Annotated in this window: 87 protein-coding genes and 1 tRNA gene (1 of these 88 cut by a window edge); 50 read left to right on the top strand and 38 right to left on the bottom strand. The window is 65.1% G+C overall.

All coding sequences use genetic code 11. The features are described from left to right. From Spa11_RS03725 to ftsH, 5 genes are all read left to right on the top strand, one after another. Positions 1–1,039, top strand: the final stretch of a protein-coding gene (locus Spa11_RS03725; protein WP_145108058.1) for a leucine--tRNA ligase. Its footprint begins 1,754 nt before the window's first position; 1,039 of the gene's 2,793 nt are visible here — the last part of the coding sequence; its start codon lies beyond the left edge, outside the window; its stop codon occupies positions 1,037–1,039. 116 nt (positions 1,040–1,155) lie between these two features. Continuing rightward, positions 1,156–1,662, top strand: a complete 507-nt coding sequence (locus Spa11_RS03720; protein ID WP_145108054.1) for an REP-associated tyrosine transposase — start codon at positions 1,156–1,158, stop codon at positions 1,660–1,662. Between the two features lie 100 nt (positions 1,663–1,762). After that, positions 1,763–3,061 (top strand): glucose-1-phosphate adenylyltransferase, encoded by a 1,299-nt coding sequence (locus Spa11_RS03715; RefSeq protein WP_145108051.1) that lies wholly within the window; start codon positions 1,763–1,765, stop codon positions 3,059–3,061. A gap of 298 nt (positions 3,062–3,359) precedes the next feature. Further along, positions 3,360–4,148 (top strand): toxin-antitoxin system YwqK family antitoxin, encoded by a 789-nt coding sequence (locus Spa11_RS03710; protein WP_145108048.1) that lies wholly within the window; start codon positions 3,360–3,362, stop codon positions 4,146–4,148. A gap of 349 nt (positions 4,149–4,497) precedes the next feature. Next, positions 4,498–6,549, top strand: coding sequence for an ATP-dependent zinc metalloprotease FtsH (gene ftsH, locus Spa11_RS03705; RefSeq protein ID WP_197529712.1), 2,052 nt, complete (start codon positions 4,498–4,500; stop codon positions 6,547–6,549). Between the two features lie 285 nt (positions 6,550–6,834). Here ftsH and Spa11_RS03700 read toward each other — a convergent pair whose 3' ends face one another. Beyond that, positions 6,835–7,800: a hypothetical protein gene (locus Spa11_RS03700; protein ID WP_145108043.1), complete on the bottom strand. Its 966-nt coding sequence runs from the start codon at positions 7,798–7,800 to the stop codon at positions 6,835–6,837. Between the two features lie 523 nt (positions 7,801–8,323). Here Spa11_RS03700 and Spa11_RS03695 point away from each other — a divergent pair. The 3 genes from Spa11_RS03695 to ppk1 all read left to right on the top strand — a co-directional run bounded on the left by Spa11_RS03695 (position 8,324) and on the right by ppk1 (position 14,294). Then, the gene (locus Spa11_RS03695; RefSeq protein ID WP_145108040.1) at positions 8,324–8,998 is read left to right on the top strand and encodes a hypothetical protein; all 675 of its coding nucleotides are present in this window, start codon (positions 8,324–8,326) and stop codon (positions 8,996–8,998) included. 305 nt (positions 8,999–9,303) lie between these two features. Continuing rightward, positions 9,304–11,697: a hypothetical protein gene (locus Spa11_RS03690; RefSeq protein WP_145108035.1), complete on the top strand. Its 2,394-nt coding sequence runs from the start codon at positions 9,304–9,306 to the stop codon at positions 11,695–11,697. A 269-nt stretch (positions 11,698–11,966) separates the two neighbouring features. Next, a complete protein-coding gene (gene ppk1 / locus Spa11_RS03685; RefSeq protein WP_145108032.1) occupies positions 11,967–14,294 on the top strand; it encodes a polyphosphate kinase 1 in 2,328 nt (775 codons plus the stop codon). Between the two features lie 127 nt (positions 14,295–14,421). Here the strand turns inward: ppk1 and Spa11_RS03680 are convergent, their stop codons facing one another. From Spa11_RS03680 to Spa11_RS03650, 7 genes are all read right to left on the bottom strand, one after another. Then, a complete protein-coding gene (locus Spa11_RS03680) occupies positions 14,422–16,266 on the bottom strand; it encodes a polymorphic toxin-type HINT domain-containing protein (protein WP_197529711.1) in 1,845 nt (614 codons plus the stop codon). 206 nt (positions 16,267–16,472) lie between these two features. Beyond that, positions 16,473–17,708 carry an aldo/keto reductase gene (locus Spa11_RS03675; protein ID WP_145108027.1) on the bottom strand — a complete coding sequence of 412 codons (1,236 nt, stop codon included), beginning with the start codon at positions 17,706–17,708 and terminating at the stop codon, positions 16,473–16,475. 363 nt (positions 17,709–18,071) lie between these two features. Beyond that, positions 18,072–20,126: a 6-phosphofructokinase gene (locus tag Spa11_RS03670; protein ID WP_145108024.1), complete on the bottom strand. Its 2,055-nt coding sequence runs from the start codon at positions 20,124–20,126 to the stop codon at positions 18,072–18,074. A 520-nt stretch (positions 20,127–20,646) separates the two neighbouring features. Next, positions 20,647–21,417: a polyprenol monophosphomannose synthase gene (locus Spa11_RS03665; protein WP_145108020.1), complete on the bottom strand. Its 771-nt coding sequence runs from the start codon at positions 21,415–21,417 to the stop codon at positions 20,647–20,649. Positions 21,418–21,773: 356 nt separating this feature from the next. Further along, positions 21,774–21,977, bottom strand: coding sequence for a CsbD family protein (locus tag Spa11_RS03660; protein WP_145108017.1), 204 nt, complete (start codon positions 21,975–21,977; stop codon positions 21,774–21,776). A 252-nt stretch (positions 21,978–22,229) separates the two neighbouring features. Further along, positions 22,230–23,168 (bottom strand): SDR family oxidoreductase, encoded by a 939-nt coding sequence (locus tag Spa11_RS03655; RefSeq protein ID WP_145108014.1) that lies wholly within the window; start codon positions 23,166–23,168, stop codon positions 22,230–22,232. A gap of 243 nt (positions 23,169–23,411) precedes the next feature. Next, positions 23,412–24,983 (bottom strand): ExeA family protein, encoded by a 1,572-nt coding sequence (locus Spa11_RS03650; protein ID WP_145108011.1) that lies wholly within the window; start codon positions 24,981–24,983, stop codon positions 23,412–23,414. 232 nt (positions 24,984–25,215) lie between these two features. Between Spa11_RS03650 and Spa11_RS03645 the strand changes: the two genes are divergently transcribed. The 3 genes from Spa11_RS03645 to Spa11_RS03635 all read left to right on the top strand — a co-directional run bounded on the left by Spa11_RS03645 (position 25,216) and on the right by Spa11_RS03635 (position 28,242). Continuing rightward, complete coding sequence (locus Spa11_RS03645) at positions 25,216–25,890, top strand: phosphoribosylanthranilate isomerase (protein ID WP_145108009.1); 675 nt, start codon at positions 25,216–25,218, stop codon at positions 25,888–25,890. Between the two features lie 196 nt (positions 25,891–26,086). Then, positions 26,087–27,448 (top strand): adenosylhomocysteinase, encoded by a 1,362-nt coding sequence (ahcY, locus tag Spa11_RS03640; RefSeq protein WP_145108006.1) that lies wholly within the window; start codon positions 26,087–26,089, stop codon positions 27,446–27,448. 149 nt (positions 27,449–27,597) lie between these two features. Continuing rightward, complete coding sequence (locus Spa11_RS03635; RefSeq protein WP_145108003.1) at positions 27,598–28,242, top strand: DinB family protein; 645 nt, start codon at positions 27,598–27,600, stop codon at positions 28,240–28,242. Between the two features lie 145 nt (positions 28,243–28,387). Here the strand turns inward: Spa11_RS03635 and Spa11_RS03630 are convergent, their stop codons facing one another. Then, entirely contained in the window at positions 28,388–29,209 is an 822-nt protein-coding gene (locus Spa11_RS03630) for a hypothetical protein (RefSeq protein WP_145108000.1), read from the bottom strand. A gap of 212 nt (positions 29,210–29,421) precedes the next feature. Here Spa11_RS03630 and Spa11_RS03625 point away from each other — a divergent pair, with 212 nt between their 5' ends. The 5 genes from Spa11_RS03625 (at position 29,422) to Spa11_RS03605 (ending at position 32,206) form a co-directional block, all read left to right on the top strand. After that, the gene (locus tag Spa11_RS03625; RefSeq protein WP_145107997.1) at positions 29,422–30,165 is read left to right on the top strand and encodes a ParA family protein; all 744 of its coding nucleotides are present in this window, start codon (positions 29,422–29,424) and stop codon (positions 30,163–30,165) included. Next, positions 30,162–31,148, top strand: a complete 987-nt coding sequence (locus Spa11_RS03620; protein WP_145107994.1) for a ParB/RepB/Spo0J family partition protein — start codon at positions 30,162–30,164, stop codon at positions 31,146–31,148. Before Spa11_RS03625 ends, Spa11_RS03620 begins: the two co-directional genes overlap by 4 nt. 191 nt (positions 31,149–31,339) lie before the next feature. Continuing rightward, positions 31,340–31,606, top strand: a complete 267-nt coding sequence (locus tag Spa11_RS03615) for a hypothetical protein (RefSeq protein ID WP_145107989.1) — start codon at positions 31,340–31,342, stop codon at positions 31,604–31,606. After that, positions 31,603–32,016 (top strand): type II toxin-antitoxin system VapC family toxin, encoded by a 414-nt coding sequence (locus Spa11_RS03610; RefSeq protein ID WP_145107986.1) that lies wholly within the window; start codon positions 31,603–31,605, stop codon positions 32,014–32,016. Before Spa11_RS03615 ends, Spa11_RS03610 begins: the two co-directional genes overlap by 4 nt. 116 nt (positions 32,017–32,132) lie before the next feature. Then, a tRNA-Pro gene (locus Spa11_RS03605) sits at positions 32,133–32,206 on the top strand. Positions 32,207–32,627: 421 nt separating this feature from the next. Here Spa11_RS03605 and Spa11_RS03600 read toward each other — a convergent pair. The 6 genes from Spa11_RS03600 to Spa11_RS03575 form a co-directional block, all read right to left on the bottom strand. Further along, positions 32,628–33,998, bottom strand: a complete 1,371-nt coding sequence (locus Spa11_RS03600) for a DUF1552 domain-containing protein (protein ID WP_145107979.1) — start codon at positions 33,996–33,998, stop codon at positions 32,628–32,630. Positions 33,999–34,022: 24 nt separating this feature from the next. Next, positions 34,023–36,578: a DUF1592 domain-containing protein gene (locus Spa11_RS03595; protein WP_145107976.1), complete on the bottom strand. Its 2,556-nt coding sequence runs from the start codon at positions 36,576–36,578 to the stop codon at positions 34,023–34,025. A gap of 557 nt (positions 36,579–37,135) precedes the next feature. Beyond that, positions 37,136–37,531: a DUF1398 domain-containing protein gene (locus tag Spa11_RS03590; protein ID WP_145107973.1), complete on the bottom strand. Its 396-nt coding sequence runs from the start codon at positions 37,529–37,531 to the stop codon at positions 37,136–37,138. Between the two features lie 125 nt (positions 37,532–37,656). After that, a complete protein-coding gene (gene lhgO / locus Spa11_RS03585; RefSeq protein ID WP_145107968.1) occupies positions 37,657–38,847 on the bottom strand; it encodes an L-2-hydroxyglutarate oxidase in 1,191 nt (396 codons plus the stop codon). A 258-nt stretch (positions 38,848–39,105) separates the two neighbouring features. Then, a complete protein-coding gene (locus tag Spa11_RS03580) occupies positions 39,106–39,588 on the bottom strand; it encodes a flavin reductase family protein (RefSeq protein ID WP_145107965.1) in 483 nt (160 codons plus the stop codon). A 146-nt stretch (positions 39,589–39,734) separates the two neighbouring features. After that, entirely contained in the window at positions 39,735–40,046 is a 312-nt protein-coding gene (locus Spa11_RS03575) for an MTH1187 family thiamine-binding protein (protein ID WP_145107962.1), read from the bottom strand. Positions 40,047–40,299: 253 nt separating this feature from the next. Between Spa11_RS03575 and Spa11_RS03570 the strand changes: the two genes are divergently transcribed. From Spa11_RS03570 to Spa11_RS03560, 3 genes are all read left to right on the top strand, one after another. Beyond that, a complete protein-coding gene (locus Spa11_RS03570) occupies positions 40,300–41,397 on the top strand; it encodes a DUF1207 domain-containing protein (protein WP_145107959.1) in 1,098 nt (365 codons plus the stop codon). 343 nt (positions 41,398–41,740) lie between these two features. Next, positions 41,741–42,766, top strand: coding sequence for a tRNA (adenosine(37)-N6)-threonylcarbamoyltransferase complex transferase subunit TsaD (gene tsaD / locus Spa11_RS03565; protein WP_231933132.1), 1,026 nt, complete (start codon positions 41,741–41,743; stop codon positions 42,764–42,766). 120 nt (positions 42,767–42,886) lie between these two features. Next, complete coding sequence (locus tag Spa11_RS03560) at positions 42,887–43,963, top strand: alkaline phosphatase family protein (protein WP_145107952.1); 1,077 nt, start codon at positions 42,887–42,889, stop codon at positions 43,961–43,963. A 283-nt stretch (positions 43,964–44,246) separates the two neighbouring features. Here Spa11_RS03560 and Spa11_RS03555 read toward each other — a convergent pair whose 3' ends face one another. The 3 genes from Spa11_RS03555 to Spa11_RS03545 form a co-directional block, all read right to left on the bottom strand. Continuing rightward, positions 44,247–44,792, bottom strand: a complete 546-nt coding sequence (locus Spa11_RS03555) for a thioredoxin domain-containing protein (RefSeq protein ID WP_145107947.1) — start codon at positions 44,790–44,792, stop codon at positions 44,247–44,249. Between the two features lie 570 nt (positions 44,793–45,362). Next, a complete protein-coding gene (locus Spa11_RS03550; RefSeq protein ID WP_145107944.1) occupies positions 45,363–46,556 on the bottom strand; it encodes a S1C family serine protease in 1,194 nt (397 codons plus the stop codon). Positions 46,557–46,653: 97 nt separating this feature from the next. Then, positions 46,654–48,606 carry an SLC13 family permease gene (locus Spa11_RS03545; RefSeq protein WP_145107941.1) on the bottom strand — a complete coding sequence of 651 codons (1,953 nt, stop codon included), beginning with the start codon at positions 48,604–48,606 and terminating at the stop codon, positions 46,654–46,656. Positions 48,607–48,981: 375 nt separating this feature from the next. On the opposite strand from Spa11_RS03545, the gene Spa11_RS03540 reads away from it, so the two are divergent. Further along, a complete protein-coding gene (locus Spa11_RS03540; RefSeq protein ID WP_145107938.1) occupies positions 48,982–53,178 on the top strand; it encodes a VWA domain-containing protein in 4,197 nt (1,398 codons plus the stop codon). Positions 53,179–53,277: 99 nt separating this feature from the next. Here Spa11_RS03540 and rph read toward each other — a convergent pair whose 3' ends face one another. The 4 genes from rph to argB all read right to left on the bottom strand — a co-directional run bounded on the left by rph (position 53,278) and on the right by argB (position 57,416). Continuing rightward, a complete protein-coding gene (gene rph / locus Spa11_RS03535; RefSeq protein WP_145107933.1) occupies positions 53,278–54,003 on the bottom strand; it encodes a ribonuclease PH in 726 nt (241 codons plus the stop codon). A gap of 140 nt (positions 54,004–54,143) precedes the next feature. Beyond that, the gene (gene argF / locus Spa11_RS03530) at positions 54,144–55,079 is read right to left on the bottom strand and encodes an ornithine carbamoyltransferase (RefSeq protein ID WP_145107930.1); all 936 of its coding nucleotides are present in this window, start codon (positions 55,077–55,079) and stop codon (positions 54,144–54,146) included. Positions 55,080–55,164: 85 nt separating this feature from the next. Further along, entirely contained in the window at positions 55,165–56,385 is a 1,221-nt protein-coding gene (locus Spa11_RS03525; RefSeq protein WP_197529710.1) for an aspartate aminotransferase family protein, read from the bottom strand. A 161-nt stretch (positions 56,386–56,546) separates the two neighbouring features. After that, positions 56,547–57,416: an acetylglutamate kinase gene (gene argB / locus Spa11_RS03520; RefSeq protein WP_145116897.1), complete on the bottom strand. Its 870-nt coding sequence runs from the start codon at positions 57,414–57,416 to the stop codon at positions 56,547–56,549. Positions 57,417–57,921: 505 nt separating this feature from the next. Between argB and Spa11_RS03515 the strand changes: the two genes are divergently transcribed. Both Spa11_RS03515 and Spa11_RS03510 read left to right on the top strand, forming a co-directional pair. After that, on the top strand, positions 57,922–58,656 hold the full coding sequence (locus tag Spa11_RS03515) for a sugar phosphate nucleotidyltransferase (RefSeq protein WP_145107927.1): 735 nt from the start codon (positions 57,922–57,924) through the stop codon (positions 58,654–58,656). Positions 58,657–58,737: 81 nt separating this feature from the next. After that, a complete protein-coding gene (locus Spa11_RS03510) occupies positions 58,738–59,700 on the top strand; it encodes a ribose-phosphate diphosphokinase (RefSeq protein ID WP_145107923.1) in 963 nt (320 codons plus the stop codon). 214 nt (positions 59,701–59,914) lie between these two features. Here the strand turns inward: Spa11_RS03510 and Spa11_RS03505 are convergent, their stop codons facing one another. Continuing rightward, positions 59,915–60,562, bottom strand: coding sequence for a PEP-CTERM sorting domain-containing protein (locus Spa11_RS03505; RefSeq protein WP_145107920.1), 648 nt, complete (start codon positions 60,560–60,562; stop codon positions 59,915–59,917). Between the two features lie 615 nt (positions 60,563–61,177). Here Spa11_RS03505 and Spa11_RS03500 point away from each other — a divergent pair. The 7 genes from Spa11_RS03500 (at position 61,178) to Spa11_RS03470 (ending at position 69,455) form a co-directional block, all read left to right on the top strand. After that, complete coding sequence (locus Spa11_RS03500; protein WP_145107913.1) at positions 61,178–61,807, top strand: 50S ribosomal protein L25; 630 nt, start codon at positions 61,178–61,180, stop codon at positions 61,805–61,807. A 66-nt stretch (positions 61,808–61,873) separates the two neighbouring features. Further along, positions 61,874–62,443, top strand: coding sequence for an aminoacyl-tRNA hydrolase (gene pth, locus Spa11_RS03495; RefSeq protein ID WP_145107910.1), 570 nt, complete (start codon positions 61,874–61,876; stop codon positions 62,441–62,443). Positions 62,444–62,526: 83 nt separating this feature from the next. Beyond that, positions 62,527–62,931: a 30S ribosomal protein S6 gene (rpsF, locus tag Spa11_RS03490; RefSeq protein WP_197529709.1), complete on the top strand. Its 405-nt coding sequence runs from the start codon at positions 62,527–62,529 to the stop codon at positions 62,929–62,931. Positions 62,932–62,989: 58 nt separating this feature from the next. Beyond that, positions 62,990–63,481: a single-stranded DNA-binding protein gene (gene ssb / locus Spa11_RS03485; RefSeq protein WP_145107901.1), complete on the top strand. Its 492-nt coding sequence runs from the start codon at positions 62,990–62,992 to the stop codon at positions 63,479–63,481. An 86-nt stretch (positions 63,482–63,567) separates the two neighbouring features. Then, the gene (gene rplI, locus Spa11_RS03480; protein WP_145107898.1) at positions 63,568–64,098 is read left to right on the top strand and encodes a 50S ribosomal protein L9; all 531 of its coding nucleotides are present in this window, start codon (positions 63,568–63,570) and stop codon (positions 64,096–64,098) included. Between the two features lie 292 nt (positions 64,099–64,390). Then, complete coding sequence (dnaB, locus tag Spa11_RS03475) at positions 64,391–65,881, top strand: replicative DNA helicase (RefSeq protein ID WP_145107895.1); 1,491 nt, start codon at positions 64,391–64,393, stop codon at positions 65,879–65,881. A gap of 388 nt (positions 65,882–66,269) precedes the next feature. Then, positions 66,270–69,455 carry a BamA/TamA family outer membrane protein gene (locus tag Spa11_RS03470; RefSeq protein ID WP_197529708.1) on the top strand — a complete coding sequence of 1,062 codons (3,186 nt, stop codon included), beginning with the start codon at positions 66,270–66,272 and terminating at the stop codon, positions 69,453–69,455. A gap of 87 nt (positions 69,456–69,542) precedes the next feature. On the opposite strand, the gene Spa11_RS03465 is transcribed toward Spa11_RS03470, so the two are convergent. Further along, positions 69,543–69,815: a hypothetical protein gene (locus Spa11_RS03465; protein WP_145107888.1), complete on the bottom strand. Its 273-nt coding sequence runs from the start codon at positions 69,813–69,815 to the stop codon at positions 69,543–69,545. A gap of 195 nt (positions 69,816–70,010) precedes the next feature. On the opposite strand from Spa11_RS03465, the gene Spa11_RS03460 reads away from it, so the two are divergent. Both Spa11_RS03460 and Spa11_RS03455 read left to right on the top strand, forming a co-directional pair. Then, positions 70,011–70,724 (top strand): hypothetical protein, encoded by a 714-nt coding sequence (locus Spa11_RS03460; RefSeq protein WP_197529707.1) that lies wholly within the window; start codon positions 70,011–70,013, stop codon positions 70,722–70,724. 61 nt (positions 70,725–70,785) lie between these two features. Then, complete coding sequence (locus Spa11_RS03455) at positions 70,786–71,577, top strand: hypothetical protein (protein ID WP_145107884.1); 792 nt, start codon at positions 70,786–70,788, stop codon at positions 71,575–71,577. 97 nt (positions 71,578–71,674) lie between these two features. Here Spa11_RS03455 and Spa11_RS03450 read toward each other — a convergent pair whose 3' ends face one another. Both Spa11_RS03450 and Spa11_RS03445 read right to left on the bottom strand, forming a co-directional pair. Beyond that, complete coding sequence (locus Spa11_RS03450) at positions 71,675–72,358, bottom strand: hypothetical protein (RefSeq protein ID WP_145107879.1); 684 nt, start codon at positions 72,356–72,358, stop codon at positions 71,675–71,677. Between the two features lie 57 nt (positions 72,359–72,415). Beyond that, positions 72,416–73,282, bottom strand: coding sequence for a DUF4394 domain-containing protein (locus Spa11_RS03445; protein ID WP_145107873.1), 867 nt, complete (start codon positions 73,280–73,282; stop codon positions 72,416–72,418). A gap of 212 nt (positions 73,283–73,494) precedes the next feature. Here Spa11_RS03445 and Spa11_RS03440 point away from each other — a divergent pair, with 212 nt between their 5' ends. The 9 genes from Spa11_RS03440 to Spa11_RS03400 all read left to right on the top strand — a co-directional run bounded on the left by Spa11_RS03440 (position 73,495) and on the right by Spa11_RS03400 (position 82,658). Continuing rightward, complete coding sequence (locus tag Spa11_RS03440) at positions 73,495–74,016, top strand: DUF4864 domain-containing protein (RefSeq protein ID WP_145107869.1); 522 nt, start codon at positions 73,495–73,497, stop codon at positions 74,014–74,016. 22 nt (positions 74,017–74,038) lie between these two features. Further along, positions 74,039–74,677, top strand: a complete 639-nt coding sequence (locus Spa11_RS03435; protein WP_145107865.1) for a sigma-70 family RNA polymerase sigma factor — start codon at positions 74,039–74,041, stop codon at positions 74,675–74,677. After that, positions 74,667–75,422: a zf-HC2 domain-containing protein gene (locus Spa11_RS03430; protein ID WP_145107861.1), complete on the top strand. Its 756-nt coding sequence runs from the start codon at positions 74,667–74,669 to the stop codon at positions 75,420–75,422. The genes Spa11_RS03435 and Spa11_RS03430 overlap by 11 nt, the downstream gene beginning before the upstream one ends. A gap of 114 nt (positions 75,423–75,536) precedes the next feature. Continuing rightward, positions 75,537–76,061 carry a sulfotransferase family protein gene (locus Spa11_RS03425; protein WP_197529706.1) on the top strand — a complete coding sequence of 175 codons (525 nt, stop codon included), beginning with the start codon at positions 75,537–75,539 and terminating at the stop codon, positions 76,059–76,061. 80 nt (positions 76,062–76,141) lie between these two features. Beyond that, positions 76,142–77,608 carry a matrixin family metalloprotease gene (locus Spa11_RS03420; protein ID WP_145107852.1) on the top strand — a complete coding sequence of 489 codons (1,467 nt, stop codon included), beginning with the start codon at positions 76,142–76,144 and terminating at the stop codon, positions 77,606–77,608. A gap of 260 nt (positions 77,609–77,868) precedes the next feature. Continuing rightward, entirely contained in the window at positions 77,869–78,495 is a 627-nt protein-coding gene (locus tag Spa11_RS03415; protein WP_145107849.1) for a PEP-CTERM sorting domain-containing protein, read from the top strand. Positions 78,496–78,605: 110 nt separating this feature from the next. Next, entirely contained in the window at positions 78,606–79,493 is an 888-nt protein-coding gene (locus tag Spa11_RS03410; protein WP_145107841.1) for a PEP-CTERM sorting domain-containing protein, read from the top strand. Beyond that, a complete protein-coding gene (locus Spa11_RS03405) occupies positions 79,490–81,502 on the top strand; it encodes an alkaline phosphatase family protein (RefSeq protein ID WP_145107836.1) in 2,013 nt (670 codons plus the stop codon). The genes Spa11_RS03410 and Spa11_RS03405 overlap by 4 nt, the downstream gene beginning before the upstream one ends. 49 nt (positions 81,503–81,551) lie before the next feature. After that, positions 81,552–82,658 carry a DUF1559 family PulG-like putative transporter gene (locus Spa11_RS03400; protein ID WP_145107830.1) on the top strand — a complete coding sequence of 369 codons (1,107 nt, stop codon included), beginning with the start codon at positions 81,552–81,554 and terminating at the stop codon, positions 82,656–82,658. A 24-nt stretch (positions 82,659–82,682) separates the two neighbouring features. On the opposite strand, the gene Spa11_RS03395 is transcribed toward Spa11_RS03400, so the two are convergent. After that, positions 82,683–83,732, bottom strand: coding sequence for a DUF1559 domain-containing protein (locus Spa11_RS03395; protein ID WP_145116896.1), 1,050 nt, complete (start codon positions 83,730–83,732; stop codon positions 82,683–82,685). A 455-nt stretch (positions 83,733–84,187) separates the two neighbouring features. Here Spa11_RS03395 and Spa11_RS03390 point away from each other — a divergent pair, with 455 nt between their 5' ends. From Spa11_RS03390 to Spa11_RS03375, 4 genes are read left to right on the top strand one after another with little or no spacing between them, the layout of a single operon-like run. Beyond that, on the top strand, positions 84,188–85,003 hold the full coding sequence (locus tag Spa11_RS03390) for a hypothetical protein (protein ID WP_145107824.1): 816 nt from the start codon (positions 84,188–84,190) through the stop codon (positions 85,001–85,003). Positions 85,004–85,055: 52 nt separating this feature from the next. Then, positions 85,056–86,702, top strand: a complete 1,647-nt coding sequence (locus Spa11_RS03385; RefSeq protein WP_197529705.1) for a gamma-glutamyltransferase family protein — start codon at positions 85,056–85,058, stop codon at positions 86,700–86,702. A gap of 20 nt (positions 86,703–86,722) precedes the next feature. Further along, a complete protein-coding gene (locus Spa11_RS03380; protein WP_145107815.1) occupies positions 86,723–88,312 on the top strand; it encodes a M14-type cytosolic carboxypeptidase in 1,590 nt (529 codons plus the stop codon). Between the two features lie 5 nt (positions 88,313–88,317). Further along, positions 88,318–91,158 (top strand): PEP-CTERM sorting domain-containing protein, encoded by a 2,841-nt coding sequence (locus Spa11_RS03375; RefSeq protein WP_145107811.1) that lies wholly within the window; start codon positions 88,318–88,320, stop codon positions 91,156–91,158. 137 nt (positions 91,159–91,295) lie between these two features. Here the strand turns inward: Spa11_RS03375 and Spa11_RS03370 are convergent, their stop codons facing one another. The 9 genes from Spa11_RS03370 to Spa11_RS03330 form a co-directional block, all read right to left on the bottom strand. Then, positions 91,296–93,656: a BNR repeat-containing protein gene (locus Spa11_RS03370; protein WP_145107805.1), complete on the bottom strand. Its 2,361-nt coding sequence runs from the start codon at positions 93,654–93,656 to the stop codon at positions 91,296–91,298. Next, positions 93,653–94,078, bottom strand: coding sequence for a hypothetical protein (locus tag Spa11_RS03365; protein ID WP_145107798.1), 426 nt, complete (start codon positions 94,076–94,078; stop codon positions 93,653–93,655). The genes Spa11_RS03370 and Spa11_RS03365 overlap by 4 nt, the downstream gene beginning before the upstream one ends. A 54-nt stretch (positions 94,079–94,132) precedes the next feature. Beyond that, a complete protein-coding gene (locus Spa11_RS03360; RefSeq protein ID WP_145116895.1) occupies positions 94,133–95,122 on the bottom strand; it encodes a DUF1559 family PulG-like putative transporter in 990 nt (329 codons plus the stop codon). A 135-nt stretch (positions 95,123–95,257) separates the two neighbouring features. Next, on the bottom strand, positions 95,258–95,986 hold the full coding sequence (locus Spa11_RS03355; protein WP_145107792.1) for a hypothetical protein: 729 nt from the start codon (positions 95,984–95,986) through the stop codon (positions 95,258–95,260). A gap of 57 nt (positions 95,987–96,043) precedes the next feature. Then, positions 96,044–97,882, bottom strand: coding sequence for a hypothetical protein (locus Spa11_RS03350; protein ID WP_145107785.1), 1,839 nt, complete (start codon positions 97,880–97,882; stop codon positions 96,044–96,046). Between the two features lie 80 nt (positions 97,883–97,962). After that, on the bottom strand, positions 97,963–98,922 hold the full coding sequence (locus tag Spa11_RS03345; RefSeq protein ID WP_145107779.1) for a hypothetical protein: 960 nt from the start codon (positions 98,920–98,922) through the stop codon (positions 97,963–97,965). Positions 98,923–99,163: 241 nt separating this feature from the next. Beyond that, positions 99,164–100,660: a FecR domain-containing protein gene (locus tag Spa11_RS03340; protein ID WP_145107776.1), complete on the bottom strand. Its 1,497-nt coding sequence runs from the start codon at positions 100,658–100,660 to the stop codon at positions 99,164–99,166. Then, positions 100,657–101,217, bottom strand: coding sequence for a sigma-70 family RNA polymerase sigma factor (locus Spa11_RS03335; RefSeq protein WP_145107773.1), 561 nt, complete (start codon positions 101,215–101,217; stop codon positions 100,657–100,659). The genes Spa11_RS03340 and Spa11_RS03335 overlap by 4 nt, the downstream gene beginning before the upstream one ends. A 150-nt stretch (positions 101,218–101,367) precedes the next feature. Continuing rightward, positions 101,368–104,772 carry a glycosyl hydrolase gene (locus Spa11_RS03330; RefSeq protein ID WP_145107770.1) on the bottom strand — a complete coding sequence of 1,135 codons (3,405 nt, stop codon included), beginning with the start codon at positions 104,770–104,772 and terminating at the stop codon, positions 101,368–101,370. Between the two features lie 472 nt (positions 104,773–105,244). Between Spa11_RS03330 and Spa11_RS03325 the strand changes: the two genes are divergently transcribed. The 5 genes from Spa11_RS03325 (at position 105,245) to Spa11_RS03305 (ending at position 112,583) form a co-directional block, all read left to right on the top strand. Then, positions 105,245–107,188, top strand: coding sequence for a vanadium-dependent haloperoxidase (locus Spa11_RS03325; protein WP_145107766.1), 1,944 nt, complete (start codon positions 105,245–105,247; stop codon positions 107,186–107,188). After that, positions 107,185–109,059 carry a CRTAC1 family protein gene (locus tag Spa11_RS03320; protein ID WP_145107762.1) on the top strand — a complete coding sequence of 625 codons (1,875 nt, stop codon included), beginning with the start codon at positions 107,185–107,187 and terminating at the stop codon, positions 109,057–109,059. Before Spa11_RS03325 ends, Spa11_RS03320 begins: the two co-directional genes overlap by 4 nt. A 566-nt stretch (positions 109,060–109,625) precedes the next feature. Next, complete coding sequence (locus tag Spa11_RS03315) at positions 109,626–111,008, top strand: putative bifunctional diguanylate cyclase/phosphodiesterase (protein ID WP_197529704.1); 1,383 nt, start codon at positions 109,626–109,628, stop codon at positions 111,006–111,008. After that, on the top strand, positions 110,986–111,435 hold the full coding sequence (locus tag Spa11_RS03310) for a BLUF domain-containing protein (protein ID WP_197529703.1): 450 nt from the start codon (positions 110,986–110,988) through the stop codon (positions 111,433–111,435). The genes Spa11_RS03315 and Spa11_RS03310 overlap by 23 nt, the downstream gene beginning before the upstream one ends. A 176-nt stretch (positions 111,436–111,611) precedes the next feature. After that, positions 111,612–112,583: a zinc-dependent alcohol dehydrogenase family protein gene (locus Spa11_RS03305; RefSeq protein ID WP_145107751.1), complete on the top strand. Its 972-nt coding sequence runs from the start codon at positions 111,612–111,614 to the stop codon at positions 112,581–112,583. A gap of 171 nt (positions 112,584–112,754) precedes the next feature. On the opposite strand, the gene Spa11_RS23560 is transcribed toward Spa11_RS03305, so the two are convergent. After that, positions 112,755–113,225 carry a PilZ domain-containing protein gene (locus Spa11_RS23560; protein WP_391503303.1) on the bottom strand — a complete coding sequence of 157 codons (471 nt, stop codon included), beginning with the start codon at positions 113,223–113,225 and terminating at the stop codon, positions 112,755–112,757. Between the two features lie 703 nt (positions 113,226–113,928). On the opposite strand from Spa11_RS23560, the gene Spa11_RS03295 reads away from it, so the two are divergent. Continuing rightward, positions 113,929–114,666, top strand: a complete 738-nt coding sequence (locus Spa11_RS03295; protein ID WP_145107741.1) for a helix-turn-helix transcriptional regulator — start codon at positions 113,929–113,931, stop codon at positions 114,664–114,666. A 63-nt stretch (positions 114,667–114,729) separates the two neighbouring features. Here the strand turns inward: Spa11_RS03295 and Spa11_RS03290 are convergent, their stop codons facing one another. Then, positions 114,730–115,338, bottom strand: coding sequence for an REP-associated tyrosine transposase (locus tag Spa11_RS03290; protein WP_197529701.1), 609 nt, complete (start codon positions 115,336–115,338; stop codon positions 114,730–114,732). Positions 115,339–115,343: the final 5 nt, after the last annotated feature.

Genomic DNA, 115,343 nt, shown 5'->3' with positions numbered 1-115,343 from the left:
GCCGCTCGATAAAGCTCCCGCGGAATGGCTCTACCCCGTCATTGACGGTGTTAAGTGCAAGCGCGAGAGCAACACCATGCCGCAGTGGGCCGGCAGTTGCTGGTACTACTTGCGCTTCCTCGACCCGAAGAACAGCGACTCGCCGATCGACCCCGAGATCGAGAAGGCGTGGATGCCGGTGGACCTCTACATCGGCGGCGCCGAGCACGCCGTGCTGCACCTGCTCTACTCGCGGTTCTGGCACATGGTGCTCTTCGACCGCGGCGTCGTCAGCACGCCCGAGCCGTTCCAGAAGCTCGTCAACCAAGGGATGATCCTCGGCGAGAACGGCGAGAAGATGTCGAAGAGCCGCGGCAACGTCGTCAACCCGGACGAAGTCGTCCGCGAGTACGGCGCCGACGCGCTCCGGCTCTACGAGATGTTCATGGGCCCGCTGCCCGACTCGAAGCCGTGGAACATGGAAGGGGTCGCCGGCGTGCGGAACTTCCTCGGCCGCGTCTGGCGGCTGATGATCGACGACCGGTCCGAAGAGATGACGCTCGCCGCCGAAGTGTCCAACGCCGAGCCCACCGCCGAGCAGCTCCGCGTCACGCACGCCACGATCAAGGCCGTCACCGAAGACATCGACAAGCTGTCGTTCAATACGGCGATCGCGCGGATGATGGAGTTCGTCAACTTCTTCACCAAGGAGACGTCCCGCCCCAGGGCATGCCTCGAGCCCCTGGTGCTCATCCTGTCGCCCTTCGCGCCGCACTTGAGTGAAGAGCTGTGGTCGGCTCTGGGACACGCTCAGACGCTCGCCTACGAGCCCTGGCCGGCCTTCGACGAAACCCACCTGGCGACCGACACGGTGGAGATCGTCGTCCAAATCAGCGGCAAAGTCCGCGGCAAAGTGAGCGTCCCCACCGGCGCCGACCAAGCTGCGATCCTGGCCGCCGTCAAAGCCGACCCCAAAATTGGCGAGCAACTTGCCGGGAAACAAATCGTCAAAGAGATTGTCGTCCCGGGTAAGCTGGTTAACCTCGTCGTGAAGGGGTGAGAAACCGCCAAGACGCCAGGAGCGCCAGGATCGCCAAGAGCTGACAACACGCTGTCGATTTTTCCTGAACGGGAACCGTTCTGTAGGAGGCGTCTCCGACGCCGATTACGCGCACCATGCCGCATCGATCCCAACCCGCCGGAAGACTCTCCAAACTCCGCGAAGGTAGAGTTTCCCAAGCCTGGGAATGCTACATGGTCACCAAGGTCTTCAAGGACCGGCAGCGGCTAGGGTCGGATTCCGCCAATGCGAAGATCCTCCTTGGCAGCCTAAATCATCTCCGGGCAACTGATCGGATTAAGCTCTTCGCGTTTTGCCTGATGCCCGACCACCTTCATGTGGCTTTCTGCTTACTGCCGGGCGAGGAGTTGTCGGAGGTGGTTCGAAGCTTCTCAAAGTTCACCGCCCTTCAAATCAATCGACACCGTTCGAAATCGGGAAGTGTTTGGCAGGAAGGCTTCCACGACCGGCATTGTCGCGACCGCGATGAACTCGTATCGCTTTGCGAGTATATTGAGCACAATCCGGTCCGCGCTGGGCTTGCTGACGTGGCGTCTGACTGGGAATTCTCCTCGGCGTCGCTTCTCGGCAACGGCATGCTCGATCGAGAATGGTGGCCGTAATCGGCGTCGGAGACGCCTCCTACAGATGTTGATAACGTACCTCAGATAAAAATCCTCCCTGGCGATCCTTGGCGCTCCTGGCGTCCTGGCGGTTCCAACTATGAAAAACGTCGTCGCGGTGATTCTTGGTGGTGGGCGTGGCACTCGGCTGTTGCCGCTCACGGGGTATCGGTCCAAGCCCGCTGTCCCGCTGGCGGGCAAGTACCGGCTCATCGACATCCCGATTTCGAACTGCATCAACTCGGGCATCAACCACTCGTACGTGCTCACGCAGTTCCTCTCGGTGAGCCTGCACCAGCACATCCGCGGCACGTACCGCTTCGACGCCTTCACCGGCGGCTTCGTCGAGATCCTCGCTGCGCAGCAGACGATCGACGACAACGCCAACATGGACTGGTACCAGGGCACCGCCGACGCGGTCCGCAAGAACCTGCTCTACATCCTCGAGGCGGGCTTCGATTACGTCCTCATCCTGTCGGGCGACCAGCTCTACCGGATGGACTTCCAGCGGATGCTCGACGATCACCAGCGTTCCAACGCCGACGTCACGATCGCCGCCAAGCCCGTCACCCGCAAAGAAGCTACAGGCCTCGGCCTGATGCAGGCCGACGACACGGGCCGCGTCACCGGCTTCGTCGAGAAGCCCAAGACCAAGGAAGAGCAAGACCGCGCGGCCGTCGACCCCGCTTGGATCGACGCCCGTGGCATCAAGAGCGAGGGCCGCGATTGCCTCGCCTCGATGGGCATCTACCTCTTCAACCGTCAGGCGCTGCTCGACGCGCTCGGCGACGAGTCGCAATCCGACTTCGGCAAAGAGATCTTCCCCTCCGTCATCCACAAGCAGCACGTCCAGCTCCACCTGTTCGACGGCTACTGGGAAGACATCGGCACCATCCGCTCGTTCTACGAGGCCAACCTCCAACTGGCGAAGCCCAACCCGCCGTTCGCGCTGTCGTCGTCCAGCGCGCCGATCTACACCCGCGCGCGGTTCTTACCGCCGACCCGCGTCGATGGCGCCGACATCTCCAGCAGCTTGATCGCCGACGGCTGCTTCATCGAGCCCGGCGCGAAGATCGAGAACAGCGTCATCGGGCTGCGTTGCCGGATCGGCCGCGACGTGACGATCCGCAACACCGTGATGATGGGCGCCGACTACTACGAATCGACCTCCCGGATGGCGGAGAACGACGCCGAGGGATTGCCGCGGATCGGCGTCGGCCCCGGCGCGATCATCGACGGGGCGATTATCGACAAGAACTGCCGGATCGGCGCCGGCGCCCGGATCGTCAATGACGACGTCCGCGAAGACTACGACAGCAGCGAGGGCTGCGTCGTCCGCGACGGCGTGATCGTGGTGCCGAAAAACGCGGTGCTCCCAGCCGGCTGGCGGCTTTCGTAGGGCAAACGACCACTACGACCGGAGCAAGCCGTCGCGCCAAGGCGCTGATTGCAAAGCTCAGAGAGCTGAGACGAGAACACTAATCGTCACTGATCAACACTAACAGAGGGCTTCCCGAAAAGTCCTCCCTGTTAGCGTAAATTCGCGTTGATTAGTGTTCCCTTTCTTCTGCCTCACCAAGTAGCGCTCCCCATCGTGGACGGGGCTACCGCTTGCGGTAGAATATGGGATTAACGCGTCCCTCGCTGCGTAGTGGGGGTGTCCCCCGCATTGACGCTGCTATCCCTATCGCGAACCTATGCCGACCCTCTCTTCTCGCCTCTGCCTCGCCGCCCTCGCAGCGTTGCTCGCCACGTGCGGCACGGTGATCGCCCAGAACACACAGACACCCGCCCGCGAATCGGTGACGATCGAGCCCTACACGGGCCCGCCGATCTACCTGCCCGAAGACGAAGCCCCGCCGCCGCCGATCGAGGTCGAGTCAACGGTCGTCAAGGAGAACTTCCCCGGCACCGAGACGGTGCGTTTCGAGCGCCGTGTCGTCAAGTACTCGGACAATTCGATCGTCAGCGACGGCCCGCACAAGGAGTTTTTCTCCAACGGCGAGCTGTACGTCGAGGGCGAGTTCAATAAGGGCAAGGCCGTCGGCAAGTGGGTCTACCACCACCCCAACGGCACGGTCGCCAAGGAAGTCACCTACAAGGACGGTCGCCCCGACGGCGAGGTGAAGCTCTTCAACGAAGAGGGCAAGCTCGTCGCCCGCCGCGAATACGTCGAGGGCCAGCGCAACGGCGTCTGGGAGACCTACTCCGAAGACGGCGAGCAAAAGCTCCGCGAAGAGACCTACAAGGACGGCAAGGCCGACGGCGCCTTCCGCACCTGGTACACCAACGGCCAGCTCCGCCAAGAGACGCAGTTCGTCGATGGCAAGCTCGAGGGCCTCGCCACCGAGTGGACCCGCGTCGGCGACAAACGGGCCGAAGTGAACTTCAAGAACGGCGTGAAGGACGGCCCTTCAAAGCTCTGGCAAACCGATGGCAAGGTCATCGAGCAGAACTTCGCCGAAGGCAAACCCGTCGCGAAGTAAGCCCTAACAGGGTTACATCTGTAGGAGGCGTCTCCGACGCCGATTAAGGTGTCCATTCCGAAACGGCGTGGTGCGCGTAATCGGCGTCGGAGACGCCTCCTACAAGGCCATTCGGCCTTCGAAACGAACAGCGCCCAACAAGACCGGCCGTCGTGTCCTTCGTGCCCGTCGTGATGAATTTCCTTCGCCTGCCCGGCTGCTCGGCCTGAAACTTGAGCCCCGGGGTGAGTTGGCGAAGCCCCCCCGCGCGTCTAGGGTTAGCACAGGCTGACCCGCCGGCTTGGCCCCCGCCTGGTCGCCATCGGCCGGCCAAGATTCGCTCACCCCGCTAGCACGTTCGCGTCACGGAATGCCCGACCCCCAACCGACACCACCCGCCAACTCGAAGCCGCCCGGCAAGTCGTCGGGCGACCGCCCCAAGCGCGGCGACAATCGTCCGGGTGGACGGCCCGGTAATCGCGTCTTCCCGCAATCGGCATGGCTCTTCGCCTTGCTCGCGCTGGGGCTGGGGTTTTTCGCCCTCCAGTCGATGACGCAGGTCGCCGAGATCGACTACCGGTTCTTCTGGGAGCAGGTCGGGTCCGACAACGTCTCCAAGGCCGTCATCCAGGGCCAGACCCTCTTCGGCGAGTTCAAAGACCCGCCCCTGCCGCCGGTGATCCCAGGCGCGGAGCCGAGTGAGAAGGCCGCCGAGCCGCTCCCCAAGCAGTTCGTCGTCACGATCGGCCGCACCGGCCTCGACGAAGGGCTCCGCCAGAAGCTCATCGACAACGGCGTCTACTTCCGCGTCGAGCAAGAGTTCAACGTCGACTGGATCATCACGATGGTCTGGCTCGGGCTGCTCATTGCCATGGGCTACTGGCTGTGGACCTTCGCCCGCCGCACCCGTGACCAGATGACCGGCGGCGGCATGCTCGGCGGCGTCACCCGCAGCCCCGCGCGGTTGTACGAAGCGGACGAGAACACCCGCAAGACATTCGAGGACGTCGCCGGCCTCAAGGGCGTCAAGAAAGACCTCCAAGAGATCGTCGAGTTCCTCAAGGAGCCCGAGAAGTTCCAGAAGCTCGGCGCCCGCATCCCCAAGGGCGTGCTGCTCAACGGCCCCCCCGGCACCGGCAAAACGCTCCTCGCCAAGGCCATCGCCGGCGAGGCCGAGGTCCCGTTCTTCTCGATCAACGGCTCGGAGTTCATCCAGATGTTCGTCGGCGTCGGCGCCAGCCGTGTCCGCGACATGTTCAAGAACGCGAAGAAGGCGGCGCCCGCCATCCTCTTCATCGACGAGATCGACGCAGTCGGTCGCCAACGCGGCGCCGGCCTCGGCGGCGGCCACGACGAGCGCGAGCAGACGCTCAACCAGATCCTCAGCGAGATGGACGGCTTCACGCCCAGCGAGACCGTCATCGTTATCGCCGCCACCAACCGGCCCGATGTGCTCGACCCGGCCCTGCTGCGCCCGGGCCGCTTCGACCGCCACATCACCGTCGATCGCCCCACCATCCAGGGACGCGAAGAGCTCCTCGAGGTCCACACCCGTGGCGTGCCGCTGTCGGAAGACGTCGACTTCAAGAAGCTCGCCCGCGCGACGGTCGGCATGACGGGCGCCGACATCATGAACCTCGTCAACGAGTCCGCCCTCTGGGCCACGCGGCAGGACCGGGCGTTCGTCACGTCCGAGGACTTCGAATACGCCCGTGACAAGATCCTCATGGGCGACGCCCGCGAAGACGTGCTCACCGAGAAAGAGAAGCAGGTCACCGCGTTCCACGAGGCGGGCCACGCCGTCCTCGGCTGGCTCATCCCCAGCGGCAACCGCGTCCACAAGGTGACGATCATCCCCCGCGGCCGCGCCCTGGGCGTCACGCAGTACGTCCCCGCCGAGGACCGCCACAACATGTCCGAGAGCGAAATGCGCGCCCACATGGCGATGGCGCTCGCCGGCCGCGCGGCCGAGGACCTGGTGTTCAGCGAGTTCAGCGCCGGCGCCGAGAACGACCTCAAGCAGGCCACCGGCCTAGCGCGCAAGATGGTCGCCCACTGGGGCATGAGCGAACGCATCGGCCCCGTCGCCTTCCACACCGACCACACCGACCCGTTCCTCGGCCGCGAAATCACCCAAGAGATGCGGCCCTACAGCGACCACACCGCCCGCGTCATCGACGAAGAGATCACCCGCATCCTCACCGAGTCGTCCGACCTCGCCCGGCAAACCCTCACCGATAACCGCGACAAGCTCGAAGCGCTAGCGATGGCGCTGCTCGAGCGCGAAGAGATCGACGACAAAGAACTAGAAGACCTGATCGGCCCCCCCATCGACCCCGCCGACAGCCCCCTGGGCCCGCCAGCGCCGACGTACATCACGCCGGACAAGGTCCCCGCGACGACGCGCGAGCAAGGGGAGTAAGCCTCTTTCTCCTAGAGCGTGCTTCACTTGGCCGTAGTGTTTCTAGCCTCGCTCTGATCCACGGAGCAACGTGGGGAAGTCTCGCGCAGAGACGCAGAGTTGGATGCCTCCAAGACTCACGCAAAGGCGCTAAGCCGCAAAGAACGCGTTGCTGCGCGATCGTTAGCGGCTACGCTCATTTCTCAACGACTTTGTCTTTGCGCCTTGGCGGCTTGGCGTGAGTCTTCGCTGCCTACCCTCCGCGTCTCTGCGCGAGACGCTACGGCAAAACAAAGTACGCTAAAACTACTCGGCTGCCGGCCCGGCCGCTCGCTCCTCGACGAATCGTTTCAGCGCCTCGACGCCTCGCTCGTTGGGTTCTCGACTATCTAGCGTGTTCAAGAAGTCGGCGTGATCGGCTTCCGTTAGGTCGCATTCGATCTCAACCAGCTTGCCGTCGCGCACTTCGTGTAACTGCGCCGTATCGGATAAGGGAAATCTCTCACCATCGACTTCCAGGAAATAGCTGCCGTTCTCTTCCGACAACGACTGCAACACGGTTTCCTTGTCGCTTCGGATCACCTGACAGAGATGAATGATTGGCCGTGTTTCCGTCCCGGGATGCGTAAGTATCATCGAGTACTGGATGAACTGATCCGGTGGGGCGGTCGCCGTAACATACTGTGTCGTGTATCTCGAATTGAAAGGCGTCGCTGAAAGCTGGCTTCGCAACGTGCTCGATCCAATCGCAAACGCAACGATCCCCGTCGCGACAATCAGGTGCTCCAAGCGAAACTGTCGGGCGTGCCACTTCCTCGGGTCATCGTTGCAGTAGCCTTTGACGTCGGGTCGTTTGAGCACCCTCAGCGCCCAAAGCATCACGATCGACCAGACGACCATCACGAGAACGACTGGGATCAACGAGGTCGTCGATGTACCGTTCACCCGAATGCTGTTTTGAGGCAGCAACGGGATCGCCATGGCGACCGCAATCCCCAGCAACGACCCTATCAGGCTGAGGGTGATCAACATACCGGCGCAACCCGGCGCGGATTTTCTTCGCTGCAGCAGCCGCCACCCGAGGGCCGCAAACAGGATCGATGCGAGGTCGAGACGGATGCGATCATTGAACGCCAAGTCATAAGCGGCCCCGATGATCGCGCCTAAGCCTATCGTGAGGAGCAGATACCCAACGATTCGCCCGGCGAGTGGAAGCCTCGCTGGCGGCTCGGGGGCGAAATCATCTCTGGCATCCGGTAACGCGTCTTGCATGCTCCGCCGGTCGGTTCGGTCCGCGATGGAGGCGCCTAGCGCTATGACGAGGCCGTTGGAAGGAATTAGGAACTACTCCGCGACGGATCGCTACCGGCGTCGACGTCCAGCGCATCGGCAGCGGACGCCACCTCGGTGCGGACTAGTGGAAAAGGCCCAATCGCCCTTCTGTTGAAGCCGGTCTGAACCGCCACCCCTGGACACCCGTCCAGATCGGCAAAAAGGGCCCTTGCTGAGCGTCTTACACCCTTCCTCGACCAAAGTGTCGACCCCGTGTCTCGACGCACGAGAGGGCCCTTCCAGGGCCTTAGGAGAGGTCTCTCGAAAACACCGTTCTCCAGGTCTCCTCGGCAGCGGGAGACGGGCCGTGATGGGGACGGCGCGGGGGCGGGGCTTTGCCATCACGTGAGCCCTCAACCTCGTGCTCCGTACGCCAGTGACGATTTCACAACACGGACCGATCCTACGCGGTTATAGTCATTCCACGGCTCCAACCATGTCTCATCATTTGGGGAGAAGCATCATGCGATCAGCCCGTTTGGCAGTCTTCTGCGTCGCCCTCCTTTCATCGCCGGCCTTTGGTCAACTGAGCACCTTCTTCCCTCGGAACGGGTTGGTCGGCTTGAACGCGCCCGACAGCCATCTGGCGATGGTTGTCGCGGACAGCGACGAGGGGCTCCTTGTCTCACCCTTGTCAGAGTTCGACCTGGGCGTCTCGATCATGACGCCCGTCTATGGCGACTCTTACGGACCCCCTCTCCTCCGGTCCTTGACCGAAGCTCCCCACCAACTCGACAACGGCGACTACGCCGTGGCGGTTGGCCTCGTCCGGTTCGACCCGGCCATTCCGACGTTCTTTGTCTTGGAGAGCTTTCTGCAACTCCGCTTGGCTGGGTCCTCCGCCACGGCGTTGACGGGCGTGGCCGGCACCCCCAACAACATTGGCGATCCCTACACCTTCTTGGATGACACGATCGTCTCGCTCGGCGGTCTCGCCAGCGTGGCGACGGCCGAAGGCCTCTGGTCCAGCCCGACGGACTACATCGAGTTTTCGCCGTCCGACGCCCTTGTGTTTTCACTCTCTTCTTCGCCGGCCGGCCCGCAGGACTGGATTGGCTCGGTGTTCCCCGAACCCGGAACCGCTTCATTGGTGGCCCTGGCAGTCCTCGGACCCGCCCTAGGCCTCCGCCGGCGTTAGTAGAACTTGTTAGGAGTCAGGCGACGCGGAGGTGACTTTCCTCATCGCGTCAGCCCTCATCACGTCAGCAAATCGCCTCGCCAACCATCGAGTTCACGTTGAACCGGAAGGAGACGGCGTAGCGTTCTCGACGCGATCCAGGGGCCAGCTTTGCCACTCGCGCCAACCGTCTTGAGTCTCGCCGCCACCACGCGGCTAACAATCACCACCTCGCACGGCAATTGGCCGTGCAGTTTGCGACAGGAGAGTCGAGGCAAATGGCGAGCACCTTGCGTATCCACTGCGCGCTAATCATGAGCGTAGCAATGATGACTCCCTCGACATCGTTGGCGAGCTCAACCGCGACCACCTCTTGGTCTGCTATCGGCGCCGCGGACTGGCTCGACGCCGCGAACTGGACGAACGGCGTCCCGGGCGTCACCGATTCGGCCGAGATTTCCAACGACGGCATCGCGGTCATCTCATCCAACGTCAACGGGCCCGACGAACTGCTGCTTGGCGGCGACGCCGGCGCCGGCGCCGTTGAGTTGGCCGGCGGGACCTGGACCCCTCGACTGATCCGCTTCTCCGACATCCCGCTAGCCGATATCAACGGGCCCTACCTCGGCCGACTCGCTATCGAATCCGGAGCCGTCTTCAAGCCGGGCGGCATCTTCGGTGCGAACGGACTCATCGAGCAAAGCGGTGGATTGTTCCAGATGAGCCAACTGACGGTCGCCGGCATGCAGAAGCAAACCGGCGGCAAGCTGGAAGTCGGTTTCGAGTTCACGACCTACCCCGGATCGCGCTTCGAGATATCGGGCAACAGCATCGTCGTCCTGCCTGAGAATGTGTCGATCGGCGGCGACGTCTTGCAGACGGGGGGCCAGCTCGGAGCGTCTTTCCGGAGCAGTCTGTCTACCGGCGTGTACCGCGTTGAGGGCGGCGTCTCACGCCTAGGTATCGCGACGATCGGCGATGGCGCCCGCCTCGAAGTCGCCGGCGGCGAAGTCGTTCTCGACAAACCGTTCGTCACGCCGGCGTCCTACGGCGCTATCGGCACGGTGGAGGTGTCGGGCGGCGAGCTCGCCTTGGTCAACAGCATCGAGGTCGATAGCGGGCCGATCCATTTTACAGCGGGGAGCTGGACCCTCGATGTCCGAGGCGGCATCGCCAGCCTGCAAGATTCGGTCTTCGACGACGTCTCGGGAGCCGTGCTCGAGAAAGCGCCCGGCACCCTCACAATCTTGCCAACTGGCGTCTCCGAAGACGACTTTGCCGCCGCGTTCGGAACAGGGCTGACCCACACCGCCGGGTCTCCCCTCTTCCTAAGGGTGCAAGACCAGGTCTTCGGCTTGGGAGTCATCACCGACCCGCTACGGGTGCGGGGTCAGCTCCTGGCCCGCGACACGTCGAATGACTCGGGGGCCAATCCCGCCATTGAAGTCCGCAACGGCATCCAGGTGTTCTCCGGAGCCGCAAGGTTGGGCGCGGGATCGATCACGGTCGCAGACCTTGAGAGCGGTTTGTTCTCAGGCGACCTGCGGGCGCGAAACCTAACCGTCGGGACACCCGGATCGCCGGGCCGGTTCGAACAGACCGGCGGCTCCTTTACCGAAGAGGAGAACACCAGCCAATCGCTGACGATCCGCCTCGGCGCCGCGAACGGGCGTGGCGAGTACCGTCTCAGCGGCGGCTCGCTGACGGCTGGAGACCTCGAGATCGGACGCTTCGGCGAAGGATTGTTCCGCCAATCCGGTGGCCACGCCAACGTCTACTACGACAACGCTATCTGGGGTCAAGGCGAGTACCAACTATCGGGCGGCGTCCTTGAGTCGGGAGAGTTAGCTGTGCTCGGCCGGTTCGTACAGAGCGGCGGCATGCACCTCAATCGGCAAGCCGCCGATGTCGGCGAGCCGAATACGAACGGCGTCTACGAGTTGTTCCGCGGCGATCACGTCGTCGAGGGGGACCTCGCCATCGCCCGATTCAACAACAGCAAGGGGACTTACACCGTCGGCGATGAAGGCAACCTTCAAGCCGAGCGAATCCTCCTCAATGGACCGGGGCAGGGAACCCTGCGTTTGGAAGGAGGTGAGGTCGACGTCGAGGTCCTCGAACTCGGCCGCTACGGCAATGGTTCCTCACGATTGGAGATCGCCTCCGCCGACGCCGCGCTACGGGTCTCGAAGGAGTTGCATCTTGGTCCGGCCGGTTGGCTGCTCGCCGCCGACGATTCGATGATCGAACTGAAGGACGCCGACCTGAGGATCTCGGCGAACAACCCCGCCGCGTACCGGGCGCTCAACCAGACGCGGCTGCTGTTCACCGGGGACGACGCCCTCTTCGAATCACTCGAGGTCGCCGGCGCCGACATCGGTCCTGACCCCCTCGGCTATGTCGATAACTTCTCGCTCCAGGAGCTACGCCTCGAACAGAACGGCGCCGGCGGGTTGCGGCTCGAAGAAGTCATCGACAACACGCCCGGAACTGAAGCGCTCTACGTGCAAGAGCTCTTTCTTGGGCCCGGCGCTGTGCTCGATCTCAATGGCGTGACACTCTACTACGGCATCGCCAGTATCGACGCCAGCGCCACCGTGCTCTTCAACGGCGGGTCGTTCCGTCAGCTTTCGGTACCCGAACCGTCCGCGTCCGCCCTCGTGACGGTCGTCGCCATCGCGTTGCGTACCGGCCAAGGGCGCCGACGCCCGCGCGTCTGAATGGGACCCGTTGTCCCGATTCCAACGGGGCGGCGGGCGCCCACCGCGGCTTCGGGCCGTCCGATGGACCCCATGTCTAACGGGCCGAATTGGCCCCGGGCACGGGGGTTTTCGTCGCGGTCGGCCCTGTTCCGCGGGGTAGAATTGCCTGGCTTTCCCCGCCTCGGAGACTCCTTTGGGCTCCCTGTTTGCGGACTAGGCCCTCTTTCCTGCACAATAGCGACAAACCTCCCAAACTGCCCCGTCGCCCACCCCTCCGGGCTCCGGGCGTGTCCGCCCGCGACCAGCCCGTCCGAATGAACGGCGTCAACTACCTCCCCGAGCACTTCCTGAACCGCGAGCTCAGCTGGCTGGAGTTCAACGGGCGCGTGCTTGAAGAGGCCGCCGACGAGTCGACCCCGCTGCTGGAACGCGCCAAGTTCCTCTCGATCTGCTCGTCGAACCTCGACGAGTTCTTCATGGTCCGCGTCGCCGGTTTGCGCGAGCAGGCCTTCGGCGCGATGGCGCCACAGGACCCGCCCGTGGACGGGCTCTCGGCGATCTCCCAACTCGAGCGCATCGCCATCAAGACGCGCGAGCTGGTGGCCCGCCAGTACGACTGCTGGAACCACTCGGTGCGCCCCGGGCTCGCCGAAGCCGGCATCCGCATCCTCAACGAAGGCGACCTCTCCAGCGACCAACGCAAGACCGTCGACGGCTACTTCCGCCAGCGGGTGCTGCCGGTGCTGACGCCGATGGCGATCGACCCCAGCCACCCGACGCCGCGCTTCCACAACCGCGGCCTGTACCTCGCCGTCAAGCTGCGGCGTCTCAAAGGCATCGGACCCGCGCGGCTTTACGCCGTGGTCCAACTGCCGCAGATGACGCCGCGGTTCGTGCCGACCGAGCCCGGTCAGAAGAGCGACTTTCTGTTGCTCGAAGACGTCGTCGCGCGGCGCCTGCCCGAAGTCTTCGGCGGCTACGAGGTCCTCTCGAGCGGCGCGTTCCGCGTCACCCGCGACATGGACTACGACCTCCTCGATGAGGAAGGCGACGACATGCTCCGCGCGATCGAGTCGCGTCTGCGTCAACGCCAGCGTTCCGAGGCGGTGCGCGTCGAGGCCTCGCGCGACCTCGACGACGAGCTCCTGGGCATGATCGTCACGCAAGAAGAGCTGCGCGTGGCGCCCGAGGGGACCGACCCGCCCGGCTACAGCGAGGTCTACCGCATCGACGGGCCGCTCGACCTGACGGCCCTCTTCGCGTTGCCGGACCTCGTCGGCCGCGACGACTTACAAGACCCGCGGTTCACGCCGCGCGTGCCGCCGAATCTCGCCGAAGAAAAAGACATCTTCCGCGAGATCAGCCGCGGCGACGTGCTGCTGCACCACCCGTTCGACTCGTTCCGCCCCGTCGTGCGGTTCGTCTCGCAAGCCGCGCGCGACCCGAACGTCTTGGCGATCAAGCAAACGCTCTACCGCACCAGCGGCGACAGCCCGATCATCAGCTCGCTGATCGAGGCCGCCGAGGCCGGCAAGCACGTCACAGCGCTCGTCGAGCTCAAGGCTCGCTTCGACGAGCAAGCGAACATCTCCTGGGCGCGCAGCCTCGAACGCGCCGGCGTCCACGTCGTCTTCGGGTTCATGGACCTCAAGACGCACTGCAAGCTTGCCCTGGTGGTTCGCCAAGAGGGGGACCGCGTCCGCCGCTACGCCCACCTCGGCACCGGCAACTACAACCCCAGCACCGCCCGGCTCTACACCGACGTCGGCCTCTTCACCGCCGACGAGACCCTCACGAATGAAGTCTCGGCGCTGTTCAACTTCCTCACCGGCTACGCCCAGCACAGCAACTGGCAGAAGCTCGTCGTCGCCCCGCAAGACCTCCACGACCGCACCATTGAGCTGATCAGCGAACAGGCGGACCGCGCGCGGCGCGGCAAGAAGTCGTGGGTCTTCGCCAAGCTTAATTCGCTGGTCGATCGCCGCGTTATCGAAGCGCTTTACGACGCCTCGAATGCCGGCGTGCCGATCGACTTGGTGATCCGCGGCGTCTGCTGCCTCAAGCCGGGGCTGCCGGGCGTCTCGGAGAACATCCGCGTCCGCAGCGTCGTCGATCGCTTCCTCGAGCACAGCCGCATCATGGTGTTCGGCAAGGGGACGCGGCAGCAGGTGTTCCTCTCCAGCGCCGACTGGATGCCCCGAAACTTCGAGCGCCGCGTCGAAGTGATGTTCCCCGTCGAAGCGGCGCCGCTCAAGCAACGCATCGTCCAAGAGATCGCGCCGATCTACCTCCACGACAACACTCGCGCTAGGCTGCTCGAACCGACGGGCAACTACACCCGCGCGAGGCCCACGTCCGGCGAGACGCTGCACCGGAGCCAGTCCGACCTGTGCAAGATCGCCGAGGGCCAGACCCTGGCGCCGTACTACTACGAAGAGCCCGAGCTCGACGACGACGACCTCTACGACTCGCCGGCGCCGATTGTGGAAGCGGCCCCTGTCGCCGCCAAAACGGTTGAAGCCAGCAACGGCGACGACCAGGCAAAGGCCAGCGGTAAGGACAGCGACAAATCGACCGACAAGGCGAAGTCTCGCGCCAAGAAGAGCCACACCTAGCAGCAACGTTTCCGAGCAAAGTTTCGGCGAGCCCCGCGACGTCAGTCCGGGGAGTGCGTCGGTACACGCTTCACTCCCCGGACTGACGCCGCGGGGCTCGCAGGAAGCGTCGAACTGGTGGTGATCGTTAGCGTCGCGCGACGAGACCCACTGCGGGGACGCGCGGCGTGTTGTCGTGCACGAGCACGCCGTGCTCGCCGACGTAGTAGTTCGCCGCGCCTTCGACGACGAGGTTGTACGCCGTCGCGTTCTCGTACTCGTTGACCGACGAGACCACGACCGGGCCGTCGATCGTGCTGAGGATATCGCCTTCGCTCAGTTCCTTCGCCATCGTCCAGCCGCTGCCGATCACCCAGAACGGGTGGCCCACCGTGGCGTGGATCGACTCGCCGCCGGCGACGACCTCGACCATCGGGCTCGGCTCACGGACCGTCGTCTCGGTGACGACACGGTAGACGATGCCGCCACGATGCGGGTCCCGCGCCATCACGAGGTCACCGGCCTTAAGCGTCTCGATCGCTTGCTTCCCGTCCCGCGTCCACACCGGCGTGCCGGCGACGAAGCATTCGCAGCGTTGGCCGGGTGGCGGTGGTGGAATACGTTCGTAGGTGGGCGTCGCCGTCACCCGCTGGTGTGTGTAGGTCACATCGTAGGTGCGTTCTGTCCCGCGATCGTAGGTATCGTACCCGGAGAATCGACGCCACGCTTCCCACCACTCGCGTGGTGTTTCCCCCATCGACCGGCCCGCCACCTGCGTCAGAGCCTCCTCTATGCGGCTATTAAACTCCTCTGCGATCGCGTTGTGCGCTGCTACCGCCGCGTTCGTTATTTCAGCCTCCGTCTGGTACTCGATGGCTTGCTTGACGCCTTCAAATCGGGCTTGGATCGCTGCCAGATACAACGCCTCACTTGTCGTGTAGGAACGGAATCCTTGCGGCGCCGCCGAGTTGATGCCGACGCCAACGGACGCCGTGCGGTTGCGGTCATGAATCTCGTCATGCTCCGCGTTCTCGCGCTTGAGCCGGTGCTGGTAGATAACGTTGCCTTGAACGTCTCGGGTGATGCGATGGTCGCTATCAACCGGCGCGATGAGATGCGAGAGCAGCATTGGCATCACATCGAACTTCGGCCGACTCTCGAGCGTTTTGATCGCCGCAGCGCGATGCGAATCGCCGCCGAAAATTGCAATACGACTCAGGGAGGCCGTCACCTCGATCTCGGGCAACGCGATGGATCGTTTCAGAAAAGCCTGAACCAAGAGTTCGAGACGCTCGGCCAGCTCAGGATCGCTCGTTTGCGATAGCATGGCGATCCGATTCTCGATCGGCTCGATGGCGCCGACGTCCAGTTCCTCCCTTATCCGTCCGAGTTCTTCTTCGTCTAGGTGACGCTTCGACTCGAAGCGCCGGAAGCGCTTTTCCCAATCCTTAGCTGACCTGACAAGTTCTTCCTTGCGTGCGTCCGCTTTCGCGATCACTTCGGCGTCGAGTAACTGTCCGTCTCGACGCACAAGGCCCAACTCTTCCAGCGCCACAGCGTTATCTGGATCGCTGTTAAGGATTGCAACCAAGTGCGGCCGAGCCTCAGGCGTCAGCCCTACTTTGTCGCACCACTTCGCCATCCGGGCGTGGGCGGCAGGCGTGTTGTCGATCGCTTGAAGGCGGTCCAGGTAGGCCTCACGGTCGGCGTCGTCGGCCGCCAGCCGCTGCGCGTACCAGGCCGAGACCCAGCGGTCGCCGTCTCTCACCTCGCCGCGCTCGCCGCGCGAAGGGGCGTGCTGGGGGTCAACCTCGATCGCCGCGTCGAGGGCCTGTTGGCGGCCCTCCAGGTCGCCGGCGAGCGTCGCCTCGACCGCTTGGGCGTACCAATCGTCGGCGGTGCGACTCTGGGCGCTCGGGGCGCCTTGGGCATTGTTGAAAACGAGGGCAGCCAGAGCCGGCGCCGCGATCAGAACTCGCACACAATCACGCATGGCAGTCTCCATAAGCCGCGAAGTAAGGGCGTGTCTGGCACCTGTTTCGCACGCCGCCGCGGCGATTATTCCGCAAAATGCTTGCGGTTTTGCGCGCCGCGATTCTCACCAAGCAAAACGACGGCGAGCCGGCGACGTGAGTCGTCGGTGGGAAGCGGGTACCAGGACCCTACCGACGACTCACGTCGCCGGCTCGCCACGCACGCTTAATCGCGGCCGAGACGTTGCACCTCGGCGCCGCCAAGCAACTCGTGGGCTTCGCGTAGCCAGCCCGCGATCCGGTCGGCGAACGGGGAGTCCTTGTAGGCCTTCTCCAATCGCTCAGTCGGCATTGTGTCGAGGTGCGCCGCGTTGAGGCCCGAGAACCAGTGGCCGCCGTTCCCCAGCAGGTTGTAGCGCATCTTGCCGTACTCGGTGAGGTCGTACGCCAGCGCCAGGTTCCGCAGCCAGAGCACGATGTGGGTGTTGATATAGCCGGCGTTATCGCCCTCCTCCCAAGTGGGGAGCCCGTCGCGGAAGTGATCGGCCACGTCTTCACCCACCGCCTCGACCATCGCCCGCCGCAACCGCGCGAGGATCGGCGCGAGACGCTCGTCCGCTTTGTCGAGCAGCGGTAGCGACGACACCTGCAAGTCGAAGTCGCTCGGCTGCGAGGCGCCGAGGCTCAGGGTGTGCACCTCCGGCCGCCGCAGACAGAACAAACTGTTGAAGACAATCGGGTGCAACGGTTGGCACAACTCGACGAGCTTGTCCGACGGCTTGTAGAGCAGCCCGCCCTTGTCGTTCGGCGAGATAATAAACACGCCGACCTCGTTCTTCGTCGCCGCCTCGACCGCGGGCCAGTTCCACTGGTTGATGTAGTACCAGTGTAGGTTCACGTAGTCGAAACCGCCCGCGCCCTGGTAGTTCACCGCATCGACGATCAAGTCGGTGAGCCCGTGCGTCGAGAAGCCGACGCTCCCGACACGTCCCTCACGCTGCAGCTTCCGCGCCTCTTCCAAACACCCACCGGGCTTCACGGCGTGCCAGAAGACCTCGTACGTGTTGATGCCGTGCAGGCCGAGCAGATCGACGTAGTCTGTCTTCAGCCGGTCAAGCGAGTCGAGCACCTGGCGGCGGAACTCCTTCGGGTTGGCGTGCGGCGCGATCTTGGTTTGGACGATCAAACCGTCGGGTCCGCCCTTCGCCTCGACCGGCCGCGTCGCGCGAATCTCCGGCAGCACCAACCCCAGCTGCCGCTCGCTGGTGCCGTAGCCGCGGGCCGTCTCGATGTGCGTGATCCCCAGCTCGATCGCGCGGTGGATCGTCGCCCGCAGGTTCTGCTGATTGGCGTCCTCGACCACGTCGAGCGTCGCGTCGTCCCAAGTCTGCTGATAGCGCATCCCGCCACAACTAAAGACGGGCATCGACAGCTCGGTTCGACCGAATCGGCGGTACTGCATGGCGGGGGCATCAAGAGGGGCGTTGGAAGGGAACGCCCATCGTCGCCGCTACGCATCGACTCGCCAAGCGGGGCAGCGCCTTCCCGAGGCAAAGCCTCGTTGTTGTTCCCCTCCCTTTCAGGGAGGGGTTAGGGGAGGGTCTGGACTGTCCGTAACCATGGTCCGGTTGTGTACCGATTTCCGCGGCTGATCGGTACTCAATCGTTGCTCCGCTCGAAGCGTTTCACCCTCCCCTAGCCCCTCCCTGCAAGGGAGGGAATTTGCGCGCGACTTTGTCGCTAGAGATTCGTCGCTACAAAGCAGAACAGGGCGGCGTGCCTCAGCACGCCGCCCTGATCGTTGGTTCAACTTCGAGCGAATCGCCTACTTCGCCAGCGCCTCTTCGAGCGCTGCTCGGGCGTCTGCAACCAAGTCTTCCCCGTGTGGCTCGTCGAGCACCGACTTCGTCGGTTCGGGCTTCTCGGCAGCGGCCTTCGCCGTCGGGCTCATCGATGCGAGTTTCTGCTTGACGAGATCGGCGACCGATAACGACTCGGCATCGGGCTCGGCGATCGTCTCGACCTGCGCCGCGTCACGTTTGGCCTTGGCGGCGTCGGCGATTTTCTCAGCGAGCTCGGCCTGGACGGCTTCGAGATCGACCGCCAACTTCTCGGCGGCTTCGGGCCCCGCCGTTTCCTCGGCTGTGGATGTTGCCTCGGTTTCGTCCAGCGACAACGCCGGCGAATCCACCTCGAGACCCTCTTCGAGTGACTTTGGCGCCGTGACGCCAACTTCCTCGGCGTCATCGGCTGCCTGTTCTAACCCGGGCTCTTCGGATTCGAGGGAGTCCGCCTCCAACCCGTCCGTCTCAGGCATCTCGGTGTCGACGTCTTCGGCTTCGACCGACTCGGTCTCCGCAGCGTTGATCGTAGCGGCGTCGATCTCAACGGCGCCGTGGATCATCTCGTCGGCGTCGGCCACCAGGTCGAGCAGCGAATCGGCGATCTCTTCGGCGGCCTCTTCTTCCTCGATTGCCTCTGTTGCGAGAGAAGTTACCGAAGCGGCGACCGTCTTCTCGATGACGGGCTCTTCGCTGGCGGGCACTTCGATAGCGGGCTCGGTCTCTTCGACTTCCGCCGCTTCTTCAACAGCAAGCGTTTCTTCAACGACAGCCGGCTCTTCGACAGACGCGACGGCCTCCTCCATTACCGGCGTTGGCTCGGATGCGACTTCAACCGCGGGCGTCTCTAGTTGTTCGGTGAACTCGTCCGTGTACTCTTCGATCTGCTCGGCATGAGCCGGCGCCGTCGTTTCCGATTCAATCGTATCGAACAGCTCGAAGCCGACCTCGTTGACGGGGCGATCGCCGAAGCTGATGCCCAGCGCGCGGGCGGCTTGCACCGCGGCGCCATTCACATCGACGCGACGCAGCACGTTGACCGCCTCCATGATCGGCACGCTGGTCATTTCCGGCGGCTGGTAGCAGAGCATCTCCCCGAATTTCTTCTGGTGAACTAGACGCACCGCGTGCGCGCCGTACTGCGTGGCGAGCACCCGGTCAAAGGTCGTCGGCTGGCCGCCGCGTTGCAGGTGGCCGAGCACGCTCAACCGCACTTCGCGTTGCAGGCGGTGCTCGATCTCGTCGCAGACGGTGCGGCCGATGCCGCCGAGTTTCATCTGCGCGCCGCTGCGTTGCTCGCCAACAAGGTCGCCACCCGGCAGGTGCGCGCCTTCGGCGACGACGACCAGTGTGAACTTCTTGCCCTGGCTTTCGCGTTGCAGGATCTTGTGGCAGACGTGGTCCCAGTTCCACTCGATCTCGGGCAGCAAGATCACGTCGCCGCCACCGGCGATGCCGGCGTGCAGCGCGATCCACCCTGCGTGGCGGCCCATGACCTCGAGCACCATGATCCGCTCGTGGCTGGCGGCGGTCGTGTGCAGCCGGTCGAGCGCGTCGGTCGCGCACTCGACAGCGCTATCGAAGCCGAACGTGAATGCGGTCGCCGACAAGTCGTTGTCGATCGTCTTCGGGACGCCGACGACGGGGATGCCTTGCTCGTGGAACTGCTGGGCGACCGCAAGCGAGCCGTCGCCGCCGACGCACACGAGGCCCGTGATGCCGAGCTGCTCGATGGTGTTCTTGACGCCCTCGATCAAGTAGGGCTCGATCTCCTGACGGTCCTGCACGCCGACGGTCGCGGCGAAGCGGCCCTTGTTCGTGGAGCCGAGGATAGTGCCCCCCTGGCTCAGGATGCCGCGGGTGCTGCTGGGGGTGAGGTGGACGTACTGCACCGGGTCGTAGAGGCCCTCGTAACCCTTTAGGAAGCCGACGCAGTCGTACCCCAACTGGTGGGACGCCTTCACGGCGCCGCGGATTACCGCATTGAGACCGGGGCAGTCGCCGCCCGAGGTGAGGATGCCAATTCGTTGCTTGCTCATGGAGACGATTCGTGCAGGAAGTTTGGGCTCGCGGAGGGCCGCAGCGCGCAGGAGATGAGACTGGGCAACGCTAGGTCACCCGTCGCGGCGCCAACGGACGTTGAAGAAATCCGCAATGGTCGAAGGGGATTCGCCCCCAAACGCGTACGGCTTGGGCCGATCATGCGGATTATTCCGCCACGCTCACCAAAGGCGAGCCGTCAGCGCCCGGAGAGAAGCGGCGCCCGTACACCATCGGCTATAGCGTTCTTCGTTTTGCCGTAGCGTCTCGCGCAGAGTCGCGGAGACGCAGAGGGTAGGCAGAGAAGACTCACGCGAAGCCGCCAAGGCGCAAAGACAAAGTCCGTAAGGAATGATCGCATCCGCGACGGTCGCGCAAGAGTGCGTCCTTTGCGGCTTAGCGCCTTGGCGTGAGTCTTGAAGACATCCAACTCTGCGTCTCCGCGTCTCTGCGCGAGGCTAGAAGCGACAAGGCTGAGTGAAGCGCGTCTAGTAGGGGCTAGCCTGCGCGTCTCATTCCTCATTCATTCGCCGAGACGGGCGGCAAATCCCGTCCGGTCCACTCGGCAATGCCGAGTCGGAAGAGCAACGCCATCGCCCGGCGCACCTCACGGCCGTTGATCTTCGAGGCCCCGGCACGGCGTTCGGTGAAGGTGATCGGCAGTTCCACGAACTTTGCGCCGCGACGCTTCAGCCGCCAGAGGATCTCTTCGAGATAGGCGTAACCCGTGCCGCGCATCGAGTCGAAGTCCAAACCGCGCAGCACCTCAACGCGATAGGCTCGAAACGCGCCGCTAGAGTCGCGGGTCGGCAGACGCAACAGAAATCGGGCGGCCGCGTTCACCATGCGGCTGGCGACGTGCCGCTTCAGCGGCCAGCCTTCGATGCGCCCGCCGCGGACGTAACGGCTGCCGATGGCGATGGAGGGGCTGTCGGATGTCGGCTGTCGGCTGTCGGCAATCAGCTCGACGAGTTGAGGCAGCTTTTCAGGCGGGTGGCTCCAATCGGCGTCGAGCGTGCAGACAACGTCGTAGCCCTCATCGATCGCGACGCGCATCGCGGCGAACGTCGCTGTGCCGAGGCCGAGCTTTCCCGCCCGGTGCACGACACGCACCCGCGTATCAACTGCAGCGCGGTCCTCCACCCAAGCGCCCGTGCCATCGGGCGAGTTGTCGTCGATGACGAGAATGTCGGCGTCGGGTAACGCGACTTCGATGGCGTCGATTAGCGACGGCAGGTTGTCGCGCTCGTTGTACGTGGCGACGGCTACCAGGGTCTTCGGGGTCGGCATGGGCCCGATGATGGACGCAAAGACACTTCACGTCGAGCGGGCGCCCATCTGGAGCAACATCTCGAGCAGGTAGCCTGCTACGCCATCGGACGCATCGGTCCCGGCGGATCGGGCGCGGGTGGCGACGCCGGCGGGTCCTGCATCGGACGATCGGGAGGATCGCCGGGCTTGGCCGGTCCCGGGTGAGGGGGCCGCGGCGGCACGTAGTCGGGCGCAGGCGGGGAAGGTTTTGGGTCGTCGGGTCCGGCAGGTGGTTCTGATCCGGCGCCGAATCGGCTCGCAGTCATGGCTAGTTCTCCGTCCGCTACGTGTCGCGTTGGCCGCTCCTCAGAGCGTCATCGAGGTGATTGGCGTCTTTAGCAGTTGCACGACTTCTCGAAGTCACTGACCTGCTGCTCCGCCTTTTCGCGGGCGACGCCGTAACGCTCCTGCACCTTGCCGACAAGCTGGTCGCGCTTGCCGTTTATGGTGGCGAGGTCGTCATCGGTGAGCTTGCCCCACTGCTCCTTCACTTGGCCCTTGGTCTGAGTCCACTGGCCTTCGATCGTATCCCAATTCATGGTCGCACCCCTTTGATGTGTTGGCTATTTGTGCACTGCCGAGAGTCGGCGCACGATGATTGCCTCGAAGACGAGCACGAAACGTGCCAACCCGACGAGTCGCTATGAACAGGACGCTCTGCACGAAGGCGGAGCATCGGCAAGGCGCTCAGAATCGGCGCAGGAGACGCGTACTTTGCTTTACGGCCAGTTCGCACGGCGCCGGCAGGGTGGTCGGCGAGCGATCCACCCGAAGCGATCGCAACCAGCGTGCTACTTCGCGATCGACTTGTAGTACTCGATCGATTGCATGAGGCCCGCGGCGAACGGGACCTTCGGTTCGTACTTGAGCAGCGTCCGCGCTAGCGTGATGTCGGCGAGGCTTTCGCGGATGTCCCCCTCGCGCGGTGGGGCGAAGACGGGTTCGACCTTCGTCTTGAGCGCAGCGTTGATCGCCGCGATCAGGTCGAGCAGCGTCGTGTGCCGACCCGTGCCGACATTGATCACCCGGCCCGACGCGGCCGGGGCGTCGGCCGCTAGCAGGTTGGCCTGCACCACGTCATCGACGTAGACGAAGTCGCGGGACTGCATGCCGTCGCCGAAGACGGTCGGCCGTTCGCCCGCGATCATCTTCGTGACGAAGATCGGGATCACTGCCGAGTACTCGCTCGCCGGGTCTTGCCGCGGCCCGAAGACGTTGAAGTACCGCAGCGCGACGGTCTCCAAACCGAACGACGCGGTGAACGCCTGGCAGTACAACTCGCTGGCCAGCTTCGACGCCGCGTAGGGTGACAAAGGCTTGGGCGGATCGCTCTCCCGCTTGGCCGCCGACAGCTGGTCCCCATAAGCGGCCGCCGACGCCGCCATCACGACGCGCCGCGCGCCGGCTTCACGGGCCGCGTTCAGCACATTGACGGTCCCCGTCATACAGGCGGCGTGCGACTCCAGCGGCGTCCGCAGACTCGCCGGCACGCTAGCGATCGCCGCTTCGTGATAGACGACTTCGCAGCCCTCCACCGCCTTACGCACCGCGACGGGGTCGGTGACGCTCCCTTCGACGAAGCGGACCTTCCCCTTCAAGTGTCCGAGGTTCTTCTCAAACCCCGCCGACAAGTCGTCGAGCACGGTGACCGTATCACCCCGCTCGACGAGCGCCGTCGTGATGTGCGAGCCAATGAACCCGGCGCCGCCGGTGACGAGGTAGTTGGCCATCGGAGAGTACGAGGTGGGGGCGATTGCGGACAAATCTTCAAGACCGCGACAGCTTACCACCAAGCCGGTAAGCGGGAAGCGTTGGCGACCGGCGTGTGGCGGGTACCCGCTTACGAGCCAACAGCCCAACCAAGTGACGGGGAGCCGGAATGCGCTAGCGCCAAGAGTGAAGCGGGTACCCGAGGCGACTCCGGGCGCTGACGCGTTCCGGCTCCCAGCGCACTGCGCTATCTCAACGCTGCCTCAACCGTGCCGCAGATTCGCGAACAGCTGCGCGTATTCTTCACGCCGCGCTTCGGGTTTCGGGCCGTCTTCGGTCTCGACGATGAGGATGTCATCTTCGGCGGCGGCGACCACCGACGGCTTAGGCGCCGGCGCCTTGGGCTGTGCGGAGAAGGCCTCGTCGGCCAAGAGGCCATCGACCGCCGCGTCGATCGCCGCCAGCGCCCGCCCGAGGTCGCTCGGCTTGCTTGTCACCACCGGCGCCGCGGGGATCACCCGCTCGAGTTCGGCGAACGGATCGATGACGATCTCTTCCTCGTCGAACTCTTCGTCGAAGGGGTCGCGCGTCGCTTGCGGCGCCTTCGCGGCTTGCTTTGACTCTGAAACCGGCTGCGGCTGGCCTGCGGGCGCCTTCTCGCTCGGGGCCTGCGACGCCGAGGCGACTTCGTTGAAGAGGTCGTCCGCCTCTCGCAAGAGCGCTTCCTCTTCTTCGTCGAAGCGCGTCGAGGCGCCGGGGAACGCGTACGCGACGCACGGCAGATCGTCGTCCTCTTCTTCGAACGACTCATCGCCGTCATCGAACGCCTCAGCGGCCGGCGACGCGGCGGCGACTTCGTGAAGCTTGTCGCCGGCGTTCCAATCGCCCTGCGGAGCGGGCGGCGCCGCGGCGTACTCTTCGTCGTCGAGCACGCCAAACTCGACGGACGAGTCGCTCTCGGCCTGCGGCTGCGACGCGGCGGCGAGCCGCGCCGAGGCGGGCGACTGCCACGGGGCGGCGAGCTGGTGCAGGTCGCTCCACGCCTCGCTGATCGCGGCGGCGTCGATCACGGCGCGGTCCTGCTCGGTCGCCATCACGATCGCCCGGTCGCACACCTGATTGATCAGCCGCGGGAGCCCATCGCTGGCGCGGGTGATCGTTTCGTACACGTCGTGGGCGAGCAGCCGGTCCGGGTCCCCGCCGGCGACGGCGATATGGGCGCGGACGTAGCGGGCCGTCTCGTCGCGGTTCAACGGATCGAGATAGCACCGCGCGGCGATCCGCTGGCTGAACGCGTCGAGCTCCGGCGCGGTGAACGCCTCGTCGAGGGCGTGGGTAGCCGCGAGCATCAGCCGCAGCCGCGGCGCGCCATCGACGGCGACGTTCGCTAGCACCCGTAATTCTTCGAGCAAGCGAACCGGCAGCGTTTGAGCCTCGTCCACCAAGAGGGCGACGCCCTCGCCCGTGGCGGTGGTGTCGCTCAGCAGGTCGGTCAACGCCAGACGCAGCTCGCCCTCTTCGCGGTCCCGGTACGGCGCGCCGAGGCCGTGAAGGATCGCTTGCAGCAGCGCGCGGCGGGTACAGAGCTGCGTGCTCGCCAGCCGCACGACGCACAGGCCTTGCTGCGCGAGGTCGGCCGAGAGGACCTCCAGCAGCATCGTCTTACCGACGCCCGGCGCGCCGAGCAGCAGCGCGGGGCCGTCGCCACGCACTAGGCATTGCAACAGCCGACGGCGGGCGGCCTCGCTCGTCGCGGCGGCGAAGTAGCGGTCGGCGCGCGGGTGGGCCGGGAAGGCGCGTTGCGAGACGGTCAGCGAGAGCGAGGGCGACGGCATCGGGGCGTTACTCCAAGCGGTGAGGCGTCACCGGAAAGCGGCAAGGGGGGCGCGACCGCGAATCGTTGGCGCGGACGACCGTCATTGCCATCGGCGATACGGGCGGTTCTGCTTGACCCCGGGCGCCGTGGCATTGCGTCGCCGGCGCTGCTAGCACGAGAAAAGGTAAGCGTTGCGTGGACCGCGTCGGGCCGACGCGACTCGCTACAGCCGCGCACAGCAAAGTGATCGAATGTTCACAATCAAGATTTGCGGAATCACTCGACACGACGACGCCGTTGTCGCCGCCGAGGCCGGCGCGGACGCGATCGGGCTGAACTTCTACGCCAAGAGCCCGCGGAGCGTTTCGGTCGAAACCGCCATGGAGATCGCCCGGGCCGTCGACGGCGGGCCGGTGGTGGTGGGCGTGTTTGTGAACGCGTCGGCGGCGGAGATTGCCCGGGTGGTGGCGGCGGTCGCGTTGGGCGCCATCCAGCTCCACGGCGATGAGCCGGCGGAGTTCGTCAACGAATTACCGCACGGCGTGCCGGTGATCCGTGCGGCGCGGATCGGGGCGGCGGGCTTGGCCGAGGCTGCGGCTTACCGCGACGCCTGCGGCGACTTGGGTCGACCGCTGGCGGCGATGCTCCTCGACGCGTCGGTGAAAGTCGCCCCCGGCGAAGAGGTCGTCTACGGCGGCTCGGGCCACCGGCTCGACTGGCCGCGGGTCGCCGCCGAGCGGGGGGTGCTGGCGCCGACGCCCTTGATCCTGGCCGGCGGGCTGACGCCGGTTAACGTCGCCGAGGCGATCGCGGTTAGCCGGTGCGATGGCGTCGATACGGCGTCGGGGGTCGAAGTGAGCCCCGGTGTGAAGGACCAGCAGATGGTCCGGTCGTTTATTGCGGCGGCGCGTCGGGCTCTCCGCTGAGGAGGAAGCGTTAGCGCTGTGAACCAGATGATCGGTTCGCCGCCTGCGAGCCGGGAAGCGTCCGCCCTCGGAGTGAATCCACAGCCGCTATCCCCGCGCAGGGCCGCTCCGCCACAACTTCACCGGTTGAGCCCTCCCCCCGCGACGTTTATCCTTACGAGTCTCACCAATCATCCCTCCCGAAGAAGGTTCTGCCGTGGCGACTGCCGAAACCGCGAAGCTCCCCTACAAAGTTCTGGACTGCACGCCCGCGGAGTTCGAGCGCCTGGCCGCGTTCGGCCGCCAAGAGATCCGCCTCGCCGAAAACGAGATGCCGGGCCTCATGTCCCTCCGTGAGAAGTACGGCAAGACCAAGCCGCTGGCCGGCGCCCGGATCGCGGGTTGCCTGCACATGACGATCCAGACGGCCGTGCTCATCGAGACGCTGACCGCCCTGGGCGCCGAGGTCACCTGGAGCAGCTGTAACATCTACAGCACCCAGGACAGCGCCGCCTGTGCGGTCGCTAAGGCCGGCATCCCGGTCTTCGCTTGGAAGGGCGAGACCAACGAGGAGTTCGACTGGTGCATCGAGCAGACCCTGTTCGCCTTCCCGTCGGGCGAGCCGCTCAACATGATCCTGGACGACGGCGGCGACCTCACCGCCATGGTCCACGACAAGTTCCCCGAGCTGCTGGCCGGCATTAAGGGCCTGTCCGAGGAGACCACCGCCGGCATCCACCGCCTCGAGGTGCTGCTCAAGCAGGGCCGCCTGGCGGTCCCGGCGATCAACGTCAACGACTCGGCCACCAAGAGCAAGTTCGACAACCTGTACGGCTGCCGCGAGTCGCTCGCCGACGGCGTCAAGCGCGCCACGGACGTGATGCTCGCCGGCAAGGTCGCGGTCGTCTGCGGCTACGGCGACGTCGGCAAGGGCTGCGCCCACAGCCTCCGCTCGTACGGCTGCCGGGTGATCGTCACCGAAATCGACCCGATCAACGCCCTGCAAGCGGCGATGGAAGGCTTCGAAGTCACGACGATGGAAGAGGCCTGCTCCGAGGGCAACCTCTTCGTCACGACGACCGGCAACAAGGACATCATCCTTGGCCAGCACATGGTCCAGATGAAGGAGGACGCGATCCTCTGCAACATCGGCCACTTCGACACCGAGATCGATATCGCCTGGCTCGAGGCCCAGGTGAAGGCCGGCAAGGCGACCAGCGAGGTCATCAAGACCGAGAAGGAAGGCGCCGTCGATCGCTACACGTTCAAGGACACGGGCCGCTCGATCCTCACCCTGGCCAAGGGCCGGCTGGTGAACCTCGGCTGCGCCACGGGCCACCCGAGCTTCGTGATGAGCAACTCGTTCACGAACCAGACGCTCGCCCAGATGGAGCTCTGGAACAACAACGGCGAGTACGAGAACCAGGTCTACCGCCTGCCGAAGCGCCTCGACGAAGAGGTCGCCCGCCTGCACCTCGAGAAGATCGGCGTCAAGCTGACCAAGCTAACGCAAGACCAAGCCGACTACCTCGGCGTCCCGGTCGAAGGGCCGTACAAGCCGGACCACTATCGTTATTGAGAGTGGGCGGTATTAGGCTTGCGGCCTGAGGCATCAGGCTTAAGGACGAACTACGAAGCCACCGGCTACGGCCGGTGGCTTTTTTTATTTGGCCACCGGATCCGTTATAATGAACTCCTCGACGCCCTACCTGCTCGAAGGAGACCGCGATGCGATCCGCCGCTTGGTTGATGCTCCTTGTTGTGATTGTGGTGACGTTCCTCACGTGCGCTACGCCGTCGGGCGCCCAGGCGCCAGTTGTGGAGGGGACGGTCGCGGAGCGAACGGCGGAGCTTGAGTTGCCGACGCCCCCGGAAGACAAAGCCGAGTGGAAGCCGACCGGCGAGTTGGCGGAGCTCCTCAAGAAGATGCAGGAGGCGAGCAAGTCTTCGCGCGAAGTCTTCGAGCCGCTCTCGGCTGCGCAGATGAACTGGCGACCGTCAGACGGCTCGCACACGCCACGCTGGAACGCGGAGCATCTGGCGGCGACCCACCTGGGGTTCTTCTCGCAAGCCTACGCAACCCTCGACCCCGAGCATCACAAGGCGATCCGGATCAACCCCAAGCAAATGCCAGACGACTACGTCGCCGCCCATCTCGACTGGACCGGCGCCGAAGAGGCCGAACAGATGAAGCGGATCGACGACTACGTCAGCGGGCACGCCTACCTGTTGGATGGCCACGACCTCGACAAGCCCGTCGGGCAAGGCCGGATGACCCTCCGCAAGCTGCTCGAGATCGTCGCTGTCCACTACGACCAGCACACGGGGAACGTCAAGAAGAAGTTCGAGCTGGCGGATTGGCCCGCGGAGTGACCCCGCTGCCGGCGCTGGTTCCACGTGGAACAATTTGCCGCTCGCGGCCTCTGGGTGTTCCACGTGGAACAACGGGTCGGCGTCGTCTCGGTGGTTTGTTCCACGTGGAACAAGCGCGGGGCGCCTGAGTTGAGTGGCACTAGGGTTAGCGGTACCAGGTGGCTTCCTTAGTGCGTCGCCGACGACGCTTGGCGAGCCGCCGATCGAGCCAGCGGTTCACCAGCCACGTCACCGGCTGCCAAGTCGCCACCGCGCAGAACGCCGCGGCGATCGACGTCAGGGCCATCGGCGGGTTCAGCATGTCGGCCGCCTTCAGGAGGCTGAGCACCACCGCGACCGGGACCGTCAGAGCCAAGAGTTGCCAGACGCCGAACCGCAGACCCGACGACGTCAGACGTCCGCGCCGCCGGCGGCGGACCTCGGCCACCGCAGCGAGGCAGCCGGCGGCCTGGCCCATGGCGATGGCGAGGCCGCAGTGGGCGAAGACGAAGAGGGCGGGGAGGAAGTCGAAGGTGTCGGTCGCCATCAGCGACGCGCCGAGCGCGGCGGGGAGGGTCGTTAGGTACGCCACGAGGCCGCCGGCGAGCTTCCCCTGGGTGTCCCGGGCCAGCGGCTTGGCGAGCAAACGCAAAACCAGTGCGCAGATCGGGACCGTAAAAATCGCGACCAGCCCGGCGTAGGCAAGCCCAATCACAAACATGAAGACCGCCGCCACAAGTCCCACCAGCGCCCCCGCGATGGCGGCGCCAAAGCCGGCGAAGTTTCCGCTAGCGAGTTGCAGAAGGAGCCCTATCCCCATCCAGAGTCCAAATGCCACCAGCGGATAGAGGCCCCCCGCCACCGCGATTCGACAAATCAGATTCTCCCCATACAGATCGGCGAACGGCGCCAGACCTCGGCCATGCCATCGTGATCGAGCACGAGGGATCCCTGGCGTCCGAGCGATCGAGGTTGCGTACTCGTTCATCGTTACGGAATCGTGTGGAGGCGATCGGTGGCGCCAGCATAGACGACCAACCGCCAACTGACGTTCCCTTTCACCCCGGGGGCCGCTAACCTCCGCCGCCGCGATCGGGACGACGCGGGTCGCGTTGCGGTTTCACCGCGTCGACACGACGCGACTCGCGGCAGCGCGTTCCCTAAGCCCCTAACCCCTCAGCCCCCAGCCCCTCCACCGCCATGGGCCGCGTCCTCTGTATCGCGAACCAAAAAGGGGGCGTCGGCAAGACGACCACCGCGGTGAACCTCGCCGCCGCGCTGGCGGCGTCGGGTCGCAAGACCTTGCTGATCGACCTCGACCCGCAGTGCAACGCCACGAGCGCCATCGGCGGCGAGCCCACCGCGCGGCACCCGCTCGTCCAACGCACCCCGATCCGTGAAGCCGTGAAGGCGACCGACATCGAGGGCTTGCAGCTGCTCCCCGGCAGCCGCAGCTTCCACGACGTCGACCACTTGGCGACTGCCGGCGGTGGCGAGTCGCGCCTCGTCGCGGACCACCTGGCGGCGAGCCTTAGCGTCTACGACGCCGTGCTGGTGGACTGCCCGCCGTCGCTGGGGACGCTCACCGAGACGGCCCTCGCTACGGCTGATGAAGTGGTGATGCCCCTCGAGTGCGAGTACTTCGCCATGGAGGGGCTCACCCAAATGATCGAGCTCGTGAAGCGGGTGATGACCCGCCGCAACAGCCGTTTGCGGCTCGGCGGGATCCTGCTAACCAAGCACGACCCAACCCTCGAGCTCACCCACGAGGTCGAGCGCGAGGTGCGTGACTTCTTCGGCGAGGCGGTCTTCCAGACCGTCGTGCCGCGGGACGTCGCCCTGGCCGAGGCCCCCAGCCACGGCCAATCGATTTTTCAATACGACTGCCGCTCGCGCGGCGCTAGGGCCTATATCGAAATCTGTCAGGAGGTGCTGTCGCCATGAGCAGCCAACGTCGCTTGGGTCGCGGTCTCGAAGCCTTGCTGGGCCGTTCGCTGGACGAACAAGGCCACCCCCCCGTTCCACAAGCCACCGATCCGATGGGCGAGCCGATCGGCGAGGCAGAGAACTTCGTCGACCCGGGCGTGATGTCGCGCGACGAGGAGGGCCAGCGCTGGCTCGACATCGGCGTCATCGAGGCCAACCCCTTCCAACCGCGGAAGCACTTCGACGAGGAGCAGATCGCCGACCTCGCCGACTCGATCCGCGAACACGGCGTGCTCCAACCGCTCTTGGTGCGTCGCCTCGACGGCCGCTTCCAGCTGGTGGCCGGTGAACGCCGCCTCCGAGCCGCCCAGGCCGCCGGTTGGCAACGCGTGCCCGTCCAGGTCCGCGCCTGCGACGACCGCGAGACGGCCGAGCTGGCGATCGTCGAAAACCTCCAACGCACCGACCTCAACGCGATCGAAAAAGCGACCAGCTTCGACCGCTACCTGCGTGAGTACGACTGCACGCAGGAAGAGCTCGGTAGGCGGATCCACATCAACCGCGCCACGATCGCCAACCTCGTGCGTCTGTTGGAGCTGCCGCAAGAGGTCAAGCAGATGGTGATCGACGGCGCGCTGACCGCCGGCCACGCCAAGAGCATCCTCGGCCTCCCCGCCGACCAACAGACGACGTTCGCCAAGCGCGTCAGCAGCGAGGGCCTCACGGTCCGTAAGACCGAGGAGCTGGTGCAGGAGGCAGCGCAAGGCGGCCTCCGCGTCGTCGGCGACGACGGCGTCAGCCGCCAACCCGGCGCCACCCGCAGCGAGCAGATCGCCGCACTCGAGCAAGAGCTGACCACGGCCCTTGGGACGAAGGTCGCCCTCAGCCAAAACGCCAAGGGCGCCGGCAAGATCACCCTCCACTTCAAAGACGCCGACGAGTTCGAACGCCTGCGGGCGATCCTCCGGGGCGAGGGGCAGCCGGTAACCAACGCGGCCTGAGCCCAACAGAATCCGAAACCCTCTCCTGTGGGAGGGGTCTCTAGACGCCGATGACCGCGTCCATCCGAAACGGCATGGTGCGCGAAATCGGGGTCTGGAGACCCCTCCCACAGCCCTTTCATGGCCGGCCGTCGCCTTCGCTGTGGCGAGCCCTTCACCGGCTTGTTAGGGTACAGCTGGAGGATCGATCGATGGCCATCGACAAGAGTGAACTTGACCAGTTCTACGACTACGCCAAAGCGGAGGAAGCGTCCTCCCTTGAAGAGGCGTTGTTGCGTTGGCGGTTTCAGCAAGGCCCGCGCGTCCAACCCGCCGCCGTGTTTGCCGAAGGTCGGAGCCTCCGAGACCGGATACTCGACTCGGGAGTGCTCGGGAGTTGCGGCTCCTTGCCGGTCGATCTCAGCACCAACCCCGACTACATGAACGGATTCGGGGTCAGCGGTTCGGCGCTGCCGTGACCGCCGTCCTCATCGACACCGGCCCATTGGTGGCCCTGCTGAGCCACAAAGACGCCCAGCACGAACGGTGCAGCGACATGGCCGCGACGCTGACAGCGCCGCCGATCACGACCTGGCCGGTGCTCACCGAGGCGGCTTGGCTGCTGCGTCGTGACCAACCCGGGGTCGAGAATCTGCTCCGGATGGTCACGGGCGGGGACATCCTCGTCGCTCATCTCGACGCGACGGCGGCCGAGTGGCTCCACGCCTTCCTTCAGAACTACCGCGATCTGCGGCCCCAGCTGGCCGACGCCAGTCTCGTTTACCTGGCGGAGACCTTGCAGATCGACACGGTGTTCACACTCGACCGCCGGGACTTCTCGGTCTACCGCCTCGCGTCCGGCGCGCCGCTGCGGCTTCTGCCCGACTGAACGCCGGGCGCCAAAGGAAGGGGCGCCGCAGGCTCCCCCTCGTTGTGGCGAACCGCCCGGCCGCGTAAGATGTCGGGTCTCTCAAGCCTGCGGCGTTCAGCCCCAGGCTTGTAGAGCGGGGCGTGGCGCAGCCTGGTAGCGCGGCTGGTTTGGGACCAGTAGGTCGCACGTTCGAATCGTGTCGCCCCGACTTGATTATTGGCGGTCTCGGCTTGGCTTCGCCAAGACCTCGCCACGCGCGGATTTCTGGCGGTCTCGACATGGCTTCGCCATGGATCTCGCCACGTGTGGTATTTCTGGCGGTCTCGACGTGGCTAGCGCCATGATCTCGCCACGCGCGGGGTTTCGAGCAAGCTTCGCCTTACCGTAGCGTCTGAGCCGTGACGTTCAGATGTCGTCTGCTCTAAAAGGCGAGCCGGGAACGTGAGTGACCGGAGGGCGCCGGGGACCCGTCGCCACCTGCGGCTAGCGCCGACTGCTCTGTTGGCGAACCGGCGTTGGCGAGCCGGCGACGTAAGTCGTCGGTGGAACCTTGGTGCCCGCTCCCCTCCGACGACTTGCGTCGCCGGCTCGCCGACACTCGAAATGGGACGCGACTACCGGCGCTACGATCACACGTTCGTGAGCGCGGCGGTGGAGTCGCCGAAGCGCTCGAGGCCCGTGACGCCGGCGTTCTGGGCCATACGAAGGTACAAGTTCGCCAGGGGCGTCGCGCCGTGGTTGACGTGGCGACAGGTCTTGTACGCGCCGCCGCCGGCGCCGGCGAGGACGACCGGCAAGTCAACGTGCGTGTGGCGGTTGCCGTCGGAGTTGCCGCTGGCGTAGACGATCTGTGAGTTGTAGAGCATCGACTTGCCGTCGGCGTCCTTCTTCTCGTCGAGCGCCTTGAGGAACCGCGCGAACTGCTGGACGTACCAGCGGTCGATCTCTTCGATCTTGCGGACCCACTCTTGGTTGTTGCGGTGGTGCGTCAGCTCGTGGTGGCCTTCGCTGATGCCGATGTGGTCGAAGCTGCGGTTGCTCCCGTCGTGGGCGAGCTGGAACGTGGCGACGCGCGTCGAGTCGGTCTCGAAGGCGAGCACGAGCAAGTCGAACATCTGGGCGATGTGCTCCTCGTACGCACGGGGGATTCCTTGCGGCGCCTCGCGCCCCGGGTCGGGGGCGTCGGCAAAGCGCTCGGACGCCTCGATGCGGCGTTCAATCTCGCGCACCGCCGTGAGGTACTCGTCAAGCTTCTGGCGGTCGGCGACGCTCGCCTTACGGTTGAGGGACTCGGTCTCGGCCATCACGAAGTCGAGCACCGATCGCTGCTCGGCGCGGCGGCGGGCGAGGCTCTCGGCGCGCTGGCCGGGGGCGCCTTCGCCGAAGAGCCGCTCGAACACCAGCCGCGGGTTGTGCTCGGGCGCCATCGGCGTGGTCGGCGACTTCCACGAGACGTTGTACTGGTACGCGCAGGCGTATCCCGAGTCGCAGGCGCCGCTCCGTGGGCCGCGGTCACCGGAGAGTTCGAGCGACGGGAGCCGCGTCTGTTGGCCTACCTTTCCGGCGATCTCTTGGTCGATCGAGACGCCCACACGCAGGTCCGACGCGCTCTTGTTGAGCCGCACCGTGGTCAGCAGGGCGGCGTTGCCACGGGCGTGGTCGCCGGGGCCGTCGGGGCCGGCGAGGGCCGCTTCGAGGTCGAGGCCGCCGAAGACCTGGACGAGGTTGCGGACCGACTCCAACGGCTTGAGCGTCTTGCCGAGCGCGAGCGCGGCGCCTTCACCGCTCGACGCCCAGGCGGCGGGGATCGCGCCGTTGGGGAAGGTGATGAACGCGGTCCGCAAGGGCGCGCCGGTCGCCGTCACGGCGCCGGCTGTTTCGGCGGCGCCCGCTGAGGCCAGCGCCGTGCGCGCGCCGAGCGACTCTAGCGCCGGCAGGGCGAGACACGCGCCGACGCTCTGGAGGAAGCGGCGGCGATCGAGGCGGAGGGCTTCGTTCATCGGGGCGTCCTACTGGTTCTTTGCTTAACGGTTGGTCGTGTGAACGTTGCGCTGGACGGTTGCGGTCGCGGGCGTCTCAACGCGGCGGCGCCGTTGGAACGGCGCCGACTCGACGACGTCGCGCACGAGGCCGCGGAGGTCGCCGCCGCTCTGTTCGAGGCCTTCGACGAGCTTATCCACCGTCAGGGTATCGTAGTACTCGACGCCGCGGCCGAGGGCGTAGGTGAGCAGCTTTTCCGACAGGCAGCGGTAGAAGTCTTGCCGCCGCTCGGTGGCGAGGATCTTCTTCAGCTCGGCGACGCCGTTGAACGACTCGCCGGTAACGAGCGTGCCGGTCGCGTCGATCGGCTTGCCGTGGTCGTTGTCACGCAAGATGCCCAGCGCGTTGAAGGGCTCGAGCGCGAGGCCCAATGGGTCCATCCGCGCGTGGCACGACGCGCACATCGGCGAGTCGCGGTGCTTCTCGAGCGACTCCCGGAGCGTCAGCGGCGTCGCCTCGCCCTCGTTGGCCGCCTCGAGCGAGGGGATGTCAGGCGGCGGTGGTGGGGGCGGCGTGCCGACCAGGTTGTCGAGCACGAACAAGCCCCGCTTCACCGGCGAGGTGCGGTCCGGGTTCGACGTGTTGACGAGCACGGTCCCCTGCGTGAGCACGCCGCCGCGCGGGCTGCCGGCGGGCAGCTCGACGCGTCGCATGTCGCCGCCCGTGACGCCCTCGATGCCATAATGCCGGGCGAGGCGCTCGTTGAGGAACGTGTAGTCGCTGTTCAGCAGCTCTAGCGCGCTGCGGCCTTCGCGGAGCACGTGCTCGAAGGCCATCTCCGTCTCTCGCCGCATCGCCCAGCGGAGGTCGCCGTCGAGGTCGAACTCGCGCACCCGTTGGAAGGCCTCGTCGAAGGCTTCACGGATCGCGCGGAGCTCTTGGCGTTCCTCATCGGTGAGCAAGCCGGGCTCTTTCTGACGCAGTTCGCGGAACCGCGCGCGGCGTTGCTCGCGCTCGGGGTCGTGCGGGCTGTCGGCGCTGATGACGGCGAACGCGTTGACGTTCGTCTGCTGGATGTCGCGGGCGCCGAGCCACTGGCCGACGAAGTTGCGGACCAGCGCCTCCGAGCGGGGGTCGTTAAGCAGCCGCTCGAACTGTTCGTCGAGCTGCGCGCGGAGCTGGCCTTCGGACGCCAGCCGCATCAACTCGGCGTCGGGCATCGTGGACCACAGGAAGTAAGAGAGTCGCGACGCGATCGCGTACTCGTCCACCAGCGGGTAGGGATCGCTGGCGCCTGTCGTCGGCGTGGCGTCGGCCTCTTCGCGGAACAAGAACCGCGGCGACGAGAGCACGGCGGTCATCGCCTGGGCGACGCCGGCCTCGAAGGGTCGGCCCGCGGCGACGGACGCTTCGACGAGTTCGACAAGCCGTTCAGTCGTTTCCGTGTTAGGAGGACGGCGGAACGCGCGCTCGGCGAAGCCGCCCAACAGCTCTGCGGCGTAGGCGCGGCGCTCGGCGGCGTCGGTGGGCGCATCGCGCGGGAACCACTTGCGGTAGTTCGGCGGCTCGACCCAGTGCTTCTCGGCGAGCGGCCCGCGCACGGTCACGTCGACGATCGTCATCCGCAACGAGCGGAGGCGCTCGGCGTCGGGCGTGAGCGGCTCGACCTCGAACTGGATCGTGTGGTCGCCGGGCTCCCACTTCACCTTGTGCCGCTGCTGGTACTCTTTGCCCCCCTGGCGGCTGTACTCTTCGTCGTGCTTCTGCTCGCCGTCGATCGAGTAGCGGAAGCGGCACTTGTTCTTGTCGAACACCAGATCGACGTAGTCCTCTTCCGCGCGGTAGGTGACGACGACTTCGTAGCGCCCCTTCTTGTCGACGTGGTGCGTCGCGCTGGCGGTGGCGGGCTCGTAATAAGAGAGTGAGCGGCGCCAGCCATTGGGCTCCTGGCCTTCGCCGACAAACCGCCCGCCAGGGATGCGGTGCTCGGCGACGACGCGCGGCTGCATCGGCACGGTCTGCTCGACAATCTCTTGGGCGGCGGCGACGTACTTCTCCAGGTGCAGCGGCGAGATCGTCAGCACGTCGGCGACGTTGTCGAAGCCGTAGCCCGAACCATCGGCGGGGAAGTCGGCTTGCGTGTCGTAGTCGACGCCCATCAGGTCGCGTACCGTGTTGCGGTACTCGGTCCGATTGAGCCGGCGGAGCGTGACGCGGCCGGGGTCGATCTGCGCGGGGTCGAGGTGGAAGGCGGCGCGTTTGATCCAGGCGGCGAGTTGCTCGCGCTCGTCGCCGGCGGGCTGGTCCATGTCGGCGGGCGGCATGACCTCGGCGCGCGTCAGCGCGAGCACCTTCTCCCAACGCTTCCGCAGCGGCTCTTCCTTGGCGGGGTCGCCGGCGGCTTGCTTCCACTCCTCGACGAGCGTGTCGAGCGCGACGCCGCCCTCTTCGCCGCCGTAGCCGTGGCAGTCGTAGCAGTACTGCGTGAGGATCGGCTCGACGTTTGCCAGCTCGACGGGCGCCAACACGGCCGGCTCGTCACTGCGCGCCGCGATCGCAGACGACGTAAGCGCGGCGATCAAGGCAAGGCGCCGGAGCATGCAATGAGGGGGGACAGACCTGAGAGCTTCGGCCCGCGGCCGAAATCTGCTGGTCCCTCAGTGTAGCGAGTCGGGCATGCCAGCGGCCACCAACGAACCCCACCGGCAGGGGCCAGTCGTGGAGAGGGTTAGCTGGGTCACAAGGCGTGAAAATGGGCAGTTTTTGACCCCGGCGCGACCCGCAACACCCGCCGCCCCCCGACGCGACCCAGGGCATGCGTTCTAAGGGCCCTAGGGGGCCCCTACGGGGCCCCTTGCGCGCCGGACGATACAAACGTCCAGTCGCCTGCCGGACGCGTTTAAGGGCCCTTCTCGGGGCCCAGGCGGCGCGCCGTTGAAAACTCCCTGATTTTGAACCACCGATGACACGGATCGCACGGATCAGGAACGAACCCGGGTCCTATCCGTGCTCATCCGTGTTATCGGTGGTTCCTTCCCGTGCAACGCCGTAGCAGGCAACTTGGTTTGGTAGGTCGTTGACCAACTTTTCTGGCCGCCGACTTGGTCGCTCCCTGACGGTCGCGGCTCGGTTTGTGAGTAGCGGTTGGAGAAATGGTTTAGTCCGGGAAGCGTTCGACGTGCGACTCGCCACGTCGGCCGAAGTAGATGGCTTGGCGGCCGGTGATCTGGACGAAGTAGCCGACGCAGCCCGCGGCCATCGTCTTGCGGATGAAATCGAGGTAGGTGTGCTCGCCGCGCTGGCTCTGGTGGACGGCGGACTCGACGGCGGCGGCGTCGAACGCGTCGCCGAGTTCGTGCCTGGGGTGTGGGGTCGCGACGACTTGTGAGTCGCCGTCGGTGAGGTAGTAGGTGATCTCACCGCGGCAGTAGTCGGCGTGGTAACGCTCGACGCCGATGGCACTGAGCTTGCCGACGATCTCGGGGAAGGTCATCTCACCGCACAGCCCACCGATGGCGCAGGCTTGGATGGTTTTGGTTTGATCGATGGTCATGACTAAGAATGAATTGTGGGAGGGGTCTCCAGACCCCGATGACGCGCACCACGCCGTTTCGGATTGGATACCGTAATCGGGGTCTGGAGACCCCTCCCACAGTTGGCCTGTGGCCAACGGGCATATTAACCCAGGCGGTCGATGATTAGCTTGCCGATGTTTAGCGACGCGGTGGCGGCGGGGCTGGGGGCGTTGAGGACGTTCACCACGCGGCCGGTTTCTTCGATCAGGAAGTCGTCCACCATCGAGCCGTCGGAGAGGACCGCTTGGGCGCGGACGCCGGCGGGGGCGGTTTCGAGGGCTTCGACGGTGATCTCGGGAACGAGGCGTTGCAACGCTTTGACGAAGGCCCGCTTGCTGACCGAGCGCCACATCTCGCCGGCGCCCATCCGCCAGTGCTTGGCCGCCATCTTGAGGAAGCCGCCGTAGGTGAGCGACTCGGCGAGGTCGCCGATGTTGAGGCCCATCTTCGTGTAGCCTTCGCGCGCGAGGGCGAGCACCGCGTTGGGGCCACACTCGACGCCTCCGCCGATCATCCGGGTGAAGTGGACACCGAGGAACGGGAACGCCGGATCGGGCGTGGGGTAGATGAGGTTGCGGCAGAGTTTTTGCGCGCTGGGCTTGAGCTCAAAATACTCGCCGCGGAAGGGGACGATCTTGGCGTCGGGCTTGGCGCCGGAGAGTTTGGCGACGCGGTCGCTTTGCAGGCCGGCGCAGGTGACGGCGCGCTCGGCGGTAAAGTCACCCGCGGTCGATTGCACGACGACCTCGCCGGGCGATTGCTTGATCGATGTGACGCGCGCACCGGTGACAACGCAGCCGCCGGCGGCGGCGATCAGCTCGGCGAGCTTGGTGCAGACGGCGCCGTAGTTGACGATGCCTGCCTCGGGAACGTGGATCGCGGCAACGCCCTTGGCGTGCGGCTCGAGTTCGGCGAGTTGCTCGACGCCGATGCGCTCGCAGGTGACGCCGTTCGCTTGGCCGCGCTCGTAGATCTTTTCGAGCGAGGGGAGGTCGCCTTCATCCACCGCGACGATCACCTTGCCGCAGACCTCGTAGGGGATCTGCTGCTCCCTGCAGAACTCCTCCATCGCCCGCTTGCCTTCACGGCAGTTGATCGCCTTGAGCGAGCCGGGCTTGTAGTAGATGCCCGAGTGGAGGACGCCCGAGTTGTGGCCGGTCTGGTGCTGGCCGACGGAGGACTCTTTCTCGAGGACCGTGACGACGGCGCCGGGGTAGCGCTCGGTGTAGCGGTAGGCGGTGGCGAGCCCGACGATGCCGCCGCCGACGACGAGGAGGGAGGGGGAGTCGGGCATCAGGGGTCAGTAGCCAGGTGTCAGGAGGGCAGGTCCCCCGCCCCTTTTAGGGGGAGGGATTAGGGGAGGGGGCTGTAGCGGGTATGCGATATGCGTCCTCAGTAATCTGACTCCTTTATCGGTTCCAAGCACCACGGTGAAGCTGGTATCCGGGTTCTACCCCCGTCCCCTAGCCCCTCCCCCTGAAGGGGGCGGGGGACGTGGGCAGCCGCTTCGCTGCTGATTTCATCTCCTTCCTCGCGCCTCACCGCTCATCACCTAGTAATGGTCGCCGCGTTTGCGGAGGTGGACAATCGGCGGGGTGTCGGTGAGGACCTCGCTGGCGGTGACCTCGGCGATGACGACGCGGTGGTCGCCGGCGTCGGCAACCGTCGCCATCCGACATTCGAGCACGGCGATCGCGTCGGCAAGAGCGGGGGCTCCGCAGGCGGTTCGCGCGATTGCGACGCCCTCGAACGCCGGCTCGTCGGGCTCAAAGCCTTTTGCGAAGTGCTTGAGCAGGGACTTCTGACCCTCGCCGACGACGTTGAGGACGAACGACTCGCCGGCCTCGATCCGCTCGCAAACGGGGCGGCCGCGCTTGAGCGCGACGCTCAGCATGGGCGGCTCGAACGCGGCTTGCTGCACCCAGCTAGCAAGCATGCCCGTGGCAGTGGCGTCCTCGCCGACGGTGAGGATGTAGATGCCACTCGGCAGGCGGCCGAGGGCGAGGTGGGGCAGTGAATGGGCGGGTTCGCTCACGAAGCGGTGGCGGGGCGAGGGTGATGGAGGTGGATACTTTCATCTGAATGACCAATGACCAAATCCCAAGGACCACTGCCAGCGGAGCGGGAGCTCCTCATTGGTCATAGGGGCTTGGTCATTGGTCATTGGTCATTCCATTTATGTTAGGTGCGTTTGACGGAACGCCCTAGCTTCGCCTCAACGCTAGCAACCTTGCTGCGGAGGCGGCCGCTATGGCCGGGGCGGTAGTCGAGCTTTGCCGAGCAGGTAACCCGACGGCTCTTGACCGCCAGGTGCTCGATGCAACGCTGCATGAGCTCAAGGACTTCGGGCAATTCGCCTTCGACGATGGTGCCCATCGAGTGCAGCTCATAGGGCAGGCCGCTAGCATCGATTAGTTCGACGCACTCAGCCACCGCGGCGCTGACGCTTTCGCCAGCATCCATCGGCACGAGGCTCATCTCTAGCAGGACCATCGCGACGACTCTCCGCAGGACGATTCACCCAAGATCGTGGCCGCTCGGGGCTCGTGCGGCTTCGATTGGTGGTTCCGATTAGACCGGTTGTAGGGGTTTTAAGGGTTCTCGTCGAGGGGCGACGCTTCATAACTCAATACCGGCATAGGGGTTACGTTCCGTCAAGTTTGCTCTAGGGAGGGACCGATTTAACCGTTACCTTCCGCACGACCAGCGGCCGGCTTCTGGCAGGCCCGCTTCACGAGCGCCCGCCATGACCGTTACCCGCCAACTCGCCCTGCTCGCCGCCTTGGTGGCGTCCGCCGCCTTTGGGCCTCAGGACGCGCCCGCGCAGGCGGTCGATCCCTTCGTCGAGGCGGCCCGGGTCGCCCAGCGGCCGACCGAGTCGGTCTATGGCGGCGTGCAACTGACCAGCGCGAACGTCGGCGCCGGCTACCCCGTGTCGGACTACCAACCCGAAGTCTACTCGGGCGCCGAGTACGGCCAGCCGGCGGCGCCTTGTTTGTCGCCGGAGATGGTCGGCCCAACGGCGACGTGGGGTTACGCGGCGCCGGCCAACAGCTGGGGCTGGCAGGTGCTTCCCGACGGCCTCATCTATCGGAGTTACCAAGCCGGCCCGCGCGAGTCGCGGCTCGGCCTGCACACGTTCCAGAACAGCTACCCGGCCAACGGCGCCTACGCGGGTCAGAAGAGCGAATGGGCGTGGGACGCGACGCTCGGCGGTCGGAAGGGCGTGATCCGCTACGGCAACTTCGACGACTGCAACCCCGTCGGGTGGCAGCTCGACTTCGAGGGCGCCACGATCGTGCGGCTCAATCTCGACGAGGCCCGCGACGTGGACGCGTCCGACTTCCGTTTCGGCGTGCCGCTCACCTACACGGCGGGCGACGGCGTCGCTTACAAGATCGGCTACTACCACCTCAGCTCGCACCTCGGCGACGAGTTGATCGCTCGCACCGGGAGTAATACGCGGATCAACTACGTCCGCGACGCGATCATCGCGGGCGTGTCTTACCAGATGTTCCCGAGCCTGCGGGTCTACGGCGAGACGGCCTACGCGTTCTTCACCGCCGGCGGGGCCGAGCCTTGGGAGTTCCAGTTCGGCGCCGAGTTGTCGCGTCCCGGACCAACCGGATTCCGCGGCACGCCGTTCATCGCCACCAACGCGCACCTTCGCGAAGAGGTCGATTTCAGCGGCGACTGGACCCTCCAGACCGGCTGGCTGTGGCGTGGCGACACGGGCAGCACCCTGCGGCTGGGCCTGCACTACATGAACGGCAAGAGCAACCAGTACCAGTTCTTCGATCGCAATGAAGAGCAGATCGGGTTTGGGCTGTGGTGTGATTTTTAGGGCTTACGCCCGGGGTTAGGGGCGAGGGGCTACGGACGCCGGCAGGCAATGGCCTGCCCTACGGTCTTTGGCTTGAGTCCAGACCGGTCAGCAGCGAAGCTGCTGTTTGGGTCCCCCGCCCCCTTCAGGGGGAGGGGCTAGGGGAGGGGGAGAACCCTGGTACCCACTTCGCCCAAAATCAACCCGGCGAAGGATGGTCGTTAAGATTGTCCTAGCAAGCCGTGTATCCGCTTCGGCCCCCTCCCCTAGCCCCTCCCCCGCAAGCGGTGGAGGGGGACACAGGCAGCCGCTTTGCGGCTGTTGGTTTTCAATCCGCAATCCACAATCCCACTTCCGCAATCCCGTGCTTCGCCTCCTCTGCATCGAATCCACCTGTGACGAAACCGCGGCGGCGGTGGTGACGGACTCGCTCGAAGTCCTTGGCGCCGTGGTCGCTTCGCAGAACGCTTTGCACGAGCGGTTCGGCGGCGTCGTGCCGGAGATCGCTTCACGGGCGCATGTTGAGCGGGTGTTGCCCGTGATCGAGGAGACGCTGCGGAAGGCGGGCGTGACGCTCGCCGACCTCGATGCGATCGCCGTGGCGAACCAGCCCGGACTCGTGGGGTCGCTGCTCGTTGGCGTGTGTGCGGCGAAGGCGTTGTGTGTGGCGTCGGGGTTGCCGCTGATCGCGGTGAACCATCTGCAGGCGCATGTGTATGCGTGCAAGATCGCCAGCGGCGAAGAGGTCTTCCCGTGCGTCGGGCTGATCGTCAGTGGCGGGCACTCGAACCTGTACCGCTGCGACGGGCCGACCGACTTCACGCCGCTCGGCGGGACGATCGACGACGCGGCCGGCGAGGCGTTCGACAAGGTCGGTTCGTTGCTGGGCCTCCCCTTCCCCGGCGGCCCCGCGGTGTCGCGCGCAGCGGCGCAGGGGGACGCGAAGGCGATCCGCTTCCCGCGCCCGCTGCTCGATGACCCGACACGATTGGCGTTCAGCTTCAGCGGACTGAAGACGGCCGTGCGTTACGAGATCGCCGGCCCGGGCGGGGATCCCGCACAGGTCGAATTGTCGGAACAGCGCGTCGCCGATATCGCGGCCGGTTTTCAAGAAGCCGTAGTCGATTGCCTCGTGGGTAAGTCGGAGCTGGCTCTCAAGATGACGGGCTTCGACACGTTGTGTGTCGGCGGCGGCGTCGCGGCGAACGGCCGGCTACGCGAACGCCTCGAAGAGTCCGCCGCGAAGCACGGGCACCGCCTGTTCATCCCGCCGATGTCGCTCTGCACGGACAACGCCGTGATGGGCGCGATCGCGATCGAACGGTTCAAGGAAGGGAAGTTCGAGTCGCTTGAGATGGATGTCTATCCGGGGCTCGAGCGGATCGGCTGATCTCGGTTGTCGCAGAGTGCGCCTGGGTCTGCGCAATGCGGACGGTTGCGGGCGCGTGGCGCGGGGTTTTGACTGTTAACCACAGAGCCGCCGAACTACTCTCCCTAGCCCAATCGGATCATGCCCCTCCTCTACCGCCTTGTTGCGCTGACGATTCTTGCGGCGCTCGTGTCGCCGGCTATTGCTCGAGAGACCGAGAATGTCGTCCTCGTCACGATGGACGGCCTGCGCTGGCAGGAGTTGTTTGGTGGCGGCGATGAGCGGTTGATGCAAGACGTCGGCGCGGAGGAACGCGTTCGCATCAAGCAGCGTTACAACGCCGAGACGGCCGAGGCGCGGCGCATGGCCTTGATGCCGTTCTTTTGGTCGAAGATTGCGACCGAGGGCCAGGTGCTGGGCGATCCGTCGAAAGGCTCAACGGTGAAGGTCACCAACGGCCATGACTTCTCGTACCCCGGGTACAACGAGTTGCTTTGCGGCTTCGGCGACCCGGCGGTGAACTCGAACGAGAAGGTCTACAACGAGAACGTCACGGTTCTCGAATGGCTCAACCAGAAGCCGGCGTATCGTGGTCGCGTCGCGGCGTACGGGTCGTGGGACGTGTTCCCGTTCATCATCAACGATCGGCGGAGCCGCGTGTATGTGAACGCCGGCTGGGCGCCGCTGGAGTATGGCGACAACGCCACGGTTGCCGAACTCAACGCCCTCGCCAGGGACTTGCCGCGGTACTGGGCCGGCGTGCGTTTCGACGCGATCACGTTCCGCGGAGCGCTCGAGCATCTCAAGGCGGAGAAGCCGCGGGTGCTCTACCTGTCGCTCGGTGAAACAGACGATTGGGCGCACGCGGGGCGTTACGAGCTGTATCTCGACGCGGCCGCGGTGGCGGACGATCAGCTGCGGCGTCTGTGGGAGACGCTGCAATCGATGGACGAGTACCGCGGCAAGACCTCACTGGTAATCACCACCGACCACGGCCGCGGCGACGGGCCGGTGGGTTGGAAGAGCCACAGCGTGGATATCGAGGGATCGAACCGGATGTGGATCGCGGTGATCGGGCCCGATACGCCGTCGCGCGGCGTCTTGAAGGACGTCGAGGCGACGCAGTCGCAGGTGGCGGCGACGGTGGCGAAGTTGTTGGGTGAAGACTTCACCACCCATGATTCGCGCGTTGCGCAAGCGCTTGAGGTCTCGGAGTGACCACGCGGCTTCCCCTCCTTTCAGGGAGAGGTCAGGGTAGGGTCTCGCTTGTCCGCTGCACTGTCTCGCAGGGCTCCGATTGGCTGAGATAGATACACATGCCGAACTCTGCCGGATGCGTTTAACCCTCCCCTCGCGTCTCCCTGAAAGGGAGGGGGATTCGTGGCTGATGGCGTTTTCCTGGCACGACCCGCGGCTAGCGCCGACGGCTCGGTAAAACAACACGGGCCGGTCTGCACTTTGCGGACCGGCCCGTTGGTTGTTATCGCCCTACTGGAGCGGCTCAGCGATTACGCAGCTGGCAGCTCGGGCAGTACGGCTTCGAGTAGCCGCCTTGCGAGGAGCTGGGCATCGAGACCGACGGGGAGAACGACGGGGTCGTCGACTTCACCGGCTTGGAGACCGAGTGCGTCACAGCCGTCGAACGGTCGCCATTCTTGTGCTCCTTGAGGACCTTGGTCCACTCGCTCTGTGTGACATCACCCGACACGCGACGCAGCACGACGCTGCCCGACTTGTCGATAATCGCCACGTGAGGGAACTCCGTCACCTTGAAGCCTTCGGCCACTTGCTTGCCGTAATCGGTCGTGGCGTCGATGTGGCACAGCGCGTAGCTGTCCAGCGGGAACGCGCCGCTCTCGGCGCTGAGCAGGCTCGGGTCGAGCTCTGCGGATTCGTCGCCAGGCTTGTCGAACACAACCAAGAGCGGTTGTTCTTCTTGCTTGGTCTCCGCGACGGCCTCGCTGTAATTGGCGTGCCAGGCGTCGGTGGATTCGGCTGGGGCAGTGGGAGCTGCAACGGCCGCGACGAACATCCAGATCGATAGCATCCTACTTCTCCTATGGGGTCGACGCCGAAAGGCACGGGCTCACCGCGAAACGGGATTTCGCGGACGCCGGCAAAAGACGAGCCGGGCAGAACGGAGTCGGGAGGGTGAACCGTTCACGGCGAGGCGCCGCGACAAAACGAAGACGGTTCGGTTCAGCAAGTTCCTGAGGAAAGATCATCGTTGCCGGCGAGGACCGCCGCACGTTGCGGACGGCAGCCACCGGGTTGAACGAGAAAAAAATCAGCGATCGTTCAGACACCGGTCCAACGACACTACCGGGGCGCGAACGGCGTTCAAGTGGCTAGCCGCCCGAACGGCGTTGTAAGTGGTGAGCTGTCCCACAATCGGACGCACGGGTGTAGCGCCGGCTCAATCCCTCTAACTGGTTTAATAAGCCTGAGTTAGCCCCGCTATGTCGTCACCCACCTAACGGCGCAGCGGGCGCGAACGAATCGCTAAAAAAACTTTCCGTCCGCGCGTGGATAACGTGTGGATGGAAAGGATAGGCGAGATAGCGAGCCACCCTTCGGATTGCACGGAACTACTTGACAAAGCGCCGTGTGATTTGCTTTACGCCGAGCCGAGCACCAACGGCACGTCGAGGCGCTGGCCGTCGCGCAGGACGGTGAAGACGACGCGGTCGCCGGGCTTGTGCGCGTCCATGATGGCCAAGAACTCGGTGTGCGACTTGACCGCCGTGCCGTCGATCGCGACAAGATAGTCGGCGGACTCTTTGTCGAGTTCATTGACGCGATAGACAACCGAACCGCGGCGCTCGTAGCGTTGCTTGACGCGGAAGCCACGCAGGCCGGCTTCTTCGGCGGGTCCGTCTTCGGCGAGCTTGGCGATGCGCAAGCCGCGCGACGTTTCGTTGAGCATCACAATGCCGTGGTAAGCGCGGATAATGCGACCGTGCTTGATCAGCTCGGGGACGAAGTGCTTAACGCGATCGACGGGGATCGCGAATCCAACGCCCGAGTTTTGCCCGACCGAGCTGCGGATCGCGACGCACATGCCGATCATCTCCGCCGCGGTGTTGAGCAACGGCCCGCCGGAATTGCCGGGGTTCATCGCGGCGTCGGTCTGGATCATGCCGTCCATGACGCGGGCGTCGACGCGGCTGGGGAGTGAGCGGTTGAGGCTCGAGAGGATGCCGGTGGTGAGCGTGCCGTCGAGACCGAAGGGGTTGCCGAGGGCGTAGGCTTTCTGGCCGACGCGGAGGTTGTCGCTGCGGCCGAGCTGGATGGGAACGAGCTTCTCCGTGGCATCGGGCGATATCTTGAGGACGGCGATGTCAAACTCTTCGTCGGAACCCACGACCTCGGCGTCGTAAGTGTGATCGTTGCTGAAGGTCACCTTGATATTGGTGGCGTCGTCGATGACGTGGTGGTTGGTGAGGATATGGCCCTCACGGTCGAGGATCGCCCCCGAGCCGGCGCCCTCGCCCCCCTCGATCGGCACGCCGAAGACTGGGTGATATTGCACGACGCTGGTCGTCACGTGGACGACGCTCTGGTTGGCGACCTCGTAGACGCGGATGTTGGCCAGCTCCTCGGGAGTGAGCTGGACGGGCGCCGCGGTGACGGGCTCGGTGGGCCGCTGGGCGAGTGACTCGACGGGTCGCTGCGAGATTGGCCGCTGGGCGGCGGGACGCGGCGAGAGGGGGTCGGCGGCTGGCCGCTGCGCAAGGGCAATGGTCACCGCCGCCAGCAGGCCAGCAACGGAAACGGCGGCGAGGGACACGGCGAAACGAGGCTTGAGCATCGTCGAGACGGGTTATCGGAGGGAGGGGCGGGTACGCTTCCTAGGCGATACGCCAAACCATAGCGGATCGTTCGCCAGCCGGCCGATTCCGCTTTTTCTAGCCGCGTGCGTCAAAGCCTTCGAGCGGCCAAACGAGGCCGATGGTGATGATGCCGATCAGGGCGATCATCAGCTGGAGAGGGCCGCCAACCCGAAGATAGTCTTTGGGGTGGTAGCCGCCCGGTCCCATGACCATCAGGTTGGTCTGGTAGCCGACAGGGGTCGCGAAGCTCAGCGATGCGGCGATCGCCACCGCCATCAGAAAGGGACGCGGGCTGAGGCCGGCCTGCTGGGCGATACCGACGGAGATCGGGATCATGATGGTCGCTACCGCGGCGTTGGTGATCGCTTCGGTCATGCCCATCGAGAGCAGGTAGACCGCCGCTAGCAGCACCCACGGCAACACGTTCGCCGGCACGGGAGTCAGTTGAACCGTATTCACGACAAGGTTGGCGACCCACTGCGCGGCGCCGGAGTGGCTCAAGGCGCCGCCCAGGCCAATCGCCGCCGCGACGGTGATCAGCACCTGGAGATCGATCGCCGCGCGGGCTTGCCCGAGGGTCAGGCAGCGGGCGCCGATCATCGCCATCACGACCGCAATCCCGGCAATCGGGCGGATATTGGGCGACAGCCAAGCCGCGGTCGTGGAGCCCGCGGCGCCGACCGAGGTCGCCACCAGCCACGCCAAGAGCAGCACAAACAGCAAGATCGCCGCCGGCGCGCGGTCGTGGCGACGGGCCGACGAGCCGCCAACTTGGCTCACCAGATAGAAGTCCCGGCTGTTGCGGTGTGCTTCGACAAAACCCGAACGCGTCTGTAGCAGCAGCGTGTCACCCGGCTGGAGACGGATGTCGCCAATTTTCGTGCCGAGGCGTTCACCGCCGCGGTGCACTGCAACAATCGCCGCGTTGTAGAGCTGGCGGAAGTTGGCCTCACGGACCGTGCGGCCGTTGATCGGTGAGGTGCGGGAGAGAACCGCCTCGGCTAAGTGGCGACGCGTCCGCTCGGCGGGGCGCGATTCGTAGGTGATGTCCGCGGCAGGAACAAGGCCGGGGATCCGCTCGAGGTCAGCGATCGTCCCCACGACGCCGGTGAAGACCATGCGGTCGTGGGCGTAGATGAGATCGCCAGGCGCGATCGGCGTAATGACCTCTTCGCCACGGCTGATCTCAATGAGGAACAAGCCCGGAAGTTGCCGCAGGCCGGCTTGTTCAACGGTTTTTCCCACCAACCCGCAGCCCGGTTGGACGAGCATTTCGACGAGGTACTCGCGGCGGCGGTCGCCGAAATCCTCGAGGAGATCGGTGCGGTTGGGCAGGCGTCGGGGGGCCAAGAAGAGAATATAGGCAACGCCGGCGAGGGCGATCGGCACTCCCACCCAGGTGATTTCGAAAAAGCGGATGTCCCCGACATCGGCGAGAAACTGCTCAGTCACCTCGCCGGCTTCGTACTGTTGCTGGACGTCGTCCCGGACCTCCGCGATCTGGGCGTTGCAGACGAGGGTCGTGCTGGTGCCGATCACGGTGCAGACGCCGCCGAGGATCACCAAGTGGCTCAACGGCATCATCAACCGCGATGGCGAGACGCTGTTCTTGCGGCACCAGTCGATCACCACGGGGGCGAGCATCGCCACCAGCGGGGTATTGATAAGAAACGCGGAGATTGGAGTCGCCAGCGCGAGGCGGCGGAGGGCTTGGCGTTCGGTCTTCGCCTGCCCCAGAAGGAGTCCGCCGATCCAATCGACGGCGCCGGTCGTTTGCAGCCCCGCCGCGGCGGCGAAGAGGGCGCCGATCAGCAACACGGGCCCGCTAGCAAAGCCGGCTAGGGCGTCTTTGGCGGGGATCGCCCCGGCGAGCGTGACAACCGCCAGACCACTGAGGAACAGCAATTCCACCGGCGACGAGCGGCGGAGCATCAGCGTCGCGAAGACGGTCGCTACCACGGCAATCGACAGGCCGCCCTCAAAAGTCAGGGAGGCGGGCGCCGCGGCGGCGAGTAGCGATAGAAACATGAGTGGCGGACGAACTAGCTGGCGAGCGGGGGGCGGCTGGGGAGCGATTGGGGCTGGCGATCGACGGGGGGCCGCTATCGTAGTTCGTAGCGGCCCGGAATGCGCGGGCGGTGTGGTCGGTCTCCCAGCCGTCACAACCGGCCCCGATCACTCGGGCAAAGGGCAGCAAATCTGGTGGAATTGGCCACCCAGGGCGGATAAGATGGAGACTCTTGGCTAAATACGCGGCCCGCAACGGTTTGCGCCGCCAATCTTAGATTGGTAGCGGCGTTTCCGGGTTCGCTGCGAGCCAAACTACAGACAGCCGCGTCCGTGCGGTTCAGAATTGGACAGAGACAGCGATCCGGCTTTTCCCAAGCGGAGCAGGCCCTAAAGATGATTTCGACGCGTACAGGTCGTTTGGCGTTCGTTCACTCCCTCTCCTGCCTGTTGGTAGGGGCATCGGCCGTCTGCATGGCGGCCGAGAGCGTGGACCTGCGGGTCTACGACGCCCCAACCGGCGAGCGGTACTTCGCCGCGAGCTTCGGGCCGGTCGAGGCCGCCAAGCGGCCAACCCCGATGGACGTGGTCCTGGTGGTCGATACGTCGGCGAGCCAAGTCGGGCCGTTCCGCTCGACGACGCTGGCCGCCGTCGAGGCGTGCCTCGCGACGCTCCATCCGGAAGACCGGGTCGAGCTGGTCGCCGCCGACCTCGACGCCCGCGCCCTCACCAAGGCGCCCGTGACGCCGGGGAGCGCTGAATTAAACGGAGCGGTCGAATCGCTCCGCCAGGTGACGCCGCTGGGAGCCTCGGACTTGCGTGGCGCGATCGAAGCGGCCGCCGATCGCTTCAACACAGAAGACACGGACCGCCGCCGGGCGATCGTCTACATCGGCGACGGCGTCTCGATGGGCGCCGCCAAGCTCTCGGGCGCCGCGTGGGTCGAGACGATCCGCCAGTTGCGTGCCGACAAGGTCGCCGTTTCGAGCTTCGCCGTCGGCCCGCAGAAGAACGCCTGGATGCTCGCGTCGATCGCGAACCTGACCGGCGGCAACCTGTACGTCGATGACGAGGCGATCGCCGACAACGACGCCGACGCCCGCCGCCGTGGCGAGCGTGTCGGCCGTGTGCTGGCCGACTGGGCCCACGCCGAGGTGCTGTGGACCGACTCGGTGTCGGCGAACGAGGCCGTGCTGGCCGCGTACCCCGCCGAAATGCCGCCGCTCCGCAGCGACCGCGACACCGTCGTGGTCGGCCAGATGACGGGCGACTCGAAGTCGCTCGACGTCGACGCCCTTGCTGGCGATGAGGCGATCGCTTGGTCGGCCGAGGTTCCCCCGTCGGACGACGAGAACAGCTACCTGACGAAGCTGGTGAGCGACGCCGCGATGGATGGGGGCTTGTCGCTGACCGCCCTCGGGACGGCCGGCCTCACCGAGACCGCCCGGGCCATCAACGCCGAAACCGAGCGTCTGACGACGATCGCCGAACAGGCTGTCGCGATGGGCGACGCCGAAGGCGCTGTTCGGATCAGCAACGCCGTTTTGCAACGCGACCCGGGCAACGTCCGGGCGAAGACCGTCCAGCTCGCCGCTGACCAGTCGGTCCTCGTACGCACTGCGCAGCTCGATGTGATCGATGACCCGGCCGCGGCGGAAGTACTGACTCCAGGGACGCCGCCGACGGAGGGCCCGGTCGCCGGCTCGGCGCCACTGGCCGACGGCGCGATCATTCGGGACGACGCCTACCCGCAACGAGAGGGCGAAGTCTACGAAGATACGGGCGCCTACCCACCGGCCGAGGCGGTGGTCGATGGTCGGTTCCTGAACTCAATCGAAAAGAACCGCCGGGTTTTCGCCCAGCTCCTTGAGAAAGAAGTGCAAAACGCGATCGCCGACGCCCGCACCAAGATGGCGAGCAACCCCGAGGAGGCAATCCAGGACCTCAAGGTGATGATGCAAAGCGTCGAGCGGGCGCCGGAGCTAGTTGCGTCGACCCGCGCCGGGCTGATCGACAAACTGCAATCGGCCCTCCGTGAGGGCGCGCGGCAGGCCGTCATCAAGGACGAGCTCGACCGCGAACGCAACGAAAATCTCGCCGCCGCCCAAGAGCGCCGGTTGCTGCTGGATCGCATGGAGTTGAACCGGGAGCGGATGAGGCAGCTCATCGAGCGTTTCAACTCGCTGATCGACGAGCGGCGTTTCGCGGAAGCGAACGAGGTGGCGCTGATCGCCGAGGAACTGGACCCCGAAGGGGTTGTGCCGCGGGTGGCCCGTGTCTGGGGTGAAGCGAAGCACAACCACGAACTCAACATGGAGTACCGGCAGCGTCGCGCGGCGTTGTTCCTAGCGACGATGCAGAGCGTCGAAGACTCGTTCATGCCCTTCCCGGACAACGTGCCGATGGTCTACCCCGACCCGGAAAAGTGGCGTGAGCTGACCCGACTCCGGGAGCAATACAAGGCCGTCGATGTCGCGGGGCAGAGCCCCTCAGAGAAGGCGATCACCGACGCGCTGGGCAGCCCGCTGCCGAGCGCGGGCCTGGAGTTCCCAGACGGAACGCCGCTGGAGGAGATCATCACCTACCTGCGGGAGGAGTACGAGATCGAGATGCTGCTCGATACCGTGGCGTTGGACGAGTTGGGCATTGGTCCGGATGAGCCGGTGTCGGTGTCGCTGCGCAACGTGTCGTTGCGTTCGGCTCTGCGTCGGATGCTCGAGCCGCTGGAACTCACCTACGTCATCGACGACGAGGTGCTGCTGATCACCAGCGAAGAAGAAGCGCTCACCAAGCTCAGCGTGAAGGTTTACCCCGTCGCGGACCTCGTGATCCCGATCCCAGCGCCGCAACAGGGTGGCATGGGCGGCGGCATGATGGGCGGTGGCATGGGTGGCGGCATGGGTGGCGGCATGGGCGGCGGCATGGGTGGCGGCGGTATGGGCGGCGGCGGCATGGGCGGCGGCATGTTCAGCGTCCCCGACGAGATGGTCACCGCACGAGTCGCTCAAAAGGCCAAGACCCTGTCGATCGAAGAAGAAGCCGCTCCGGCGTCGCAACCCGCCGAGGCAACCAGGGAAGCTGCTCCGGCGACGGCCCCCGTCGAAGCGATCGAGCTCCCCGCTGCCGGCTCCGATGACGCCGCGTGGGAAGTTACGGTCGAGAACGCAGACGACGCCTCGCTCCGCGACGCGACGCGACGCCTGATGGCTCAGAAGCGTTACGGCGACGTCGCCAAGCTGATCGAGGCCACGATCCGCGCCGGCAAGCCGCAGCCCTGGATGTACGAGTCGCTCGGCATCGCGATGCAACTCGACGGCAAGTCGGGCGCCGACATCGAGCGGGCCGTCCTGTCGGCCGTGGACCTCGCCGGCAGCGCCAACCAACTGGTAGCGATCGCCGACTACCTGGTGGGCATGAAGCTCGACCGTCGTGCGGTGCAGGTCTATCGACTCGCGCTGGACCGCGACCCCCTGCTGCAGGAGGTTCTCGGCCCCGCGCTCGCCGCGGCAAAGCGATCCGATGACGTGGACTCGCTGCGTTGGGCGACCACCGCGGTGCTCGAGCGAACCTGGCCCGCCGAGATGCAGGTCATCGCCGAAGAAGCAAACCGCGTCTCGAAGGCGCTGATGGCGCGGCTGGAGTCGGAGAAGAACACCCGCACCGCGCAGCGTTTCCAAGCCGAGCTGGCCGACGCTCAACGTCGTGACTGCGTGGTTCGTGTCTCCTGGACCGGCGACGCCGATGTCGATCTGGCGGTGAAGGAGCCGGGCGGCGGCGTCTGTTGGGCCGGCGCCCAGCGCACCAGCGGCGGCGGCGCCCGAGTCGAGTCGCTCGCCGACGCGACCAGTGACGGCGTCCGCACCGAATCGTACGAATGCTCGCGCGGCTTCGCCGGTGAGTACGAAGTGCTCGTGAGCAAGGTCTGGGGCGACGTGGTCGCTGACGCCGTGACGGTAGAAGTCGTCATTGGCGAAGGAACCGAGGCCGCCGAGACCCAGAAGCATCAAGTGAAGTTCGACGAAGAGGGCAAGGCCCTCGTCAGGTTCAACGCTCCGGCTGGCCGGCGCGTTGAACCGATCGCCGACGAGCAGCTGGCCCAAGCCCTGAAGCGTCAGGATGAGGTAGCCCGGTCGGTGGTGGCTCAGCAGCTCAGTTCGCTGGCGGACGAGACCAGCGTTTCGCTGCGTCCCGACCAAGTGCTGCGTCGTCGCCGCGCTCTGGCAGGCTCGGGCGCCGTTGGCTTCCAGCCGCAGATCACGGTCCTCCCCGAAGGCACCCAGCTGCAGGTATCGGCTGTCGTGTCGGCTGATCGCCGCTATGTCCGCGTCACGCCGACGCCAACCTTCTCGGTGATCGGCGATGTCGCGACATTCACGTTCGCGGGCGGCGGCCAGAACCCGAACGACCAGTTCACCTCGGCAGCGGCCCAGCAAGCGGGCGCTGAAGGCGGCTTCGGCGGCCTCGCCGGCGGCGGCCTCGGCGGCGCGGGTGGCGGCGGCCTCGGCGGCGGTGGCCTGGGTGGTGGTGGTCTCGGCGGCGGGGGCGGCGGCCTCGGCGGCGGTGGTGGCGCCGGTGGCGGCGGCGGCTTCTAAGTTGCCCGGCCGCTTCAATCAAACTTTCGCACTGCGGGAGGCGCTCAAGCGCCTCCCGCAGTTTTTTGTGTGTCGCCGCCCGCTGCTATAGCCGACCTGTTAGGCGGCAAGTTGCGTGGCGGTGATCTTGGTGAGGCCTTCCATCGCTAGGTCGAGCATTGCACTGAGCTGATCACGGCGGAACGTGGTTCCTTCGCCGCCGCCTTGGACCTCGATCAACTCGCCGGCGCCGGTGGCGACGACGTTCATGTCGACCGCGGCGGTCGAGTCCTCGGGGTAGTCGAGGTCGAGCGCGGGCTCGCCGTTCACGAGGCCGACGCTGACGGCGGCGATCGTGTCACGGAGTGGGCAGCCGTCGCCGACGATCGCTGTGGGGGCGAACGCGGGGGCGCCGGTCTCGTCGGTGAGCGAGGCGATCGCGTCACGCAGCGCGACCCAGCCGCCGGTGATGCTCGCGGTGCGGGTGCCGCCGTCGGCACGGAGCACGTCGCAATCGACGGTGATGGTGCGCTCGCCGAGGGCGGTAAGATCGACGCCCGCGCGCAGCGAGCGACCGATGATCCGCTGGATCTCGGTCGAGCGGCCGTCGGGCTTGCGGGCCTTGCGCGGGCTCGTGGAGCCGGGGAGCATGTTGTACTCGGCGGTGACCCAGCCGCGGCCCTTGCCAGCCAGCCAGGGCGGCACGTCCGTGCCGACGCTCGCAGTGCACAGGACGATGGTGCCGCCCCACTCGACGAGGACGCTCCCGGCGGCGGCGGAGGCGTAGCCGCGCTTAAACTTGAGGGGGCGGAGCTGATTGGCGGCGCGGCCGTCGTGGCGGGGCATGTCGTTGAGTTGTTGGTGAGAGAGTTGTAGGAGGCGTCTCCAGACGCCGATTACGCGCACCATGCCGATGTCGGCCAGGAGACCGCAATCGGCGTCTGGAGACGCCTCCTACAAGATTGCGAGGACGCCGACGCTAATCATTACGCGTGGGAGCCTAGCAACCAAACGAGGATGCCCTTCTGCACGTGGAGGCGGTTGGCGGCTTGTTCGACGACGAGGCTGCGCTCGTGGTCGATGACGCCGTCGGTGACCTCTTCGCCGCGGTGGGCGGGGAGGCAGTGGAGGAAAATGGCGTCGTCGGGCGCCTGGGCAAAGAGGGCCTCGTTCACCTGGTAGCCCGCGAAGGCCTTCTTGCGGACGTCGGCCTCGTGCTCTTGGCCCATGCTGGCCCAGATGTCGGTGTAGATCGCCGACGCGCCATCGACCGCTTCGACGGGGTCTTCGAGGACGGTGAGCTTCGCGTCGGGGCTCTGCGTGCGGAACTTGTCGAGTAGATCGGGCGCCATCTGGTAGCCCTTCGGCCCCGCGATGACGAACTCGACGCCCAGCCTCGCGCAGCCGTGCGCCAGGCTGCGGGCGACGTTGTTGGCGTCACCGATCCAAGCAATCTTGCGGCCCTTCAAGTTGCCCCCACCCTGTTTGGCAAAATGTTCGCGGACCGTGTAGAGGTCCGCCAGCGCCTGGCAGGGGTGCGAGATGTCGGTGAGTCCGTTGATGACCGAGCAGTCGGCGTTCTTTGCGAACTCGGTGACGGTGTCGTGGCGTTTGCTGCGGATGACGACCACATCGACCATCTGCGTGAGGACGCGGGCGAAGTCGGCAAGCGACTCGCGCGGGCTGCCGAAACCTGTGTCGGCGCCGAGCATCAGACTCGAGCCGCCGAGGTGGGCCATGCAGGACTCGAAGCTGACGCGGGTCCGCAGCGACGGCTTCTCGAACAAGAGCGCCAGGACTCGCCCCGGCAACAGCGGCTCGCGCACCCCTTGCTTCAACTTTTGCTTGAGGTCGGTGGTCAGCGCGAAGATCGTTTCGATCTGCGCGGTGGTGACGTCGTCGAGCGTGATGAAGTGACGCATAGGAATGCGGAAAGGGTATTGCGGGATGCGGAATGAACGCTTCGCAGGGGGAGTAGTCGCTTAGTATCGACGCGCGGCGCTACGATCAGCTCGCTACGCCGCGGAGCGCGTCGATGAGGATTTCGCAGCCCTCGTCGCACTCGGCGTCGCTGAGGTTCATCGCGGGGAGCAGACGGACGACCGTTCCCTGCGTGCAGTTGATCAAGAGGCCGCGCTTCATGCACTCGGCGACGACCGGCGCGCCCTCGACGAGCAGCTCGATGCCGATCATCACGCCGACGCCGCGGACTTCCTTCACGTGCGGCAGCTCATCGACAAGCGGCGATAGCTTCGCCTTGAAGCGCTCGCCGATCTGCTTGCAGCGCTCGAGCAGGCCTTCGCGTTCGATCGTCTCGAGCGTGGCGATGCCGGCGCGGGCGGCGAGTGGGTTGCCGCCGAAGGTGGCGGCGTGCATGCCGGGGCGGAGGCTGGGGGCGATCTCGGGGGTCGTCAACATCGCGCCGCCGGCGACGCCACCGCAAAGGCTCTTGGCGAGCGTCATCACGTCGGGCGTGACGCCGCCCTCACTCAGAGACGGAGTCTGGTACGCGAACCAATCGCCCGTGCGGCCGCAGCCGGCTTGGACCTCGTCGAAGACCAGCAGCAGGCCGTTCTCGTCGCAGATGTCACGGAGGCCTCGGAGGAATCCCGCGGGGGGCATACGGACGCCGCCCTCGCCCTGGATGGGCTCGATCATGATGCCGGCGGTCTCGTCATCGACGAGTTCGCGGACCGCCTCGAGGTCGCCGAAGGGGGCGTACTCGAAGCCGGCCACCATCGGCCCCAGGCCCTGGTGATACTTGGGCTGGGCCGTGGCGCTGACGGCGCCCATCGTGCGGCCGTGGAAGCCGCCGGTGAACGTGATGATCTTGTAGCGATCCTCGGGTGTGTGAAGCCGCACGAGCTTGATGGCGGCCTCGTTGGCCTCGGCGCCCGAGTTACAGAAGAACGCCTTACCGCCGAACGAACGCTCGCTGAGCATCTTGGCCCAGAGACCCTGGGCCTCGGTGTGCCAGCTGTTAGGGACATGGATCAGCGTGGCGACCTGCTCCTGCACGGCTTCGACGACGGCCGGCGGGCAGTGGCCCAGCAGGTTGCAGCCCCACCCCGGAAAGAAGTCGAGGTACTTGCGTCCCTGGTCGTCCCAGACCCACGACCCCTCGCCGCGCACCAAACAGACCGGGTAGCGGCCGTAGTTGGGGACGACGTAGTTCTTGTAGAGGTCCGCCGTGGCGGGCGACATGGTGGATTCTGCGGTTGCCGACATGGGATTTACCGCGGAGTGCGCGGAGGACGCAAAGGTATTTAATGACCAATGACCAAGCCCCAATGACCAATGAGAGTGGGGCTATGTCTGAATCAATTGGTCATTGGGGCTTGGTCATTGGTCACTTGGCGAAGGTAGCGGAAAGCCGAGAGACACCGGCCCTACGCTGCGGGTTCATTCACAATCTGGGTGCCGACGCCGTGGTTGGTGTAGATCTCTAGCAGTAGGGAGTGGCGGAGCTTGCCGTCGACGATGTGGACCTTGCCGACGCCGTTCTGGAGCGTCTGGAGGCAGGCTTCGACCTTGGGGATCATGCCGCCGGCGATGACGCCGCTGGCGATCAGTTCCTTGGACTTCGACGGCGACAGCGTGCCGATGCGGCTACCCGGGTCGTCCTTGTCGAGCAGCACCCCGTTGACGTCGCTGAGGAAGACGAGCTTCTCAGCGCCGAGGGCTTCGGCGACGGCCATTGCGGCGGTGTCGGCGTTGACGTTGAAGAGCTGTCGCTTGCCGTCCACGACCTCCTCGGACTCACAAAGGCAGGGGATCACTGGAACCTGGCCGGCGAAGCAGAGGTTCTCGATCGCGTCGCGATCGACGCGGGTGACGTGGCCGACGTGACCAAGGTCGAGCTGCTCTCCGTTCTCCCCGTCCAGCGTGATCCGCTCGCCGTAGAGGACGTTGTTGTTGGTCTCGCCGGTCGTGTTCAGCGGCATGGCACGGCCACCGTACTCTTCGATCTTGCCGGCGATGTACTCGTTGAGCTCGCCGCCGAGGACCTTCTCGACGATGCCGAGAGTGGCGTCGTCGGTGTAGCGGCGTCCCTGAACCCAGCGGGGCTCGAGACCGGCGGCGGCCATCGCCTGGTTCACGGCCTTGCCGCCGCCGTGGACGACGACGGGCCGCATGCCGACGGTCTCCATGAAGACGATGTCAATCAGCAGGTGGCGCAAGGCCTCGGCGTCGTCGAGCAGGCTGCCGCCGAGCTTGATGACGGTGACGCTGTCACGGAACCGGCGGATCCACCCCATCGCCTCGATGAGGACGTCGGCTTTCTGGATCGCTTTCTTAGGGACGGTATCGGGCACGGCTTCGGGCAGCGGGGCAAAGGGGGAGCGAACCCCAATCCATTAGGGCACGGGCTGTTGGAGGTGCGGGTACGAGGGACCAAGGGTCGCGGTTCGCCGAATCCCGCAATTTACGCGGGTTCTGGCGTCGGGTCCAGGTTGGCGGCAGGGGAGGGGTTAGGGGCTAAGGATCTGAGGGGCTGAGGGAGGACCGAGGAACGCTTGCGCGGGCCCTCAGATCCTCAGACCCTGCCATCCTCATCCCAATGTCGAGAGCCGGCTGCGCGGCCGGCGGTCCTGGAACCTGACGGACGCTTCGGCGATGATTGAGCGGTCGTCGCTGCTCTGCGGCGGCGGTCCGATCGCCAGACAGCCCCGAATCGCTCGCATGTCCCTCGCCCCGTCGCCCGCCTCTGCACCGTTGCCTGACCCGGCTCCGCTAACCGAGGGACCTCCGCCCGACGCCCCGATGGCCATCGTTCTGGCGGCCGGCAAGGGGACGCGGATGGAGTCCGAGCTGCCCAAGGTGCTGGTGCCCGTCGCCGGGCGGCCGATGGTCCGCTATGTCGTGGACGCCCTCCGCGAAGCGGGCGTGCAGAAGATCGTTGTGGTCGTTGGCTACAAGGCCGAGCTGGTGCAGCAGGAGCTCGCCGGCGAACCGGGGGTTGATTTCGCCCTCCAGACCGAGCAGCTCGGCACGGGGCACGCCGTGATGATGTGCCGCGATTACCTGATGGGCCGCACGGGTCCGGTGATTATCGTGACGGGTGACTCGCCGATGCTCCAGGTTTCGAGCGTGCGGTCTCTGCTGGACGAATTCGCCACGACGCAGCCGGCCTGCCTGCTCGGCACCGCCCACCGCGACGACCCGACCGGATTAGGCCGCATCGTCCGCGACAGCGATGGCAAGTTCGTGGGGATCGTCGAACACAAGGATTGCACGCCCGAGCAATTGAAGGTCACCGAGGTGAACATGAGCACGTACGTGTTCAACGCCCCGGACCTGAGCGCGTCGCTCGACCGACTCACGACCAACAACGCCCAGGGCGAGTACTACGTCACCGACTGCCCGGGCATTCTGCTCGGCGCTGGCAAGGACGTGCGGGCTTTGGCGGCGCTGCAGCCGTGCGAGGCGCTGAGCGTGAACACGCTGGCGGACTTGGCGGTGGTGGAAGCGGAAATGAAGAAGATGAACAAGGATTGAGGCTTGAGGTGACAGGCTTGAGGAATCGGCCTGAGCCCCAACACTCACAACTCGCGACTCAAGACTCACAACTCCCCCTCGATGCACGACCTCAAGCTCTTCAGCGGCGGCGCCAATCCTCGGCTCAGCCAATCCATCGCCGACTACCTCGGCGTGCCGCTGGGGCGGATTTCGCTGGGGCGTTTCCCGGACGGCGAGATCAGCTGCAAGATCGACGAGGACGTCCGCGGCCGCGACGTCTTCTTGATCCAGCCGACCTGCCCGCCGGTCAACGACAACCTCGTCGAACTGCTGGTGATGATCGACAGCTGTCTGCGGGCCAGCGCCGAACGGATCACGGCGGTCATCCCCTACTTCGGCTACGCCCGACAGGACCGCAAGGACGAAGGCCGGGTGCCGATCACGGCGAAGCTCGTCGCCAACTGCATCGTCCGCGCGGGCGCCAACCGGGTGCTGACGATGGACCTGCACGCCGCGCAGATCCAGGGCTTCTTCGATGTGCCGGTGGACCACCTTTACGCGGCGCCCGTGCTGACGGACTACTTCCGCAACACCCTGCCGGCCGACGAGGACATCGTCGTGGTGAGCCCCGACGAGGGGAGCATCAAGCGCGCCCTGGGGCACGCCAAACGCCTCGGCGCCGACCGCTCGGGCGGGGCTCCGGTGGCGATCATCGACAAGCGCCGCACCGGGCCGACGACGACCGTCCAGGCCAACATCCTCGGCGGGCCGATCGAGGGCCGCACGGCCCTGATGTTCGACGATATGATCAGCACGGCCGGCTCGATCAGCGGCGCCGCCAAAGTGCTGCACGATCATGGCGTCAAGGCGATCCACGTCGGCGCGACGCACGCCGTCCTCTGCGGCCCGGCGATGGAGCGGCTACGGGAGGCGAACCTGGCGAGTCTGGTCTGCACCAACTCGATCCCGCTGACCGAAGCCCAGCGACTGCCGCAAACGCACGTGTTGGACGTCGGCCCGACACTGGGCGAGGCGATCAAGCGGATTCACCGCAATGAGTCGGTGAGTAAGTTGTTCCGCTAACGCTAAGGCGCGCCTAGTTAATTTTAACCACGAAGGACACGAAGGCACCGTATTAGAGTGGCATGGTCCGTCCCAATGTCGGCCGTCGTGCTCTTTGTGTCCGTCGTGGTTATCTCAACTTCGTTGTGCCTGCGCGCGACGCGTTCACCCAACGCGGCGGCGCTCCACGGGAACTGAGTGGAACGCCGCCTGCGACGGTGAATAGTCTCTACGGTTAGCTGCGAATGCGGCGGGCAAGGCACGCGACGCCGCCGAGGACGCCTAGCAGCGAGAGGCTTGTCGGTTCGGGGATGGCGGCCAGGATGCGGGCGTCGCCGACGTCGGCGCCGGTCAGGGCCGTGTCTCCCAGGAACGACGCGAACTCTGGCGAGACGAGCAGGTCGACCGTTAGGTCCAGTTGCGATTCGCTCGCCGAGTCGAGGGCGACGACGGATGTGTCGAACAGGATCGCGGCGACGCCTGTTGTGCTCTCGACGTAGAAGCCGCTAGCGGCGCCGACCGCACGGGCGGCGTCGAAGCCGATCGTGAAGTTACCAACCTCAACGGCGTCGGCGTTGAAGAACACCGAGCCGGTGTGCTCGATCGATCCGCTGAAGGGACCCGTCGGGAAGTCGTTGGGCGTGTACGTGAAGGTCGTCGGCAGCGTCGCGGCGTCGCGGGCGTTGATTGGGAAAGCCACCGAGCCCGGCAGCGTTCCGGCGCCGATTCCAGGCGAGACGCTGGAAAGGTCGAGGCCGGCGGCAGCGCTGAGCGTCGCCGTGTCGAGGGCGACGCTGGTGAAGCCGCTCTGCACGTCGGCTTGAGCGAAGGCGAGCGTTGGAACAGCCAGGGCGGCCACCAGAGCGGTCGTAAGACGCTTCATGGGGAATCTCCTCAAAGGTGAAACGGGGCGAGGTCAGTGATTTAACGGTCGCGCAGGAGCGGATTTTCACCGCAGGGGTAGAGCAGCGAGGCCGCTCCCAGAGGTCGGGATGCGGAGACGGAAGTCGCAAACACCGGAGACGGCCAAAAGAAATGGCCGAGCGACTCTCAGGAGCGGAATCGCACGTTACCGGCTCGACGGGTCATTAGCAGTCGGTTGAAGGCGATTGGCTAATCTTCAAGGACGGGCTTGTTGTTCTTTAGGCGGGCGGTGAGAGGCGGCAACCCCGCGACGTACAAAAAATGGGTGCCGCCGCTGGGGGGGGGGCGAGCCGGGGACGTCAGTCCTCGGTGGACGGCGCGTACCCACTCCCCACCGAGGACTGACGTCCCCGGCTCGCCAAAGATCGCCCCTCCTGCCAGCAAGCGGGGGAAACCGCCGGTTTGCAGGCCTTGATCTTCAGTGGAAATCTGCGATACTCCGCGATTCTCGCCGGTCCGGCGGCTCCCAGAAGGGCCTGCCGCGGTGAGAGCAGCACCTTACCCCGTCCGGGCTGAGCCGCATTGGTTCCTTTGTTGAAAGGGATTGTGGGTCCGCCGTTCCGAGGAGTTTTTGATGTCGGATACGCTCACCGCCGCCAAGCGGGAGAAGATTGGCTCGCGCGCCAGCATGCGTCTGCGGGCCGAGGGGCTCATCCCCGCCGTCCTGTACGGCCACAAGGAAGCCCCGGTCAGCCTGTCGCTGCAATTCACCGAGCTTCGCAAGTCGCTCGCCCACAAGGCGAAGGTCGTCAACCTGAGCGGCGACGCCTCGGGTCAGGCGATCATCCAGGCTCTGCAATGGGATACGTTTCACCGTGACCTGCTGCACGTTGACCTGCTGCGGGTCGATGCCGGTGAGCGCGTCCACGTGACCGTGCCGATCGAGACCAAGGGCGAGGCCGCTGGCCTGAATGAGGGTGGCGTTGTCACGGTCGTCTTCGACCACGTCGAGATCGAGGCCGCCCCGGCGAGCATCCCGGAGGTGCTGCACTTGGACGTCACCAAACTGCACATGGGTGGCAGCCTCTCGGCAAGCGACATCACCGACCTCCCCGAGGGCGCCAAGCTGCTGACCGAAGCCGACACGGTGCTGGTCCACTGCGTGCCGCCGGCGGGCGCGTCGAAGGAAGACGAGGCGGCGGCGGCCGCTGCCGCTCCGGAAGTGATCCAGAAGGGCGGCGAGCAGGAAGGCGCCGACGAATAAATGCGAAACGCCCCTCGCCGTTGGCCCTTGGCCACTGGAGGGGGAGATGCTTTGGGGGACGGGCCGATGAAGATCGTCGTAGGCCTCGGCAACCCGGGCAAACAGTACGAGGCGACGCGGCACAACGTCGGCTTCGATGCTTTGCGGCTCCTGGCGGATCAGTGGTCTGCCGAGACGCCCAAGTCGAAGTTCGACAGCTACGTCGCCGAGGCGATGGTCGAAGGGCAGCGAACGCTGCTTGTTTGGCCGCAAACCTTTATGAACCTCAGCGGCAAGGCGGTCCGCCAAGCCGTTGGGTTCTACAAGACGCCGTTAGAAGAGCTGCTGGTGGTCTGCGACGACTTCGCCCTGGAGACAGGGCGGTTGCGGGTCCGGGCGAAAGGCTCTTCGGGCGGACAAAACGGGCTGAAGGACGTGGCCCGGCAGCTGGGGACCGAAGACTACCACCGCCTGCGGATTGGGGTCGGCCCGGTCCCCAGCGGACGCAGCGCGTCGGACTTCGTGCTCGGCCGGTTTGCTCCGAAGGAGCGTGAATTGGTCGATGTGGCGATCGCCGACGCGGCCGCCGCGGTCGCCTGCTGGGCGAAAGCGGGCGTCCTCGAAGCGATGAACAAGTTCAACGGCGTCGGGTCGTGAGACAAGCCGCCGACACGAGATAAAGCTCAGCGATACTTCAACCATCACGCGGCGCCGCGGCGCCGCCAACGAGGGCGACTCCCTTGGCACAGAACGTTTACGAAGGCCTGTTCATCTTCGACGCGAACAAGTTCGCTCGGGATCACGACGCGTTGCCCAAGGCGGTAGAAGAGATGATCACCTCCGAAGGGGGCGAGGTCGTCGTCAGCCGCCTCTGGGAGGAGCGCCGCCTCGCTTACCCGATCAAGGGTCAGCGCAAGGGCGCCTATTGGCTGATCTACTTCCGCACCGAGGGAGACAAGATCACCGGTCTCAACCGCGCCTGCGAGCTCAAGAGCGGCGTCTTGCGGCACATGGTGCTGAAGATTCATCCGCGTCTGGTCGAGCCGATCCTCGAGCACGCCGCCTCGGCGCCGGTCCACGGACCCGCGGGCGAGGGCGAAGCCGCCCCGGTCGCCGAGTTCGCCGGTTCGGGCGACGGGGATTGAACCCGAGTCCGCTGAACGTTTTTTGCTCACCGCGTCTTTAGCCCCGTGGCGAACCTCCATGGCCAGCTACAACCGAGTCGTCCTTGTCGGCAACCTGACGCGCGACATCGAACTACGGTACATCCCCAGCGGGACCGCTGTGGCCGAGATCGGCCTGGCGGTCAACGATCGCGTCAAGCGGGGTGACCAGTGGGTCGATGAAACAACTTTCGTCGATGTGACCCTGTGGGGCCGCACCGCCGAGGTCGCGAATCAGTATCTCAATAAAGGCTCCAGTATCCTGATCGAGGGTCGGCTGAAGCTCGACACCTGGGAGAAGGACGGCCAGAAGCGGTCGAAGCTACGGGTCGTGGCCGAGAAGATGCAGATGCTCGGCGGACGCGGCGAGGGTGGCGGCGGTGGAGGCGGCTCGCGCAGTACCGGCTCGAGGGCCCCCGCTCGCCAGCAAGATAGTTATGACAGCGGCGATGACGGCGGCTACGGCGGCGGCGGGTACGACAACTACTCGTCGGCGCCCGCAGCCCCGCCCGAAGACGATATTCCATTTTGAGTGGGTAGTCGGCAGTCGGCAGTGGGCGGTTTTTTGCTCACGGCTTCCTGCCCACTGCCTACTGCCCACTGCCCACTTAAGCAGCCATGGCCACTACCAAGCAGAAGAAACTCAAGCGCACCCCGACCCGCGCCAAGCGCCTGCCGCTCGGCCCTAGCGGCGGCGTGCAGCTGCTCTTGATCCAATCGGTCGAGCACCTCGGCAAGCAAGGCGAAGTCGTCGAGGTCAAGTCGGGCTACGCCCTGAACTACCTCATCCCTGAGGGGCTCGCCACGATCGCCAACGACCACCACAAGCGGATGGTCGATAAGCACAAGGCGAAGCTCGCCGAGATCGAGCGTGAACGGCAGGCCGAACTACGTAAGCAGGCCGCCGAGATCACCAAGCAGAGCGTCACGATCGAGGCCAAGGCCACCGAAGAGGGTCACCTCTACGGAAGCGTCGGCGCGGTGGAGATCATCGCCGCCCTGAAGAAGCAGGGCATCACGATGGCCGCCGAGCAGATCAAGCTCGAGGGCGTGCTCAAGGAGCTGGGCCTCTACACCGTCAAGATCCGCTTCTCCAGCGAGGTCGAGGGCGAGCTCAAGGTCTGGGTCGTCCCCGCCGTTGGCGATTGAAGCTAACCTCAGCTGCTGCTAGCAGTTAGATACACGAGGCAGCCGTTCCGATGGGACGGCTGCCTCGCTCTTTGATGGAGACTGATTTAGGATAGCGTCATGCGGAATGACCAACGACGAAGCCCCAATGACCAATAGGGAGCTGCCGCTCCGCCATCATTGGACATTGGGGCTTGGTCATTGGATCGCAAGCGATGGCCCTCGGCGGCATCGATCCGATCGTTAGACGATCTCTACTGCACTCCGGGCGCTGACGCTCCCGGCTCGCCTTGGTTCGAAGGAGCGGACTCTTATGTCGATCGGCGATTCGCGCGACCGTAACGAGACCAGCGGCGAGGGGAAACGCTTCCGGCGAGATGGGCGTGACGGACACGCCCCGCCGCCGATTAAGGCCGAGAGCCTCCTCGAACGGCAGCTGCCGCAGAGCCTCGAGGCCGAGCGGGCCGTGCTGTGCAGTTTGCTGTTATTGCCGGAGGTCGCCGACGACGTCGCCCTGATCCTGGGCGCGGATGATTTTCTCGACGACGCCAACCGCCGCATCTACCGCCATATGGCGGCGATGCACGACGAGGGCGCGGCGATCGACGTGATGCTGCTGATCCAGCGGCTGCGCGACAAGGGCGAGTTCGAGGCGATCGGCGGCAACGCGTACCTAGCCGAACTGAGCGGCGCCGTGGCAACGGCGGCTCACGCCGAGTACTACGCGCAGATTGTCCGTGAGAAGGCGACGCTCCGCGGCCTCATCGAGGCTTCGACGGACATCCTCCGCGACGCCTACGACCCGACGATGGAGCCGCGGCAGCTGCTGAGCCGCGCGGAGGAACGCGTCTTCGGCATCCTCGAAACAAAGGGGCACGGGCAGGTCACGACGATCCGCGATGTGCTGACCGAGTCGATCGCACGGATCGACGCGCGGATGAAGAACGAGCACGCCTTCGGCGGCATCGAGACGGGGTTCGATGACTTCGACGAGATGACCGGCGGCCTGCACGGCTCGCAGCTAGTGATCCTCGCGGCGCGTCCTTCCATGGGCAAAACGGCGCTCGCGATGAACATCGTCGAGCACGTCGCGATCAACTGCCAGCACCCGACGCTGTTTGTCAGCCTCGAAATGGCGGCGCTCGAGCTGGGCGACCGACTGCTCTGCTCTCGCGCGCATGTGAGCGGGCACCGCGTACGCACCGGCCAGATCAAGGTCGAGGAGAGTCAGAAGCTGATCCGCACCGCGGCGGAGATCAGCACGGCGCCGCTCTACATCGACGACTCGCCGAGCCGGACGATGACGGAAATCTCAGCGGCGGCGCGGCGGCTGAAGCGGAAAGAAGGGCTCGGGCTGATTGTCATCGACTACTTGCAGCTGATCGACCCCGACAACTCGCGCGACCCACGGCAGGAACAGGTGGCGAAGATCGCCCGGCGGCTCAAGGGCCTGGCGCGTGAGCTCGATGTGCCGGTGCTGTGCCTAGCGCAGCTCAACCGCCAGACCGAGGCCTCCCGGGACAACAAGCCGCAGCTATCGAACCTGCGTGAGTCGGGCGCGATCGAGCAAGACGCGGACGTGGTGATGTTCATCCACCGTGAAGAGTACTACGCGACGAACGAAGAGGACCGCGAACGCCTCCGCGGCGAGGCGGAGCTGATCATCCGCAAGCAACGCGCCGGCCCGGTAGGTGACGTGAAGCTCACGTGGCTGCACGACTTCACCCGGTTCACCAACCGGGCGCCGCAGCAGTACGACGAGTTCGCCGGCGGCTACGGCGGCGGGGACAACTCGTTCGGTTAGCTAGCGTCGCCGGGTTCTCCAGATTTGAACCTCAAAGGAACAAAGGGAAACGGAGTGTTTTTTGAAGGTCCGTTTCCCTTTGTTCCGTCGTTCCTTTGTGGTTCGCTTCTCTTCTTGCTAGCAGTGCGGGCTAGCGGCGCCGCCGTATCGGCGTGCCCGGGGGCAAAACTTTGCCCCGATTGGCTCAGGAGCCGCCATCGGTCTTGTGGTGAGGTTGCGCTTTTTCTAGTTCTACGCGGCCTCCTTCCCGCTGGAGGGCCTGCGACGGCTTGCGCCTTCGCCTCGGTAGGAATATCAGCGCTCAATCGACCCCGACACGCCCTCGATGCCGCAAGCCCAACGAAGCCCCGTGAACCGGCCATTCGTCGCTCGCCCCTGCGCGAGTCGCTTGGTTAGGTCTCGGGTTTTCGCGATCGTCGCGCTACTGGTCGCGGTTGCGCCGGCCGCCGCACAAGGCATCGGCGATCCGTTCAACGATGCATCGCCGGCAGCGCGGCAACCGATGCCGGGCGACAATGGTCGCAGAGCGACAAGCGGTCTCAGCGAGTTCGCCACCGACGAATTGGTCGCCGACATCCAGGTCCGCGGCAACCAAACGGTCCCGGCGTCGCGGATCCTCAATCAGATGCAAACCCGTGTGGGTCGGCCCTTCGACCCCCGCGCTCTCGCAGGCGACATCAAAAAGCTGGCCTCACTTCCGTACTTCGTCACCGTCCGCCCATTGCACAAGTCGACCGAAACGGGTCGCGTGATCATCCTCGAGGTGGTCGAGCGGCGGACACTCCGCTACGTCGAGTACCTCGGCAATGAATCGATCAAAGAGAAGAAGCTCGCCGAGGCGACAGGACTGACGGTTGGCGGCGCGGTCGATCCCTACGCTGTCGAAGAGGGGAAGCAGAAGATCGCCTCGCTCTACCGTGAGAACGGCTTCAATCGTGTCCACGTCGAAGTCGTCGAGGGCGCCGACTCGAAAGACCAGGGCGTCACCTACAGTATCAACGAGGGCCCGCAGGAACGGATCTGGACCGTCGTCTTCGAGGGAAACGAATTCGCCTCCGACGGGCAACTCAAGACGAAGATCGCTTCAAAGCCCGGCATCGCTTGGCCGATGGGGAGCAAACTGAAACGCGATGCGCTTGAATCAGACGTTGACAAGCTCACCGACTATTACCGTTCGTTCGGCTTCTTCCGTGCGAAGGTCGGACGGACCGTCGAGTTGGGCGAGGGCGGTGAGTGGGCGACCGTTCATTTTGCGATCAGCGAGGGTCCGCGGTACTCGATCCGCAACGTGACGATTAACGGCGTCGAGTTGTTTGACACGTCATCGATCCGCTCGGGGCTGAAACTCACTGACGGCAGCCCCTTTGAGCGTGGCGTTCAGCAACAAGACGTGCAATGGCTACGCGACCTCTATGGAAGCCGCGGATACATCTACGCCGACATCCGGGCCGAGATGCTTTTTCTGGAAGAGCCGGGCAAGATCGACCTGGTCTATAACGTCGAAGAAGGCGAGCAGTGGCGCGTGGGCCGCATCCTGGTGAACATCCGGGGCGAGGACTCCCACACCCGACTGCCCGTAGCAATCAATCGTGTGGGCTTGCGACCGGGTGACATACTCGACACTCGCAAGCTACGTGACGCCGAGCGGCGCCTGGGAGCGGCGGGCGTGTTCAACCGCAACCCGCAGATGGGGTCGGTGCCAACCATCACGCCGGAGGTTTCTCCCGAGACCAGAGAACGGCTCGCTGCCGAAGAAAAGGCGGAGGAGGCCGATCGCCAAGGGGTGTTCCGCGGTCAAAACCCGGCGAGCCCTAGCGCCACGCCTTGGACCTCCTACATGCCGCCAACGCCATCGGTTTATCAAATCGTCAAGCCGGCGCCGACGAGCGAAAGTTACGCTGTCGCCAAAGAGCCGGCGCCGAGGCAATCGATTGCGATCGAGGCCGAGGTCTACCGCGGCCAAGGACCCGCTGCGGGCTACCCGGCCACGACGGGAGCGACTTCGGTCTACCAGATGCAGCAATCGGTAGCCAATACACCCGAAGAGGCCTTATCGCGCAGCGGCACGCCCTATGCCGATCAGGGCCAACCAGCGGGCAATGTCTTCGGCGCCTCGACGGCGCCCGACGCGCACTACAACCCTTACCCGAACTACGGCGGCACAACCGTCGGCGCGACGGACCCCAGCGCGGCGCCCATAGCGCCAACGCAGTATGCCGAGGGATACCCAGCGCCGCCGACGGCGTATCCTGCAACAACCAACACGCTGCCGCCCCCTCAGGGGTATCCCGCCCAGCCGCCAGCGCCGGGCTACCCCGCGACAACGACTCCGTCTTCAACAGGCTATCCTGCCGAGACGATTGCGCCGCCCACCTACGGACAACCCGCGCCGCCCACCTACAACTCGGTCGGCGCCGACGCTTATCAAGCGGGATCGCCCGTCAACACGCAGCTCTTTCCGCTGGGGACCAATCTAACGACACCGGTGCCGCCGCCGAACGATCCGTTCGCCGACCTGGTGATCAACCTTGAAGAGACGCAAACAGGCCGGTTCATGGTCGGCGTTGCGGTGAACTCCGACGCGGGTGTCGTCGGTCAGATTTCACTCGACGAGCAGAACTTCGACTGGCGCGCCGTGCCAAGGAGCATGCAAGATGTCTACGACGGCAACGCCTTCCGCGGCGGAGGTCAGCACTTCCGACTCGAAGCGGCGCCGGGCACCCAGGTGCAGCGATATCTCGCCAGCTGGCAAGAGCCCTACTTCCTCGACACACCGATCAGCCTCAACCTGAGCGGCTCGTACTACGAACGCCGCTACGACGACTGGGACGAAGAACGCCTCGGCGGACGCATTGGCTGGGGTTATCAGTGGGTCGATCGCGACCTGTCGGGGATGGTCACGTACCGCGGCGAGAACGTGAAGATCTTCAACCCGTCCGATCCAACGCTCCCCGACTACGCCGAGGTGCTCGGCGACAACTCGCTGCATGGCTTCGGCTTGCGGTTGGTGAACGACAAGCGAGACAATCCGTTCCTCGCGACGGAAGGCTACTACCTCTCGGCGAGCGTCGAACAGGTGATCGGATCGTTCAGCTACCCGCGCGCCGAACTCGACGCCCGTACCTACTACCTGCTTAAAGAGCGCCCCGACCACACCGGCCGCCACGTGCTGACTTTCCAGTCTCGGCTGGGCATCACGGGATCGGACACGCCTGTGTACGACCGGTTCTATGCGGGTGGCTTCTCAACAATGCGCGGCTACGATTTCCGCGGCGCGTCACCGGTTATCAATGGCTTCGAGGTGGGCGGCGACTGGATGTTCCTCAACACGGCCGAATACATGTTCCCGCTTTCGGCGGACGACATGATCCACGGCGTGGCGTTTGTGGATCACGGCACGGTTACTCCTTCCGCTTCGCTCGACGACTACCGTGTAGCGCCGGGCGTGGGGCTACGGATCTTGGTGCCTGCGATGGGTCCGGCGCCAATCGCGTTGGACTTTGCTTGGCCGGTAGCGGGGCCGGACTTCGACGACAAACGTGTATTCACGTTTAATATCGGATTCCAGCGCTGACACGAGGGGGTGACGTTAGCGCCGCAAAGCCGATACGGCTGGCAGCAAGAAATCCCTCGACCCTCGTCTCTTACCCGTCGTCCCTTTTCAATACCGCCGCTTGGTCGACCAGCGCATCAGGTCGCCGTTGTAGTCACGGTGCCAGCCGACTTGCGGATAGACCTGCTCGGCGCCAAACCAGCCCCATTGAAACTGCGCAGCGGTGTGGGCATGGTTCATGGGCCCCGCGTACGGCGCTTGGTAGTAGGCGGCGTAGGGCGACGTAGCGCAGGGCGCGGCGGCGATGCCAATCTCGGCGGACGCGAACAATGCGAAACCGCCCAGCAAGCGGACACCGTAACAAGCTAGCAAAGAACGCATCGCACAAGCCTCAGATCAAAGGAGCCTCTAACGAAGCAGTTGGTCCACCGATGGACCCTACGGGTTGTTTCGACTGGGTAAACCGCGAGACTTGTGCGTAGTCCCGGAGGCGGCCGAGACTGCTAGAAAAAACTCTCGCCAGCCGTATCGCAGATTGCCCAATCCGCCCGACAATTCTGCCACCTGATAGCAACGATGAATTACCTAGCCCACGCTTGGTCCTTCCTTCGCAACGGATCAGCTGATCCCTACGAGCTAGCGGGTGTTGCCGTACCGGACTGGCTTGGCGTCGCGTCTCGCCGAACGAAGTGCCGGTCGCGCGACGCGGCGCCGCACCTCGATTCGGAGAACGCGCAGTTGGCGGCCCTGGCGAGGGGCGTTTGCCGTCACCACGCCGACGACGCCTGGTTCCACGAATCGCCCGCCTTCGGAGCGTTATCGCTAGGGTTTGCGAAGACGGTTCGCGAGGCGCTTGGTGAATCGACCAGTATGCGGCCCTGGTTTCTCGGGCACATCCTTGTCGAAATGCTGCTCGATGATGAACTTGCGCGGCGCGAGCCAGGGCTGCTCGATTGGTATTACGAGCTAATGACGCATGTCGATGGGGCGTGGGTGGCGGCGTCGATTGAGCGGATGGCGCAACGCGACGTCGGCGATCTTGCGCTCTTCGTCGAGCGGTACGTCGAGGTCCGGTTCCTCGCCGATTATCGCGATGACGACGCCTTGGTGATGCGTCTCAACCAAGTGATGCAGCGGGTGCGACTCGACAAGCTGCCGGCCGCATTCACGCCACTGCTGGCGGGGTTCCGTGGCGCCGTCGCCGCTAGCTTTGATGAACTGGTGGTCGATCCGGACCTTGTCGGAAAAACGCCGGTCGCTCTTGAAACCGGCGGCTCGGTTTCTGCGTAACACGAGCACGGACGCCCTACCTGCTTGAAAGGGCCCTTCTCGTTACGGATGGAGCGACACGATGAGAAGCCTGCTTGCTTTGTTCCTTTTGCCGGCGATCTGGATGTCGGCGAATCCCGCTTCAGCGATCGAACTGCCGCAGGTCGGCAGCTTCGACACGAGCACGCCCGAGGTGGCGTTCGACGTGCCGGCGACGCTTGCTTGTCGTGACGTGACGACGCCCGAATTCCTCGCCGCCAACCCCGATATGCGGCTGGTGGAGGTCGTCACCCCGGTGTCGCTGCTACTATTCCATGGCGAAGCAGGGAAGGTGGACGACATGATTCTAGAGATTGACGGCGCCGCGGCGGGCCTCAAGGTTCACGACTACGCGCCGCGCACCGAGCTCGCTAGTGACTTAGCGCAACCCATCGAAGTTAAAGAGACGATTGCGACCGATAAGTCGATCGCTGCGACGATCGGAGCAAAGCTCGCGCCGGACGTTTGCCTGACTCCGACCCTTACAGCCGGGACCTCCAAGGCCGAGTCGGCGACCGTCACCCGCAGCGAGTTGCCGCCCAAGCAGGCCATTATCGTCAGCGGAACCACCGGCGGCCGTTCGGGCGTGTACTACAAGCTCCGGCGATCGTCGCAGTCGACTCTCGAAGGGGAGCGAATGTTCCGTGTTACGTTCGCGGCGCCGGCCGATTGGGACGGCGGCTCGGTCGAGGTGCGTTGCCTTGCGCGTGGCGAGAAGAAATGGCTCTTCGTCGATCAGCGCCGTGTTTGGAATCAAACGACCACGCCGATGGAGCTACGTCTGGTGAGCCATACGACCGCAAAGCCAGTCGTAGATGAGTCGGCTAAAGAGTAGGCGCTTTGGGAGAGTTTGCTGGGGGGTCAACGAAAGAGGCCCGGCCAGCGCTGTGCTGACCGGGCCCGTCGCCTCTATCCTTGCCCAGACCGATGACCTATCGACGGCGAGCAAACATCGCCAGACTCAACATACCTGCCAAAACAGCTGTGGTCGGTTCGGGAACACCAAAGATCTCACCCGACGCGGCCGGCAAGACAAGCTTGTAACCAGCCGTCCCATCGACCTCACCGTCCGTCCCGGCTCCTGCTGTTCCATCGACGGACAGGCCGTGGATCACGATCTCACGGAAGTCGAGCGGGATCAGGTCGGCGCCGACGTAGTCCATGCCGCTCACCGGGCTGCCAAACAAACTGTCGTCGGTAAGGTCATACGTTTGATTGAAGACGAACGAACCCGTGGGCGTATTCTGCGTCGGTAAGGGGAGCAGTATGTCACCGTAGCGTGGCAGGCCCTCGAGCACTTCGACGAAACCATCGCCGTCGCCATCGTCGGCGATCGTCGGGCTCACCGAATCGCCCGCCGGGTTACCGCTCGTGCCGTCCCCGGTGAGGAGGCCGTGGATGTGCATCAAGTGGTCTTGATTGGGCTCGAATCCCGTGCCGGTGATCGAGATGTCAAGCGTCATCGCCGTGGTGTCCAGCGTCATTAGCGCAAATGCGCTGCCGCCGGAGTTGTTGAGAGAGCCGATATTGGCGGCGAACTGCTGCAGATGATCTGCGGAGGCCGGCAATGACATCGCTGCCGCTGCTAGAAGCGTTGAGATTCGTAAGATGGACACGGTGCTGACTCCTAATTCGGAAAAGGCGAGTAGTGACATTAGCGGGTAGTAAGTTTCCTACTTGCGGGCGCGACGAAGGAAACCTGTTCCGAGGACGCTCGCTACGAGGAGGGTTGCGCTGGTTGGCTCGGGAATCGGCGCGACGGCGATTGCGGTGATGATGGCCCCACCGCCCACTTCACCTACGGGCGTACCGAGTCCGGTCATCAGATCGACGGTCCAGAAAGTGGTTCGCGAGGTGGTCGAGTCTTCGATCGCCATGTAGCCGACGCCGGTGGCGCCAGAAATGTCGAAGCCTCCGGTGCTGGTGACATCGGTGCCCAGGACGCCGACGGTCCCAAGAGTTCCGGCCGAGTTTGCTTGTGTCACCAAGAGGTCGAGACCCGCATCAACGCCGTAGAGCTGCGTTGTCGTCGCGTTATTGAAACTGTTCGTGTAGGCCGAGTGGACGACGTTGGGGTCGGTTCCGGCGTTGGCGTCCCCCATCGGGAAGAAGACGTCGGTGACTTCGGTCGCCATACCGTCATTCGGATTGAGGACGTAATTCTTGTTGACGTCGGATACAAAGCGGATGCGATCGATCGTCGGGTTGAAGTCGAAGCCGAAGCTCGACCCGTTGATCGGCGGCGAGAACGGCCCGGAGCCCACCATCGTCGCGGCGCCGGTCGAGGTGCTCAGCGTGTAGAGTCGGCTTGAACTGCCGACGGCAAAGAGCTCGCCCGTCGCGGGACGGAAATCGATGCCAAGAATCGTCTCGTTAGATTGCAAGCCGGTGATCGGCATTCCCGACATCAGGTTTCCTGGCATCGCTGAATCCCAACTGACGAGGAATTGCTCCTCGGTGACGCCGTAGATCGATTCGGCGTGGGCGGCGGCGGGCGCGAGCATCAGCCCGCAAGCGACTAGCATTAGGCGTGGAGACATAGGGAGGACCTCAGCAAGAAAGGGGACAAAACCTTCACAACGCTGAGGAGTTACGGGCGCCACCTGTGCCCGGATTGAACGAGTTCAATAAAACACCTCAAGAACTGGCTGATTGGGCTCGAAGTCCATCGATTGACCGCTGCCCAGCGGAGAACTACGGTGAAGGGCTGCGGCGAAGGGTTTCGTCGCGAACTCATTCGAGGCCCGTGCCGATGGCCCCCCTCCGCTCGCTGTTATTCGTCGCGGGCTGCGTCGCGCTGCTCGCCTGCGCGGGGTGCAGTGAATTGAGAACCTCGAGCGGACTGGGGACGGGCTCGGTGGCATCCACTCCGGCTGATTTCGAGTTAGCCCCAGCTGGCGTCGTGAGTGAGCAGATGGCCGCCCTCGCCGAATGGCGCAACGACGCCACCGCCAGCGGACGGGTGTTTAGCTTCGCCTCGCCGGGCAACCGAGTGATCACGGGGCCGCTCGAGCGATTCGAGAAGCTCGTCGATTCCAGCCCTTACGTGGCGCTCACTGACAACCAAGGCTACGCCGTTGGCCGCGCCGTTAAGAAGGGCGACGCCGCCACCGTCCTAGTAACGCTGATCGATCGTTCCGGGACGCTGGTGGCTTACCGCTTCTACTTGAGCCGCCAAGAAGATGAATCCCAGCATCGCTGGATGACCGACGCGGTCTATCGATTCACGCCGAGCGAAGCCGGCGCCGATCAGACGGTTAGTCCGACGATCTGACCGACAGCCCGCCGAAAGATTTATGTCGTCGAGCGCCGCCAATCGGTCACCAAGTTCCCGTCAGTGGGACCGCTACGCCGACGCCGAAGATGACGGGCCGCTCATCGCTGCGGTAGCTGCGGGTGATCGCGACGCCTTCGCCACGCTCTACGACCGCTACGCTCCACGCGTCTACGGGATGGCAATGCGGGTGCTGGGGAGGGACGCCGACGCCGAAGCCGTCGTGTCAGACGTCTTTCTGTCACTTTGGAAAGACCCGCACGGTTTTGACCCATCCCGCGGCGCCTTACGCACGTATGTCTTGTTGCTGGCGCGGAGCCGATCGATCGACCGGCTGCGGGCCGGCGCCACGCGGGCCGAACGAACGGAGGCGGCGGCTATCGAGTCGCTGCCAGAGATGGTGAAGCGTCAACATTCCGACCGCCCCGACACCCGTCTCGTCGAACACGAGAATTCGGACCAAGTCCGCACCGCCGTCGGACGACTCGAAGCCAAGCAACGTACGCCGCTTGAGATGGCGTACTTCCAAGGCCTCACCCACGCTGAGATTGCCGAGCAGCTCGGCGAACCGCTCGGCACGATCAAGACCCGCATCCGTACGGCCTTGCAAACCCTCCGTTCCGCACTCCGTTCGGTAGGGAGGGACCACGATGTCCTGTGACAGCATCCGACCGCTCCTGCCCGATTACGCCGCCGGCGCGGCGACTGAGGAGGAACGCGCGCTAGTTGAACGGCACCTGACAAGCGGCTGCGAGGCTTGCCTCATCGAACTCGTCGAACTGCAAGACGCGGCGGCGCTGTTGCTAGACGCCGAACCATTGCCGGCGCCACCCGCGCATCTTAAGACGCAATTGCTCGACGCCATCGCAACATCGGCCACGCTTACATCAACGCCGAAGCGGTCCGCCTGGACAATCGCCGCGTGGTCGGTAGCGGCTTCGCTTGCCGTTGTTGCGGCGGGCGTCACGTGGCTGCGGTCGCCAGAAGCCGCCGACGCGGTGAAACAATCCATCGCCGAGGCATGGCAGGAACGTGTCGCGAAGAGCGAACGAGAATTTGGCGTTCGCGGCGCTCGGCTCGTGTCGTTGCCGATCACGAGCTTTAGAAAGTCGGTCGTCACCCACTTGCTATATGACTCGGTGTCGCAGCAGTTGCATGTTTGGGCGACTCACAACCCACTCGCCAGCCGCTCTGAGCCGAACTGGGTTTGGCTCATTGATGAAGAGGGCGCTGTGATCGCTCGCGGAGAGTTAAGGCATGCTTCGGCTGGTAGGATCTTCGCGATCTTGGATGTCAACGGCTTAGAGGCAGAAGCCGCCAAAGTCTTGCTGACCATCGAGTCCGATGAGCTAGAGGCGGCGCCGAGCGAAGAGGTGGTTGAGCAGGGCGTGTTGGAAATCCGCTGAAGCGGGGGCACAATAGCGGGTCTTAGAAGTGCTCCGCTATCCTCGAATGTTTGCAGCATGATGGCCCCTATCGTTGTCGTCTCTGGCTTGCCGCGGTCGGGGACTTCGTTGGCCATGCAGATGATCGCGGCAGGTGGTGTCGAGCCGCTGACCGATGGCGAGCGTGCCGCCGACATCGACAATCCGCGGGGCTATTTCGAACTCGATGCGGTGAAACGGCTCAAGGCAGACTCGTCCTGCATCCGTGATGGCCGAGGCAAGGTCGTGAAGGTGATCTCGCACTTGCTGGGCGAACTCCCAAGCGGCGAGACGTACCGAATCGTCTTTGTTGACCGCGACCTTGATGAGATTCTGACGTCGCAGGCGAAGATGATTGCCCGACTCGGCAAACCGGCGCCGCCACAGGACATCGTTCGCCGGGCTTTTGTCACGCACCTCGACGCGTTCGAGCGGCTCACGGCGCGCCGACAGGATTATTCCGTACTCCGCGTGGCGTACACCGACATGGTCGCCGAGCCCCAAACCGCCGCGGAGCGGATCGCGGGCTTCCTTGCCGAAGGCGGAATTACGGGGCTGGATCTCGCCGCGATGGCGGGGACGGTTGATCCAAATCTGTATCGCAATCGCGCGAAAGATTGAACCCACCGCTCGCATTTGGTTGCTGGTACTGCGCCGTGACAGTAGCGTAGAGATTTTCGGCGCCCTCTGATCTGGCCACGATGTGTAATCAAGATTACTTGCCGCTAGTAGCGTTGATAGCCGCCGCCATGCTGGCCGCGCCCGCTAAAGGATACAACAACAACGACCGCTGGACGTTCACGTCGGCGGGTGGCGTGGCCGGTCCGATCGGGACGCCGGTCGCGTTGACCTGGGGGATCGCCGACGACGGGACGCTGGTCCAGAACGTCACGCCGGGCGTCAATCGCAGCAGCAATCTGATCGCGAAGCTCGACTCGTGGTACGGGGCGGGCCCGGGCGGGTCGGACCTGACGCAAAGGCCATGGTTTGGGTACGTCGAAAGCTCGTTTGATCGCTGGGCGGAGGTCTCGGGCATCACGTTCACTTACGAACCCTACGACGACGGCGCAAACCACAATGTCGCGGCCGGGGTCGCGGGGGTGCGCGCCGACGTGCGGCTGGCGGGCGCCCGCTACGATGGGACAATTGGCGTGAATATCGGCACGGCTGGTTACACGATCGCTCCCGATTTGGGCGATATCTTCCTCGACACCGACGATGCCGCCTACTTCAGCAACGCCAATGGCAACGCCTTCTCGTTGCGGCATACGCTGATGCACGAGCTTGGGCATTCGCTTGGCCTCGGGCATCTTACCAGTAGCAATTCCGTGGCGCTCCTGGAGCCCTTCACACAGACGGGATTTGACGGTCCCCAGCACGACGACATCCGAGGGGTCCATTTTCTGTATGGCGACGCTCTGGAGAAGAATGGCGGCAACGACACGATCGCCACCGCGACGCCCCTTGGCGTGATCGACGGCGGCTCGGTCGTATCCGTCGGGACCGACGGCGGCGCCACGCTGGTCACGGCGGACATGTCGGACTTCATTAGCATTAATCGCTCGGCCGACGTGGACGTTTTCTCGTTCAGTGTGGAAGGGGCGTCGCAAGTGAACATCACGATGACTCCGCTGGGGTTCAGCTACGCGCATCAGGCCTTTGGACTGGGTTCGACGACGATCCAGTCGGACCGCATTGGCGATCTTGGGATTGAAGTGCAGCAATTAGGCCCGTCGCTGGTGAGTTCGTCATTAGGCATCTCCAACGGCGGCGGCCTCGGCGCCGCTGAGACGTTGGACTTCACCACGACGGAGGCGGGTAGCTTTACCCTCCACGTCACTGGGATAACGAACGCGACACAGTTCTACCGGCTCGACCTAGCGGTCACGTCACTAGCCCTTCCGGGCGACTACACCGGCGACGGCCTCGTCGATGCGGCCGATTACACCCGCTGGCGGGACACGCTAGGAAGCACTACAGAGTTGGCGGCCGATGGCGACGGCAACGGCGAGATCGATGACGCGGACTACGACGTTTGGGCGTCGGCCTACGGGTCGATTTTCCACGGGGCAGGGACCTCGGCGTCCGGCGCGGTTGCCGAGCCGGGCGCCCTCGTGGGAGCGACGCTGGGCCTCCTTCTTGCCAAATTCCGGCGCCCAAACCGTTGAGCGGCACGGTGACGGCTGGTTATATTTAAACCACCTAGTGCGTGGGCCCGACTCTGATCAGGCTCCTAGGCGGCGTGCTAGGGCCTGCCTTTACCTCTCCCTACCGCTACCGGTTCGCACTGGCGCCCGTTCGTCATGGGCCGACGGTCTTCCGACTTACCAGATTCGATTTCTTGGTTGCTTCAAAGCACCCCTGAAAGCGCTGTCAGTTTTTCGCTTTCCGCTCCGCTCCTTATGCATCACACCTACTGGAGACGCTCATGAAGCAAGATGATTCCAACGCCACCGCTCGTCGGGCGGCGTATTCCATCGCCGCCGGCGCCGTCGTTGGCGTGACCGGTTCGGCCGAAGCCGCCATTAGTTACTCCGGTGTGCAAGACCTCGCTATTGCGCAGTTTAGCAGCCAGCAGCTCAATCTCGATGGCGACGCTTACAACGACATCCTGCTGAAGAATTACGTCTTCGGCGGCGGCAACTACCAAGGCGCCTACGTCAACTTTGCCCCGGGCAAGGTCGTCGGTTTTAGCGCCGGGCTCAGCTACGCCAGCGCTCTGTCTGCCGGCGACTTGATCGATGCCTCGACGACGAGCGGCGGGCCGTTTCAAGCATCCATGGCATACGGCGGCAACAACCCTAACGCCGAATTCAACACCGCCAGTGGCGCGTTCATCGGTCTGGAGTTTCCCATTGGCGGCGTCAGCCACTTCGGTTGGGTCCGGGTGACCGTGGACAACGCCGCCGGCTCGTTTGTCATCAACGACTGGGCCTACAACTCGACACCCGGCGCCGGGCTGCTCGCGGGCCAAGTCCCCGAGCCGACCTCGCTGGGCCTGCTGGCCGCCGGCGCCGCGGGCGTCGCTGCGATGCGCCGCCGTCAGGTCGCATGAGACTCGACTGATAGGACGATCGAAGTTTTTGCATCGGCGAGCGGGGCTCTTGCGACCCCGCTCGCCGGTCGCCTAGACATGGACAAGAAGAGCATCGAGGAAGATTGGCAATGAGCCCTGTTAACAACGCAGAAGCGGCGAAGCAGCGTCGTGTCGCCTATTCGCTCGCCGCCGGCGCGACAATGTCACTGGTGGGCGCCGAAGCGGACGCGCAGATCGTCTGGTCAACGGTTCAGAATATCGCCATTGACGCCGGTGGCGCCCTGACGCTGGAGCTCAACGGCGACGATCCCTATTACTCCGATAGTGATCTGATCCTTAAGAACTATGTGTTTGACAACGGCCCCTACCAGGGAATGACGGTCCGTTACGCGCCGGGTCGAGTTGTCGGCTTTCGCGCCGGCTCCGGCAACTACGCTTACGCCACGGCCCTGACGGCTGGAGCGGTTATTGACGCGACGACGACCGGCGCAGGGGATGTCTTCTTCGGCTCGATGGCCTATGGCGAACTGAATCCAAACGCCCAGTTCAACGAGGCGCCCTCCGCTTTTCTGGGCGTAGGCTTCCCGATCCTCAACCAAATCCATTACGGCTGGGTGCGCGTCACCGTTGATAACGCAGCGGGCGTCTTCGTCGTCCGTGACTGGGCCTATAACGCTACGGCCGGCGCGCCGATCGCCGCCGGTCAGGTCGCGGGCGACTTCAACGGCGACGGCGTCGTGGATGCGGCCGACTACACCGTATGGCGTGACACGGAAGGGAGCAACACCGACCTTCGCGCCGACGCCGACGCCGACGGCGTCATCGGCGCCGGCGACTACGCCGCGTGGGCAGAGGACTATGGCTTCTCGGCGTATGAGTTCGACGCCGCCCCCGCCGCCTCAACGATTCCCGAACCGGCAACGCTCGGCCTGTTGGCCTGTGGCGCCGCCGGGTTAGGCGTGCTGCGTCGTCATCGGTCCGCCGGCGTGACCCCGAGTGAGTCCAACGCGCCGTGATAGCGCCCGAAAGGACCACGACCGAACGATCGCCGCGACGGGTGCTGCTCGTCGGATGGGACGCCGCCGATTGGCAGATGATCCAACCCCTCGTTACGCGGGGACTGATGCCAACCATCGCCGGCATGATGGAGCGCGGCGTGTGGGGCAACCTGGCGACCACCAGGCCGATCCTCTCGCCGATGCTGTGGAACACCATCGCTACCGGCAAGCGGCCGATCGACCACGGAGTCCACGGTTTCACCGAACCTGACCCGGACGGCCAAGGCGTGCGGCCCGTCCACAGCACCAGCCGCAAGTGCAAGGCGATCTGGAACATCCTCACGCACTACGGGCTGCGATCGACGGTTGTTGGTTGGTACGCCTCACACCCGGCCGAACCAATCGCCGGCGTGATGGTGAGCAACCAGTTCGAGCAGTTCCGCGTCGAGAACGGCAAGCCGACACCGCCGTCGGCCTCGTGTGTGCATCCACACGAGCTGACGGACGAACTAGCCGAGTTCCGCGTCCTCCCCGGCGAGATCGACGCCGGCGCCATCCTGCCGTTCATCCCCACCGCGGGTGAATTGCTAGAGTGCGAGGACCATCGGCTGGGCAAGTTTCAACACTTGATGGCGCAGACCGCGACGATCCACGCGACGGCGACGCACCTCTTGGCGAAGGACGACTGGGACTTCGCCGCGGTCTACTACGAGGGGATCGATCGTTTCGGCCACGAGTTTATGGAGTTCCATCCGCCAAAGATGGACGAAGTCACCGACGCCGACTTCGCGGCCTACCAGCACTGCATGACGGGGATTTATCGCTTCCACGACATGATGCTGCAAACGTTGCTCGACATGGTGGGCAACGACACGGCGGTCGTGCTGATCAGCGATCATGGCTACTACAACAACCATCTACGTCCCGACCCGCGCCCCGGAAAAGCTGGGCCGGTCGATTGGCACCGTCCGTTCGGCGTCTTCGCGGCGCAGGGGCCGGGCGTGCGGCAGGGCTCGCGACTCTACGGCGCCGGTATTCTCGACGTGACGCCGACGCTGCTGCAATTGATGGGCGTCCCCGCAGGCTTCGATATGCCGGGCCGTGTCCTCGCCGAGGTGCTCGACACGACGATCGCAGAGGGCAAGCCGCTGCCGCGCATCGAGACTTGGGAAGAAGTCGAGGGTGAATGTGGCATGCACCCGCCCGAGATTCGGATCGACGCGGCCGAATCGCGGGCGGCGATGGAACAGCTGGTGGCGCTTGGCTATGTCGAAGCGCCGTCGGAGGACATCGAGAAGACGATCCGCGACACGATCGCCTGCAACGAGTTCAACCTGATCCAGTCGCTGGTGGACAGCATGCGGATGGGCGAGGCGATCGAGCGGATCGATGCGCTCGACCCGTCGGTGCGAGAGACGGCGCCGTGCCTGACGATGCTGGCGACATGCCTGTTGGGTGTCGGCGATAAGTCCCGCGCAAGAGACGTCCTCGAACGATTGGCGGCTGACACGCCCGACTCACCGCGGACGCGGATGATGCTTGGCTCGCTGGAGTTTGCCGAAGGGAACGCCCAAGCGGCGATGACCCACCTCCGTGAGGTGGCCGCTTCCGATCCCCGGCTGCCGGGGCTGCACAACAAGTTGGGCCAAGTCCTGCTGGAGACCAAGCATTACGACGAGGCGGTCGCCGCGTTCGAGAAGGCGCTCGAGATCGACGGCGACAGCCCGCTCGCCTTCACCGGCAGGGCGCGCGCCAAGCTCGAGTTGGGCGACGCTCAGTCCGCGCTCGAGGACGCCATGACCGCCGCCGAGCTCGTCCACTTCCTGCCGCGGGCGCACTACCTCGTGGGCCGGGCGTTGGCCGCGCTAGGACGCCCTGACGAAGCGGCCGAGGCGCTGGAGCTTTGCGTCAAGCAAGCGCCGGGCATGTCGGCGGCCCACCACGAATTAGCGGGCGTCTACCGCACGCTCGGCGAAAACGCGAAGGCCCGCGAGGCGGAGTTGCGTGCCGGTCGGGTGTTGGCGTAGTTCGCAATCAACAGTTATCGAGAAAAGCAAACGAAACGGAGATCCCTGCATGTCTCTTCATCCGAAGCGATCGGCGTTTACGCTTGTCGAGCTGCTGGTTGTGATCGCGATCATCGGCATCCTCGTGGCGCTGCTCTTGCCGGCCGTTCAGGCGGCGCGGGAGGCGGCTCGGCGGAACGCCTGCACGAACAACCTCAAGCAGCTCGGCTTGGCGGCCCTCAACTACGAGTCGGCGCGAAAGATGCTGCCTCCGGGGTACCTGGGGTCGCCCCTCTTCGGCAAGCCTTGGGAAGACGACCCCCTCGTGAACGGCGTTGTGGAGTTGCAGCAAGGGATCGGCGTCTTGGTGTTTATGCTTCCTTACGTCGAAGAGCAGTCGCTCTTCGACCAATTCACTGAGCAGTACTCCATCTCCGTCGATTCCAATGACACGTGGTATTTCAACGACGACTACGACAATTTTCGTCGTCGTCGGCTTTCGGGCACAAACATTGACTCATTCCGTTGCCCCTCGCTGTCGAACGAGCCGCCGCAATCGGCTTACCTAGACAAGATGTACTTCATCGCCACTGTAAGCGACTTGGTTCGAAAGTCTGGAGGCAACAATCCGGCTATCGTTGCTCAGGGACTGACGAGTTACGCCGGTGTCACGGGCGTCGTCGGAACAGCGGGGCCACAAGATGTTATTACCGACGCCGCCGGGCTTCCGTACCCCGCTCTAGGAACGCGCAGCATCAGGACTGAGCTGCTCGGCGTCTTCGGGCGTCGCAGCGAAACCCCGCTCGCCAAGGTGATTGACGGCACTTCCAAGACCTTGATGTTCGGGGAAGCGCCTGGCACCTTCGGCACGAACGCCGGCGACACGTTTGACTGGTCGTCCGGACAATACGACGGCTTTATCCAAGGCTTCGCCTGGGCGGGCTGGGCGTGCATCCCGACTTACTTCGGCCTTGACCCTAGCGACGCCGACGGAGAGCCCAACCCCGAAGCCCGCTACCAAACGCACTGGCGTCAGTTCGGCTCGGTCCACTCGGGCGGCGTCGTGCTGTTCACGATGGCCGACGGGTCCGTCCATGGACTGACGAAGGACATCGACCTCGCGACGTACCACAACCTCTCGACGATGAAGGGCGAAGAGCCCGCGTCGCTGCCGTGATTGCGTAGGCCACCGCGGGTGGCGTTAGAGGCTACCGAAGTTCTCTTCGCCGTTGGGCGTGGCGTAGGACTTCCAGACGTTCTCATCGACGTCGTCGGGGACGAACCGCACGCTCCCATCCACGGCGAGGAGGTTCACGCCGCCCGGATGCGTGCTGCGGGCAAGCTGCCGCCACTGGCCGCGCCACTGGCCGCCCGTCACTTCGGTAGAACGGCACTCCGTGTTCGCCAGCCCTTCGGCGCAGTACCGGGTCCAATCCGGCAGCTGTTTGAAGTTTGGAACGTAGTCGTGCATGTACATCGACGCGGCGCCAAAGTGCAAGGTCCCACGTGTGTCCGTACCTTCGTAGGTGCGAACCTCACAGACGGCGGCCGTCTTCGACGTGCCGTCGATGAACTCGGCCATCTTGCGACCACGATTCACTTGAAACGTCCCGAATCGCATCAGCGACGAATTCGGCTTCTCGGGGTTTCGGCGAGGCCAGTTTACATCGGGTCCGTCAGTCGACGAGAAAGGACGGACTGAACAACCGAACTGCGTGTTGGTGCAATCTTGCCAAGGCGAAACGTCGTTCATCCATACAAAGCCGATGCCTGCATTCGCCGCGTAATTGCCGCGAGCGCCATACCAGTTGTTGACGATTCCCACCGGATCGCTCGATGGACATACGTAAGTTTCGAACGGGATGTGATGAGAGGTATCGCCGTTGTCATTTCGTTGGCCGAGCGGTATTGACCAGTCCACGGCGGAGTACAGCGCTGCCTCTTCGACGTAAGGCATTAGCGAAGAGACCCAGCTGAACATCGTTGGGTCCGTGCCAGCGCCGGCTGTCGTGCGTTGCGTCGCTCCGAATGGGAATTTCTTCTGCGACGACTCGTAGTTCATCAACGCCAAGCCGGTCTGGCGGATGTTGTTGGTGCACTCGGTGCGGCGGGCCGCTTCGCGCGCGGCTTGCACCGCTGGGAGCAGGAGAGCCACAAGGATGCCAATGATGGCGATCACCACTAGCAACTCGACCAGCGTGAACGCAGAACGACGCGCCAGACGCGGCGTGGTTGGGGCGAGGGAAGTCACCGACTTAAGCTCCTACGGCTCGTGATCAACCAGACCCTCTGCGGGCACGGCCAACGGCCGATGCGGCGGGGAATGGGATTCGCCTGCTTCTCTCTGCCAATGATTCTAAACCAACGCCGCGCGACCCGGAAAGTCAAATCGGCAGAAATCTGCCGTAAGGCGAGGTCTGCCAGCGTCCACCCAGAGCGTGATCGCGCGAACCCAATGCGCGATTGCTCGGGGATGAAATTGGTAAAAGCGTTTCTCCTGAGCCTCGGCGGGGTTATAGTCAGCCCTGAAGCGAGTTGGCGTTACCGACGCCAGCTTCGCCATCTGAATGGTTGGAAGAGAAGCAGGCGGAGCATCTTCCCACAGGCAAAACGGGCTCGCACGAGCGCCGGCCGGGGAGGCTCCATTTTCTGACTGCTGTTGTTGTTCCCAACCCGCTCGCATCGAGTCTCACCTTGGAGTCGCTCATGAAGGCAGTTTTGTTCCCCCGTCTCTTGGCATGCTTGGCAGCCCTTGGGGCGGCTGATTCGGCGCTGGCGTCGCCGCTCACCGAGTTCAACAACGCGACGCTCGTCGCCGACTTCCAGTTCGACGACGCCGTCGGAACCCCGATTGAATCGACGGCCAACTCGGTCGACCCTCTCGCCCTGTGGGACACCGACGCCGACTTCGGCGGAGCGGCCACAAACGGCTCCGGCCAGTTCGACGCCGCCGGCAAGAATAACACCGAGTTCGGAACCGTCTATGTCGACACACCCGGCGTGACTTCGGGCGTCGTCTACGGCCTGTTCGATGTCTCGTGGGCTTTTGACGAGTCCGTCTATGACGCCGCCCAGGACGAAGAGTTTCGACTGTCACTTATTCAGTTCGACCCACGCAGCACTTTCGTTACCGTCGAGACGTTCTTCACTCGCACCTCCGCAACCGAAGTCGAACTCTATGGCAACGCTGTCGGGACCGGCGCTACCGACACCCCGGACTTGGTCCTGGGCTCTAGCGGCGATTTGCTGACGATTGTCAAAGCAGACCTCGACTCATCGATGTTCGAGCTTTTCTACTCGACCGACGACGGGGCGACGTTCGTCTCGGCGGGCGCCGGCGCCCTCGACCCCACGAGGGGCGTCGAATCCCTCCGCTTTGTGCTCAACGAAGACTTCTCGAACGATTCGTTGCTAGTGGAGCGGATCGCCTACGCCGTCGTTCCCGAGCCGATGGCGGCAGCCCTCGTCGCGATCGGCTTCGCGGCGTTTGCTTCGACCACACGTCGCACGGCGGGGCGGTGAAGACGTGATGCGGACTGCTTTAGTTGCGTTGATCGTCGGTGCGGCGGCGGGGATGTCCTCCCCCGCCGCCCGCGCCGACCTCACGGTCGTCTGCCGTGACTACGCCGTCACCAGCGGGCATCCCGACTCGACGGGGGTCGGCCTCGAGGTGTTGCGCGCGGGGGGCAACGTCGTTGACGCGGCGGTCGCCACGTCGCTCGCCCTGGGCGTCGCCGAGCCGTACGGCTCGGGGATCGGCGGCAAGGGAATGCTCCTCTACCGCGAAGCGGCGACGGGCAAGGTCTACGCCCTCGAGGCCATGTGCCAAGCGCCCGCGGGGCTCGACGCCGAGGCGTTCGCCAAGCTGCGGAGGCGCGACCGTTACTACGGCTACCAGGCCGTCGCCGTGCCGGGACTCGTTGCCTGCCTGGGCGACGCGCACCGTCAGTGGGGATCGAAGCCGTGGGAAGAGCTGGTGCTCCCCGCCGCCGATCTCGCCGACGAGGGGGTCGTTGTGTCGGCGCCGATGTACTCCTTGATGCGACCCAAGCGTAACCTGCTGCGCCGCGACGACGCCGCGGCGGCGATGTTCTTGGCGGATGGTGAGACGCCCGCAGTCGGCAGCCGGATGAAGTACCCGCTTCTGGCGGAGACGCTGCGGACGATCGCGAAGGGCGGACCGCGGGCTTTCTATGAAGGCCCTATTGCTGAGCAGATCGTCGCGACGTGCAAGGCGGGCGGATCGCCGATGTCGTTGTCCGACCTGCGCGACTACCGCATCAGGCATGTCGCGCCGCTGGAGGCTGATTGGGAGGGTTACCACCTCGCCGCCGCGCCGCCGCCGCTGACCGGCGGGACGACAGTGCTCGCCACGCTGAAGTCACTCGAAGGCGTCGCCGCGCTGCACGCCTGCACCGAACGCGACGCGACCTACATCGACCTGGTGAGCCGATCGCTGCTCGCTCTCTACCCGGAGATCACCCGCACCGTCGCCGACGTGCCGGACGCCGCTGAAGATGCGGCGTGGCTGGTGTCCGACGCGGGCGCGACAGCTGTCCGTGACGCCGCCGAGCGGCTCGACCCCGCCTCGCCCGAGACGCCCGCGCTACGATCCGCCGGCGTGACTGCGGACGACACGGCGGACGCGAGCACGACGCATCTGATCGTCGCCGACCGGGAAGGGAACATCGTCTGCCTGACGCAATCGCTCAGCTACCATATGGGCGCGGGCGTCGTCGCGCCGGGAGTGGGGGTGCTTTTCAACAACAGCATGAGCAACTTCTCGACACGCAACCCCGACGCCGTCAACCATGTTGCGCCGGGCAAGCACGAGCGGAGCACGATCGCCCCGGTGATTGTCACGCAAGACGGCAAGCCGGTGCTCACGCTGGGTATCCCCGGCGGTCAGCGGATCCCGACGACGACGATCCAATTGCTGGTCGATCACCTGTTGCTTGGCGCGCCGCTGCGAGAGACGTTCGACCGGCCGCGGTTCCATGTCGTCCGTGCGGCTTCGTCCAGCCAACCGCCAAACGTCGTCGACCTCGAAGGGGGCTCGCCCGCGGGGCTCGACGCCGAGCTCGAAGCCCTCGGTTACCGCACCGCTCGCCATACGGCGGATGGGCATTACTTTGGCGGCGGCAGCGCTATCCGCTGGACCGGCGACGGGCTCGAAGCGGTCGCCGACCAACGCCGCACCAACGACGCCGCTGGCGATTGAGACCCCCCTTGAACGACACGATGCTGCGCCTACGGATCGCTATCGCCTTCGCCGCCACGCTCGTCAGCGCGTCGCTGGCTCCTGCCCAGATCACGCTCGACGCCGACTTCGACAGCGGCTCGTTGTGCTTGTTCGCCTCGACCGCCTGCGATGACAACGGCGTCGCCAGTTCCGTGAGCGGCAACATCGTCACGCTCGTGGGCCGCGACAACTTCAACGCTGGCAATTGGAAGTGGGTCTACTTCCGCGCGTCGGGCGTCGCGGGCCAGACGGTGCAGTTCCGCATCGGCGACGACTTCACGACGGGGAGCAGCAACCTCAACAACCACGCCATGGTCTACAGCTACGACCAACAGACCTGGCATTTCTTCGACAATAACCAGCGGCAGGCGTCGCTCGATCGCTACAGCTTCTCGAACAATACCGCGTTCACTCAGGAGGAGGTCTACGTCGCCTACGGCCTCCCCTACCCCGCCAGCCGTGTGGATGACAAGGTGTCGGCGTGGAGCGCGTCCCCGTACGTCGCGCCGCTCGGCAGCGGCTTCGGCAGCATGGTAATTGGGCAGTCGCCCGGCGGCGTGGACGACATCGGGCGGACCATCGCCGGCAGAAGCCTGTATGGCTTCGAGATCACGGACGCCACCTCCACCGCCGCGAAGCAGAAGATCGTGCTCCTCGGCGGCACGCACGCCAACGAGACGGTCGCCAACTGGACGCTCGAGGGCCTCGTCGACTTCCTCGTGAGCGATGACCTCCGCGCCGCACAGCTCCGCCAGCGCGCGGACTTCTACGTCTACCCGATGTCGAACCCCGACGGCCGCTCCGCGGGAATGAACCGCACGACGGTCCAAGAACAGGGCGTCGACCCCAATCGCGTCTGGGACTCAGCCTCGAACTATAACGGCCAGACCGACATCCGCACCGTCGGTCAGTCGATGCGGTTCGATACGGGGGGCGACATCGACTACTTCGTCGATTTCCACTCGACCGTCAACAAGAACGAAGCGCCGTATCACTTCGGGTACCTCCAAGGCTCCATGTCGAGTTCGCCGTTCTGGCAGGCGGTGCTCGACCGCGAGCCCGAGCTGATCACGCTGGGGGCGTCGCTCGTGGACTTCACCGGCGCCAAGTTCGGCCGCGACGAGCTCGGCGCCGAGGTCTCGTTCACATTCGAAACACAGTTCATGCCGGGCGAAAACACCGACCGTTACCTGACGCTCGGTGAGAACTTCGGCCTGGCGTGGTGGGACACGCTGGTGGACCACGGCGACTTCAACTTCGACGGCGTGATCGACGCGGCGGACTACCTGATCCTCGCCGCCAACGCCGAGACCGACCTCTCGGGCCTCTCGCCTCTCGAGGCCTACGCCGCCGGCGACCTCGATGGCGACGGCCGCAACTCGATCGAGGATTTCCTCCAGTTCAAGGGCGTCTACGTCTCGCTGCACGGCGCCGCGGCGTTTGCTGCGATCGTCCAGGGCGTCCCCGAACCGAGTGTTTTTTGCAGTCTGTCGGCGATTTTCGTACTGTTGACCGTTGCCCGACCCGCGGCGCGACCCGAAACGATTGGGCCGCCGCGCTCACCGAGACACCCTGATCTCCGGAGATAAACGCCATGCCTCACGACAACCGGTTTCGTTTCCTGCGAGTCGCCTCCGCAGCGTCACTAATCCTTTGCGGCGCTGCGGCGGCACGCGCCGTCGACCTCGAGGCGTTCGAGTTCAACGACGCGAGCGGGACAACGCTCGGCGGCGCCGCGAACTCGGTAAACCCCGGCAACCTGTGGATCGAAGACCCGGAGATGGCGCCCTCCGACGTCCGCGGCGGTGTCTACAACATCGTCAAGCCGTCGAGCGCCGTTGATACGAACTTCCTTCAGATCGACAACGTCACGTCGGGTTCGGTCTGGTACACCGCTCAGATGGCGAATTGGAACTTCGTCGGCTTCGACCCGAGCAACCCCGAGCAGTTCCGCATCAGCTTTCTCAATGACGATGACGACGACTTCGGATCGACGATCACCGCCGAGGCCCGCATCGAGCGCGACGCGGTGACGGGCGACATCGTGGTCTCGGGGCTTGCCCTCGGATCGGGCGCCACTGACGTGCCGAGGAACGACATCATCTCCACGGTGCAGCCGGGCCCGTTCACGCTTTCGCTCAAGCTCGACAAGGACTCCGACACTTACGCCGTCTACTACAAGGACGGGTCGAACGCGACTCGCGTCCTGGGTCGCGGCCTCGCTGACCCCGGCCGCGATGCGAACTCGATCCGGATGGTCGCCAACAACAGCTTCGGCGAGGGGAGCTTCGATTACCCATTCTTCACCGACGAAGTGTTCGCCATCGATCGCCTCGCGGTCAGCGACACTTCACCGTTCAACGACCTGCTGACTCTCGAAGTCGATCGCACCACGGGCGCGATGACGCTCCGCAACACGTCGGGCGCCTCGGTGACCGGATGGTCGGGTTACACGATTGAGTCCGCCGGCGGCAGCCTCGACCCGACGGGCTGGGACCCGATCGGGGGTTCAATCGGGTCGAGCACGACGTCGGTGTTATCAGAGACCTTCGCGTCGCAGTCGCTTGCCAACAACGGGTCCGTTGTTCTCAGCACCGCGTCGGGCGCGTGGCTCGAGAGCCCCTTCGAGGACCTGTCGATGGAGCTGACGCTCAGCGGCGGCGGCACGCGGTCGGTGGACGTGGAATTCGTCGGCGGCGCCGGACGTTTCGTGGCTGGTGACTTCAACACCGATGGCGTCATCGACGCCGCCGACTACCTGTTGCTCGCCGCCAACGCCGAGACGAACCTCGCCGGCCTGACCGCCGCCGAATCGGTCCTCAGCGGCGACCTCGACGGCGACGGCCAGAACAGCATCCTCGACTTCATCCAGTTCAAGTCGCTCTACGAGGAGGTCAACGGCGGCGGCTCGTTCGCCCAGATGATCGCCTCGATCCCCGAGCCGACGACGCTCGGCCTCGTCGCCGCCTCGGCGCTCGCCCTCGTGACGGGCCGCCGCCGCACCCGCCAACCCGCCTTCACCACCGCCGGAACCACTTCGATGCGCCCCCAGACGCTGGCGAGCCTGCTCGCAGCCCTCACCTTTGCATTGCTCCCCGCCACCGCGTCGGCCGTGATTATCGAGGACTTCGCGTTCAATGAATCGATCGGGACGACGCTCGACCTCACCACTAACGCCGGTAACCCGGGGAATGCCTGGGTCGTTGACCCCGATCTGACCGATACGGCGACCAACGGCATCGGCTCGCTGCGGATCCGCAACGCGACGACCTCGCTTGAGTCCAACTATCTTGAGATCGACAACATCACGACGGGCAAGGCTTGGCTCGTCGTTGAGATGGCCGGTTGGTCCTTCAACACCGACACCATCAATCCCGCCAACTTCGATCCTACGAACCGGGAGCAGGTGCGTTTCGCCTTTCTCAACAACGACAACGACCCGCCCTCGGGGAGCACGCTCACGGGGCAGTTTCAAATCGAGCGCACAACCGAAGGGGGCGTGCAACTCATCGGCAATACAGCCGGCTCTGGGAGCACCAACATCGCCGGCGCCTACGCCCTAACGAACGACCGCTCGACGCCCTTCACCGTGGCTCTAGAAGTCGATGTTACCGACACGGTCGAGACCTACTCGGTCTACTACAAAGACGGCGCGGCGCCGTTCACGCCGCTCGGCACGGGGACGATCGCGCCGGGCCGAGACGCCAACTCGATCCGCTTCGCGATCAGTGACAGCTTCGCGGGCGATGGTGAGTTCTTCGACATCAACCGTGTCTACCTGACCGACGAGGACCCGCTGGGGGTTGTCGCGCCGACTACCTTGTCACTAGAAGTGAACACACTCACCGGTGGCGTGACGATCCACAACCCGACCGACGCGCCGATCAACTTCGACTCGTACCGCATCGCCAGCGACGCCGGTCAGTTGAACGCGGCCAGGTGGGTGAGCCTCGCCGACCAAGAGGCCGACGCCGTCGGCGGCGGCGCCGGTGAGAACTGGGTCGAGTCGGGCGGCTCGGGGGCGGGAGTCCTGGCCGAGTCGTTCTTGCTAGGCGAGTCGGAGATGGTCGCGGGCGAGCTGGCAGCCCTCGGCCCCGTCTTCGCGGGCGGCGCACAGGACCTTACGTTCCAGTACCGCGACACGGCGACCGGCCAGTTGGTCATCGTCGAGCCGACCTACGTCACCGGCCCCGTGTACGGCGACTACAACAATGACGGCTCGGTCAACGCCGCCGACTACACCGTGTGGCGAGACGGCAATGGCGACTCCGACGGTAACAACGACGGCTCGGTCAACTCCGCGGACTACTTCGTGTGGATGGCCAACTATGGCGCCACCTCCATCGGCGTAACGGCGATCCCGGAACCATCTTCGATCGCGGTTCTCCTAACTGCCGGCGCCTTGTTGGGCAGCGGCGTCGCCCGTCGCCGGTGATAGCGACAACATCTTAGAAGAGAGCGGCAAGCCCCGGTGAAGCGTGCTTCGCCGGGGCTTCCGTTTTGAATATCGGTCCGTTCCAGGCGCGGCGAGCAAGAAGGCGGGCGCCGCTGCGTGGAACTTGCGATTGAGATTCACCGAGGACGACGGCGAAGCATCCCTGCAACCGCCGTCGCAAAGACCGCTGACAAGGTGGCCGTCGGTTCGGGGACAGCCGTTGCCGCGTTGGCCTGCGTGGCGCCGTAGTTGGCGACCCAGTCGGCATAGTCCGAAACGCTAACGAGCCCTGGCGTGCGATCGTTGGGGAGCTCGGTGAACTGCCCGAGCGAGTCCCGCCAAACGCTGTAGTCGGCCGCATCGACGACGCCGTCGGCGTTGAAGTCGCCCGGCAGGGTCGCCTCGAGCGACGCGTAGCGGGCCAGCCCCGGCGTCGCGACGGCGTCGCCGGCGACGAGGAAGTTGAACGCCAGGTCCTGATCGCCAGCGGCGTCGAAGGGCATGCCCAGGTCGAACGACGCGCCGCTCTCTAGCAGCTGGGTCCCGGACTCTACCAGTTCGTTGAGGGCGGTCGGGCCGGGGTTGGCTTCCTGCCAATCGCCAACGCCCGCGTCGGCGAGGCTAACCCAATCGCTGGACCCGGGCTTCAAGGAGCCCGACGCCGAGCGAATGCTGTAGCCTTCGATCTCGACCGGGAACGCAGACGTGTTCGTCAGCGTCGCGCCGCCCGTCACGGGATCGACAACAAGCGTCAGGTTGTTCGCCGACTCGCCGACGTACTCGACGTTGATGGCGACGGCGTCGCCGCCGGCGTTCGCATACGAGGCCACCAGGTCGGCCGGCGCGTCAACGCCGAACGCCACGCCCGGCGCGAACAGGGCGCCGAGCGACAGCGACGCGCCCGTCGGGACCGACAGGCCGGCGCCGCTCTGCTCGCCGAGTTGCGTCGCGCCGGCGGCGGATTGCGACCAGCCCGTGACGCCTTGGTCCGACAACCCGACCCACCCCGCGGGATCGAGTTGGCCGGACGGGGACGTCAGCGTCAGTGTGTCGATCGCGATGGCGCCGTCGGTGGCGTTGGTCAGCGTCGCGGCGCCCGTCGCGCGATCGATGCGGAGCGACAGCTTGGGCGCGTAGTAGGCGTCGAGATAGGCGCCGGCGTCCCACTCCAAGACGGACAGAGTCGAGTTCTGCTGGCCCAGCCCCACCGGCTGGTGGAGCAGGTGCAGCTTCTGTTCGCGGTCCCAGAGGGCGGCGTCGTAGTTCGGCTCCCAGTCGCCGAGGGCCTCGGTCGTGAGGTCGACGAAGTTCCAGTTCTGGCGGTCCTCGCTGTGGGCGATCGTGACGACGTCGCCGCGATCGTCGTAACGCATCGCCACCAAGACGCGATTGTCGTCGTCCACGACCACAATCGGCCGGGCGAGTTCGCGGACGGTCCCGCCGCCCTGCTTGGTCTCGAAACCGCGATCCGTAATCTGCGACGTTTGCCAGTCGGCGCCGTCGTAGTAAGAGAGCATGTACTGCCGCGCGTGGTTCCCTTGTGAGGCGTCGGGCGCCCACCACGACGCGATGACCGGCAGGTCGTTGGCGTCGGTCGTCATCGACGTCTGGTTGATGAGCGAGCTCTGCTGCGGGATCGCGACGGCGATCTCGGACGGCCCTTCGCTCATCGGCAATGAATAGAGCGAACCGTCGGTCCTGCGCCACGTGGCGCCGTCGTCGGTGCTCTTGGCGTAGTAGATGTTCTGGTTGGTTTGGAAGTCGGGCGTGTCGCGCAGCGTCCACGACAGGTGCATCGCGCCTTGCGAGTCGAACGCCACGGTGTTGGCGTACATGTTCTTGCTCGACAGGCCGTCGCCGAAGACCTCGCCATCGAACAACGGCCGATGGAGTGGGACCCACGAGCCCGTCGCGTTATCGTAGCGGTTGACCTGCTGGTCGCCGTTGCCCGAGCCGCCGGTGCGGTACATGAACAACAGGTCGCCGCCGGGCAGGTCGTAGAACTGCGGGTACGTGACGAGGCCCTCTTGTGACGGGCTCACCATCGGGACCTCGGCGCCGAAGGCGATCGACGCGGCGCCGGTGACCGGCGCGGTGGAGTGGATGTACCGCAGGTTGTCGTTGTGCATGCCCCAAGAGAGGTGCATGTACCCGTCGCCATCGACGCCGAACGTGATGACGTTGTGGTCGTCGGTGAGGCCCGAGTTGTTGTCGGTGTAGACCGTGTTGAAGACGTCCCACTGCGCGTCGCCCAGCGTCCGCCGGGCGACGGTCACCAGGCCGTTGTCGTCGTAGTAGGCGGCGAACTGCTGGTCGCCGATCGTCTTCAGCGCGTTCTGGCGGAAGGCGACGTGGTTCATGCTGTTGGCGGCGAACGCCCCGTCGATCGGGGCGAGCGTCACGTCCACCGCCGCGGCGTCGGTCGCCATCACGGAGACGCCGAGCGCGAGGCAGGCGCAGAGTGCGAGCCTGCCGGCGCCAGAAAAGCGAGTTCTCATTGCCGTTCTACGAACGGCCCCTTGCCGCCGCTCCAAGTGAGTTCGATGACTAGGTCGTCGGTGGGCTCGTCAATGGTGACTTCGATGCCCGAGGTGCTTTGATCGGCGTATTTCTTCGGCGCGTGCCAACGCACGGTGCGGTCGTCGATCCCCTCGGTCGCGGCGACCTCAACGCGGTGCGTGCCCGGGATGACGCCGTCGTGCTTCTCGAAGCACGTCAACTGGAATCGGCCTTCGCCGTCCAGCCGACCGCTCGCGGCGCGGGTGTCGGGGTTGCTGAGCTTGATCATCCCGAAGCGGACCGGCTCGCCGTCGATGACGACGCGGCCGGCGACCGGGACCCTGGTCGGTCGACCATCCCCGCAACCCGTGAAGCAGGCGGAGGCCAGCACGGCCAACGCGGCAACAATCGTCTTCTGCATGGATTCGATGCGCCTTTTCTGTCGCTTGCCTATTCTCATTTGCTTCCAGATTGATCACTCGAAGGAGAGGGCCTCTTCACCCTCGCGCGTTGAGAGCGCTTGGTAGACAGCGTCCGACACTCCCTCAACCAAGAACGAAACGTGCCCATCGCCGAAGAGGAAATTGCCGCCGCCGGGGTGGGGGCTCGAGAACGTGCAGTTGGTCCAGCCACCCGGTCCGCCGGCCTCGGCGACGTTCTCCACGATGGCGTTGACGTCCACGGGGTAGTTCATCGGCAGGTAGGTCGATCGCATCAGGTTGCAACGGTTGCCGTTGGAGTAGATGCTCGAGCTGTTCGGGTCGTGCCCGTTGCGGGTCTCGCCGACGAAGATCGTCTTGCTGAGGCCGTCGGTGATCTGCTGGATCTTGAAGCGGACGCCATACACGAACACTCCGGTGTTGAAGAACTTCACGTCGTTGCCGGGGAAAGCGGTCGTCGGCCCGTTCGTGCCCATCGAGAGGCCGTAGCTGCCGTACTCGACGGGGGTATCGCGGGCGCCCGAGGGGACGTGGTGCTTGAACTGGGCGTAGGGCTCTTGCGCGTCGCTGGGGCAGTGGAAGTTGGCGACACGCGTCCCTAACGCCTGAACCACCTCGGGGTCGCGGAACCATTGGTTGGTGGCGTCGATGTACCAGACAGCGACTTCATCGATCCGCCACTGATCGAACAGCGCTTGCTCCTCCATCTGCGGGAGGATGTGGAGGAAGGCGCTAGCGCCGCTCTGCCCCATGTTACCGCCACCGGCGCCGGTCCCCTGACCGTTGCATTCGGGCACGGCGAGGTTGCCGTCACAACCCTGTCGGCCGGCGGGGAACGACTTGGCCGTGTCCTCGTAGTTGAGGAAGGCGATGCCGATCTGCCGCACTTGGTTGACGCACTGCGCGCGTCGGGCGGCCTCGCGGGCGGCTTGGACCGCCGGCAAGAGCAGGGCGACAAGGATGCCGATGATGGCGATCACCACCAAGAGCTCCACGAGCGTGAAGGCGTTGTGCCTGCGGGACATAGGGCGTGGTCCGTCTTCTCAAGCCAGTTCGATGAACGCCTTCCCGATTACGATCGGGAGGTCGATGAGTGGTGACGCCGAAGAAGCCCCGCCGGCCGATGTGGCGCGCCGGCGGGGCGCTCTTCGGCTGCTTTATCAGCGGCGGCGACGCATCGCGGCGACGCCCGCCATCCCGAGAGCGAGCAGACCGGCCGCCGGCTCGGGGACGATCCGTAGGTTGTCCATGTTGCCGCGGACGCCGGCGGCGCGGACGTCGGCATAGAAGCCGATCGCATCGCCGATGCCCGCCGCGTTGCCGCCGCTGATCGTCCGCGTGCTGACGATGTTGCGGAGGCCGCCGTCGTTGTAGTAGCCAAGCTCGAACACGTCGGTCGCCAAACGCTTGATGAACAGCGACTCGAGGTTCGTTGGCGTCGCGCCGCCGCCGAGGGACATCTCAGTCAGCCCGTCAAACCCACGCGAGAACAGCTGTCCGTTGTTACGAATGTAGACATTGACGTAGTCGGCGCGGACATCGGCGGCGGGGTGCCCGGCGCCGACATAGAGGCCGATGTCTTGCGAGTCCAGGTTGCCGCCGAGGTAGTCGGCTTGCAGCTCTTCGCCGACTCCAAGCGTCACGTCGGTGCGCGTCAACGCGTACTGCTCAATCCCGCCGTAAACGGAGGTGTTCAGTTGCAGCGAACCACCACTAACCTCCCACTGGGCTGTATTGTCCGGAGCGGCGGGGGTGGCCTTGAGGATCCGGGTCGCGGTGTAAGACCCCAGCGAGCCGCTGAAGTCATCGACCAGGCCGATCGGCCCGGCGTTTGCAATTCCTGCCGAGAGGGCTAGAGCGATCGAGGCGGCGAAGCAGTGTCGTTTCATCAGTCACACCATGGTTGAAAGAGAAGAGGGAGTCGCGTCATAGAAGTCAGCACTTCATCAGCAGGCCGCCCTGGCGCGCCGCACAAGCGGCAGGCCGAGCAGCCCAAGCAGGATCAAGACGGACGACGGCTCGGGGACCGCCAGCGCCGAAGAGCCGCCGAGCGTGCGGCCGTAGTTGCTCGCCCACACCGTGTAGTCAACGGCCGACACGCCGCCGGGCGACGTGTCGCCGGGGAGTGTCGTCGCCGTACCCAGCGCGTCGCGCCAGACCGTGTAGTCGGCCGCGTTGACGGCGCCGTCATTGTTGTAGTCGCCCGGCAGAGCCACCTGCGCCGGCGCCGTCTCGTAGACCACTGTCCCGGTGCGCGGCGTGCTCTCACCCGCCAGCAGGTACTGGAAGGCGAGGTCCTCGGCGCCGCCAGTGACCAAAGAGCCCAGGTCGAACGAACGATGGATGCTCATCTCGGTGACGCCGCCGTCCATCAGCTCCGAGACGCGCGTCGAGCTCGGGTTGGCCTCTTGCCATTGGCCCGACTCGACGCCCGCGTCGTCGAGGCTCGTGTAGCCCGTGTTGAGCGCGCCGGACTCGGAGGTGATCGTGTAGCCGTCGATCTCGACATTGAACGGCGAGGCGTTGCGCATCGTCGCCTGGCCGGTCGTCGGGTTGACGTACAGCACCAAGTCGTTGATGACGCCCGCGCCGCTGTAGTCGATGGAAGCGGTGATGTTGCCGTTGCCGGGGCCCGTGTACTGGAACACCAGGTCGTCCAAATCGGTCCCAAACTCGGTCGGCGCCGGCTGATAGACGGCGCCGAGCGATACCGACTGGCCGCCGCCGATGTTGGTCGTGCCAGCGCCGTTGATGATCTCATTGAGCGCGGTAGCCGACGGATTCGCCTGCGTCCAACCCGATCCGAATTGCGTCGCCAGCGGGTTCCACGCTCCTTGGTTGAGGAGACCGCTCGGTGAGCGGACGGAGTAACCGTCGAGCAGCACCGCCGACGTGCCCGGATTGGTGATCGACACGACGCCCGTGTCGCGGTTCACATCCAGCACCAGCTGTTGTTCGAGGAAGAGTTGAAGGACCTTGTCGGCGCCGTCATCGACAGTCCGCACGTTGAAGGCCTGTCCCGCTCCGAGGGCAACCCCGGACGAGGTGATCGAGCCGAACACCCCGGTGATGTTGGACGCCGAGATGAGGTCCCATGAGTCGGTGATTGTTGGCGTGTACCCAGAGAAGTTGACGTTCAACGCACCACCAATCGCGGCCGTGGAACCGACATTGATTGTTGAGGCCGAGCCGCTTGAAAGGTTCTGCACCAAGCTATGCGTGCCGGTGAGGGTGAACGTCCCTGTGGTGGAGAAGTTCACGCCCGACCCGGTGATTTGGGTGGTGCGCGCCAGTGACGCCGAGCCAACGTTGACCGACGGCGACCCGGAGAGATCGATAAGGCTTCCGGCTTCTCCGCCGGATGTCAGCGAAGCCGCCGACATGGCGCCTCCCGTCATCACGAGCGTGCCCGTGCCGCCAGAACCGATACGGACGCCGCCGTCCGCGTCGAAGGCCGGCGCTGCGACAAAGTTGATCGCACCGCCCGGGACAATGCTGATCGTCCCCGACTGGCCGGCGTTCTGCCCGAGGTACGCGCCGCCGGCGTCGGGGACCGATGACGAGATCGTCGCCGTGCCGCCGCCGTTGATGACAGCGAAGTCATCGAAGTCGATACTGGGGACCGACATCGGCGCCCAGTTGGCGGAGTCGTTCCAATTGCCGGTTCCAGAACCGCCGCTACCGGCGTTCCAGATGGCGAGGAAGGCGGAGCCGGGCTGCGCGATCGCCGATTGGCCGCAGGCCAACAGCGTCGCGATGGCCGCCGCTAGGAGGGTGTTCTTCATGGCGTGTGCGCCTTTGTTCGTTGGTGTCTTGCCGGTTGGGGAGAGAGTGATTGAGCAGCCGCTGCGCTACGTGTCTCGCTTCAGACACGCCGCCGCGAAGCCGCTACTCCCGCCGCCAGGAACGCCAGCGCCAACGCCGTCGGCTCGGGCACTGCTGACAGCGAGTACAGGCTCGCCAGCGCGCCGGCGTTGTCCTTCCACTCGCGGTAGTCGGCGAAGTCAACGATGTTGTCACCGGTCAGGTCGCCCTCGGTGCGCGTCGCGGGCGTAATGAAGAGGTTGTCGCGGATAAAGCCAAAGTCCACTCCATCGACAACGCCGTCGCCGTTGACGTCGCCGGCGACGGGGGCGGGAACAATCCGTAGATTGTCCACGCTGCCGCGGATGCCAGCTCCGCGGATGTCGGCGTAAAAGCCGACCGAACTACCGATGCCCGCCGAGTTGCCGTCGCTGATCGTCCGCGTGGCCATCAGGTTGCGGTTGCCGCCGTCGGAGTAGTAGCCGAGCTCGAACGTGTCGCTCGTCAGCCGTGTGATGTACAGGCTCTCCAAACCGGTCGGCGTCGCGCCACCGGACAGGCTGAGCTCGGTAGTCCCATCAAACCCGCGCGAGAAAACCTGGCCGTTGTTCCGCGCGTAGATGTTGACGTAGTCGGCGCGGACGTCAGAGGTCGGCGTACCGGCGCCGACATAGAGGCCGATATCTTGCGAGTCGAGGTTGCTCCCGAGGTAATCGACGCGTAGCTCCTCGCCCAGTTGCAGCGTGAAATCCGTGCGGGTCAGCGCGTACTGTTCAATGCCTGCGTAGGTCGTGGTGTTGAACTGCAGGGCGCCGCCCGCGATCTCCCACTGGCCGACATTGTCATTGGCCGCAGGCGTCGCCTTGAGGATGCGTGTCGCGGTGTAGGCCGAGAGGTCGCCGCTGAAGTTGTCGATCAAACCCAGCGGTCCGGCTTCGACGCGTCCGTTCAAGAACGTGCAAGCACAAGTGACTAGAGCGGCTTGAACCAGCAACGTCTTCATTGAAAAGAAGGATGTCATGAGGGGTGGCTCCTAAGTTCGTCTCGACGCCGACCGCTCGGGCGGGGCGCCGGTCTCGATGGGGGGTGGGGTCGTGATTCTTCGCAGTGTCGCGCAGGTGTGAGCGACTGCGCGGCGAGTGGGGGATGGCCGCCTGGGCCGGTACGTTGGAAAAGCTGTCGTTGTGAATAGGCCCCGATGCGTGGGCGTCGGGCAATTGAAAAGGCGCGCCGAACGTGGCGCGGTCGTTGTTGGTACTCGGCTATCCCTTGCTTGCGGCAGCGGCGTCGTCGGTAGGCGGCATCGCAACAGCAGCGCCGACCATCGATCCAACGCCGAGCCGACCGAACGCCTGCCACTCGACGCGCAGCGCCAGCGGGTTCGGCGCACTGGGCGCGGTGCGGTCCACGCCGTTCCAGATGTCGAACTCGATCAAGTTAACGCCATCGCGAAAGCCTTGAGCGATCTCGATGACGTGGAAGCGGTTGAAGACTTGGTCCTCGTCGTTGAGCATCCACGACTCGACCGGGACTTCTTCGCCATTGATTCGTACGGAGCGGACGCCGTTGTCCGCGATTACCTGGGCGACGATCACCACCGACCGCAGGTCGTAACCCGTCAGGTCGAACTCGGTCTGGTACGTAAAGGTCGCATTGGGAGGCAGCCCAGGCCGCACCGGGTTCACCAACGACACCCACTGCGAGTGCTCACGGTCGTTCGACAGGTAGCGGTCGTCGGCGTTGCAAACGACGGCGAACTGAGGGCCCGAGAACTGCGGGCAGTTGGGCCCCGCGACGACCCGCCAGTGCGGGTCTTCGTCGCCCTCTTCGAGCCCGCGGCCCGTGTTGAACAACGGGATTGGCTTGTAAGGGGCGACATCGTTGAGGTCGGCGTCAAACCGCTCGAGGTCCGCCGCTAGCCGCGTGGCGACCTTGCTCGCTCCTTGGAACCGCAACGCCTCGCCCTTCGACAGCAGCACGCTTTGGCGGGACGAAACCGGCGCCGAGGGCGAGTGGACGCGGACTTGGCCGTCGAGGACGTGGGCCTCGGTCGAGCCCCGGTTGTCGGCCGAAACGGCGAACTTCGTCCCTAGGTCAACCACTCGTAGTGAATCCGTCGCGATGGTGAAGCCGTGGGCCCACTCGGCGACCTGGGCGGTGACGACCCCCTCGGCGAGCCGGACGTGCATGTCGTTGTCGAGCGACACGAAACACGGCGCCCGGAGCGCGACCTCAACCCCGCTGGCGAGGCTGATCCGCGCAGCGCCCTGCGACAGGTAGATCGAGTCCCCTTCGACAAAGCGATGGCCGACCGGGTACTCGTCACCGAGCCAGACGGCGCCGTCGATCGACTCCAGTCGGGCGACGGGCTTCGGCTGGCGGTCCGCTTCGATGGCGAGGCGTCCGTTGGCCAGCCACCAACCCGCCGCGATCAGCAGTGTGGCGGCGACGGCGAGGGAGGCTCCTCCGCGAAATCGCCGACGCCGATCGGCGGCCCCCTCGGACGTGTGGGGCGTGGTCATCTGAGCGATCGCGGCGTCGACCCGCCGAGCGGCCGCGGCCGAACGCACCTCGAAGTGCAGCGCTGTCTCGAGCTGGCACCGCTTTACGAAGGCGGCCAGCGCCGCGTCACTCGTGAGCAGCAGCGACTCGAGCTCTATACGTTCGGCGTCGGTGATCGCTTCGCTCATGGCGGCGTCCATGAGCGTGTGCAGGCGATCGAGGTCGGCCGCGTCGTTGGTAACACGGTCGTACTTCACAGCGTGGCCTCGGCTTTTAGAGTCCGTTCGATACAAGCCAGCAACACCCGCCGGATCCGGTTGAGCGTCGTGTACAAGGCGCCGGCCGAGCGTCCTTCGGCCTCTGCGACGTCCTTGATCGGCGTGTCAGAGCCGTAGCACTTCTCGAGCAGAGTCCGGTCGGGCTGACGCAGCTTTGTCAGGCAACCACGCAGGGCCTCGGCGCGACGGGCGACAACCGTGGCGGGCGAGGACAGGTGGCATTCAACGATTCGCTGCATCACTTCGTCGCTAAAGCAGACCTTGCTGCGGCGTTTGCCGCGGAGGAAGTTCTTGATCGTAAAGTCGGCGACCCGCATCCCCCACGCGCCGAAGTCGCTGCCCGGATCGAGATGGTCGAACTGGTCAAACTTGGTCCACAGCAGCATCGCCACCTGCTGGTACAGGTCCTCGGCGTCCGCCATGTTCAGCACGTGCGAGTACAGGAAGCCGAACAGCCGCCCTTGATTCTCGCTGAGCAGCAGCGCGAACCGGTTGCGCCGGTCTTCGTCGCTCCCCAATCCCACCGGGTTCACCATGCTGCCTCCGCCTACGATTGCCGCGGTTGTGGGACGCCCAGCGGGCAGGGGATGGATGAGGAAACGGGCCGACGTTGAGGGAATGTCCGCTGCGGGCCGCTTCCTTAGCCACGAACTTGATGAGAATCCCAAATAAATTACGACAGGGCGCTATCGGGCAACGGGCGCCTCGGTCAGCACTTGAACCGGTCCCAAGAGCCCCGACGGCAGCAGCGGCGTGTCGGCCTGGAACTTCGTGATATTGGTCCGGGTGATCCGCTCCGACTCGGGCAGGGCCGCGTCGCCGATCAGCCGGTTGGGCCAGAGGTTCACGACCTCGATCTCCAGATGGTTATCAGCTTGCAGCGGGCCATGTAACTCGACACGGTAGGGCGGCGTCCAGGCGACGCCCTGCTCCTCGCCATTGAGTCGCACCGACGCGACGTTCTTCACGTCGCCTAGGTCGATCCACACCCGCCCGCTCTCCGACTCCTTCAAAGTCTTGGTCGAAGGCGTCCACTCGGCCGTGTAGGTCGCCGTGCCGCTGTAATGGCGGACGGCGGTGTCGTCCGACTGCGACCAGTCGCTGAGCGTTTCCATCGCTACTGGCTCGGCGGGGCCGCCTCGCTTGGCGTCGAATTGAATCGACCACGGCATGGTTAGCTCCTCCGCCAACTCGGCAACCGGCAGGTTCGGGCCGTCGTTGCGCGATAGCGTCTCAGCGCGGTCGCCCTGGAAGACAACGAACAACGCTTGCTCCGGCGCCAGCGTCAGCGGCACGCGGGTTGTTTGCTCGCCGATCGCGTACGACTTTGCCGCCGCCCTGTCACCGGTCACCGGGTCCCAAATCGCGGGCGCGGCGTCGGCGACGCGGAACTCACACTCCGCCGTCACGGACTCGGCCGTCCGATTGGCGAGGAAGTAGACCTCGGCGCCGTCCGTGCGGCGATGGAAGTAATCGAGCACCGGGTCGCCACGCTCATCGGCCTTCGCCGCGCCGTCGGCGAGCGTGAAGTCGAAGTCGGCGGGCGTTTCCGCGAGCACCTCGCGCGGCGTCGTGTCGCTGACCGCTCCCGTGTCGTCCCACAGCTTCGCGACGAGGCGATCGAACTCACGCTGGTCCACTTCGCTCAGCAGCCCGATCGCCGCTTCGGGCCGTGGGCCGGCGATGGTTGCGCCGGCGTCGGCGAGTTCGGCGATCTTCCGCAGCGCCGCAAGCCCGTAGGTCCCTCCCGGCGGGAGCGATAGGACGCGGTACGACGTTCCCTCGGGCAGCACAAGCCTGCCATCAGCGACCGACACGCGGCCCACGAGCGCCTCGGCGTTGATCACGTCGTAGCCGAAGCCGGTGACGTCGCCGGCGGGGAAGTCGTTCTTCAGCCGCACAAAGCCCGGGACGTTCTCGCCATAGAAGTGCAGCACATCGGCGACCGGCAGGCCCTGCTGCAAGAGGAACTGGCAGCGGTTGAGGTAACCGAAGAAGGCGTCCGCCTTGTCCCACCAAGTGACGTTCGGGTTGACGTGCGTGCCGGCGAAGTAAGCTTGACCGGGCAGCCCCGCCTCTTCTGGCGACGCGGCGAACGTGTGCAGCATCACGAGGTTCAATCCCTCGCAAGCGACACGGTCGAAGACCGGCTTGAGCACCGCGGGCGACTCTTCCCACTGCGGGCCGATCGAGGTGAACGCCTCGGCGAGCACCACGCGCCGGCCATAGGTGTGCGCCGCCGACGCCGACTGCATCACGAACAGCCGTTCGTAATCGTTCACCCGGTGTGTGCGCGAGCGCGCCCAGAACTCGCCCATCGCGATGTCGTTACGCCCCAGGCACTGCAACGCGTCGATCGGCGCGGCGTGCGGGCCGCCCGACTCGGGGTGGACGCCGAGCCCCTTGGCGTGGGCGAACTCTCGGAACGTCGCGTACTTGCCGGCGGCAATCAGGTCGGCCAGCGTCCGCCGGAAGTCGTTGAGGAAGCGATTCGAAGTCTCGCGGTCGCCGACGACATAGCCCGCCAGCGCTGGCAAGTAGGGCCGCGGGTCGTAGCCGCGTCGCTTCGTGAACTCGGCCTCCAGCCGCGGCGTCCAGTTCACCGGGCCCAGTTCCCAACTGTCGGTGTGCAGGTAGCGCAGTGAATTGCCGACGCTCGGACCGGCCGCTTCGAGCAGGGGCTCGATCACGTCGTCCCAGTAAGCGACGAAGGCGTCGCGGTCGAGGTAGTCGATGGCCCAGCCGTCCCAGCCCTCGCTGTGCGTCGAGACCCGCGACCCAGCGAGCGTGTAGCCCATCCGCACCACGGCCCAGAGCCCCGGCGGCGCCTCCCAGTCGAGCTCGCCGACTGAGTCGAGTCGGTCCGTGAGGTTGATCGCTTCGTCGAGCGCGACGGTCCGCTCGGCCGGGTCCCCTTCACCGACGCGCAGCAGGTGGTCCGCCTTGGTCGCCGTGAAAGCGCCGGGGTAATCGTGGTACGCCTTCTGGCGGAAGTTCTCGATGCGCGCGAGGCCCGAGTTCGCACGGTGGAGCGCCTTGTCGCCGTTGAAGAACTCGACCTCCGCCACCTGCACGTTGCGCGGCGCCGCGGGGCTGCGTGGGTCGAACGCCTCGGCTATGATCAACCGCAACCGCCGGGCGGCCGTCGGTTCGAAATCGATGACGACCGGCTTGTCGCCTGACTCGGCACGCCACTGGCTCACCAGCCGCCAATGCCGCGGCCTATCGCTCGCTTGCAGCCAGCCGCGCTTCGGCCCGTAGCCGTCGCGGGGATGGATCACCACCCGTGAGACCTCTGTCGGCGCCGCGAAGTCGAACTCGACCCGGTGCGGCTGCGATACATGCGGCCCTTCGCCGCGTTCGTAGCTGCCGGACACCCAGAAGGTCTCGGGGTTCCCATCGAGGATCATCGACGCGGCGTGCCCCGGCTGGGCAGAGTCGACTTTCACGGCGATCGCCAGCTGGTCCGCGCGTTCGGTCGCGATGGGCAAGGCGAGCACCGCCACGTCGCGGTAGTAGCCGCCGACGGCAGCCGGCTGCGCGAGCGAGATCGATTGCTTGGCGCCGCCTCGGACGGTGACCTCCGACCACGTCAGCTTTTTAGCCGCGTCCTCGGCCGGCACCCGTGGGCCGCCCAGGTTCCAGCCGCTCTGGATGTTGAACCCTAGCTCGAGACCGAGCCGGTCCGCTTCGCGCAGCGCGTGGACGAACAGCTCGCGCCACTCCGGCGAGCCGAAGTCGGGCCCGTGCGGGACTTGGTGGTTGCCGCGCTGTTCGGCTCCGCCGGCGTCGATGATGTTCGCCCCGCCGAGCCCCTGGCGTTTCATCTCCTCCAGGTCGCGGGTGATGCTTGCCCGGGTGACGTTGCCGTTGAGCCACCACCACCAGCAGCGGGTGCGGGCCATCGTCGGGGGATTCCCCCACCCCGCTTCGAGCGCGACGACCGGCGTCAGCGAGGGCGCCAGCTCGGGCCGGATGGGCGCTCCGGGGAGGGCTTCGACAAGCGCTGTCTCCGCGCCACCATTTTTCGCGGTCAGAAGGCCGGCAAGGAGCACGGTTCCGAACCGGGCCAGGAAGAAGAGTCGATCCATTGAGCTGGGATATCGTGAAGAGTGGCTTAGCGGGAGCGGTCATTGCCTCGTCGTACAAGGACGAGGACCCGCCTGAGGGGCGATTGTCCACGAGAGCCCCGACGGCACGAAGGGCCATCAGTAAGATGTCCGGCGCCGCCGTGATCTAAGCCATGAACGAGGGGAAAGCCCATTTCTATCGGGCTGGCGCGCTGACATTCCGCACCAGAGTCGGCCGGTCGGCTCGGACGCCCAAGGGCGGGGCCCCTTTTGCTTGAAGGGTCGCGGCGTTCGATCTAGAGTAGTGGGCAACTTCTTATCTTGTCTGCTCGTTTGGCTATTTGGGCGTCCCCGCTCGGGGGAACGTCGTCAGTCCGGGGTTCGTTGCTTCGTAGTCGGTGCGGTGCTTCGTGGGAGTCGCCTCGTCGGCGCCGCTGGTCTTTTCCGTGCGTTCCCAGCAACTTGAGTAGCGCGGCTTTCACCGCCTCTGACGATGCGCCTCCTCCGCTGCGCTCTGTTTGGCGTTCTAGTGTATGCAGCCGTGCAGGGGCGCGCCGTCCTTGCCGCCCCCAGCGTCGCCCGCACATGGAACGAGCAGCTGTTGCACGCGATCAGCATCGATACAGCCCGGCCGACGGTTCACGCTCGAAACCTGTTCCACGTCTCGGCCGCCATGTACGACGCCTGGTCGGCGTACGACCCGAAGGCGTTGCCGTACCTCGCTCAAGAGAATGCGTCGGCGTCGGATGTCGAAGCGGCCCGCAACGAGGCCATCAGCTACGCGGCGTACAACGTCTTGCTGCACCGGTTTGTCACCGGGCCCGGAGGCGTTGGCCCCGGCCGATCCGCCACGGTGGTGCACCTGCGTGACCAGATGACGGCCCTCGGCTACGACCCCGACAACTTCTCCCTCATCGGCGACACGCCGGCGGCCGTTGGCAATCGAATCGCGCTATCAGTGATCGAGCAGGGGCTTGGCGACGGCGCCAACGAAGCAAACCGGTACGGGAATCCCGCCGGCTTGTATCTACCGGTCAACCCGCCGCTGACCGTCGAAGACGCCGGTGTGACGATGAACGACCCCAATCGTTGGCAGCCGCTCAACTTCCGGGGCGACCGCATCGACCAGTTCGGAAACACGATCCTGCCATCAACGCAGACCAGCCTGACGCCTTACTGGGGGGACGTCACACCGTTCGCGCTGTCGCCCACCGACCGCGGCCCGAGTGGCGTTTACTTCGACCAAGGCGCGCCTCCACAGCTAGGGGGCCTCGGCGACGGGGCGTTCAAAGTCGGCGCCCTGACCATGATCCGCTACTCATCGCACCTCGACCCACGCGACGGCGTGATGATCGACATCTCCCCCGCGTCGCGAGGCAACGCCTTTGACGCGCCGTTCACCGAGAGCTACGAGCAAACCGGGTACGCCGCCAATCCGGTGACGGGACAGCCCTACGAGCCTCAGCTCGTCCCCCGCGGCGACTACACGCGACTGATGGCGGAATTCTGGGCCGACGGGCCCCATTCAACGGCGCCTCCGGGCCACTGGAATGAGATCCGCAACGACGTCACCGACGCGATGGAGTCGCTCGGGATCGCCAAGCGAATCGCCGGCTCCGGCCCGGTCCTCAGCGACCTCGAGTGGGACGTCAAAAGCATGTTCGCCCTTAATGGCGGGCTGCACGACGCCGCAATCGCGGCGTGGAATCACAAGGGCCACTACGATTCGTCTCGCCCCATCTCCTTCATCCGCCACATGGGACAACTCGGGCAATCGTCCGATCCCGCCGGGCCCTCCTATCACCAGGACGGCCTACCGTTGGAACCGGGCCTAGTCGAGGTCGTCACGCCAGAGACAACCGCGGCCGGTCAGCGACACGAGGGCCTCGCAGGTCACGAAGGCGAGATCGCGATCCGCGCCTGGCGCGGCCCGATCGAAGGCGTCGCGCCCTTCGAAGACCCCGCGCAGATCAGTGGCGTCGATTGGGTCCTCGCCGCCGAATGGCTCCCTTATCAGCTCACCAGCTTCGTGACGCCGCCCTTCCCGGGCTATGTCTCGGGCCACTCCACCTTCAGCCGCGTGGGCGCCGAGATCATGACTTCCTTGACCGGCTCGCCCTATGTCCCCGGCGGATTGTTCGAGTACCCAATCTCGATGGGTGACGGCCTGGGGTTCGAGTATGGTCCCACCGGGCCGCTCTCGATCCAGTTCGCCTCGTACTATGACGCGGCCGATCTCGCGGCCGAATCGCGCGTCTGGGGCGGCATCCACCCGCCGCAAGACGATTTCTCTGGACGGCGTATCGGCCAGCTGGTCGGCGAAGCGGTCTGGCGGCGTTCCTTGGACTACTTCGGGGTCTCTCCGACGCCCGAGCCAACGAGCGCGGTGCTCCTGGTGCTGGCCACCCTTACCTGCTGCGGAACGACCCGGAGGTGAACGCCATCTTCTGCCATCGCTGCCGGCTGCGAAGGGGAAGCGCGGCGTCCCGCGCCGTTCGAATCTCGGCGTGCGTCGTCGGGCTCGTTGCGTCGGCGACAGCCAGCGCCGTCACTTTCACCGACGTCACCGCCGCGGCTGGCATCAACCACACCCAGACCATCCCGGAATTGATTCAGGGCCTTCCCGGCGCGGCGTTTTACTCGGGCGGCGTCGCCGCCGGCGACTTCGACGGGGACGGCCGAGTCGATCTCGTCTTCACTCGCCTGAACGACAACGACATCCTCTACCGCAACCGGGGCGACGGGACGTTCGAGGCCCGCAGCTCGACGGCCGGCTTCCGCTTCCCTACCTACACCAACGGGGTTGTCTCGGGCGATGTCGATAACGACGGCGACCTCGACCTCTACATGACGACGGTCGGTTACACCCGCAACTACCTCTATCTCAACGACGGCTCGGGCTACTTCACCGACGCCGGCGTCAATCACCCCGCCGCTCTCGCCAGCGCCGTCACCCGCAGCGGTCAGGGCGCGAGCTTCGGCGATTACGACGGCGATGGCTATCTCGACCTCGCCACCGGTGACTGGGGCAACACGGTCGCGGACTCCCAGTCGCGGCTCCTCCGAAACCTCGGCGCCGCTCAACCCGGTGGCTTCGAGGACGTCACCGCCGCGGCGGGCGTCAACGTCTACCGCGGCGACCACACCTACCGCTTCGTCCCGCGATTCGTCGACCTCGATCGCGACGGCCACGCCGACCTCACCTTCGCCGCCGACTTCCACACCAGCCAGCTCTTCTGGAACAACGGCGACGGGACCTTCACCGACGGCACCCTCGCCGCGGGTGTCGGCACCGACCTCAATGGCATGGGCAGCACCTTCGGCGACTACGACAGCGACGGCGACCTCGACTGGTTCATCACCAACATCACCAACGACCCGCAGCACCCCGGCCCCTTCGGCGGTTTCAATCGCCTCTACCGCAACGACGGCGATCGCCAGTTCACCGACGTCACCCAGGCCGCCGGCGTCCGCGATTCGCGCTGGTCGTGGGGCACGACCTTCTTCGACTACGACAACGACGGCGACGCCGACCTCGCCGCCACCAACGGGTACAACGGCGCCGGCTGGTCAAACGACCGCACCTATCTCTGGGAGAACACCGGCGGCGTGTACCAGGACGTCTCGGTCGCGTCGGGCGTCACCGACACGCTGCAGGGCCGCGGCCTCGTGCACCTCGACTACGACGCCGACGGACGCCTCGACCTGCTCGTCGTCAACCACGGCGCCGCGCCGATCCTCTACCGCAACGAAGGCGGCGACGACGCCGACCACTACCTCCGCATCGAGACCCAAGGCGTCGTCTCCAACCGCGACGGCATCGGCGCTTGGATCACCGTCACTCCCGATCTTACCGACCCGGGCCGGCGTATGGTTTGGGAGATCGATGGCGGCAGCAGCTTCGTGAGCCAGAACGAACGGACGGCCCACTTCGGCCTGGGGACGTCCGCCGATCCGGTCGACTTGGTGACCATCGAGTGGCCCAGCGGGATCGTTCAGCGACTCTACGACGTGCCGGTCAATCAGACGCTGCGAGTCATCGAATCCGCGACCGCGACGCCGGGCGACTTCAACAACGACGGCTTCGTCGATGCGGCCGACTACACTGTCTGGCGAGACCACCAGGGCGGCCCGGCAGGCTCACTGCCCAACGACACCGCCGGCGGCGTCATCGGCGCCGCGCAGCACCAACTCTGGCGCGACAACTACGGCGCGTCGCCGCCAAGCGCCGTCACGGTCCCGGAACCCACAACGCTGACGCTCACCGCGCTTATCGCAGCCGCGTTCGCCGTGAGCCGTCGGCGCTAGCCGCGGGCGGCGTAAGCGAGGGGCCAGGGGTTGAGGGGAGTTTGGCGGTCCGGCCAACCGTGCTGTCGCCCGCGCGCCGAAGTCCCCGAATCGCGCTCTGACGGCGACCGACCGAGGCGGTCGCCATGGACATGCGTTCAGATCGCCAAAACGGGCCCTTCTGGCTCGCCTTGCGCCTCCCCTCGACTGCTTGCCCACCTCGCCGAGAAAACCCGCTAAAGGCCCCTTTTTGGGGCCCACAGAGGACATCCCAGAAAACCCCTTGTTTTCCAGTCCCGCCGGAGCTGGCAGCCGACGGGGTAGCATGAGGCTAAAAAAGTGAGCCGACGGCGCTAGCCGCGGGTGACCCCGGCAACACGGTCCGCCTAACGAGAGCGGGCACACCGCGTGGCGGGAACGATCGGCGGTAGCGGCGGGGTCGCTCCCATCAGAGTCGCCCCCGTTGAATGGCCTTGCGGGTTGCCGATTCTCAGAGGCTTCCGCCGCGGGCGGAACTAAGCTTGTGCGGCGAAAGCGTGTCGTCATTCGCCCCCTGCACAACTCTCCGCTTGCGACCGCCTTTGTCGATGCCTGCAGATTTCGCTGCGATAACTCCGTCCCCGTCGGGCGTCATCCCTAGCTCCGGCGCGACGCACGGCGTCGATTCTTTAACGGGGCTCGTCAACCGCAACGAGTTCAACGAGCTCGTCCACGCGAATTCGATGACCGAGACCGAGTGCGGACTGCTCACGCTCGGACTCAACGCGTTCCGCGCCGTCAATGAGGCATTCGGTCTCGAAGTCGGTGACCGGGTCTTGGCCCAAGTGGCGAAACGGCTCACGGCGCTGGCCGACCGCGGCGAGCTAGTCGGGCGGCTCAGCGGCGACGAGTTTGGCGTTTTCCAATACAGCGGGCCGCAGCCCAGCGGTTCGCGCGGTCTTGCCCGCCGCATCATCAGCTCGTTAACCGAGCCCTACTTGATCGATTCGCAGGTGATCCACCTGGGCGTCAGCGTCGGCGTCGCGCTTTCGCCATACGACGCCTCGGAAGCAACTCAACTGACCCGCTACTCACAGCTCGCGGCGCAGCACGCCCGGCGAGACGGCGGGAATGTGGTGCGATACTTCGAGCCGACGATGCTTGCCGTCATCGACTCACGCCGCGAGCTCGAAAAGGACCTACGCCGGGCGCTGGTGCGTGACGAGTTTCAATTGCTCTACCAGCCCGTTCTCCAGATCGAGACGGGGCGGATCATTGCCGTTGAAGCGTTGATCCGCTGGCGTCATCCCAAGTTGGGGCGTGTCTCTCCGGCCGACTTCATCCCGGTCGCCGAAGAAGCCGGCCTGATCGGGGCGATCGGCCAATGGGCGCTGCATCGCGCGTGTCTCGACGCCGCCTCGTGGTCGGAACCACTCCGTGTCGCGGTGAACGTCTCGCCACTGCAGCTCAAGTCGCGCGACTTCGTCGGCGTCGTGCAGTCCGCGCTGCAAGAGAGCGGACTGTCGCCCTCACGCCTCGAGCTCGAGATCACCGAGAGTGTGCTGCTCTCCAACGGCGACCTCGCCCTGGCGATGCTCCAAGAGGTCCGCTCGCAGGGCGTCACGATCGCGCTGGACGACTTCGGCACCGGCTATTCGTCGATCAACTACCTGCGGCGTTTCCCGTTCGACAAGATCAAGATCGACCGCTCGTTCGTCAGTGGCGCGCAGGCGAATCCCGAGGGGCAAGCGCTCGTGAAGATGATCGCGGCGCTCGGGGTCAGCCTCGACGTCTCGACCACGGCCGAGGGCGTCGAGACCATCGAAGAACTCAATGCGGTGCGCGACGCCGGCTGCACCCAGATCCAGGGCTATTACCTCAGCAAACCGCTGGAGGTCGACGCCCTGCTCGAACTCATCGGCGACCCTTCATTGGCACAAGCACACGATCAGTCTCGGAGGGCCGACCATGTTGCGACGAGTTCTTTATAGCAGCAAGGCGACCGCCGGCCTCGGCATGCGCGACGCCCTCGACATCATCCGCGTCTCGTACAACCGCAATAGCCAAGCGGGCCTGACGGGCGGGCTGCTATTCCTCGACGGGTACTTCTATCAAGTGCTGGAAGGCGTCGGCGGCGCCGTCGAGACTTGCCTATCGCGTATCAGCCGAGACCCGCGACACGCCGAAATCGTGACGCGGCGTGACGAACGCGTCAGCGAGCCGCTCTTCGCCGACGACTGGATGGCGTTACGGGGAATCGACGACGTCGAACCCGAGGTCCTTTCCGCCCACGGCTACGAGCCTGGCCTCCCAATCGAGCGATTTGGCGCGGATCAAACGCTCGCCTTTCTACTGGCGTGCTTCGACAAGCAGCTAGTAGAAGAGCTCGCCCCGACACTAGCGACCACGCGGGCCTAAGAAGCGAGGGGCAACGCCCCATTGAGCCGTCGGCGCTAGCCGCGGGTGAACCCGGCACACGGGCCGCCTAGCAAGGGCGGCGCGTGCAGCGCCCGGCGTCGGCTTCGTACGAATCCGATCGGCATCGATTCTCTATAATCCTTCGTATCGAATTTCCATCGAAACGAGGACCCGCGATGAAAGCGATGATGCTCCGATCCTTCGGCGGCCCCGAGTCGTTCGAGCTCTGCGACGCGCCCCAGCCTTCGCCGGCCGCGGGAGAAGTCTTGGTCCGCGTCCACGCAACCTCCATCAACCCGTTGGACTACCAAGTCCGACGTGGGGACTACGCCGACTTCGTGCCGCTGCCGGCCATCACCGGACACGACGTCTCGGGCGTTGTCGAAGCCGTCGGGCCGGGGGTGACAACGTTCTCTCCCGGAGATGAAGTCTGGTACACGCCGCAAATCTTTGCCGGGCCGGGAAGTTACGCCGAGTACCACGTGGCTGCCGAGAGCATCGTCGGCAAGAAGCCGCCCACGCTCAGCCACCTCGAGGCGGCATGCGTGCCCTTGGTGGGCGGGACGGCGTGGGAAGCGTTGGTGGTGCGTGCCGGATTGAGAGTGGGGGAGAGCGTTCTTATCCACGGCGGCGCGGGAGGCGTCGGGCATGTCGCGATCCAGCTCGCAAAAGCCATCGGCGCCAGGGTGTACACGACCGTCCGCGAAGCCAACTTTGAGTTCGCACAAAGCTTAGGCGCCGATGGGGTCATCGACTACCGAAAGGAGGACTACGTCGACGCCATCCTCCGCGAAACGGGCGGCCGCGGAGTGGACGTCGTGTTCGACACCATCGGCGGCGACGCCTTGTCCCGCAGCCCCGACGCGCTCGCCCAGCTCGGCCGCGTCGTCACGATCGTGGACATCGCCCAGCCACAGAACGTCATCCAAGCCTGGGGCAAGAACGCGAGTTATCACTTCGTCTTCACAAGACAAAACCGCGGCAAGCTCGATGAGTTGAGCACGCTGGTAGAACGCGGTCAGCTGCGGCCCCACGTCGGCGCCGTCTATCCCCTCGCCGACATCCCGCTCGCCCACACCCAGTTGGAGACGCCCAACAACGGCGTCCGAGGAAAAATCGCGATTGCTGTTGCGCCAGCGGCCCCATGAGCCGTCGGCGCTAGCCGCGGGTGGCGCCGGAACACAGCCCGCCAATTGAGGGTGGCATCTAGGGTGGCTGCGCTTATAGGCGCTAGCCGGAGCCCCCTGCGGCAGTCGAGTGGGCGACGTGCTGGTGATTCACTGGGGGCTTCGCTACGCTGCGACCCCAGCCACCCGCCGTTATGGAGTCGAATCGACCCCGGTTCGCGTTTCGGTTAGGGAACTGGGGTCCCTGAACTCGCATCCAAACTTCGTAATGCCGTGGGCCGTTTCACACCAGCAGATACGACCGATTTTCTGGAAGCTCGGACAACCTGCAGATGCAAAGTCAATGACGATCGCATTTCCTGGGATGGCTTGACGCGCCATAGCACTGAGGCCGCCTTCAGAGATGTTCAGCAGTGTCAGTGCGATAGCTTCACAAATGGGTCGGCCGTCGGCGTCCAGGGGAACTCCAACGACGGGCGCAGACATCGGATAGCGAGCCCACTCGCGACGCTCTCTCTTGACGCACGCAGGTCCGAGTAGCTCCTCCAATACTTCCCGACCGAAGTTGCGGAGGGAGTTCTTCTTCGAACCGCTAGGCTCCCGATCGGCTTCGGAGCCACTTCCTGCGTGGCAATCCAAAGAAGAAGGTTGGGGTCGACCCATCACGAAGTACCAACGTCCGCACCCGGGACACGACGTATCGCTGGCCCATTCGCCTCCTTTGGGGGCTGGCAACTCAGAAAGGTCGCAATGGCAGGTTAGACACGCACTCAGCATGCAGGTGGGTGTCAATTCAGGTCGGGGGTCCGTGGTAGGACCGACTCCACATAGAAAGTCGATCTCCTTGTCCCAGCTAGCTAGCAGTGCGCTCATGTCGTCATGCACGATTTCCAACCCCTCGCAGTGCGGAATGCCAAGCTACGCAGCCGTGAGCGTAGCCCCTCACGGCCTTACGACCCTCTGACTTGGCTTGCGTAACCAAGCGATGCTTGCAGATCGTCTTAGACTACTGGATTTGGAAAATTAATTCCCAAAATCGCACTGTCTGCAGAACGGCAGGGTTGGCACGAAAAGAAAGGTTGCGACGAATGGGCAAGACGCGCCAGCGACCGCAGAGGAAGATTGGGAAGGATGCATTCTGCAGGGCCAGCCGCCAAATACTATTTTAGGAATTCTATTTCCCTAAACGGAAGTCCGGTCCCAGTAAGCTCGATAAGGTAAACAGCACCTCAAGTCACGCTCTCGGGCGCCGTTTGACGAGAGGGGCTAAGTGCGGATTCGTCCCTGCCCGGGGATCCAACCAACTGTTGTGAACCCGCGACGTTCGCACTCGGCCCCCCTCGTCGAGCGGCGCCTTTCGATTACGATGCGCGTAATTCGTAACGCGTTGATCGTATCCGAGAGTGTGATGGCGTTAATTCCGGTTGACCAGAGCGGTTTTGAGGAAGCGATCGAGAAGGCACGCTCGCTAGTCGAAGAGGCACTCACCACGAATGGGGAAGGCTTAGAACGACTCAACGAGATCGAAGACTTTGTGTACCTGAAGGGTACGACCGGTGTCGTGACCTGGGCCAATCAGGCATACCAAGCCTTTTACTCCAGGGCGAGTAAGCCACACGGCCGCCACGCCAAGACGTTTCTCGCCCCCATCGTGCTTACCGTTGCCAAGCATACCGACGCTCTGATTCTTAGCGGATGTGAGCGGCTGTACTGCGACCACATCGGAGTCAGCGGCGACGGGACGAAGCACCTATTACGAACCTACAAGCAAAGCCTCCGTCATTTGCAGAAATCCGGATACGCGATACTTGGCGTGACGCGTCCGCTCCGACCGATTGCGACGGACGAAGAGGATCCTGAATTTGAGATGGCGCGTCTCGCCTCTCTGTTCGCGACATTCGATGATCGTGACAGAGAACTCTGTCGTCTCTTTGCGTTAGGCTTCAATAGTAGCGAGATTGGCGAACAGCTTCAGATGACGAGCAGGAACGTTGATCTCCGGCGAAAGAAGTGCCTTGAACTCCTTGGAATTGATAAGGTCGTCGATCTCGCGCGCTTGTTAACACGATTCGAGGAGCGCGGGTACTTGGAGATTAATCTTTGATACAGTGCATTGGTGTTAAGCCGGGTGCCATGCCCACACGCGAAGCGGATGGGCATGCTGAAGTCACGAGTTGCGTCGCCAGCACGCTCCGTCAACAGCATCGTCGAGAAGAGTCAACGTCGGCACGCGATCGCGATCGATTCCAAGCGGTAAGTCAATGCCGGTATTCCACGCCGCGGCGCTCGACCAACGCCAGTCCGACGGCTTCGCGACGAGGCCGCGGCGCACTGGATTGTCGTGAATGTACGCGATCTTCTCGTGGATGTCGCGGACCGACCTCAGGTTCCTGTCGTACCCGCCACCGCGTTGCCAGAAGCGGTAACTTGCTTTTCCATTGGGCTGTCGGTCGAGCAAGTTGGGCAGATAGTCGGGCGAGTTGTTCTTCAGCCACACCAGCGCGCGGCTGGAGGTGGACTGCTTCAACACCGTGAGGATCGAGGCCATCTTCGCCGGCCCAAGCGGCAGCACGATCAAGTGGACATGCTCGGGCATGATGACGTAGGCCCAAAGGTCGAACAACGCTTTTTGCTGACCGAGTCGGACGGCGTCGATAAACCACTGCCGCGAACGGTCGCGATCTAGCAAGGCGAGGCGACGGTAGCATGAAAAGGTCAGGAAATGGGCGTCGCCTGGGACATCGTAGCGGCGGCAGGTCTTCCGATTAGGCGGCATTGGGG

The sequence above is a fragment of the Botrimarina mediterranea genome (genome assembly GCF_007753265.1).
In the GTDB taxonomy this organism is placed as follows: domain Bacteria; phylum Planctomycetota; class Planctomycetia; order Pirellulales; family Lacipirellulaceae; genus Botrimarina; species Botrimarina mediterranea.
The sequence above is the reverse complement of the archived record's forward strand: the minus strand, read 5'-3'. Positions and strand labels throughout refer to the sequence as shown.

Excerpts from the sequence above, each read along its gene's own strand:
- Spa11_RS03720 (WP_145108054.1), top strand. The coding sequence starts at position 1,156 with ATGCCGCATCGATCCCAACCCGCCGGAAGACTCTCCAAACTCCGCGAA.
- Spa11_RS03715 (WP_145108051.1), top strand. The coding sequence starts at position 1,763 with ATGAAAAACGTCGTCGCGGTGATTCTTGGTGGTGGGCGTGGCACTCGG.
- Spa11_RS03710 (WP_145108048.1), top strand. The coding sequence starts at position 3,360 with ATGCCGACCCTCTCTTCTCGCCTCTGCCTCGCCGCCCTCGCAGCGTTG.
- ftsH (WP_197529712.1), top strand. The coding sequence starts at position 4,498 with ATGCCCGACCCCCAACCGACACCACCCGCCAACTCGAAGCCGCCCGGC.
- Spa11_RS03700 (WP_145108043.1), bottom strand. The coding sequence starts at position 7,800 with ATGCAAGACGCGTTACCGGATGCCAGAGATGATTTCGCCCCCGAGCCG.
- Spa11_RS03695 (WP_145108040.1), top strand. The coding sequence starts at position 8,324 with ATGCGATCAGCCCGTTTGGCAGTCTTCTGCGTCGCCCTCCTTTCATCG.
- Spa11_RS03690 (WP_145108035.1), top strand. The coding sequence starts at position 9,304 with ATGATGACTCCCTCGACATCGTTGGCGAGCTCAACCGCGACCACCTCT.
- Spa11_RS03680 (WP_197529711.1), bottom strand. The coding sequence starts at position 16,266 with ATGCGTGATTGTGTGCGAGTTCTGATCGCGGCGCCGGCTCTGGCTGCC.
- Spa11_RS03675 (WP_145108027.1), bottom strand. The coding sequence starts at position 17,708 with ATGCAGTACCGCCGATTCGGTCGAACCGAGCTGTCGATGCCCGTCTTT.
- Spa11_RS03670 (WP_145108024.1), bottom strand. The coding sequence starts at position 20,126 with ATGAGCAAGCAACGAATTGGCATCCTCACCTCGGGCGGCGACTGCCCC.
- Spa11_RS03665 (WP_145108020.1), bottom strand. The coding sequence starts at position 21,417 with ATGCCGACCCCGAAGACCCTGGTAGCCGTCGCCACGTACAACGAGCGC.
- Spa11_RS03660 (WP_145108017.1), bottom strand. The coding sequence starts at position 21,977 with ATGAATTGGGATACGATCGAAGGCCAGTGGACTCAGACCAAGGGCCAA.
- Spa11_RS03655 (WP_145108014.1), bottom strand. The coding sequence starts at position 23,168 with ATGGCCAACTACCTCGTCACCGGCGGCGCCGGGTTCATTGGCTCGCAC.
- Spa11_RS03650 (WP_145108011.1), bottom strand. The coding sequence starts at position 24,983 with ATGCCGTCGCCCTCGCTCTCGCTGACCGTCTCGCAACGCGCCTTCCCG.
- Spa11_RS03645 (WP_145108009.1), top strand. The coding sequence starts at position 25,216 with ATGTTCACAATCAAGATTTGCGGAATCACTCGACACGACGACGCCGTT.
- Spa11_RS03635 (WP_145108003.1), top strand. The coding sequence starts at position 27,598 with ATGCGATCCGCCGCTTGGTTGATGCTCCTTGTTGTGATTGTGGTGACG.
- Spa11_RS03630 (WP_145108000.1), bottom strand. The coding sequence starts at position 29,209 with ATGAACGAGTACGCAACCTCGATCGCTCGGACGCCAGGGATCCCTCGT.
- Spa11_RS03625 (WP_145107997.1), top strand. The coding sequence starts at position 29,422 with ATGGGCCGCGTCCTCTGTATCGCGAACCAAAAAGGGGGCGTCGGCAAG.
- Spa11_RS03620 (WP_145107994.1), top strand. The coding sequence starts at position 30,162 with ATGAGCAGCCAACGTCGCTTGGGTCGCGGTCTCGAAGCCTTGCTGGGC.
- Spa11_RS03615 (WP_145107989.1), top strand. The coding sequence starts at position 31,340 with ATGGCCATCGACAAGAGTGAACTTGACCAGTTCTACGACTACGCCAAA.
- Spa11_RS03600 (WP_145107979.1), bottom strand. The coding sequence starts at position 33,998 with ATGAACGAAGCCCTCCGCCTCGATCGCCGCCGCTTCCTCCAGAGCGTC.
- Spa11_RS03595 (WP_145107976.1), bottom strand. The coding sequence starts at position 36,578 with ATGCTCCGGCGCCTTGCCTTGATCGCCGCGCTTACGTCGTCTGCGATC.
- Spa11_RS03590 (WP_145107973.1), bottom strand. The coding sequence starts at position 37,531 with ATGACCATCGATCAAACCAAAACCATCCAAGCCTGCGCCATCGGTGGG.
- lhgO (WP_145107968.1), bottom strand. The coding sequence starts at position 38,847 with ATGCCCGACTCCCCCTCCCTCCTCGTCGTCGGCGGCGGCATCGTCGGG.
- Spa11_RS03575 (WP_145107962.1), bottom strand. The coding sequence starts at position 40,046 with ATGGTCCTGCTAGAGATGAGCCTCGTGCCGATGGATGCTGGCGAAAGC.
- Spa11_RS03570 (WP_145107959.1), top strand. The coding sequence starts at position 40,300 with ATGACCGTTACCCGCCAACTCGCCCTGCTCGCCGCCTTGGTGGCGTCC.
- Spa11_RS03560 (WP_145107952.1), top strand. The coding sequence starts at position 42,887 with ATGCCCCTCCTCTACCGCCTTGTTGCGCTGACGATTCTTGCGGCGCTC.
- Spa11_RS03555 (WP_145107947.1), bottom strand. The coding sequence starts at position 44,792 with ATGCTATCGATCTGGATGTTCGTCGCGGCCGTTGCAGCTCCCACTGCC.
- Spa11_RS03550 (WP_145107944.1), bottom strand. The coding sequence starts at position 46,556 with ATGCTCAAGCCTCGTTTCGCCGTGTCCCTCGCCGCCGTTTCCGTTGCT.
- Spa11_RS03545 (WP_145107941.1), bottom strand. The coding sequence starts at position 48,606 with ATGTTTCTATCGCTACTCGCCGCCGCGGCGCCCGCCTCCCTGACTTTT.
- Spa11_RS03540 (WP_145107938.1), top strand. The coding sequence starts at position 48,982 with ATGATTTCGACGCGTACAGGTCGTTTGGCGTTCGTTCACTCCCTCTCC.
- rph (WP_145107933.1), bottom strand. The coding sequence starts at position 54,003 with ATGCCCCGCCACGACGGCCGCGCCGCCAATCAGCTCCGCCCCCTCAAG.
- argF (WP_145107930.1), bottom strand. The coding sequence starts at position 55,079 with ATGCGTCACTTCATCACGCTCGACGACGTCACCACCGCGCAGATCGAA.
- Spa11_RS03525 (WP_197529710.1), bottom strand. The coding sequence starts at position 56,385 with ATGTCGGCAACCGCAGAATCCACCATGTCGCCCGCCACGGCGGACCTC.
- argB (WP_145116897.1), bottom strand. The coding sequence starts at position 57,416 with ATGGGGTGGATCCGCCGGTTCCGTGACAGCGTCACCGTCATCAAGCTC.
- Spa11_RS03515 (WP_145107927.1), top strand. The coding sequence starts at position 57,922 with ATGGCCATCGTTCTGGCGGCCGGCAAGGGGACGCGGATGGAGTCCGAG.
- Spa11_RS03510 (WP_145107923.1), top strand. The coding sequence starts at position 58,738 with ATGCACGACCTCAAGCTCTTCAGCGGCGGCGCCAATCCTCGGCTCAGC.
- Spa11_RS03505 (WP_145107920.1), bottom strand. The coding sequence starts at position 60,562 with ATGAAGCGTCTTACGACCGCTCTGGTGGCCGCCCTGGCTGTTCCAACG.
- Spa11_RS03500 (WP_145107913.1), top strand. The coding sequence starts at position 61,178 with ATGTCGGATACGCTCACCGCCGCCAAGCGGGAGAAGATTGGCTCGCGC.
- pth (WP_145107910.1), top strand. The coding sequence starts at position 61,874 with ATGAAGATCGTCGTAGGCCTCGGCAACCCGGGCAAACAGTACGAGGCG.
- ssb (WP_145107901.1), top strand. The coding sequence starts at position 62,990 with ATGGCCAGCTACAACCGAGTCGTCCTTGTCGGCAACCTGACGCGCGAC.
- rplI (WP_145107898.1), top strand. The coding sequence starts at position 63,568 with ATGGCCACTACCAAGCAGAAGAAACTCAAGCGCACCCCGACCCGCGCC.
- dnaB (WP_145107895.1), top strand. The coding sequence starts at position 64,391 with ATGTCGATCGGCGATTCGCGCGACCGTAACGAGACCAGCGGCGAGGGG.
- Spa11_RS03465 (WP_145107888.1), bottom strand. The coding sequence starts at position 69,815 with ATGCGTTCTTTGCTAGCTTGTTACGGTGTCCGCTTGCTGGGCGGTTTC.
- Spa11_RS03460 (WP_197529707.1), top strand. The coding sequence starts at position 70,011 with ATGAATTACCTAGCCCACGCTTGGTCCTTCCTTCGCAACGGATCAGCT.
- Spa11_RS03455 (WP_145107884.1), top strand. The coding sequence starts at position 70,786 with ATGAGAAGCCTGCTTGCTTTGTTCCTTTTGCCGGCGATCTGGATGTCG.
- Spa11_RS03445 (WP_145107873.1), bottom strand. The coding sequence starts at position 73,282 with ATGTCTCCACGCCTAATGCTAGTCGCTTGCGGGCTGATGCTCGCGCCC.
- Spa11_RS03440 (WP_145107869.1), top strand. The coding sequence starts at position 73,495 with ATGGCCCCCCTCCGCTCGCTGTTATTCGTCGCGGGCTGCGTCGCGCTG.
- Spa11_RS03435 (WP_145107865.1), top strand. The coding sequence starts at position 74,039 with ATGTCGTCGAGCGCCGCCAATCGGTCACCAAGTTCCCGTCAGTGGGAC.
- Spa11_RS03430 (WP_145107861.1), top strand. The coding sequence starts at position 74,667 with ATGTCCTGTGACAGCATCCGACCGCTCCTGCCCGATTACGCCGCCGGC.
- Spa11_RS03425 (WP_197529706.1), top strand. The coding sequence starts at position 75,537 with ATGCAGATGATCGCGGCAGGTGGTGTCGAGCCGCTGACCGATGGCGAG.
- Spa11_RS03420 (WP_145107852.1), top strand. The coding sequence starts at position 76,142 with ATGTGTAATCAAGATTACTTGCCGCTAGTAGCGTTGATAGCCGCCGCC.
- Spa11_RS03415 (WP_145107849.1), top strand. The coding sequence starts at position 77,869 with ATGAAGCAAGATGATTCCAACGCCACCGCTCGTCGGGCGGCGTATTCC.
- Spa11_RS03410 (WP_145107841.1), top strand. The coding sequence starts at position 78,606 with ATGAGCCCTGTTAACAACGCAGAAGCGGCGAAGCAGCGTCGTGTCGCC.
- Spa11_RS03400 (WP_145107830.1), top strand. The coding sequence starts at position 81,552 with ATGTCTCTTCATCCGAAGCGATCGGCGTTTACGCTTGTCGAGCTGCTG.
- Spa11_RS03390 (WP_145107824.1), top strand. The coding sequence starts at position 84,188 with ATGAAGGCAGTTTTGTTCCCCCGTCTCTTGGCATGCTTGGCAGCCCTT.
- Spa11_RS03385 (WP_197529705.1), top strand. The coding sequence starts at position 85,056 with ATGTCCTCCCCCGCCGCCCGCGCCGACCTCACGGTCGTCTGCCGTGAC.
- Spa11_RS03380 (WP_145107815.1), top strand. The coding sequence starts at position 86,723 with ATGCTGCGCCTACGGATCGCTATCGCCTTCGCCGCCACGCTCGTCAGC.
- Spa11_RS03375 (WP_145107811.1), top strand. The coding sequence starts at position 88,318 with ATGCCTCACGACAACCGGTTTCGTTTCCTGCGAGTCGCCTCCGCAGCG.
- Spa11_RS03370 (WP_145107805.1), bottom strand. The coding sequence starts at position 93,656 with ATGAGAACTCGCTTTTCTGGCGCCGGCAGGCTCGCACTCTGCGCCTGC.
- Spa11_RS03365 (WP_145107798.1), bottom strand. The coding sequence starts at position 94,078 with ATGCAGAAGACGATTGTTGCCGCGTTGGCCGTGCTGGCCTCCGCCTGC.
- Spa11_RS03360 (WP_145116895.1), bottom strand. The coding sequence starts at position 95,122 with ATGTCCCGCAGGCACAACGCCTTCACGCTCGTGGAGCTCTTGGTGGTG.
- Spa11_RS03355 (WP_145107792.1), bottom strand. The coding sequence starts at position 95,986 with ATGAAACGACACTGCTTCGCCGCCTCGATCGCTCTAGCCCTCTCGGCA.
- Spa11_RS03350 (WP_145107785.1), bottom strand. The coding sequence starts at position 97,882 with ATGAAGAACACCCTCCTAGCGGCGGCCATCGCGACGCTGTTGGCCTGC.
- Spa11_RS03345 (WP_145107779.1), bottom strand. The coding sequence starts at position 98,922 with ATGACATCCTTCTTTTCAATGAAGACGTTGCTGGTTCAAGCCGCTCTA.
- Spa11_RS03335 (WP_145107773.1), bottom strand. The coding sequence starts at position 101,217 with ATGGTGAACCCGGTGGGATTGGGGAGCGACGAAGACCGGCGCAACCGG.
- Spa11_RS03330 (WP_145107770.1), bottom strand. The coding sequence starts at position 104,772 with ATGGATCGACTCTTCTTCCTGGCCCGGTTCGGAACCGTGCTCCTTGCC.
- Spa11_RS03325 (WP_145107766.1), top strand. The coding sequence starts at position 105,245 with ATGCGCCTCCTCCGCTGCGCTCTGTTTGGCGTTCTAGTGTATGCAGCC.
- Spa11_RS03315 (WP_197529704.1), top strand. The coding sequence starts at position 109,626 with ATGCCTGCAGATTTCGCTGCGATAACTCCGTCCCCGTCGGGCGTCATC.
- Spa11_RS03310 (WP_197529703.1), top strand. The coding sequence starts at position 110,986 with ATGTTGCGACGAGTTCTTTATAGCAGCAAGGCGACCGCCGGCCTCGGC.
- Spa11_RS03305 (WP_145107751.1), top strand. The coding sequence starts at position 111,612 with ATGAAAGCGATGATGCTCCGATCCTTCGGCGGCCCCGAGTCGTTCGAG.
- Spa11_RS23560 (WP_391503303.1), bottom strand. The coding sequence starts at position 113,225 with ATGGGTCGACCCCAACCTTCTTCTTTGGATTGCCACGCAGGAAGTGGC.
- Spa11_RS03295 (WP_145107741.1), top strand. The coding sequence starts at position 113,929 with ATGCGCGTAATTCGTAACGCGTTGATCGTATCCGAGAGTGTGATGGCG.
- Spa11_RS03290 (WP_197529701.1), bottom strand. The coding sequence starts at position 115,338 with ATGCCGCCTAATCGGAAGACCTGCCGCCGCTACGATGTCCCAGGCGAC.